Annotated in this window: 97 protein-coding genes and 1 tRNA gene (2 of these 98 running past the window's edge); 61 read left to right on the top strand and 37 right to left on the bottom strand. The window is 61.2% G+C overall.

Features of this window, described 5'->3' with window-relative positions:
- On the top strand, positions 1-88 hold the end of the coding sequence (locus BLU46_RS15280; RefSeq protein WP_063033660.1) for a DUF2789 domain-containing protein. Its footprint begins 158 nt before the window's first position; the window shows 88 of its 246 coding nt (coding positions 159-246); its start codon lies beyond the left edge, outside the window; the stop codon is at positions 86-88.
- Between the two features lie 4 nt (positions 89-92).
- Here the strand turns inward: BLU46_RS15280 and BLU46_RS15275 are convergent, their stop codons facing one another.
- Together BLU46_RS15275 and BLU46_RS15270 are read right to left on the bottom strand one after the other, a co-directional pair.
- On the bottom strand, positions 93-386 hold the full coding sequence (locus BLU46_RS15275; RefSeq protein WP_093203108.1) for a type II toxin-antitoxin system RelE/ParE family toxin: 294 nt from the start codon (positions 384-386) through the stop codon (positions 93-95).
- The gene (locus BLU46_RS15270; protein ID WP_003218199.1) at positions 383-661 is read right to left on the bottom strand and encodes a hypothetical protein; all 279 of its coding nucleotides are present in this window, start codon (positions 659-661) and stop codon (positions 383-385) included. The genes BLU46_RS15275 and BLU46_RS15270 overlap by 4 nt, the downstream gene beginning before the upstream one ends.
- A 260-nt stretch (positions 662-921) precedes the next feature.
- Between BLU46_RS15270 and BLU46_RS15265 the strand changes: the two genes are divergently transcribed.
- From BLU46_RS15265 to BLU46_RS15190, 16 genes are all read left to right on the top strand, one after another.
- Positions 922-1,353 carry a MarR family winged helix-turn-helix transcriptional regulator gene (locus BLU46_RS15265; protein ID WP_010168758.1) on the top strand — a complete coding sequence of 144 codons (432 nt, stop codon included), beginning with the start codon at positions 922-924 and terminating at the stop codon, positions 1,351-1,353.
- Positions 1,350-3,428 (top strand): FUSC family protein, encoded by a 2,079-nt coding sequence (locus BLU46_RS15260; protein WP_063033657.1) that lies wholly within the window; start codon positions 1,350-1,352, stop codon positions 3,426-3,428. The genes BLU46_RS15265 and BLU46_RS15260 overlap by 4 nt, the downstream gene beginning before the upstream one ends.
- Positions 3,425-3,634 carry a DUF1656 domain-containing protein gene (locus tag BLU46_RS15255; RefSeq protein ID WP_003218193.1) on the top strand — a complete coding sequence of 70 codons (210 nt, stop codon included), beginning with the start codon at positions 3,425-3,427 and terminating at the stop codon, positions 3,632-3,634. Before BLU46_RS15260 ends, BLU46_RS15255 begins: the two co-directional genes overlap by 4 nt.
- Positions 3,631-4,521 carry an efflux RND transporter periplasmic adaptor subunit gene (locus tag BLU46_RS15250; RefSeq protein WP_017478037.1) on the top strand — a complete coding sequence of 297 codons (891 nt, stop codon included), beginning with the start codon at positions 3,631-3,633 and terminating at the stop codon, positions 4,519-4,521. Before BLU46_RS15255 ends, BLU46_RS15250 begins: the two co-directional genes overlap by 4 nt.
- On the top strand, positions 4,518-5,960 hold the full coding sequence (locus BLU46_RS15245; protein ID WP_093203103.1) for an efflux transporter outer membrane subunit: 1,443 nt from the start codon (positions 4,518-4,520) through the stop codon (positions 5,958-5,960). The genes BLU46_RS15250 and BLU46_RS15245 overlap by 4 nt, the downstream gene beginning before the upstream one ends.
- Positions 5,961-6,041: 81 nt before the next feature.
- Complete coding sequence (locus tag BLU46_RS15240) at positions 6,042-6,674, top strand: hypothetical protein (RefSeq protein ID WP_003218188.1); 633 nt, start codon at positions 6,042-6,044, stop codon at positions 6,672-6,674.
- Between the two features lie 266 nt (positions 6,675-6,940).
- Complete coding sequence (locus tag BLU46_RS15235; protein ID WP_063033655.1) at positions 6,941-8,437, top strand: YdgA family protein; 1,497 nt, start codon at positions 6,941-6,943, stop codon at positions 8,435-8,437.
- A 181-nt stretch (positions 8,438-8,618) separates the two neighbouring features.
- Entirely contained in the window at positions 8,619-11,072 is a 2,454-nt protein-coding gene (gene pgaA, locus BLU46_RS15230; protein WP_093203096.1) for a poly-beta-1,6 N-acetyl-D-glucosamine export porin PgaA, read from the top strand.
- 12 nt (positions 11,073-11,084) lie between these two features.
- Positions 11,085-13,082: a poly-beta-1,6-N-acetyl-D-glucosamine N-deacetylase PgaB gene (pgaB, locus tag BLU46_RS15225; protein ID WP_093203091.1), complete on the top strand. Its 1,998-nt coding sequence runs from the start codon at positions 11,085-11,087 to the stop codon at positions 13,080-13,082.
- Positions 13,083-13,085: 3 nt separating this feature from the next.
- Positions 13,086-14,432, top strand: coding sequence for a poly-beta-1,6-N-acetyl-D-glucosamine synthase (gene pgaC, locus BLU46_RS15220; protein ID WP_003218180.1), 1,347 nt, complete (start codon positions 13,086-13,088; stop codon positions 14,430-14,432).
- Positions 14,429-14,911, top strand: a complete 483-nt coding sequence (gene pgaD / locus BLU46_RS15215) for a poly-beta-1,6-N-acetyl-D-glucosamine biosynthesis protein PgaD (RefSeq protein ID WP_063033652.1) — start codon at positions 14,429-14,431, stop codon at positions 14,909-14,911. The genes pgaC and pgaD overlap by 4 nt, the downstream gene beginning before the upstream one ends.
- A 321-nt stretch (positions 14,912-15,232) precedes the next feature.
- Complete coding sequence (locus BLU46_RS15210) at positions 15,233-16,954, top strand: ShlB/FhaC/HecB family hemolysin secretion/activation protein (protein WP_093203087.1); 1,722 nt, start codon at positions 15,233-15,235, stop codon at positions 16,952-16,954.
- Between the two features lie 31 nt (positions 16,955-16,985).
- Positions 16,986-26,237, top strand: coding sequence for a two-partner secretion domain-containing protein (locus BLU46_RS15205; RefSeq protein WP_093203082.1), 9,252 nt, complete (start codon positions 16,986-16,988; stop codon positions 26,235-26,237).
- Between the two features lie 4 nt (positions 26,238-26,241).
- Entirely contained in the window at positions 26,242-26,790 is a 549-nt protein-coding gene (locus BLU46_RS15200) for an imm11 family protein (RefSeq protein WP_093203077.1), read from the top strand.
- Positions 26,791-27,048: 258 nt separating this feature from the next.
- Positions 27,049-27,693 carry a hypothetical protein gene (locus BLU46_RS15195; RefSeq protein WP_063033649.1) on the top strand — a complete coding sequence of 215 codons (645 nt, stop codon included), beginning with the start codon at positions 27,049-27,051 and terminating at the stop codon, positions 27,691-27,693.
- Positions 27,694-27,782: 89 nt separating this feature from the next.
- Positions 27,783-28,172: an SCO4402 family protein gene (locus BLU46_RS15190; protein WP_093203074.1), complete on the top strand. Its 390-nt coding sequence runs from the start codon at positions 27,783-27,785 to the stop codon at positions 28,170-28,172.
- Positions 28,173-28,222: 50 nt separating this feature from the next.
- Here BLU46_RS15190 and BLU46_RS15185 read toward each other — a convergent pair whose 3' ends face one another.
- Positions 28,223-28,480 carry a hypothetical protein gene (locus BLU46_RS15185; protein WP_017478047.1) on the bottom strand — a complete coding sequence of 86 codons (258 nt, stop codon included), beginning with the start codon at positions 28,478-28,480 and terminating at the stop codon, positions 28,223-28,225.
- Between the two features lie 390 nt (positions 28,481-28,870).
- Here BLU46_RS15185 and BLU46_RS15180 point away from each other — a divergent pair, with 390 nt between their 5' ends.
- From BLU46_RS15180 to BLU46_RS15140, 9 genes are all read left to right on the top strand, one after another.
- Positions 28,871-29,563, top strand: coding sequence for a hypothetical protein (locus BLU46_RS15180; RefSeq protein ID WP_093203069.1), 693 nt, complete (start codon positions 28,871-28,873; stop codon positions 29,561-29,563).
- 357 nt (positions 29,564-29,920) lie between these two features.
- Positions 29,921-32,485 carry an autotransporter family protein gene (locus BLU46_RS15175; RefSeq protein WP_093203064.1) on the top strand — a complete coding sequence of 855 codons (2,565 nt, stop codon included), beginning with the start codon at positions 29,921-29,923 and terminating at the stop codon, positions 32,483-32,485.
- 88 nt (positions 32,486-32,573) lie between these two features.
- The gene (locus tag BLU46_RS15170; RefSeq protein ID WP_093203059.1) at positions 32,574-33,152 is read left to right on the top strand and encodes a hypothetical protein; all 579 of its coding nucleotides are present in this window, start codon (positions 32,574-32,576) and stop codon (positions 33,150-33,152) included.
- Between the two features lie 86 nt (positions 33,153-33,238).
- The gene (locus tag BLU46_RS15165; protein ID WP_093203056.1) at positions 33,239-33,841 is read left to right on the top strand and encodes a hypothetical protein; all 603 of its coding nucleotides are present in this window, start codon (positions 33,239-33,241) and stop codon (positions 33,839-33,841) included.
- 98 nt (positions 33,842-33,939) lie between these two features.
- Entirely contained in the window at positions 33,940-34,158 is a 219-nt protein-coding gene (locus BLU46_RS15160) for a hypothetical protein (RefSeq protein ID WP_218169087.1), read from the top strand.
- Between the two features lie 74 nt (positions 34,159-34,232).
- Positions 34,233-34,814, top strand: coding sequence for a hypothetical protein (locus BLU46_RS15155; protein WP_076015556.1), 582 nt, complete (start codon positions 34,233-34,235; stop codon positions 34,812-34,814).
- Positions 34,815-34,888: 74 nt separating this feature from the next.
- The gene (locus BLU46_RS15150; RefSeq protein ID WP_093203047.1) at positions 34,889-36,550 is read left to right on the top strand and encodes a vWA domain-containing protein; all 1,662 of its coding nucleotides are present in this window, start codon (positions 34,889-34,891) and stop codon (positions 36,548-36,550) included.
- Positions 36,551-36,576: 26 nt separating this feature from the next.
- Positions 36,577-37,137: an RNA polymerase sigma factor gene (locus BLU46_RS15145; protein WP_017478055.1), complete on the top strand. Its 561-nt coding sequence runs from the start codon at positions 36,577-36,579 to the stop codon at positions 37,135-37,137.
- A complete protein-coding gene (locus tag BLU46_RS15140; protein WP_093203044.1) occupies positions 37,134-37,733 on the top strand; it encodes a hypothetical protein in 600 nt (199 codons plus the stop codon). The genes BLU46_RS15145 and BLU46_RS15140 overlap by 4 nt, the downstream gene beginning before the upstream one ends.
- Positions 37,734-37,865: 132 nt before the next feature.
- Here BLU46_RS15140 and BLU46_RS15135 read toward each other — a convergent pair whose 3' ends face one another.
- Both BLU46_RS15135 and BLU46_RS15130 read right to left on the bottom strand, forming a co-directional pair.
- Positions 37,866-38,873, bottom strand: coding sequence for an Abi family protein (locus tag BLU46_RS15135; protein ID WP_093203040.1), 1,008 nt, complete (start codon positions 38,871-38,873; stop codon positions 37,866-37,868).
- A 213-nt stretch (positions 38,874-39,086) separates the two neighbouring features.
- Positions 39,087-39,163 (bottom strand) — tRNA-Arg (locus tag BLU46_RS15130).
- Positions 39,164-39,558: 395 nt separating this feature from the next.
- Here BLU46_RS15130 and gabD point away from each other — a divergent pair.
- The 3 genes from gabD to BLU46_RS15115 all read left to right on the top strand — a co-directional run bounded on the left by gabD (position 39,559) and on the right by BLU46_RS15115 (position 43,807).
- Entirely contained in the window at positions 39,559-41,001 is a 1,443-nt protein-coding gene (gabD, locus tag BLU46_RS15125; RefSeq protein WP_003218155.1) for an NADP-dependent succinate-semialdehyde dehydrogenase, read from the top strand.
- 182 nt (positions 41,002-41,183) lie between these two features.
- Positions 41,184-42,461, top strand: coding sequence for a 4-aminobutyrate--2-oxoglutarate transaminase (gabT, locus tag BLU46_RS15120; RefSeq protein ID WP_063033637.1), 1,278 nt, complete (start codon positions 41,184-41,186; stop codon positions 42,459-42,461).
- Positions 42,462-42,598: 137 nt separating this feature from the next.
- Positions 42,599-43,807 carry an HDOD domain-containing protein gene (locus BLU46_RS15115; RefSeq protein ID WP_063033636.1) on the top strand — a complete coding sequence of 403 codons (1,209 nt, stop codon included), beginning with the start codon at positions 42,599-42,601 and terminating at the stop codon, positions 43,805-43,807.
- A gap of 121 nt (positions 43,808-43,928) precedes the next feature.
- Here BLU46_RS15115 and BLU46_RS15110 read toward each other — a convergent pair whose 3' ends face one another.
- The gene (locus tag BLU46_RS15110) at positions 43,929-44,927 is read right to left on the bottom strand and encodes a sensor domain-containing diguanylate cyclase (protein ID WP_093203036.1); all 999 of its coding nucleotides are present in this window, start codon (positions 44,925-44,927) and stop codon (positions 43,929-43,931) included.
- Positions 44,928-45,126: 199 nt separating this feature from the next.
- Positions 45,127-46,311: a delta-9 fatty acid desaturase DesA gene (gene desA / locus BLU46_RS15105; protein WP_093203032.1), complete on the bottom strand. Its 1,185-nt coding sequence runs from the start codon at positions 46,309-46,311 to the stop codon at positions 45,127-45,129.
- 166 nt (positions 46,312-46,477) lie between these two features.
- On the opposite strand from desA, the gene dibA reads away from it, so the two are divergent.
- The 6 genes from dibA (at position 46,478) to BLU46_RS15075 (ending at position 52,832) form a co-directional block, all read left to right on the top strand.
- On the top strand, positions 46,478-48,388 hold the full coding sequence (dibA, locus tag BLU46_RS15100) for a phosphodiesterase DibA (protein ID WP_093203028.1): 1,911 nt from the start codon (positions 46,478-46,480) through the stop codon (positions 48,386-48,388).
- 322 nt (positions 48,389-48,710) lie between these two features.
- On the top strand, positions 48,711-48,893 hold the full coding sequence (oscA, locus tag BLU46_RS15095; protein ID WP_003170956.1) for a sulfur starvation response protein OscA: 183 nt from the start codon (positions 48,711-48,713) through the stop codon (positions 48,891-48,893).
- A 76-nt stretch (positions 48,894-48,969) separates the two neighbouring features.
- Positions 48,970-49,980, top strand: coding sequence for a sulfate ABC transporter substrate-binding protein (locus BLU46_RS15090; protein ID WP_003218143.1), 1,011 nt, complete (start codon positions 48,970-48,972; stop codon positions 49,978-49,980).
- Positions 49,981-50,143: 163 nt separating this feature from the next.
- On the top strand, positions 50,144-50,962 hold the full coding sequence (gene cysT, locus BLU46_RS15085) for a sulfate ABC transporter permease subunit CysT (RefSeq protein WP_003218141.1): 819 nt from the start codon (positions 50,144-50,146) through the stop codon (positions 50,960-50,962).
- A gap of 13 nt (positions 50,963-50,975) precedes the next feature.
- A complete protein-coding gene (gene cysW / locus BLU46_RS15080) occupies positions 50,976-51,848 on the top strand; it encodes a sulfate ABC transporter permease subunit CysW (protein ID WP_017478064.1) in 873 nt (290 codons plus the stop codon).
- A gap of 3 nt (positions 51,849-51,851) precedes the next feature.
- Entirely contained in the window at positions 51,852-52,832 is a 981-nt protein-coding gene (locus BLU46_RS15075) for a sulfate/molybdate ABC transporter ATP-binding protein (protein ID WP_063033633.1), read from the top strand.
- 122 nt (positions 52,833-52,954) lie between these two features.
- On the opposite strand, the gene BLU46_RS15070 is transcribed toward BLU46_RS15075, so the two are convergent.
- Positions 52,955-53,479: an Mpo1 family 2-hydroxy fatty acid dioxygenase gene (locus BLU46_RS15070; protein ID WP_093203024.1), complete on the bottom strand. Its 525-nt coding sequence runs from the start codon at positions 53,477-53,479 to the stop codon at positions 52,955-52,957.
- An 83-nt stretch (positions 53,480-53,562) separates the two neighbouring features.
- Between BLU46_RS15070 and BLU46_RS15065 the strand changes: the two genes are divergently transcribed.
- On the top strand, positions 53,563-54,249 hold the full coding sequence (locus BLU46_RS15065) for a Crp/Fnr family transcriptional regulator (RefSeq protein ID WP_093203019.1): 687 nt from the start codon (positions 53,563-53,565) through the stop codon (positions 54,247-54,249).
- Positions 54,250-54,287: 38 nt separating this feature from the next.
- Positions 54,288-54,653 (top strand): response regulator, encoded by a 366-nt coding sequence (locus BLU46_RS15060; protein WP_003218132.1) that lies wholly within the window; start codon positions 54,288-54,290, stop codon positions 54,651-54,653.
- Between the two features lie 145 nt (positions 54,654-54,798).
- On the opposite strand, the gene BLU46_RS15055 is transcribed toward BLU46_RS15060, so the two are convergent.
- Positions 54,799-55,803, bottom strand: coding sequence for an AraC family transcriptional regulator (locus tag BLU46_RS15055; protein ID WP_093203014.1), 1,005 nt, complete (start codon positions 55,801-55,803; stop codon positions 54,799-54,801).
- Between the two features lie 101 nt (positions 55,804-55,904).
- On the opposite strand from BLU46_RS15055, the gene BLU46_RS15050 reads away from it, so the two are divergent.
- Positions 55,905-56,984, top strand: a complete 1,080-nt coding sequence (locus tag BLU46_RS15050) for a fatty acid desaturase (RefSeq protein ID WP_093203009.1) — start codon at positions 55,905-55,907, stop codon at positions 56,982-56,984.
- On the opposite strand, the gene BLU46_RS15045 is transcribed toward BLU46_RS15050, so the two are convergent.
- Genes BLU46_RS15045 through BLU46_RS15035 form a run of 3 tightly spaced genes read right to left on the bottom strand, consistent with a single transcriptional unit; the run spans position 56,956 to position 60,991 of the window.
- Entirely contained in the window at positions 56,956-58,566 is a 1,611-nt protein-coding gene (locus BLU46_RS15045) for an arylsulfatase (protein ID WP_093203004.1), read from the bottom strand. The two genes, BLU46_RS15050 and BLU46_RS15045, sit on opposite strands and share 29 nt — an antisense overlap.
- A 14-nt stretch (positions 58,567-58,580) precedes the next feature.
- A complete protein-coding gene (locus tag BLU46_RS15040; protein WP_093202999.1) occupies positions 58,581-59,396 on the bottom strand; it encodes an ABC transporter ATP-binding protein in 816 nt (271 codons plus the stop codon).
- Positions 59,393-60,991 carry an ABC transporter permease gene (locus tag BLU46_RS15035; RefSeq protein WP_093202994.1) on the bottom strand — a complete coding sequence of 533 codons (1,599 nt, stop codon included), beginning with the start codon at positions 60,989-60,991 and terminating at the stop codon, positions 59,393-59,395. Before BLU46_RS15035 ends, BLU46_RS15040 begins: the two co-directional genes overlap by 4 nt.
- A 286-nt stretch (positions 60,992-61,277) precedes the next feature.
- Here BLU46_RS15035 and BLU46_RS15030 point away from each other — a divergent pair, with 286 nt between their 5' ends.
- Entirely contained in the window at positions 61,278-62,279 is a 1,002-nt protein-coding gene (locus BLU46_RS15030) for an ABC transporter substrate-binding protein (protein ID WP_093202989.1), read from the top strand.
- 44 nt (positions 62,280-62,323) lie between these two features.
- Here BLU46_RS15030 and BLU46_RS15025 read toward each other — a convergent pair whose 3' ends face one another.
- Positions 62,324-63,244, bottom strand: a complete 921-nt coding sequence (locus BLU46_RS15025; RefSeq protein ID WP_063033624.1) for a LysR family transcriptional regulator — start codon at positions 63,242-63,244, stop codon at positions 62,324-62,326.
- Between the two features lie 183 nt (positions 63,245-63,427).
- Between BLU46_RS15025 and BLU46_RS15020 the strand changes: the two genes are divergently transcribed.
- Complete coding sequence (locus tag BLU46_RS15020) at positions 63,428-64,333, top strand: TauD/TfdA dioxygenase family protein (RefSeq protein WP_093202984.1); 906 nt, start codon at positions 63,428-63,430, stop codon at positions 64,331-64,333.
- Positions 64,334-64,401: 68 nt separating this feature from the next.
- Here the strand turns inward: BLU46_RS15020 and BLU46_RS15015 are convergent, their stop codons facing one another.
- Positions 64,402-66,015, bottom strand: a complete 1,614-nt coding sequence (locus BLU46_RS15015; RefSeq protein ID WP_093202980.1) for an alkaline phosphatase family protein — start codon at positions 66,013-66,015, stop codon at positions 64,402-64,404.
- A 190-nt stretch (positions 66,016-66,205) separates the two neighbouring features.
- Entirely contained in the window at positions 66,206-67,150 is a 945-nt protein-coding gene (locus BLU46_RS15010; protein ID WP_063033621.1) for a LysR family transcriptional regulator, read from the bottom strand.
- 155 nt (positions 67,151-67,305) lie between these two features.
- Between BLU46_RS15010 and BLU46_RS15005 the strand changes: the two genes are divergently transcribed.
- A complete protein-coding gene (locus BLU46_RS15005) occupies positions 67,306-69,654 on the top strand; it encodes a TonB-dependent receptor (RefSeq protein WP_093202975.1) in 2,349 nt (782 codons plus the stop codon).
- Here BLU46_RS15005 and BLU46_RS15000 read toward each other — a convergent pair.
- A complete protein-coding gene (locus BLU46_RS15000) occupies positions 69,651-70,835 on the bottom strand; it encodes a CynX/NimT family MFS transporter (protein ID WP_093202971.1) in 1,185 nt (394 codons plus the stop codon). The two genes, BLU46_RS15005 and BLU46_RS15000, sit on opposite strands and share 4 nt — an antisense overlap.
- Positions 70,822-71,283, bottom strand: coding sequence for a nucleoside deaminase (locus BLU46_RS14995; protein ID WP_093202967.1), 462 nt, complete (start codon positions 71,281-71,283; stop codon positions 70,822-70,824). Before BLU46_RS14995 ends, BLU46_RS15000 begins: the two co-directional genes overlap by 14 nt.
- 105 nt (positions 71,284-71,388) lie before the next feature.
- On the opposite strand from BLU46_RS14995, the gene BLU46_RS14990 reads away from it, so the two are divergent.
- From BLU46_RS14990 to BLU46_RS14935, 11 genes are all read left to right on the top strand, one after another.
- Positions 71,389-72,240: a LysR family transcriptional regulator gene (locus BLU46_RS14990; protein ID WP_076015530.1), complete on the top strand. Its 852-nt coding sequence runs from the start codon at positions 71,389-71,391 to the stop codon at positions 72,238-72,240.
- Between the two features lie 240 nt (positions 72,241-72,480).
- Positions 72,481-73,290: an energy transducer TonB gene (locus BLU46_RS14985; protein WP_063033616.1), complete on the top strand. Its 810-nt coding sequence runs from the start codon at positions 72,481-72,483 to the stop codon at positions 73,288-73,290.
- Between the two features lie 50 nt (positions 73,291-73,340).
- A complete protein-coding gene (locus BLU46_RS14980) occupies positions 73,341-74,066 on the top strand; it encodes a MotA/TolQ/ExbB proton channel family protein (RefSeq protein ID WP_093210160.1) in 726 nt (241 codons plus the stop codon).
- A 1-nt stretch (position 74,067) separates the two neighbouring features.
- Positions 74,068-74,469 carry an ExbD/TolR family protein gene (locus BLU46_RS14975; protein WP_017478080.1) on the top strand — a complete coding sequence of 134 codons (402 nt, stop codon included), beginning with the start codon at positions 74,068-74,070 and terminating at the stop codon, positions 74,467-74,469.
- Between the two features lie 1,009 nt (positions 74,470-75,478).
- Positions 75,479-76,060 (top strand): alpha/beta hydrolase, encoded by a 582-nt coding sequence (locus BLU46_RS14965; protein WP_093202962.1) that lies wholly within the window; start codon positions 75,479-75,481, stop codon positions 76,058-76,060.
- A gap of 48 nt (positions 76,061-76,108) precedes the next feature.
- Positions 76,109-77,035 carry a sigma 54-interacting transcriptional regulator gene (locus BLU46_RS14960; RefSeq protein WP_093202957.1) on the top strand — a complete coding sequence of 309 codons (927 nt, stop codon included), beginning with the start codon at positions 76,109-76,111 and terminating at the stop codon, positions 77,033-77,035.
- A 148-nt stretch (positions 77,036-77,183) separates the two neighbouring features.
- On the top strand, positions 77,184-77,966 hold the full coding sequence (locus BLU46_RS14955) for a MetQ/NlpA family ABC transporter substrate-binding protein (RefSeq protein ID WP_063033612.1): 783 nt from the start codon (positions 77,184-77,186) through the stop codon (positions 77,964-77,966).
- Between the two features lie 561 nt (positions 77,967-78,527).
- Entirely contained in the window at positions 78,528-79,193 is a 666-nt protein-coding gene (locus tag BLU46_RS14950; protein WP_063033611.1) for an amino acid ABC transporter permease, read from the top strand.
- Positions 79,174-79,833 (top strand): amino acid ABC transporter permease, encoded by a 660-nt coding sequence (locus BLU46_RS14945; protein WP_063033610.1) that lies wholly within the window; start codon positions 79,174-79,176, stop codon positions 79,831-79,833. Before BLU46_RS14950 ends, BLU46_RS14945 begins: the two co-directional genes overlap by 20 nt.
- On the top strand, positions 79,830-80,606 hold the full coding sequence (locus BLU46_RS14940) for an amino acid ABC transporter ATP-binding protein (RefSeq protein ID WP_017478085.1): 777 nt from the start codon (positions 79,830-79,832) through the stop codon (positions 80,604-80,606). Before BLU46_RS14945 ends, BLU46_RS14940 begins: the two co-directional genes overlap by 4 nt.
- Positions 80,603-81,478, top strand: coding sequence for a transporter substrate-binding domain-containing protein (locus BLU46_RS14935; RefSeq protein ID WP_063033609.1), 876 nt, complete (start codon positions 80,603-80,605; stop codon positions 81,476-81,478). The genes BLU46_RS14940 and BLU46_RS14935 overlap by 4 nt, the downstream gene beginning before the upstream one ends.
- A gap of 117 nt (positions 81,479-81,595) precedes the next feature.
- On the opposite strand, the gene BLU46_RS14930 is transcribed toward BLU46_RS14935, so the two are convergent.
- The gene (locus tag BLU46_RS14930) at positions 81,596-82,756 is read right to left on the bottom strand and encodes an AAA family ATPase (RefSeq protein WP_093202955.1); all 1,161 of its coding nucleotides are present in this window, start codon (positions 82,754-82,756) and stop codon (positions 81,596-81,598) included.
- Positions 82,757-82,878: 122 nt separating this feature from the next.
- Between BLU46_RS14930 and BLU46_RS14925 the strand changes: the two genes are divergently transcribed.
- The 4 genes from BLU46_RS14925 to BLU46_RS14910 all read left to right on the top strand — a co-directional run bounded on the left by BLU46_RS14925 (position 82,879) and on the right by BLU46_RS14910 (position 90,394).
- A complete protein-coding gene (locus BLU46_RS14925) occupies positions 82,879-83,985 on the top strand; it encodes an efflux RND transporter periplasmic adaptor subunit (protein ID WP_063033608.1) in 1,107 nt (368 codons plus the stop codon).
- A complete protein-coding gene (locus BLU46_RS14920) occupies positions 83,982-85,052 on the top strand; it encodes an efflux RND transporter periplasmic adaptor subunit (RefSeq protein WP_063033607.1) in 1,071 nt (356 codons plus the stop codon). Before BLU46_RS14925 ends, BLU46_RS14920 begins: the two co-directional genes overlap by 4 nt.
- Positions 85,049-88,102 carry an efflux RND transporter permease subunit gene (locus tag BLU46_RS14915; RefSeq protein ID WP_093202953.1) on the top strand — a complete coding sequence of 1,018 codons (3,054 nt, stop codon included), beginning with the start codon at positions 85,049-85,051 and terminating at the stop codon, positions 88,100-88,102. Before BLU46_RS14920 ends, BLU46_RS14915 begins: the two co-directional genes overlap by 4 nt.
- 120 nt (positions 88,103-88,222) lie before the next feature.
- Positions 88,223-90,394: a glycoside hydrolase gene (locus tag BLU46_RS14910; protein WP_093202949.1), complete on the top strand. Its 2,172-nt coding sequence runs from the start codon at positions 88,223-88,225 to the stop codon at positions 90,392-90,394.
- 122 nt (positions 90,395-90,516) lie between these two features.
- On the opposite strand, the gene BLU46_RS14905 is transcribed toward BLU46_RS14910, so the two are convergent.
- The 12 genes from BLU46_RS14905 to BLU46_RS14850 all read right to left on the bottom strand — a co-directional run bounded on the left by BLU46_RS14905 (position 90,517) and on the right by BLU46_RS14850 (position 102,439).
- A complete protein-coding gene (locus BLU46_RS14905; RefSeq protein ID WP_093202946.1) occupies positions 90,517-91,143 on the bottom strand; it encodes a class I SAM-dependent methyltransferase in 627 nt (208 codons plus the stop codon).
- A 39-nt stretch (positions 91,144-91,182) separates the two neighbouring features.
- Positions 91,183-91,827 carry a methionine ABC transporter permease gene (locus tag BLU46_RS14900; RefSeq protein ID WP_003211840.1) on the bottom strand — a complete coding sequence of 215 codons (645 nt, stop codon included), beginning with the start codon at positions 91,825-91,827 and terminating at the stop codon, positions 91,183-91,185.
- The gene (locus BLU46_RS14895; RefSeq protein WP_093202943.1) at positions 91,817-92,935 is read right to left on the bottom strand and encodes a methionine ABC transporter ATP-binding protein; all 1,119 of its coding nucleotides are present in this window, start codon (positions 92,933-92,935) and stop codon (positions 91,817-91,819) included. The genes BLU46_RS14900 and BLU46_RS14895 overlap by 11 nt, the downstream gene beginning before the upstream one ends.
- Positions 92,932-93,747 (bottom strand): MetQ/NlpA family ABC transporter substrate-binding protein, encoded by an 816-nt coding sequence (locus BLU46_RS14890; protein ID WP_093202939.1) that lies wholly within the window; start codon positions 93,745-93,747, stop codon positions 92,932-92,934. Before BLU46_RS14890 ends, BLU46_RS14895 begins: the two co-directional genes overlap by 4 nt.
- A 141-nt stretch (positions 93,748-93,888) precedes the next feature.
- Positions 93,889-95,241, bottom strand: coding sequence for an LLM class flavin-dependent oxidoreductase (locus tag BLU46_RS14885; RefSeq protein WP_093202936.1), 1,353 nt, complete (start codon positions 95,239-95,241; stop codon positions 93,889-93,891).
- On the bottom strand, positions 95,241-96,434 hold the full coding sequence (locus tag BLU46_RS14880; protein WP_093202933.1) for an SfnB family sulfur acquisition oxidoreductase: 1,194 nt from the start codon (positions 96,432-96,434) through the stop codon (positions 95,241-95,243). The genes BLU46_RS14885 and BLU46_RS14880 overlap by 1 nt, the downstream gene beginning before the upstream one ends.
- 23 nt (positions 96,435-96,457) lie before the next feature.
- Positions 96,458-97,699, bottom strand: coding sequence for an SfnB family sulfur acquisition oxidoreductase (locus tag BLU46_RS14875; protein ID WP_093202923.1), 1,242 nt, complete (start codon positions 97,697-97,699; stop codon positions 96,458-96,460).
- Between the two features lie 183 nt (positions 97,700-97,882).
- A complete protein-coding gene (locus tag BLU46_RS14870) occupies positions 97,883-98,668 on the bottom strand; it encodes a hypothetical protein (RefSeq protein WP_093202916.1) in 786 nt (261 codons plus the stop codon).
- 337 nt (positions 98,669-99,005) lie between these two features.
- Positions 99,006-99,752, bottom strand: coding sequence for an L-cystine ABC transporter ATP-binding protein TcyN (gene tcyN, locus BLU46_RS14865; RefSeq protein ID WP_093202912.1), 747 nt, complete (start codon positions 99,750-99,752; stop codon positions 99,006-99,008).
- A gap of 3 nt (positions 99,753-99,755) precedes the next feature.
- The gene (gene tcyL / locus BLU46_RS14860) at positions 99,756-100,421 is read right to left on the bottom strand and encodes a cystine ABC transporter permease (RefSeq protein WP_063033597.1); all 666 of its coding nucleotides are present in this window, start codon (positions 100,419-100,421) and stop codon (positions 99,756-99,758) included.
- A complete protein-coding gene (gene tcyJ / locus BLU46_RS14855) occupies positions 100,421-101,215 on the bottom strand; it encodes a cystine ABC transporter substrate-binding protein (RefSeq protein ID WP_063033596.1) in 795 nt (264 codons plus the stop codon). Before tcyJ ends, tcyL begins: the two co-directional genes overlap by 1 nt.
- Positions 101,216-101,446: 231 nt before the next feature.
- Complete coding sequence (locus tag BLU46_RS14850) at positions 101,447-102,439, bottom strand: D-cysteine desulfhydrase (RefSeq protein WP_063033595.1); 993 nt, start codon at positions 102,437-102,439, stop codon at positions 101,447-101,449.
- A gap of 166 nt (positions 102,440-102,605) precedes the next feature.
- On the opposite strand from BLU46_RS14850, the gene epsC reads away from it, so the two are divergent.
- Positions 102,606-103,532 carry a serine O-acetyltransferase EpsC gene (gene epsC / locus BLU46_RS14845; RefSeq protein WP_010168915.1) on the top strand — a complete coding sequence of 309 codons (927 nt, stop codon included), beginning with the start codon at positions 102,606-102,608 and terminating at the stop codon, positions 103,530-103,532.
- A gap of 422 nt (positions 103,533-103,954) precedes the next feature.
- A complete protein-coding gene (gene betT / locus BLU46_RS14840) occupies positions 103,955-105,916 on the top strand; it encodes a choline transporter BetT (protein ID WP_172834588.1) in 1,962 nt (653 codons plus the stop codon).
- 3 nt (positions 105,917-105,919) lie between these two features.
- On the opposite strand, the gene BLU46_RS14835 is transcribed toward betT, so the two are convergent.
- Together BLU46_RS14835 and BLU46_RS14830 are read right to left on the bottom strand one after the other, a co-directional pair.
- Positions 105,920-106,168: a hypothetical protein gene (locus tag BLU46_RS14835; RefSeq protein WP_093202903.1), complete on the bottom strand. Its 249-nt coding sequence runs from the start codon at positions 106,166-106,168 to the stop codon at positions 105,920-105,922.
- Positions 106,169-106,280: 112 nt separating this feature from the next.
- The gene (locus BLU46_RS14830; RefSeq protein ID WP_008435807.1) at positions 106,281-107,012 is read right to left on the bottom strand and encodes an SDR family oxidoreductase; all 732 of its coding nucleotides are present in this window, start codon (positions 107,010-107,012) and stop codon (positions 106,281-106,283) included.
- A gap of 119 nt (positions 107,013-107,131) precedes the next feature.
- On the opposite strand from BLU46_RS14830, the gene BLU46_RS14825 reads away from it, so the two are divergent.
- From BLU46_RS14825 to mgrA, 3 genes are all read left to right on the top strand, one after another.
- Positions 107,132-108,022 carry a LysR family transcriptional regulator gene (locus tag BLU46_RS14825; RefSeq protein WP_093202899.1) on the top strand — a complete coding sequence of 297 codons (891 nt, stop codon included), beginning with the start codon at positions 107,132-107,134 and terminating at the stop codon, positions 108,020-108,022.
- 161 nt (positions 108,023-108,183) lie between these two features.
- Entirely contained in the window at positions 108,184-109,512 is a 1,329-nt protein-coding gene (locus BLU46_RS14820) for an OprD family outer membrane porin (RefSeq protein WP_093202895.1), read from the top strand.
- Positions 109,513-109,619: 107 nt separating this feature from the next.
- Positions 109,620-110,657, top strand: coding sequence for an L-glyceraldehyde 3-phosphate reductase (mgrA, locus tag BLU46_RS14815; RefSeq protein WP_003211877.1), 1,038 nt, complete (start codon positions 109,620-109,622; stop codon positions 110,655-110,657).
- A 147-nt stretch (positions 110,658-110,804) separates the two neighbouring features.
- Here the strand turns inward: mgrA and tauD are convergent, their stop codons facing one another.
- From tauD to gshA, 5 genes are all read right to left on the bottom strand, one after another.
- Complete coding sequence (gene tauD / locus BLU46_RS14810; RefSeq protein WP_093202891.1) at positions 110,805-111,641, bottom strand: taurine dioxygenase; 837 nt, start codon at positions 111,639-111,641, stop codon at positions 110,805-110,807.
- Positions 111,642-111,662: 21 nt separating this feature from the next.
- Positions 111,663-112,499, bottom strand: coding sequence for a taurine ABC transporter permease TauC (tauC, locus tag BLU46_RS14805; protein WP_093202887.1), 837 nt, complete (start codon positions 112,497-112,499; stop codon positions 111,663-111,665).
- On the bottom strand, positions 112,496-113,275 hold the full coding sequence (tauB, locus tag BLU46_RS14800) for a taurine ABC transporter ATP-binding subunit (protein WP_029615807.1): 780 nt from the start codon (positions 113,273-113,275) through the stop codon (positions 112,496-112,498). The genes tauC and tauB overlap by 4 nt, the downstream gene beginning before the upstream one ends.
- A gap of 18 nt (positions 113,276-113,293) precedes the next feature.
- Positions 113,294-114,271: a taurine ABC transporter substrate-binding protein gene (gene tauA, locus BLU46_RS14795; RefSeq protein WP_003213167.1), complete on the bottom strand. Its 978-nt coding sequence runs from the start codon at positions 114,269-114,271 to the stop codon at positions 113,294-113,296.
- Positions 114,272-114,531: 260 nt separating this feature from the next.
- Positions 114,532-115,343 carry the 3' portion of a glutamate--cysteine ligase gene (gene gshA, locus BLU46_RS14790; protein ID WP_093202882.1) on the bottom strand. 772 nt of this gene lie beyond the right edge of the window, so only the last 812 of its 1,584 coding nucleotides appear in the window; its start codon lies beyond the right edge, outside the window — the gene reads right to left on this strand; the stop codon is at positions 114,532-114,534.

The raw sequence follows: 115,343 nt of genomic DNA, 5'->3' as shown, positions 1-115,343 counted from the left end.
TTTGCGCGAAGAGATTTTGGAGGATGCGGATTGGGCGGAGGTGGTGGATGAGTTGAATTTGCGGTTGAGAGAGGGGCGAGGAGTCTAAGCCGTCAAGAGGCGGTTGCTTTCTCTGGTGGCCATTGGCGAGCGGTGTGCACAAGCGCTACGACCCTTACTACGTCGGGCTCAAGTTGGTAAACAAGGCGGTAGCTTGGATGAGGAATGACTTCGCGTGTGCCCGTGATCCTGCCGAGTGGACCGATTTCTGGGTGTTTTGCCAGTCCCAGCACTGCACTGCTGAAGCGTCGATCCATATCGGCTGCGGCTTGTGGGTTTTTCTCAAATAAAAAGTCCCAGATATCCCTACGGTCCTGCGCCGCTTCCGGCGTCCAGGCAACCCTCATTCCTGATTATCTACGTGAGCACGTTTCGCAGAAAACTCAGCTTCCAAATCCTCATTGGAAATCTCTCTGCCTGCCTGTATCGAGGCGCGAGAGGCGTCTACTTTACGCTGCAAGAACGCATCGTACTCCCGTGATTCCTGCTGGGCCTGGACGAACTGACGCATCATATCTCGCACGATTTGCGATGCAGGACGGTGAGTAGCCTCGCACTCGGCCATGAATTGGTCGCGTAGTTCCGACTCAAGCTTCAAGGTGAAAACGGCTAGTTTTGACATAAGTGGATGCTCTAGATTGGTATGTACGAAGTATATACAACGTGCATACCTGACGACGCATGTGAGCTGAGTGAGGCGACTGACGGTTGCTGGCAGCAAACCACCTTTCCCTAAACCAGCTTTACTTAGCCCACGGGCCATCCACCCATCCGCAAATTTGTATCAAAACTTGACTGCTTTGGATCCATCGACCATATTGATAGTTAGCAAACTAACTGTATGCGAAGAGTCCAGTGTCCCAGACCCTCGAACAACTCCAGATGAACATCAGCAGCAGCATGGTGGTAGGTGCCAGGACCTGGCGCAAAATCTGCCAGACCACGCTCGTCAGCTATGGCATCTCTGAAGCCTGCGCCGTGCCGCTGCTGATGATCGGCCGCCTCGGCGACGGCGTGCACCAGGTCAAGGTGGCCCAGGCCGCCGGGATGGAAAGCCCGTCCCTGGTGCGCCTGTTGGACCAGCTGTGCAGTTCCGGCTATGTGTGCCGCACCGAAGACATCCACGACCGCCGTGCCAAGGCCTTGAGCCTAACCGAGCGTGGCCGCGAGCTGGTGCAGGCGGTGGAAGAGCAGTTGGTGCGCCTGCGCCGCGAGGTGCTGGCGACGATCGATCCCGATGACCTGGAAGCTGCGCTGCGTGTACTGCGGGCCTTCGAAGGCGCCAATCAACATCCCATGGTTGTGAGTTCTTGAACGGATTTTTTACCGGCATGCCGCCGGCCAAGGATTGGTTCTATGGCGTAAGGACATTCGCCGCTTCAATGATCGCGTTGTACATCGCCATGCTGATGCAAATGCCGCGTCCGTATTGGGCGATGGCCACGGTGTATATCGTTTCCAGCCCGTTTGTCGGCCCTACCAGCTCCAAGGCGCTGTACCGGGCGGTCGGTACCTTCATGGGGGCGGCCGCTGCGGTGTTTTTTGTGCCGATGTTTGTACAGACGCCTTACCTGCTGGTGGTGGTGATCGCGCTGTGGACCGGGATTCTGCTGTTCCTGTCCCTGCACCTGCGCACCGCCAACAGCTATGCGCTGATGCTGGCCGGCTACACCTTGCCGCTGATCGCCCTGCCGGTGGTGGATAACCCGCTGGCGGTGTGGGATGTGGCCGAAGCGCGTACTGAAGAAATCTTCCTCGGCATTGCCGTGGCAGCCGTAGTGGGCGCGATGTTCTGGCCGCGACGCCTGGCGCCGGTGTTCGATGACTCGGTGAGCAAGTGGTTTGCCGACGCCCAGGTCTACAGCCAGCGCTTTCTCAGCCGCAACGTGCAACCCGATGAAATCAGCACCCTGCGCGGTGGCATGGTTGCCACCTTCAACACCCTGGAATTGATGATCGGCCAACTGCCCCACGAGGGCTCGCGGCCGCAAACGGTGCGCAACACCAAGGAGCTGCGCGGGCGGATGATCCACCTGCTGCCGGTGATCGATGCTCTCGACGATGCCGTGTATGCCCTGGAACACCGCGCGCCGGAATTGCTCGACCGTTTCACACCGTTGCTGACCGCCGCCAACGAGTGGCTGGCCAGCACGCAAAAGGACGCGCCCCTCGAACGCTGGCGTGTTCTGCGTGACCAGATCGAAGCCCTGCAACCCGATGCCGACGCCCTGGATGACCGCCATCAGTTGCTGTTCTCCAACGCCCTGTATCGTCTGGGCGAGTGGGTGGATTTGTGGCAAGACTGCCGCAGCCTGCAAGCCGCCATCCAGTGCGAAAGCCAGGACAGCTGGCGCGCGGTGTACCGCCATTGGCGCCTGGGCCGGCTGACCCCGTTTCTCGACCGTGGCCTGATGTTCTACTCGGCGTTTTCCACCGTCACCGCGATCATCGTCGCCTCGGTGCTGTGGATCCTGCTGGGCTGGACCGACGGTGGCAGCGCGGTGATCCTGGCGGCGGTGGCCTGCAGCTTTTTTGCCTCCATGGACGACCCGGCGCCGCAGATCTACCGGTTCTTTTTCTGGACCGCAATGTCGGTGCTGTTCGCCAGCCTCTACCTGTTTCTGGTGCTGCCCAACCTGCATGATTTCCCGATGCTGGTGCTGGCGTTTTCGGTGCCCTTTATCTGCATCGGCACGCTGACGGTACAGCCGCGCTTCTACCTCGGCATGCTGCTGACGCTGGTCAACACTTCGTCGTTCATCAGCATCCAGGGGGCCTACGACGCGGACTTCCTGGCCTTCGCCAACTCCAACCTGGCGGGCCCGGTGGGCCTGTTGTTCGCCTTCGTCTGGACCCTGATTGCCCGGCCGTTCGGCGCCGAGCTGGCGGCCAAGCGCCTGACCCGTTTCAGCTGGCGCGACATCGTCACCCTCACCGAGCCTGCGACCCTGGCCGAGCACCGCAAGATGGGCGTGCAAATGCTCGACCGCCTGATGCAACACCTGCCGCGCCTGGCCATGACCGGCCAGGACACCGGCATCGCCCTGCGGGAAGTACGTGTGGCGCTGAACCTGCTGGACCTGCTGGCGTACTCGCCGCGCATCCTCGGGGTTCCGCGTGTGTTGTTGAACCAGGTGGTGGAAGGCGTCGGCGGTTACTTCAAGGCCTGCCTGAAAGCCGGTGAACGTCTGCCGGCCCCCAGCGGTCTGCTGATGACCCTCGACCGTACCCGCCGCGCCCTCAACGGCCAGGGCCTGCAAGGTGAGGACGAAACCCGCCTGCACTTGCTGCACGCCCTCAGTGGCTTGCGCCTGGCGTTGTTGCCCGGCGTGGAATTTCTCGGCGGCACAGAAATGGAAGCGCCGTTACCCGATGGAGCGCCTTTATGATCGGTGATCTGGATATCAGCGGGGTATTCCTGCCCACGCTGCTGGTGCTGATGGGCATTACGTATGTGCTGTACCTGGTGGTGCACGGGCTGTTGACCCGCGTCCACTTCTATCGCCTGGTCTGGCACCGGGCATTGTTCAATGTGGGTCTCTACGCTCTGTTGCTGGGCGCAGTGGATTCACTCAGTCGATACCTCATGACATGAAAAAACCTTTTTTGACCATCGGCCGTGTAGTCCTGACGTTATTGGTGGTGACCTTCGCCTGCGTCGTCGTGTGGCGCATGGTGATGTACTACATGTTCGCCCCCTGGACCCGTGACGGCCACATCCGTGCCGACATCGTGCAGATCGCCCCGGACGTGTCCGGGCTGATCCAGCAAGTGGACGTGCGTGACAACCAATTGGTGGTGCGCGGCCAGGTGCTGTTCTCCGTCGACCAGGACCGCTTCAAGCTGGCCCTGCGCCAAGCCCAGGCCGCTGTGGCTGACCGCCAGGAAACCCTGGCCCAGGCCGTGCGCGAGAACAAGCGTAACCGTGGCCTCGGCAACCTGGTGGCCAGCGAGCAACTGGAAGAAAGCCAGTCCCGCGTGGCCCGTGCCCAATCGGCCCTGGCGGAGTCGCAAGTGGCGGTGGATGCCGCGCAGCTCAACCTGGACCGCTCGGTGATCCGTAGCCCGGTGGACGGTTACATCAACGACCGTGCGCCGCGTAACCAGGAGTTCGTGACCGCCGGGCGCCCGGTGTTGTCGGTGGTGGACAGCAACTCCTTCCACATCGACGGCTATTTTGAAGAGACTAAGCTCGACGGCATCCACGTCGGCCAGAGCGTCGACATCCGCGTGATCGGCGACAACGCTCGCCTGCGCGGGCATGTGCAGAGCATCGTCGCCGGTATCGAAGACCGTGACCGCACCAGCGGCTCCAACCTGCTGCCCAACGTCAACCCGGCGTTCAGCTGGGTGCGCCTGGCCCAGCGGATTCCGGTGCGCATCGCGTTTGACGACGTGCCGGCGGACTTCCGCATGATTGCCGGGCGCACTGCCACGGTGTCGATCATCGGCGATAAACCCAAGTCGGAGAACCAGCCATGAAACGGCTTTTAGCAACCGCCGGGCTGGGGTTGTTGCTGTCGGCCTGCCAAGTGGTGGGCCCCGATTACAAGCTGCCGGACAAGGCGGCCGTGAACCGTGGTGACCTTCAGGGCCAGTTGGCCGGGGAGGGCAGCAATGTGGTGTCGGCGCCGGTGCCGGCGGACTGGTGGAAGCTCTATCAAGACCCGCGCCTGGATAAGCTGGTGGAGCAGGCCATGGCCTCCAACACCGACCTGCGGGTGGCTGCGGCCAACTTGCAGCGCTCGCGCTATCAAGTGCAGCAAGCCGAATCTGCCGGCGGCTGGAGTGCCGGCGCCAAAGCGGAAGCCCAGCGCCTGCAAGAATCCGGTGAGGCCTATTTGCTGACGGAAAAAGTCCCGGTGGCCAATATCGGCGCCGCGAGCATCAGCACGTCCTACCAATTCGATCTGTTCGGCACCTTGCAGCGCGGCATTGAAAGCTCCCAGGCCAGCGCCGACGCGGCCCAGGCGGCGGCCGATATCGCCCGTATCACCCTGGTGGCCGACGTGGTGCGCTCCTACACCCAAGTGTGCGCGGCCAATGAAGAGCTGGCGATCGCCAACGAGTCCCTCGACCTGCAAGCCCAGAGCACGCACCTGACCCAGCGCCTGCGGGATGCCGGGCGGGGTGATGAAACCCAGGTCACCCGTTCGCAAACCCAGTACAAATCCTTGCGCGCCGAAATGCCGCGCTATGAAGCACTGCGCCAGGCGGGGCTGTTCCGCCTGTCGATGCTGCTGGCCAAGCCACTGAATCAACTGCCGGCCGGCACCGCGCAATGCGCCGAACTGCCGCATATCGCCCAATTGCTGCCGGTAGGCGACGGCGCCACGCTGCTCAAGCGTCGCCCTGATGTGCGCCAGGCCGAACGCCAACTGGCGGCTGCCACTGCGCGCATCGGTGTGGCCACCGGCGCGCTGTACCCGGACATCAGCATCGGGGCCACCGTCGGCACCGTGGGTATCCTGGATGACCTGGGCACGCCGGCCACCAACCGCTGGGGCTTTGGCCCGCTGATCAGTTGGACGCTGCCGACCAACGGCGCCCGCGCGCGCATCCATGAAGCCGAAGCCGCGACCCAGGGCGCCCTGGCGCATTTCGACGGCGTGGTGCTCAACGCCATCCGCGAAACCCAGACGGGCCTGGCGCAATACACCGCGCAACTGCAACGTCGCGATGCGTTGGCCGATGCCGGCGCCTCGGCCAAAGAGGCCGCGGAGCAGACGCACCGCTTCTTCCAGGCCGGCCGCGCGTCGTTCCTGGCCGACCTGCAAGCCACTCGCACCTACACCGATGTGCGGGCGCAACTGGCGGCGGCGAACACCCAGGTTGCCATGAGCCAGATCGATTTGTTCCTGGCCCTGGGCGGCGGCTGGGAAAGTGGACGAACGCAAGCCACACAAGCCAGCAAACCCTGAGCTGATTGCTATGCTTTGACTGGCGGGTTCTGTTGATGACCCGCTTGTCACTGCTCGCGTTTGCTCATGGGGATTCCAATAATGAAAAACCCTTATGCTCCCGCTTTCTGGTGCGTGTTCTTCGCACTGGTGTTGCTATCGGCGACTTACTTCTACGGCATCATGTTGGCCCATCAAATCGACAAGGCCATGGTGTTCCTCGACAGCGCCAGCGCGCTGATCGCGGTGCTGTCCATCGGCGTGGTGGCCTGGGCTTCTTACCAGGGCCAGCGAATCAAGCGAAGACTGCTCGAACAAGGCAAGACCCGCGTGGCGATCTGGGACACCAAGGTTGCCCTGCGTCGGGTCGAGACAGTGTTCGACCGCTACTTCTGGGGCAGCTACTGGCAACCGGGGCGCACCTTCCAGGAAGTCATGGGTGAACTGACCGGCACCCCGCTGGAAAAAAGCCTCGAAGCCCTGAAAAAACAGTGCGTGATGCTTGATCGGCAAGTCGCCGACGGACGGCATTGGCTGAATAACGCCCGGGAATTATCCGACGTGGCCACCGCGATGGCGCGGGAGCGTTACCAGCTGGATTTTTATGATCCCAAGTCGGATACGCCGGGCAATGCGGTGATTCACCGTGAGTTTGAAGTGCTGGTGTATACGTGGACGGCGCGGCTGAAGAGCTTTGACCATCAACTCGATGAGATCGAAACCGAGTATTCCTGAATTCTGTGGTGTCTGTACTGACGCCTTCGCGAGCAAGCCCGCTCCCACATTTGATCGAGTTCCATCTTTGGAATGCCGTCGAATGTGGGAGCGGGCTTGCTCGCGAAGGCACTTTACCGTTCACCGCTGAAGCCTGCGCCTATTGAAAAATTGGGCTGCATACGCCAGCCAATGCTAATCTTCCCCGGATTTCGGCGGGCTTGAGCCGACACCCTTCGGGGTTCAGGGAAGACAGCCCACTTCACAGGATTTGATCAGGTCACTACATGAATAAGCCAGCAGTCGTTCTCTTGGGTATCGTCGTCGCCATTGGTGCAATCAGCGCAGGCGGTGCCTGGTACACCGGCAAGCAACTGGAGCCGGTGCTGCAAACCGCCATCCAGGACGCCAACAAGGAACTGCAGACCTCCATGGCCGGTGTCGACGGCACCGTGACCCTCGAACTGGTCTCCCTCGACCGCCAGTTGTTCAGCAGCACCGCCCACTATCGCCTCAAGGCCCAGGGCGCAGTGTTCGGCGAAAACCATCAGGACACCGAACTGCTGTTCGTCGACCATATCGAACACGGCCCGCTGCCGTTCTCGCGCCTGGTATCGCTGAAGTGGTTGCCGGTCATGGCCACCAGTCACTACGAGCTTGAGAAAAACGCCACCACCGAAAAATGGTTCGCCGCCAGCAAAGACGTGTCGCCGCTCAAGGGCGTGGCCAACATCGGCTACAACCGCTCGGTTAACGGCAATGTTGAACTGCTGCCCTTGGAACTCAAGGACGACAAGTCGGCCGTGAGCTTCTCCGGCGCCAACCTGGACTTCGATTCGACTGCTGAAGGCAAGAAGGTGAAGGCCAGCGGCTACATGGACAGCCTCAAAGTCTCGGTGGTCGATGCCAACAACGCCAAGCTGGATGCCGAGCTGAGTGGCCTGACCATCGCCAGCAACCTGGAAAAAACCACCTTTGGTTTCTACACCGGGCAAAACACGGTGGAGTTGACCAACACCAAGGTCACCTTCGGTCCGCAGCAAGCGGTGCTGACCCTCAAGAACTTTGAGCAGAAAGACAGCAGCGAAACCAAGGACAACAACCTGGCCGGCCGTGTCGACTACAAGATCGACGAGATCGGTTACCAGGGCAAGCCAGTGGGTTCGGCGGCCATGGCGGTCAGCATGAAGAACGTCGACATCCCGTCGATGCTGGTGCTGACCAAGCTCTATCAGGAAAAAGTGCAACCGGCCCAAGCCGCTGCGGCGGCTGGCCAGCCCGTACCTGAGTTGCAACTGACCGAAGCCGAGCAGACCCTGGCCCAGGCCAACGTCGACCAACTGCTGGCTGCCAAGCCGCAAGTGGCGGTAGAAAACCTGTCGCTGAAAACCACCAATGGCGAGAGCCGTTTCAACCTGGTGCTGGACCTGGCCAAACCGTCGAGCATGGAACTGCCGCCGGTTGAGCTGGGCAAGCAAATTGTTGCGCTGCTGGATGCCAACCTGACCCTGTCCAAGCCGATGGTCCAGGACGTTGCCGCCCTGCAAGCGCAGATCGGTGGTGTGACCGACCCGAAAGCCATCGAGCAGCAATCCCAGATGGCCAGCGAGATGATCAGCGGCATGGCCGTGGGCACTCAACTGGCGACTCTGGTGGGCACCGATATCGTGTCCAAGCTGCACTACGCCAACAATGAAGTGACCTTCAACGGCCAGAAAATGACCGTCGAGCAATTCATTGGTTTTGTGCTGGGCAAGTTCGGCGCGGTCAGCGGCGCTCAATAAGAATCAGCTCAAAGTGATGTAGGCCAATTCTGAATAATTGTTCGGAATTGGCCTTTTTTGTACCCCTCTCAAGGATATTGCGCCCCAGGAAAGCTTGGCCGCGTCATCAGATGCTGGCCGCCTGGAGTGTCGTGCAGGTGAATTTATCGCTACAGCTTTCCCTGGTGAGGAAGCTGACGACATGTCGCGTAATGTTCATCCCTTTATCCGTCTGGCCCTGTGTAGCCAGTTGCTCTGGCCTGTCGTGGCGTCGGCGGATGCTGCCTATGATTCGCTGATCAATCAGGCCCGCAGCGGCAACTATGGCCCGGCCCTCAATCTGTTGCGCCAATTGCCCGCCGAGCGTCAGACGCCGGGGCAGGTCAGCGATCACCTGTTGATTGCCAGTTGGGCACGCCAGGACACCGAGGTGCTGACGGTCTACGAGGCCCAGGGCCGCAGTCGCACCCTGACCACCCAAGCGTTGGCCACCGTCGCCCGTACCTATCGCAACCAGCAGCGTTGGGAGCCGGCGATTGCCGTGTATCGCCAGGCGCTGCAACGCGAGCCGAATAACCCGGACCTTCAATTGGGCCTGGCCCTGACCCAGGCCGACGCCGGCCAAACCGCCGAGGCCGTACAGCGCACCCGAGCTCTGGTGGCCGCCAAGCCCGACGACGCCGACCGCCGCATGGCCTTGGGTTATGCCCTGACCCGTGCCGGTTCAACCTATGACGCGCTGTTCGAATTCGACCAGGCGTTCATCCGTGCCGGCAACAAACCCGAAGTCGCCCGCGAATACATCATCGCCCTGCAACGCGCGCGCCTGCCGGAACCGGCCCTGCGCCTGGCCGCCCGGCGCCCGGGCCTGTTGGACCCGGTCACCCAGCGCCGCCTCGAAGGCGACCTGGCCGCCGAGCGCGTGCGCCTGGCCGAGTTCGCCTCGCGCAGTGAAAAAGAGCGCTACGTCATCGCCGACCGCGCCCTCAAGGATTACGACCAACTGCTCACTACCTGGACACCGGATGCCACCGCCCATGATGACGTGGTGCGCTGGCGCATCGATCGCCTGGGTGCGCTGAAGGCTCGGGCGCGCACCGCCGAGGTGATCCGCGATTACGAAGTGCTGAAGGGCGAAGGTGTGCAGCTGCCGACCTACGCGCTGCGCTGGGTCGCTGCCGCTTACCTTGACCAGCGCCAGCCGGAAAAGGCCGCGCCGCTGTATCGCCAGGCCTTGGCGGCGAGCGATGCGGACGCCGGCGATCACGTCGAAGACAGCACCGCGTTGTTCTACGCCTTGCTTGAAAACGATCAAGTGGTGGAGGCTCGCGAAGTCGCCGACAACCTGGCGAGCACCCAGAAACCCCGGGTCGAACTCAAGGGCCTGCCCATCGGCAACCCCAACGACGCCTGGATGGACGCCCAACAATTGGCCGCCCAGGCCGGCACCTATGGCGCCGACCTGCCCGCCAGCGAAAAAGGCCTGGAAGCTCTGGTGCAACAGGCGCCCGGAAACATTGGCCTGCACCTGGCCCAAGCTGATATGTACCGCGCCCGCGACTGGCCACGGCGCGCCGAAAACACCCTCAAGGAAACCGAAGCCCAGGCCCCGCGCGACATCGGCCTGGAAGTCTCCCAAGGCCATACCGCCCTGGATCTCCAGGAGTGGCGCCAGCTCGATGCGCTCACCGACGACGTGGTCGACCGCGCCCCGGACAACCGCCAGGTACAGCGCCTCAGCCGCCTGCGGGATGTGCATGACATGGCCGAATTGCGCGTCGAGGCCTACACCGGCAAAAGCAACGGTGGCGGCGATAACGGTGCGGGCGCGGTGTCCGGCAGCCGCGATTTCGGCATCGAAACCTTGCTCTACAGCCCGCCCATCGATGAAGACTGGCGCGTGTTCGGCGGTGTCGGCTACGCCACTGCCGATTTCCAGGAAGGCACCGGCCAACACCGCTGGCAGCGCCTCGGTGTCGAGCGGCGCACCCGCGACATGACCCTTGAAGCCGAGGTCTCCAATCACTCCTACGGCTTTGGCGACAAGCAGGGCGCGCGCATCGCGATTGCCCGGGACATCAATGACCAATGGCAGTACGGCGGTAGCCTCGACTACCTCTCCGCCAGCACCCCGCTGCGGGCGCTGAATGCCGACATTACTGCCAACGGCGGCAGCGGTTTTATCCGCTGGCGCGCCAACGAAAGCCGCGAATGGAAACTGGCCCTGAGCCCGTCCCATTTCAGCGACGGCAACAACCGTCTCGAAGCACTGCTCACCGGTCGCCAGGGCGTGTACAGCTCGCCGGGGGTGCAAGTCGATCTGGGCCTGGAAGTCGGCACCAGCCGCAACACCAAGGAAGACACGCCGTACTTCAACCCGCGCTCGGACTTCAGCGTGCTGCCCACGGCGACCGTCAACCACGTGCTCTACCACCGCTACGAAACCCAGTGGAGCCAGCAGTTCCAGGTGGGGGCGGGCACCTACAGCCAGCGCGATTACGGCACCGGCGGCGTTGCATTGGTGGGCTACGGCCAGCGGTTTCGCTGGAACGACGTGCTCGAAACCGGCGCCAACCTCAGCTGGATCAGCCGACCTTATGACGGTGAGCGCGAAAGCGATCTGCGCCTGATCGTCGACCTCACCTACCGCTTCTAGAAGAGTCCGATCATGCCTGTCTTGTCCCGTTGCCTGTTGGCCCTGGGGTTAATGCTGAGCAGCGCTTGCGCCCAGCAACCCGCGCCTTTCACTCCACCCGCCGAGCGGCTCAAGCCCGCCAACGAAGCGGCGTGGCCGAAGAACCACTTTCTCGGTATCGCCTACCACGACATCGAGGACCGCGACCCTGATCAGGCGGTGGTGGCCGTACGTACCGAGCGTTTGATCGAACAGCTGGCGTGGTTGCGGGAGAACGGCTACCAGCCGGTCACCGTCGACCAGATCCTCGCCGCCCGCAACGGCGGCCCGGAGCTGCCGGCGAAGGCGATCATGCTCAGCTTCGATGACGGCTACGCGAGCTTCTACACCCGTGTGATGCCGATCCTGCGCAGCTACAACTGGCACGCATTGCTGGCGCCGGTGGGTTCGTGGGTGGATACGCCGCTGAACCAACCGGTGGATTTCGCCGGCACGCCACGGCCGCGTTCGGACTTCCTGACCTGGCAGCAGGTGCGTGAAATCGCCCAATCCGGCCTGGTGGAAATCGCCGCGCACACCGACGCCAACCACAAGGGCGTACTGGCCAACCCACAGGGCAACCTGCAACCGGCCGCCACCACCCGACGCTTTGACCCGGCCACCCATCGCTACGAAACCGAAGCCCAGTTCCAGGCGCGGATGCGCACCGACGTGACGGCGATCTCCAACAAGATCCGCGCCGTCACCGGCAAGGCGCCGCGCGTGTGGGTGTGGCCTTACGGCGCTGCCGATGGCACCTCGCTGGCGGTGGTGGGCGAGCAAGGCTACCAGATGGCCCTGACCCTGGAAGACGGTCTCGACAGCCTCGGCAACCTGATGAGCAGCCCGCGTTTCCTGGTGGCCTCCGACCCGGACGGCGAACACTACGCCAACGCCATCGTCGCGACCCAGACTGAAGCCCCGCTGCGGGTGCTGCATGTAGACCTGGACAACGTCTACGACCCGGACCCGGAGCAGCAGGCGCGCAACCTCGACAAACTGGTCCAGCGCGTGGTCGACATGGGCGCCAGCACCGTGTTCCTGCAAGCCTTCGCCGACCCCAAGGGCGATGGCCTGGTGCGTTCGCTGTACTTCCCCAACCGCCATTTGCCGGTGCGCGCCGACCTGTTCAACCGTGTCACCTGGCAACTGCGCACCCGGGCTCACGTGAACGTATTTGCCTGGATGCCGGTGCTCAGCTTCGCCCTCGATGCGAAGCTGCCCCGTGTCACCCGTTGGGACCCGGAAACCGGCAAGGTCGCCATCGACCCGGACCAGTACCAGCGCCTGTCGCCGTTCGATCCGAAGGTGCGGCAGATCATCGGCGAAATCTACGAAGACCTTGCCCGCACCAGTGCCATCGACGGCGTGCTGTTCCACGACGACGCGGTGCTGTCGGACTTCGAAGACGCCAGCCCGCTGGCGCTCAAGGCCTACGCCGCCAATGGCCTGCCGGACACCATCGAAGCCCTGCGCGCCGACCCTGCGGTGATGCAGCGCTGGACGCGTTTCAAGAGCCGCTACCTGATCGACTTCACCCATGAACTGACCGCCAAGGTCCGCACGCTGCGCGGCCCGCAGGTGCAGACCGCACGCAACATCTTCGCCGAGCCGATGCTCAACCTGGGCAGCGAAGCCTGGTTCGCGCAGAACCTCGACGACTTCCTCACCAGCTACGACTGGACCGCGCCCATGGCCATGCCGCTGATGGAAGGCCAGGACCTCAAGGGCTCCAACGCCTGGCTGGAAAAGCTCGTGGCCACCGTCAAGGCCCGCCCCGGCGCGCTGCAACGCACAGTCTTCGAGTTGCAAGCCAAAGACTGGCGCACCTCGGCCGCTCCAGATCTGGACGGTGCGCAAATGGCCGAGTGGATGGGCGTGCTCAAGCGTCAGGGCGTGACCAGTTTTGGCTACTACCCCGACAACTTCCTGGAGAACTCGCCGGATCTGAAAACCGTGCGTCCGGCCCTTTCCAACCAGTGGAATCCTTGACTCATGTTCGACAGAATCCTCGCGCTTATCGTCTTGTCATTGGTATTGGGTGTGCCCCTTGGGCTGATCTTTTTGGTCACCGGGCAGTTCCTGATGGACTTCGTATTCTTCTATCCGCTGTTCATGTCCGGCTTGTGGATCGCTGGCGGCCTGTACTTCTGGCTGCACTGGGAGCGCCATTGGCCGTGGGCGGATGACACGCCGGCGCCGGTGCTGGCCGGTGAGCCACTGATCTCGATCCTGATCCCTTGCTACAACGAAGGCGACAACGCCGCCGAAACCATCGGCGCCGCGTTGGCCCAGCAGTACCGCAACATTGAAGTGATCGCGATCAACGACGGCTCCAGCGACAACACCGCCGCCGTGCTCGATGCGCTGGCGCTGAAAGAACCGCGTCTGCGGGTGCTGCACCTTGCGCAAAACCAGGGCAAGGCCGTGGCCTTGCGCATGGGTGCGGTAGCCGCGCGCAGCGAATACCTGGTGTGCATCGACGGCGATGCGTTGCTCTCGCCGAACACCGCGGCGTACCTGGTGGCGCCGATGCTCGACAACCCGCGCCTGGGGGCCGTCACCGGCAACCCGCGGATTCGCACGCGCTCCACCTTGATCGGCCGGGTGCAGGTGGGCGAGTTCTCTTCGATCATCGGCTTGATCAAGCGCACCCAGCGGGTCTTCGGGCGGATCTTCACCGTCTCCGGCGTGGTGGTGGCGTTTCGGCGGGCGGCCCTGGACCGGGTCGACTACTGGAGCACCGACATGATCACCGAAGACATTGACGTGAGCTGGAAGCTGCAACTGGACCACTGGAGCATCTTCTACGAGCCCCGCGCGCTGTGCTGGATCCTGATGCCGGAAACCCTCGGCGGCCTGTGGAAGCAGCGCCTGCGCTGGGCCCAGGGTGGCGCCGAAGTGCTGTTCAAGAACATCCGGGGCATCTGGCAATGGCGCCATCGCTACCTGTGGCCGCTGCTGTTCGAGTACTGCCTGTCCACCGGCTGGGCCTTCACCTTTTTGCTTTCGGTGATCTTTTGGGCCGTGGGCAAAGTCGTGACGCTGCCCGCCGCCATCGCCGTCGACTCGCTGATGCCGCCGGCCTTCACCGGCTTGCTGTTGGCGGTGGTGTGCCTGGTGCAGTTCGCGGTGAGCATCATGATCGACCGGCGCTATGAAAAGGGCCTGTGGAAAACCCTGTTCTGGACCGTCTGGTACCCGCTGGTGTTCTGGTTGGTGAGCCTGTTCACCACCCTGGTCAGCTTCCCCAAAGTGTTGTTCCGCCAACACCAGAAACGCGCGCGCTGGGTCAGCCCGGATCGCGGTATCAAAGCCCCCACTACGGATGTGCAGCCATGAACCTGATCCGAACCCAACAGCGCCCGGTGATGTGGGCGATCGACGTATTCCTGACCCTGCTGGCCTGGGCCGGGCTGATCCTCCTGCTGGTGCGCGGCATGGTGCCGATGCTCGACAGCCACGGCGGCCCGCGGATCGAAGCGCCGATTTTTGCGGCGCTGGACACCTTGCAGATCTACCTGTGGATCGCTGTGTTCAACGCGGTGGTGCTGATCGGTTGGGCGCGTTACCAGCAGCAACGCGGCAAGCGGTTTGCCCAGCGCCGTTCGGCGGCCAAGGCCCTGAGCGACCAGCGTTTGAGCGACAGCTTCAGCCTGGGGGAAGGTGACCTGGAGCAACTGCGCCGCCCGGGTGTGCTGGTGATTCATAACGACCACGAAGGGGGCGTGCAGGAAGTGACAGCCCATGTGTCCCGGCATGTGGAGCGGCCAGGGTTGAAGTTGGTAGCGGGGCAGGAGCGGACCAAGGAGGTTGGTTAACCGGGATGCCGAAAAATGGGATCCAATTCACAAAATAACTGCGAACTTTTCCCATCTTTTGGCTACTAACCAGTCTTGATACCGCATTGATGGCCAAGTAATGGCAATTGTAAGCGCCACCATTGGAGGTGTATCAAAACTGTTACCGCTTGTCGGAATAAAAATTCCAATTGCAAGCAATTAAACGTTGCATGATTTATTTGTTGTTAATAATCAGCAACTTATATGCCTGTTAAACATAACTTCCCACTAAGCCAGAATCTTGGCCCACCGGAAGTTCGATGTTAGTTTGCCGGCCCCCGCTTTTTCGACGGATCGAACATGTCTTTATTACTGCCACGGACTCGGCTGCTGCTGGGCGTTTGCCTGCTGACTTGCTTCGCACTCAATAGTGCGACGGCTGCGCCCACGCCTGGCGATCAGGACCTGATCCGTGATCGGCAAAACCGTCTGCTGGAAGAACAGCGCCGGCGCCTTGAAGACCTCAAGGAACTGCCCGGCAAAGAAGCCAAGCCCGAAGCGCCTGCCACCCCGGCTGACACCCGCTGCTTCCCGATCAAAGACATCGAACTCAAGGGCGCCGACAGCCTGCCTGCACCGGACCGCGATCGCCTGCTCAAGCCGTATATCGGCCAGTGTCTGGGCGTGTCCCAGCTCAATCAAGTGCTCAAGGCGATCACGGACTACTACATCGACAAAGGCATGGTCACCAGCCGTGCTTACTTGCCGCAGCAGGACCTGTCCACCGGCCACCTCCAGGTGTTGGTGGTGGAAGGCAAACTCGAAGGCTTGAAGGGCGCCGACGGCAGCAACCTGTCCCAACGCGAGCTGGCCATGGCCTTTCCCGGCAAGGTTGGCGAGCAGCTCAACCTGCGGGAAATCGAGCAGTTGGTGGACCAGTTGAACCGCTTGCCGTCCAAGCAGGCACAAATGGAACTGACCCCCGGCAGCCAGGTGGGCGGCAGTGAAGTACAGGTCAAGAACGTCCCGCAAAAGCCCTGGCGCGCCAGCCTGTCGCGCAATAACGACGGGCAGAAAAGCACCGGCGAACAGCAGTGGGGCGCCGGCCTTGAGTGGGACAGCCCGCTGGGCCTGGCCGACCAGCTTGTGTTGCGCGGCGGCCACGATGCCGTCAGCGACCACCAGAAAACCTCGAAAAACACCATGCTTTACTACAACGTGCCGTGGGGCTGGTGGAACTTCAGCTACACCTACAGCGAGAGTGATTACCGCACCTTTGGCGTAACCAACGACTTTAAATTCAAGCAGAACGGCGACAACGAAAACCACCAACTGCGCGCCGAGCGCGTGATCCATCGTGACGACGTGAGCAAGACCTCGGTGAACGTCGGCGTGTCGCACCTGCGCACCAACAACTACATCCTCGACGTGCGCACCGAGCCCAGCAGCAACCGCCTCAGCGAACTGCAACTGGGCATCAACCACGGCCGCCGCATCGGCAATGCCTTCGTCAACCTCGACCTGGGCATGCAGAACGGTATCGGCGCCTTCGATGCCCAAGCTGAAAACGAGCGCGATCAGTACGGCAATCGCCTGCCCAACGCGCGCTACCGCAAATACACCGCCACCGTCAGCTACTTGCAGCCGTTCACGCTGTGGGGCGAGTCGTTCAGTTTTTCCAGCCTGGCCACCGGCCAACGCAGTGAAGACATCCTGTTCAGCCCCCAGCGCATGAGCCTCGGCGGTTCGGCCTCGGTGCGCGGTTTCAAAGACCAGCAGCTCACCGGCGACAGCGGCGGCTACTGGCGCAACGACGTGCGCTGGGCGCGCCCGGTGACCTGGGACTGGATGCGCCCGGCCTTTGCCGAATACGGCGCCAGCGTCGGCTACGACCAGGGTGTGATCAGCAACGACCGCTACAACGGTGAAGTGCATGGCCGGGTCTCGAGCAACTCGTTGGAGTTGTTCGCCCGTGGCAAATACGTCAGCACCAGCGTGACCTTTGCCCATTCCCTGGAACGCCCGGCAGTGATGAGCGAGCGCGAAGCGCCGATCTACTTCCGCATGGATTTCTTCCTGTAATTCAACGCCCCGTTACATCGAGAATATGACAATGGATGTTCGCCACTTTGCCTTCCTGGCCCGCCAACCTTCTGCTGCGCTGAAACCGCGAGACTCGTTCTTCGGCCTGCCCAAGCGCGGCCTGGTGCTGATCCTGGCCAACGCGCTGTTCTGGCAGCCGCTGCTGGCCCAGGCCGAAGGCATTGTGGTCAGCGCGCCGGGCACCACCGTCGGCCAGGCCGGCAATGGCGTACCGGTGGTGAACATCGCCACCCCCAATGGCAGTGGCTTGTCCCATAACCAATTCAAGGACTACAACGTCGGCCCCAACGGCGTGATCCTCAACAACGCCAACGGCCCCATGACGAACACCCAGCTGGGTGGCTACATCGTCGGCAACCCCAACCTCAAGGGCGGCGCGGCCAGCGTCATCCTCAACGAAGTCAACGGCGGCAGCCCCAGCCAACTGCGCGGCTACACCGAAGTGGCGGGCCAGTCGGCCAAAGTCATCGTCGCCAACCCGTACGGCGTTACATGCAGCGGTTGCGGCTTTATCAACACCCCCAACGTGACCCTCACCACCGGCAAACCGGTGCTCGACGCCAGCGGCCAGTTGCAGCGCTACCAGGTTGACGGCGGCGCCGTGACCATCGACGGCGAAGGCTTGAATGCCAGCAACGTCGACCGCTTCGAAATCATCACCCGCTCGGCCAAGATCAATGCGCAGATCAATGCACGGGAATTGACCGTCATTGCGGGGCGTAACGACGTCGATGCCAACAGCCTGAAAGCCACCGCGCGCGCCAATGACGGCAGCGCAAAGCCCGAACTGGCCATCGACTCCTCGGCATTGGGCGGCATGTACGCCGGTGCGATCAAACTGGTGGGCACCGAGGCCGGCGTGGGCGTGAAGCTCGACGGTACCTTGGCCGCCAGTGGTGGGGATATCCAGTTGGATGCCAATGGGCGCCTGAGCATGGCGCAGACGGCGACCACCGGTAACCTCAAGGTCACCGCGCAGAACGTGAACCTGACCGACAAGGTCTACGCCACCGGCAATGTGCAGGTGAGCAGTGCCGAAGAATTGGTCAACCAGAAGAGCCTGGCCGCTGGCCAGCGCATCGAGCTCAACGCCACCACCGTCACCAACCCGGGCATCATCGAAGCGGGCGTGCAGGCCGATAACAGCCGCAATGCCACGGGCGACGTGGTGGTTAACGCGCAGAGCGTGAACACCAGCGGTGACCTGCTGGCCAGCCGCGCGTTGGCGATCACCGCCGCGCAGGCGCTGACCAACCAGGGCAGCATCATCCAGGGCAAAACCGTCAGCGTCAGCACGGCCAAGCTGACCAACCAAGGCGCCACCGCCCGTGTGTACGGCGAGCAAAGCCTGGCGATCAGCGCGCCGGCCATCGTCAACCTGGGCGGGTTGATTCGCTTCGGTGAAGGCCAGGCCGCGACTCTCGACAGCGCCTCTTTGGACAACCGCCAAGGCCGCATCGAAATGTCCGGTGGCAGCCTGGTGCTGACCAGCGCCGCACTCAACAACAGCGGCGGGCAAGTGATCGCCAACGGCCTGACCGTCAACGCTGGCAGCCTGAATAACCAGAACGGCAAGCTGATTGCCAGCGCCCTCACGGTGAACGCCAGCGACCTCGACAACAGCCTCAAGGGCCTGATCCAGGCTGACAACGGCGCACTGAACCTCACCGTTGCCAATGGGTTCAACAACAGCCAGGGTTTTGCCCAGGCCAGCACCGACCTGAACCTCAACGCCGGCAACCTCAGCAGCAACGCCAATGGCGTACTGAGCGCCAACACCGGCAAGTTGACCCTCGTCACCGCGCAACAGCTCAATAACGCCCAAGGCCGCTTGCAGGCCGGGCAGGGCGATGTCGAGTTGCGCGCGGCGAACCTGGATAACCAGAGCGGCGTAATCGTCGGCAAACAACTGCTGCTCGACGTGACCGGCGGTGACATCGACAACCGCGCCGGGCGCGTGGTGGGCGACCAACTCGACGTGCGCGCCTCCGGCCTCGACAACCGCAACGCCGGCCTGCTGGCCGGTGGCGCGCCGGGCGTGAGCCTGCTGCTCAAAGGCCCGGGCCAATTGCTCAATGCCCAAGGCCGTATTCAAAGCGAAGGCCTGTTGCAGGTACAAGGCGAGCGGCTGGACAACAGCGCCGGCATCCTGATCGGCACCTCGGTTGACGTCACCGCGCAGACCCTCAACAACAGCAACAAAGGCTCGCTGGTCAGCAATGGCGGCGACGTGACCCTCAACGTCAGCGACCTGCTGACCAACGCAGGCGGGGTCATCGACGCTGGCGAGCGCAGCGTGCTGGTCAAGGCGCTCACCACCCTCGACAACAGTGGCGGCACCCTGCGCGGCAAGCGCCTCGACATCGCCGCGCAGCACCTGAACAACGATGGCGGCCAGCTGCTGGCCGGTAACCAGGGCCTGAGCTACAGCGGCCAGGACGCGACCAACCGCAAAGGCCTGATGCTCAGCGGCGGCGCACCTACCCAACTGGATACCGGCAGCCTGGATAACACTGGCGGCACCGTGCAAGGCGACACCCTGACCATCACCGCCGACAGCGTGAACAACGCCAGCAACGGCACGTTGGCCAGCCTGGTGGGTAACCTGCAACTGACCGTCGAAGCCCTGGCCAACCAAGGTGGCAAGCTGTTCGGTAAAGAACAGGTGACGATCACCGGCAACACCCTCAACAACAGCGCGGGCGGCCAGATCAGCGGCAACCAACTCAACCTGACTTCACGCGACACGCTCACCAACCAAGGCGGCCTGATTGAAGCCAACCAGGGCCTGACCCTCAACGGTGGCAACCTCGACAACAGCGCACGCGGGCAACTGCGTGCGCTGGCCGGTGCCAGCAGCAGCCTCAACCTCAGCGGCACCCTGAACAACCAGGACGGCACCCTCGAGTTCGGCAGCACAGCCTTCAGCCTCGATGCCACGCACCTGAACAACCAGGGTGGCCAGTTGCAGCACGCGGGCAACGGCCTGTTCCGCATCAACACCGCCAGCCTCACCGGCAGCCAGGGCAACATCAATGGCATGGGCACCGCTGACTGGGCATTCGGCAGCGTCGACGGCCTGGGCCGTCTGCAACTGAACGAAGTGCTCACGTACAAAAGCAGCCAGGGCCTGACCCTCAAGGCCGGCGACCGCATGGCCAGCAGCAAGGGCCTGATCCTCGATGTGGCCAGCCTTAACAACGGCGGCGAACTGCTCAGCGACGGCGACCTCAGCCTCAGGCTGAGCGGCGACCTGAGCAACAGCGGGCGCATCGCAACCCTGCAAAACCTCAGCGTGACCGCCAACAACCTCAGCCAGAACGGCGGTCGCCTCGCGGGCAGCAACACCCAGCTCAAACTGAGCGGCACCCTCGACAGCCTCGGTTTCCTCACCGCGCGTCAGCAACTGGATATCGCAGCGGCCCAAATCAATAACCGCGGCACCCTCGGCGCCCAGGGCGCAGTGAATCTGACGGCCGTCAACGGCATCACCAATAGCGCCGATTCGCTGCTGTTCAGCGGTGGCGACATGACCCTGCGCGCCAATGGGTTCAGCAACAGCTACGGCGACGTCTACAGCAAAGGCAACCTGACCTTTGCCGGTGTGGATGGCGGGCGTGCGGTGCTGTTCAGCAACCGCTCCGGCACCGTAGAAAGCGAAGGTTCGATTGGCATCAACGCCGGCTTTATCGAGAACGCCAAAGACGTTTTCGAATTGGGACAAACCCTCGAGACCGGGAGCCTGAGCTGGGTGTGTGGGCAGCACTGCGGCGAGAAAGACGACTGGCGGCGCGGCACAATCACCATCAACGAAACCTACCTGGAAAAAGCGATCCAGGATTCGGTATCGGCGCGGCTCGTAGCTGGCCAAAACATGCTGCTGCAAGGCGACACCGTGCAGAACCGCTACAGCCTGATGGCGGCCAATGGCAACCTGAGCATCGCGGCCGTCGACCTGCTCAACCAGGGCGCGAGTACGCGCACCGGGCAGCGCAAAATTGTCATCGGCACCCCAGGGCACGTCGACAAGCACCTGTGGGAACGCATGGAATACGTCGATGTGCCTGCGTTCAACAACGCGACGGCGGCCGGGAATTTCAACAAGGCAACGTTTGAAGCGCTGAAAGCGCTGTCGCCCAATAGCGATCCGTTCCGGCAATCGAGTGACGTCACCACCTGGACGCCCAACGGCGGCCTCGCCTACGACGCCACCCTGCAAGCCGGCGGCACCGTCGACCTGTCCAAAGTCACCAACAAAATACAAAACGGCACGCTGCACGAGAACACCCTGGAGCAACTGACCGGCACCCTCGGCAATGACCAGACCGGCATCCCCGTTGGCGGCATCAATATCAACCTCAGCAAGCACGTCAACGACGCCAGCGCCCAGGCGCCCGGCAGCGTGCTGCCGGTGGCCACCCTCGCACCGGGCGGTGGCTTCGTGCCGGTGGACTACACCGGCACGCCGTTCGCCCCGGTCGACCCCACCACCTCGCCATACTTCCAGCTGCCCAAGGGTGAATACGGCCTGTTCGTCAAAAACGCCGACCCCACCAGCCACTACCTGATCGAAACCAACCCCGAGTTCACCACGGCATCGGGCTTCTTCAGCTCCGACTACATGCTCGGCAAACTCGGCTTCAACAGCGACAACGCCTGGCGCCGCCTCGGCGATGGCCAATACGAGACCCGCCTGATTCGCGACGCGGTACTCGCACAAACCGGCCAACGCTTCCTCGCCGGTGGCCTGCTCAGCGACGCCGACCAGTTCCGCTACCTGATGGACAACGCCCTCGCCAGCAAAGACGCCCTGCGCCTGAGCGTCGGCGTGTCCCTCACCGGCCAGCAAGTCGGCGCCCTGACCCACGACATCGTGTGGATGGAAAACCGCGTGGTCGACGGCCAGACCGTCCTCGTGCCGGTGCTCTACCTGGCCCAGGCCGAATCGCGCAACGTGCGCGGCAACAGCCTGATCCAAGGCCGCGACCTCAACCTCGTCACCGGTGGCGACCTGGTTAACGTCGGCACCCTGCGCGCCAGCAACAACCTCAGCGCCGCGAGTGGCGGCAGCCTCTACAACGGCGGCCTGATCGAAGCCGGCAACAACCTGAGCCTGCTGGCCCAAGACAGCATCCGTAACGCCATGGGCGGCGAAATTCGAGGCAATCAAGTCAGCCTTACCACCCTCAAAGGCGACATTACCAACGACAACACCGCGATCCAAGTGCGTGAAGGCGTCGGCATGCGCACCCTCACCGACGCCAGCGCAAGCACCATCACCGCACGCGGCAACTTCGCCATCGATGCCGGCCGCGACCTCAACAACCACGGCGCCCTGGTCGCGGGTAACGACGCCAGCCTCAGCGCCGGCCGCGACCTGAACCTGGTCGCCGTCAGCGACACCAGCGTGATCCACAACACCATTGATGGCGGCGAAAAATCCACCATCACCACCGACGTCAAAAACCTCGCAGCCAGCGTCATGGCGGGCGGCAACGTCAACATGCAGGCCGGGCAAGACGTCAACATTATTGGCAGCACCGCCACCGCCGGTAAGGACCTGAACATTCAGGCTGGGCGCGATTTCAACGTGACCTCTGTCAGTGATGTGCACAACGTCGAGGGCAAAGAAAAAGACGGTAAAAAACGCATCAAGACGGTCGATGAGCAGACCACGCAGTTGGCCAGTGTGCTGACGGCGGGCGCGGACTTTAAGAGCCAGGCCGGGCGCGACACCACGATTGTGGCGAGTAAGATCAGTGCGGGGAATGAGGCTTATCTGTATAGCGGGGATAAGTTGAACCTGCTGGCGGCGCAGAACAGTACGCATACTTTGTATGACATGAAGGAGAACGGTGGCTGGGGTGCGAAAAAAGCCAAGCGCGACGAAGTCACCCAAACCACCAACGTCGGCACTGAGATCAAGACCGCTGGCAACCTGACTCTCGTCAGTAACGGCGACCAGCTCTACCAGGTCGCCAAGCTCAACAGCGGCAACGACCTGATCCTGAAAAGCGGCGGCGCCGTGACGTTTGAAGGCGTGAAGGACTATCACGACGAGAGCCATACCAAGAGCAAGAGCAACATGGCTTGGTTCTCGATGAAGGGCAAAGGCAAAACCGATGAGACCCTGCGCCAGAGCGAACTGGTTGCAAAGGGGCAAACCGTCATCCAAGCCGTGAACGGCCTGAAAATCGACGTCAAGCAGGTCGACCAGCAAACCGTCAGCCAGACCATCGACACGATGGTCAAGGCCGACCCGCAATTGGCCTGGCTCAAGGAAGCCGAGAAGCGCGGCGATGTGGATTGGAGGCAGGTAAAAGAGCTGCATGACTCCTTCAAGTACAGCAACTCTGGCATGGGGCAGGGTGTCATGCTGGCGGTCATTATTATCGTGACCGTGCTGACGGCAGGCGGTGCGAGTGCGATGGCTGGCTGGGCCGCAGGCGCGACAGCGGGCTCAGGGACAGCCATGGCCGCCGGCACAGCTGCGGTTGCGGCAACTAGTACGTCGGCGGCAGTTGCCGCCACCAGTGCCGGGCTAGGCAACATGATGGCCACCGCCGCACTGACCTCGCTGGCCAGCACCGGTGCTGTGAGCACGATCAACAACAAAGGCAACATCGGCGTTGCGCTCAAGGATACCTTCAGCAGCAGTAGCCTGAAAAACGCCGCCATCGCGGGGCTGGCAACCGGGGCGTTGAACTACGCAGACAGTAATTGGTTCAAGGGCGCGAGCCCGGCCGACGGTGCGGGCGCGAAAGTCACCACAGCGGGGCCGGTACAAAACCCAGGCTATTCCAGTGACTGGCTCAGTTGGCAAAAAGCACAGGATGCGGTGCTGCGCGGCGGCACCCATGCCGTCATCGAAAGTGGCATCTCCACCGCCATCAACGGCGGCAGCTTGCAAGACAACCTCGGTTCAGCCTTGGTCTCGCAAGGTTTCGACCTTGCCGCAGCGGCGGGCAATAAGGGCCTTGGCAACCTCGCGAACGAACTGGACCTGAGCCCCGGCTCAACGCAGAAGGTCTTGATGCATGCTCTCCTCGGTGGCGCGCTTTCAGCGGCCCGAGGCGGCGACTTCAAGACCGGCGCCATTGCCGCCGGTGCGGCAGAGGGCTTGACGGCGATTGCGAACGAGAACCTCGGTAAGTACCTGGATGAGCGTTTCGCCACCGATGATCAATTCAAAGTCGCCACCGCGCAGCTCATTGGTATTGCTGCCGGCTCGCTGGTTAACGGCAACCCGAATGACGCCGCGTGGGTGGCGGGCAATGTTGAGCGTTACAACGAGCAGTTGCACCCAAGAGCGCCTGAGCTGATTGAAAAGCAAGCGCCTGCGCTGGCAGCGGCAAAAGGCATCAGTGTCGAAGAAGCCACGCGACTGATGGGCGTTGCCCTGGCGTACAACACCGATGAAGGTTGGAGCAAGTCGATCTCGCAAAAAGACGTAGACGCTATCGACACGGCTACTTTGCAGCATCTGGGTCTTGCGCTTACACCTATTGCAGATCAATACGCCCGAACCGACGCTTCCGCAGACGGCAGTAAGCGGGGGTACTCAGGTAATGAAACAGCGGCCTTGATTCTTGATTTCCGCACGACTCGGCCGACTGCTTACAAAGACAGCACTATAAACATCGACTACCTGGGTGATCCGAAAGGGCGTAACACCCAAGGGTTGGTAGATTTTTACGAGACTAACCTGGATTACAGCGGCAAACCGACTGACTACGGCGACGTTGCCAAAGGCCTGGCAGTAGGGGCTGGCCGCAGTCTATGGGGGTCAGTGCAAGGTCTTGCCAAGACTGCCGGTGGGCTTTTAGGTAATAGCAGCCCACTGGAAATGACCGACGGCCTGCTGGGGCCGATTGCCGACCCGACGGTGGACCGCGGCGGTCAAATGATCACCAGGCAGACGGGCAGGGAATTTGTCTCGAGCTTGCAAGGCAACAGCTATGAGTCAGCGGCGCAAGTCACTGAGTTAATGACTGATGGTTTGACCATGATCGCGCCTTCCGGCCGATTTGGGCAGGTTTCCAAGGTTGGCGAGGCTTCAAGCGTCGTCAGGGCCGACGGCGCACTTGTGGCCCGTAGCGACGTCGGTTTGACCAACGTGGGCCGCCAGGAAACGCTTGGCAGCAGCGGCATCGCACGCGTTGCGGATGACATCCCGAACTATGGCCTGACCCCCAACAGCCTTGACTCCGCCGTGCGCTTCGAGCGCACCGGCGCCAATGCGACAGCCCCGACCACCTCGATTGGGAAATACGAGCAAACCGCTTACACCGGCGATGTGGGCAGCTTCGCCAGGGCCGATGACTTGTTCGCGACCCGACGCGATGACGTCGTTCTCTCGAAATACAAAGAGCCCTGCTGCTTCGCGGCCGGCACCAAAGTCTCGACCCCCAACGGCGACCGCACCATCGAGTCGCTCAAAGTCGGTGACGTGGTCTGGAGCAAACCCGAAAAAGGCGGCAAACCCTTCGCCGCTAAAATTCTGGCCACCCATCAGCGCTCCGACCAACCGATTTACCGCCTCAAGCTGAAAAGCGTTCGCGTAGACGGCAAAGCGGAAGGCGAAACCCTGCTGGTCACCCCTGGCCACCCGTTCTACGTACCGGCCAAGCGCGACTTTATCTCTGTTATCGACCTGAAGCCGGGGGACCTGCTGCAATCCCTGGCAGACGGCGACACGGATAACACATCGTCTGAAGTTGAGTCGCTGGAGCTTTACCTGCCAGTGGGTGAGACGTACAACCTGACGGTTGATGTGGGGCATACGTTCTACGTTGGGGATCTGAAGACGTGGGTGCACAATACGGGGCCGTGTGCGCTGCCGGAGGGGTATTTCGAAGCTAAAGCAGCAGATACTGCGAAGGTCGGATTTGCTGAAGGCAAAATTGCAGGAGAGGCATCGGACTTACTAGCTCGGCCTGCCCCCGTACATCATATCTGTACCAATAAAAACTGCGTATCTACTGCCCGTGGGGGCCCATGGACTCCGAAATTTGAAGCGATTTTCACAAGAGCTGGACTCGATTTGGATGACGCTATTAACAAAGTAGCTGTTCCTGGTCATAAAGGACCTCACCCTCAAGACTATCACGCCTATATATATGATCAGCTTCAGTCTGCTACTGTCGGTGTTCCGGCCAACACAAGCGCTTATAAAAATGCTATAGAGTTGACCTTGGAACGGATTAAAGTCGAGGCTGTTACGCCAGGCAGTCAAGTAAACCGTTGGTTAAAAAAAGAGTAATATTATGCAATATTTCCGTTTGATAGATGATGTGAATTTTCCGGGTAGGTGGCACTTGGGAGATATACATGAAGTCGATAATTGGGCGTTTATGCATTCCCGTCCCCAATTCTTAAATCATGGAAAAATTGATGTATATGTTGCCGGCGCAAGGATGGACTTTACTTTTTCGGAGGTTTTTGGTGTTCCCATAGTCAGTGAAAAAGTTAGAAAGGAGTTAATGTGTTTCCCTGAAGTAGAATTTTTCCCGGTAAGTATTAACTCTCACGGGTCTGTAGATGACTTTAATGTGATGGTGACCTTGGCGTCCGTTGAGTGCGTAGATGAAGAAAGGTCGCAGTTTCAAAAGTTCGAAGAGCTGGATCCGATTAGGCCGGATAAAGCTGGTGATTATCGCGGTTTTATGAGCTTGTATTTAGATACAAGTAAAGTTAAAGGTTTACATATTTTTAGACTAAAAAAATTTGAAGTGGCCATTATTGTTAGTTTGGTAGTTAAGGACAAGCTGCAAGCTGCTGGGGTTACAGGTGTGAAATTCTTAGCTGTTTCTTGAATGCGACGAGGAAATAGGGTCCGATCAGAGGAAGTAGCGCTAGCTTTGGGTAAAAACGGGGGCAGGCCACGATTTTATTTATGAGCGTACAGGAGGCAGATTTATTTAAATGTCATAAAGGGGGCTGCGTAAAGGGGACGGATTTATTTAAATATTTAAAAATTCAGATGAGCTGATTAAATAAATCCGTCCCCTTTGAGTCGGCTTGTCCATTTAGTAGCGGTAAAAAACCATGGCAGCAGAAAAGGAACTTCAACAATGAAATATTGGAACGTATGCCGGAAAGCTCTTTACCTCTTCACCCTGATCAATCTCACTCTATTAACAGGTTGCGCAGGAATTCCCTACGAAAAGCCCGAGGACCAGATTTCCATCCAAAAGGATCTTTCCGTAAGGCCTGACGAGATTGTCACGATGAGTCAGGTGACTTGGTGCACCTATCCTTATGGTGACATGATCCCGTGTCATCCACAGGATGCACTTGCAGTACAGACACGTACAAAGCTGATACTTGCCAGTTATAGCGGTCAGCACTACAAACCCGACTTAACAGTAACAGTCAGTGACGTCATGTGCGCCCACCTCTACGAATCCCGAGAGACATCGCCGAATTTCTATTTATTCACCAAAGAGTATGGGCTGCAGATTTGGACATTCGATGTGCACAATAAACCGGACATGAAGAAGAAAAAGCTCATGCTCGACATCATGGTGCAGCCAGGCAAAAAAGCCTATGTCGGGCCAGAGGGTAATTTTGTAGAAGCCTCCGGGCGGACCAGTGAGGCAACTTATGTTACGAAGTCTCCTGCTATTGTCTATACAACAAATACGGAGATAATGCAGATGATCAATCCATGTGGTGGGGAGCTAAAAAAAGAAAAGCGGGCAGATTTTTCTAATTGAGCGTAAAGGGGGCGGATTTATTTAAATATTAAAAATTCCTTATGAGTTAATTAAATAAATCCGTCCCCTTTGCCCAGTGAGTATAAAAAATGGAAAACTTGGAACCCTCCGAATTAAAATTTCCGAGTATGAGAGAGGAGCTGGTTTCCTATCTGGCAGGTTTGTCGGACTCATATTACCAGTACCGTGCATGGGTAGAACGTTCATCGCCGGATTTAGCTTATGATGAACTTGATTACACAATACATTTTTTATATGACGATACAGGGCTCGCTGAAAATGCATACACTTGGATAGGGCTAGTTTTGAAAAATGATCAGGAAGCTAGAGCCATCGAGGACGTGGTTCAAGCTATTAACGCGCTTTTTGATAAGTATGGTACTGATCTTTCTGATAAAGAGTATTTGGAAAAAGAAGAGTGGGCACGCATAGTGTGCGTTTCTAAAGATGCTTTAAAAGTTTTGCTTCATGGTAAGTGAGGTTGTTTAACCGAGTTAAAGGGGCGGCACCCAGGCCGCCCGGCTTTTACTCAGGATGGATCGGTATTGAGCCTGCGACTGATGACATCCAGCAAATCACACCCATCGCGCAGCGGAATAGCCAGCAATTGGGCGAAGTCTTGAAGCACCACAGCATCGCTGCTGAGCTGTTCGCGAAAGGCCAGGTTTTCCAGCAGTTGGGTTACGGCGCGAATCCGGTACACGGCGGCGTCGTGGAGGACATCGAGGGGCGCATGGGTGTCGATAAGCAGGGCGGGGACGGTGCAGTCGTGGCCCGTGAGGGGCATGTATCGATTCATTGTCAGTACTCTGTTGGTGGATTAAGCCACCACTCATTCGTCGCCAAACGAATGGGTGGCAGCTGTACGCAGGTTGGCGAACCGGCAACAGAGAAAACCGGCAGACCCGAAGGTCTCCCGCGCACAGCCGCCATATCATGCACAGCTTTGCGGGTGCAAAAACACCTGCATAGAAGCGGGATGCTTTTGCGCTCTGTTGTCAGGTCGCCAAACCTGAATCGCCATGTGGGCGACGGCCCGGACTATAAGCCCGCACCCAAACCCACGCAAGGCAGCAAAGTACTGGCCCAATACCAATGCCTCATGTCTTCACCCCCATTGCCGACACCCTGGCGATGATTAAACGCATCCACCCACCACCAACATTAAAGGACTGATGTGAAAAACCTTCTCCTGATTCTCCTCTCCACCCTCATCCTCGGTGGCTGCGTCAGCCAGCCCCTCACGCCCGAGCATCGTGCGCAGGTCAAGACGGTCAAAGTGCTGCCCGTTAAGTGGGAAAAGAACATGGTCTACATGGGCCGTGAACAAGCCTGGGGTGCGGCCCTGGGCGCCGGGCTTGGCGCGGGCGTCGGCATGGCCAGCGGCGCGTCCAAGCTGGGCACGGCGGCCTTGAGCGGCGCGGGGTTTGCCGCCGGCATGAAGGCGGAGCAACTGGCCGAGATGTCGACGCCGGCCGCGATCCTCACGGTGATGGACGCCGAAAATATCGACTTGGGCGTGTTGCTCAAGCAGGCCTTTATCGATGCCTTGGGTAAGACGTCATCGCTCAAGGTGGTGGCTGACGACGAGCCGGCCGATGCACAGATTCAACTAACGGTGGGCGAGTGGGGCTTTCGCCTGACCCAGGGTTTCAGCAGCGTGGTCTACCCAACGCTCACCGTGGTGGCGCGCATGGACCGTGGCGACGAGATGCTCTGGCGCACGGTGGAGACGGTCACGCCGTTCAATGGTCAGAATGTCTACGGCTACACACCGCTCACTTATCGCACTGATCCTGAGGCATTGCGCCGTGCGTTGACGGGTATCACGCAGATCTCCGGTGGGTATCTGGTGAAGGAGCTCAAGTAACTCCGCGATAGGCTCGACATCGCCCCGTGGCTTGCGGTGGCTGATGTCGGCGCGGGTGTTATTGACCGAAACCGCAGGGCATCTTGAACATTTTGTATATCCCAGTGTCTTTACCCCGCCCACCCGCAACCGGTCGGGCTGCATGGACTGCAGCGTTTTCAAAATACATTAAGGATTAATGTGAACCTCGCCCCCTCATTCACTTTTCTGCCACCGCCCGCTGCGGTGCACTCGCTCGCGCCTGCGTTGCAGAAAGACGCCTTGGGGGCATGCACTCGGATCAAGTGATCCTTCGCTCAGTACACCTACAGCCGCCGGGCTTATTGGCGGCTTTGACTGTAGTTCATGGAGTTTTAGATGAAGCGTAAGCCGTTCCAGAAAACCCTGTTAGCCCTCATGGTCAGCGCAGTTGCCGCGCATGTCAGTGCGGTGGAATTTGACGTCAGCACCGGCCAGAACAGGTGGAAAGGCCAGGTGTTCAACGAACCTGTCACCTTGACCGGTTCGCGGAATGTGGTGGCCACGCAGCGTTTCGTCGATGGGGCCAGCGTTGCCGAGACGGATATTCAGGGCTCGTTGATCAATCGCGCCGATTACACGATCGATGGCAGCGGCCTCAACATTCGAGGTTTTGTGGTGGACGGCGCGCTGGACTCGGATCTGCGCGCCCGTGGCGGCACCATCACCGGGGATGTGATTCAGGCCGGTTCGATCAGGCTGACCAACCAGACCTGGGCCGAAGGTTTTGAAGTGGGCGCCGCCAACATCGGTGGCAGCGTCATCAACTCCGGCAACATCGTGACCGTTGACGTACCGGGTTCGGACAGTGATGGCGAGGGCATGTACCTCAATGGTACGACCGTCGGCGGTGACGTGGTCAACTCCGGCCTGATTGATGTGACGTCCATCTACGGCTACGGCCTGATTCTGGACACTCACAACAATATGCCGGTGACCATCGGCGGCAAGATTCTCAACTCCGGGACCATTCGTGTCACCGGTGAGGAAGCGCTGGGCATCGAGGTTGAAACCGACACCAGTGACCTGCGCATCGAAAACAGCGGGTTGGTGACAGTCAACGGCGGGCTGGCCAAAGCCGTACAGTTCAACTCCGGGACTTACGATTACGTGCTCAACACCGGCACTATTGAAGCCAACGGCACCAACGCGGTGGCCATTAATTTGGCCGGGGCGACCTTTACCCTGAACCCACAGACGGGTGCACGCGGCATCGTCAACCGTGGCCTGATCAAGGCCGACAGCACGGCGATCCTGGTGGACGCGAAGTACCAAACCTCGCCTTTCGAAATCAACCAGCAAGCCGGCGAGATCCGCAGTAACTCCGGCACCGCCATCGACGCCGCCAACCTCGCCACGCTGAACTGGACCGGCGGCAAAATCACCGGCGACCTGCTCAACTTGAGCGCGGTGAATGTCGCAGGCCAAGCCGATTTCACCGGCAGCCGCATCATCGCCCCGGTCTCGATCAACTCCGGCTCGCTGAACCTTTCCGCCCCGGGCACCACGATCACCGGCGACCTTAACGTTGCCAACGGCGCGGGCATCGATATGCACCTGTCCGACAGCGTCGTGCCGACCACGCCGTACCTCAACGTGAATGGCAACGCCACGTTCGCCCAGGCCTCGAAGCTGACGGTGAGCGCGCAGCCAGGCGACTTCGCACGCACCAACAACGGCACCCAATACACCTTGGTGCAAGCCAACAGTGTGCAGAACAACGGCCTGTCGGTCGCCAGTTCGTCGTCGTTGCTCGACGTGCTCAGCTACTCGGCCGACGCGCAAACCGTCAAGGCGGTGGTGGCGGTCAAGGACAACCAGCAAGTGCAGCAAGAGCTGGCCGGCGTGGGCGCCAGTGCCGCAGCGGCCACGGCGGTCAATACCTTCAAAAATGACGTGCTCGGCGGCCTCAACCAGAACGATCAAGTGTTCGAGGCCCTGGCCAACGCCGGTACTGCGCAACAACTGGCGCAAGTCAGCGAACAACTCAAGCCGGACGTCAACCGCGGCGCCTTGGACGTGGCGTTGTCGGGCCAGACCGTTATCAACGGCGCCATCTTCAGTCGCCTCACCGACCAGCGCGAAAGCCATCAAACCGGCGGCGTGTGGGTGCAGGGCCTGAGCAGCAACATGGACCAGGATGGGCGGGGCGGCAACAACGGCTACTCGGCCAACAGCAGCGGCATGGCCGTGGGTGTGGACGGGCGCTTGAACGACACCACCACCTTGGGCGTGGCGTACAGCTACCTTAACTCCAACATCCATTCCGACCTCGGCAACAAGACCGATGTGGAGGGCCATGCGCTGTCGCTGTACGGCAACTGGTCGCTGCAAAACTGGTTTGTCGACGGCAGCCTCAGCTATGGCCATAACGACAACGACAGCAAACGCCATATCGCCGGCACCACAGCCAAGGGCAGTTACGACAGCAATGTGCTGTCTGCGAGTGTGATCAGCGGCTACAGCTTCAAGCCGTCGCAGGCCGTGGTGATCGAGCCGCGCGTGGCAGCGCGTTACGCCAACGTGCGCATGGACGGTTTCGACGAGAAGGGTTCTTCGGCCGCGCTGAGCACCCAGTCGCAACGCTATGAAGTGGGCGAGCTGGGCGCTGGTGTGCGCTTGGCGGGCAACTTGCCCATGGGCGCCGGTAGCCTGCAGCCGGAAGCAACCTTGATGGCGTATCACGACCTGATGGGTGATCGCGTCGCACAAACCTCCAGCTATGTGCTTGGCGGTTCTGCGTTCACCGTCACCGGCGCTTCGGTGGCGCGTGACAGCTATGAAGCCAGTGTCGGCGTGAACTACCAGGTGTCGGACTTTACCGTGGGGGCCAGCTACACCCGCCAGGCCCGCAGTGGGTTTGATGCCGATGGGGTGATGCTCAAGGCGCGGTACGCGTTTTAAGTTTTACAGCCGATAGAAAACGGCGTCGGGCTGCGGTTCTCCCACGTAGCCCGAGCCAGATTTTTAATTGTGTTCAAGGAAGTTACCCATGAAAAAGACCTCACTCCTAATCCTCGTCCTGGCCTTGGCCGGCTGCCACTCCACTGCCAGGAACTCCTCGCCAAGCCTGCTGACGGACGGTGTTCAGTTGCAGCAAAAAAAGGTCGAGGTGGACGCCGAACACGCCAAGGTCATCATGAAGGCAACCGGTTTCACCTACCCGGTGCAGTTCTCCGTACGCCGTAGTTCCGATGTGGACCAGCGTCCGGAAATCCTCGGGACGGTGGTTGATTCCGGTCGCGGCAAGGTATTCGGCTGGATCGCCAAGATGAGCGAAGTGGGCAACAGCGCCGTCGCCAAACGCTTCCCGCAGTTGGAAGTGCAGGCTGACCCGGGGCAGCCCTTTGAAGTGATCGGCGAGTCACGGGTCTACAACGCCAACTACGTTGGCCTCGTCAAAACCTATGTGTATGAATGCGGCCCCATGAGTTCGACCTTCAAGCCTGAGAAGCAAAAGGTCTACCTGGTGGAGTTCGTGATTATCGGGAAGGGGTGTGAGCAGCATGTGTATGACGTGACTGCGCCTAATGAGCGTATTCCTGTGGCGACTGTGGCTCCGGCGGCGTGAGCCAGAGCCCGGCGCCAATGCAAATCCGATAGTCGCTCAGGTATCGACGGGTACCGCCGGGCTCCGTGGCAACAGAAGAGGCGCTGATGATTTCTGCAGATGATGTTGATGGCTTGCTTGAAGATATTTTCGAGGGGCACAAGGACTTGGCGGTGTTTGTCGCTGGTGGCAAGTACTACTACCTGGCAGACGACAAGGGAAATTTCTGTATCGATGTCAGGCCTGAATACAGGAGCTATGTCGAAAGTGGCGTCATGGACAGTAGCCTCTATGACCAGGCCGTTTCCGAGTTCAGAGGGGGCGTTCCGGTCCTGGAGGTGAACACCTTTCAGCGTTATCTGGATAACAACAGCGTCAACGTTTATTCGCTGGAGTGGATGGTCAGTTTCTTCACCTACGGTTACTCCGCTGCCTACCTTGGCGAATTTCATAACCATATCGAGGCCGTTCTATCTGGCCACGCGAAGCCTCGTCTGGATGAATGCGAGAAAATGCGAATGAGGCTGCCCCGCTTTTATGTGGACCTGGATAGCAAGGTGTTCCGGCATGTTGACTGGGACAGGTTTCATGAATCCTATGTGCCCTCGGACTGGGACGGGCAAGCGTCTGGCTCATTCGCGGAGCTGATCCCGAAAGAGCAAAGGTATTGGGTTGTGGATGGCATGGACTTTTGGACGTTGTACGCCTGATGGAGGGTTGGCTTCGTCGCCTTGGCGATAGGTTGGCCAGTGCCGTCGTGCCCCACTCGAAGTAACACACGCACCCGCGCAGGAGAAATACCGTGGTAATGACATTGGTCATGGTTGGACTGGGACTGGCAATTTTGATGCAGCTGGCCATTTTTTGTGTGGCCGTAAAAAACTCGCTGGTGCATGCGTTGCTGTGCCTGTTTATCCCTTGTTATGTGTATGTTTATGCCAGAAAGGATCGCCAGGCCGGGCCGTTCCTTTGGGGGTGGTACGCCGGTATTGGCTTGCTGGCCGCTGGGGCTATTGCTTCAAATTGAAGCAGGACTCGAAAAGGCGCCGACAACGCCGTAAAATGAAGTCAAATTGACATCATTCAGGGAAGAGTTCAGACATGCGCGTTGTTGCTTTACTCCTGGCGTTCAGCTTTCTGGCTGGCTGCGCCTCCAAGCCGGCTTACTACATTTCCCCCGCACCGGTTCAGATTCCCAAGACCGCTACCTATTGGCTCGATACCTTCGACGTTGAAGTAGTGGGCAAGAACCCACGCTTCCTGCCTGATGACAAAGTCCGCGAGCAACTGGGCGTCGACCTGGTCAACCGGCTGCTCAAGGCCAAGCGATACGCCACCAGCAAGGAAAGCGCCGATTACCTGCTGGATGTGAATCTGGTCTACACCCGCCATATCCAGGACTCCAAGGGCGGACTCGCCACGGTGCTTGTCGACGACAACACCATCTTGCTGAGTGTCGACTTCAACTATCAGGTCAAGGTCAAGAAGGGCGGCGCCGAGGTGTTGCACTTTGCCAAGGACCGCAGTGGTCTGGTGCCGGGTGGTGTGTTGGGTCAGTGGCAGCAGTACAAGACCATGGGTGGGGTTATCTCCAACACGGGCAACACCAGCGTCGAGCCTTTTTACACGGGCGTGTTGAGCCGATTTATCGTCGATGATTTGCGCGATATTCCGTCGCGCTAAGTTGCTTTAACCCGAATCACCAACTCCTTGCGTCTGACCTTGTGAACGGATCATTCACTCACGAGGTTCAGACCATGTCCCGTCCTGTTCTGCTGTTGCGTCCTGCCGCCCAAGGCTTTGCCGTGACCCTGCTGGTGGCGCTCGCCGGGTGTGGGCTTTCTTCATCCCGTGATGTGGCCAAGCCTGCTGAATCGGCGCCTGTCGTAGAGGTGCAAAGTGAGCCCGCCAGCGTTCAGGGGGCCATGGTCAAGCGGATGGTTGCTCCTGCACCGATGGCGTCGCGGTTGGTCATGAACGACGCAGTCGCCATGCAATACCAGGCCGAGCCTCGGGAGCAGTATCAGAACCTACCGGACAACCCGATCCGCAGCGTAGCCGAAACGCCGGTTTCCACCTTCAGCGTTGACGTCGACACCGGCAGCTATGCCAACGTACGACGTTTCCTCAACCAAGGCAGCCTGCCGCCCGAGGGTGCTGTACGACTGGAGGAAATGGTCAATTATTTTCCCTACGACTACGCCCTGCCTACCGACGGCTCGCCCTTTGGCGTGACCACGGAAGTGGCCCCCTCACCGTGGAACCCCCACACCCGACTATTGCGCATCGGCATCAAGGCCTCGGACCGCGCCGTGGCGGACCTGGCTCCGGCTAACCTGGTGTTCCTGGTAGACGTGTCCGGCTCGATGAACCGCCGCGAAGGCCTGCCGCTGGTTAAGAGCACCCTCAAACTGCTCGTGGACCAATTGCGCGACCAGGACCGCGTATCGCTGGTGGTCTACGCCGGCGAATCGCGAGTGGTGCTCAAGCCCACCTCGGGCCGCGACAAAACCACGATCCGCAACGCCATCGACCAACTCACCGCCGGCGGCTCCACCGCAGGCGCTTCGGGGATCGAAATGGCCTACCAAATGGCCCGCGAAGGGTTTATCGACAAGGGCATCAACCGCATCCTGCTGGCCACCGATGGCGACTTCAATGTGGGCGTCAGTGACTTCGACAGCCTCAAGCAAATGGCCGTCGACCAGCGCAAAAGCGGCGTGTCCCTGACCACTCTCGGCTTTGGTGTGGATAACTACAACGAACACCTGATGGAACAACTGGCCGATGCCGATGATGGCAACTACGCCTACATCGACAACCTGCGCGAGGCCCGCAAAGTGCTGGTGGACCAGCTCAGCTCAACCCTCGCCGTGGTGGCCCGGGATGTGAAGCTGCAAGTGGAATTCAATCCGGCGCAGGTCAGTGAATACCGATTGCTCGGCTATGAAAACCGCGCCTTGAAACGTGAGGATTTCAACAACGACAAGGTCGACGCCGGTGAAATCGGTGCCGGGCATACGGTGACCGCGTTGTATGAAATTGTCCCGAAGGGTGAGCAGGGCTGGCTGGAGCCCCTGCGCTACGCGTCGGCGGCCAAGGCTGACGGTAAAACTGATGAGTTGGCGATGTTGCGGGTACGCTACAAGCCAGCGGAAGGCGGCGATAGCCGACTGATCGAACACCCGATCAGCAACCAGCAGAGCGGCAAACCCAGCGACGACCTGCGTTTCTCTGCCGCCGTGGCCGCCTTCGCCCAGCAGCTCAAGGGTGATGGCCGCTACACTGGCACCATGAGTTTCAAGGACACGGCCGCACTGGCCCGCTCCGCTCGGGGCGACGACCCCTTCGGCTTGCGCAGCGAGTTTGTGCAACTGGTCGAATTGGCCCAGAGCCTCCAGGCCCCGGCCAAAAACTGATCCACCTCAAAGGAGTGCGCCACCTGATGGATTCACCCAGCGACGAAGCCCTGCTGTCCCGCTACCGCAGCGGCGACGGTGCAGCGTTCGAAGCCCTGTACGCGCGGCATCGACAGGGCCTGTACCGTTTTCTGGTGTCCTTGAGCAACAAGGCCGAACTGGCCGAGGAAGTGTTCCAGGACACCTGGCTCAGCCTGATCCGCAGCACCAGCGAGCCACAGGGGCGGGCGAGTTTTCGCACCTGGTTGTTCCAGATTGCCCGCAACCGCCTGATCGACCACTGGCGCAAGCACGGCATCCACAACCCACTGCACGACAGCTACGATGAGCAGCTTCACGGCCAGCCCGACGACAGCGCCGGGCCCGAACAACTGCTGAGCCTGAGCCGCGACCAGGCGCGCCTGGACACCGCACTGCAGGACTTGCCCGAAGACCAGCGCGAAGTGTTCCTGCTGCGCCTGCACGGCGAGCTGGAAGTGCCACAAATCGCCGCACTCACCGGCGCCCCACTGGAAACGGTAAAAAGCCGCTTGCGTTACGCCCAGCAGAAACTGCGCCGACTGCTGGCCGAGGAGGTACCCGCATGACTGACTCCCGACATACCCAGGACTCGAACGACGACCTGCTGATCGAGCATTTCCGTCAACACACCCGCGGCGAGCCGCCGGCTTCCTTGGACGCCTTCATCTTGGCCACCGCCCACCGCGAAGCGCCCGTGCGGCAACCCGGCCTGTGGCAGCGCTGGTTGCAGGCCTGCCAACGACCGCGCTGGCAGATGGCATTTGCCACCGTCGCGGGTGTGGCGCTGATGATTGGTTTGGTCACGCGCTCGCCGGTGCCGCAGCCGGCGTTATCCACAGGCACTTACGCGGCGGCTCCGCAAGAACTCGCTCGCCCAGCCCCGGCAGCGGCGCCGATGGCTCGATTCTCCGTGGCTCCGCAGGCCGATAGCGCACCGCAGGTGCAGGCAGAAGTCGCGGGTTCGCTGGCGGATGAGCCGGTGGCGAAGATGAGCAAGCGCTCGGCTGTTGTACTGCCGCCGCTGGAGCAAGGGCTGCAGGAAATCCTGCGGTTGCGGCAGGCGGGAGAGGCGAAGGCGGCGGATGAGAAGCTGTTGGAGTTGCATAAGCGCTTTCCCAAGGAAGACTTGCCGGCGCGGTTGGAGGCGTTGAAAAATCCTTGAGGTGGAGGTCGCCAGCCGGCGGTTGACGAGAAACTTCCGGCCTTTATAATCATCCGCAACACGGCCCCTGTCGGTTGATGCGCTTCGGTGCAGCAATTGCTCAGGGGTTTTTTATTGTCTTGATTTTTTCGATTACCAATCGCGCTCCTGCCAGTGGTGATCCACTCCCATGCCCTCCAAATTAAGATCAAGGTGGGACAAGTCTGGAAAGTCATTCTCCAATAGTGCTTTCAGCCGTCGTCCCCAGCTTGATGACGGATTGATGACCTTCATCAAGTGGTGGGTGATACACAAGAGCATAAAAGGCCGCGCGCGTCGGTGTGCATCATCATGGAATGCGGCCAATGCAGGAGCCTGTTCCTCAGGTGGCAGTTTTGGCTGATCAACGATGTTCCGATTCCACAGGCGACTGTGATGGGCGCATACGTTTCGCAGGTAGTTCAGGCTGCGCAGCCAGCTGGCGAAGACCCTGCCATTGCTGATTCCGTACTCTTGAGATATGGCATCTTGATCCGCCTCAGTCATGCCAGCATAAAGGGTCGACAACGTGCCGAAGTCCCAAACCTCGCAAGCCACCCAAACCGCCAACGGAAGGCCGTATTTTTCCTTGTTATGACGGATAAAGTCTTCGTTCGAGCGGCTGATCAATGCGGCGTGTTTGCCTACCCAGGCATGATGTTTGGTGAGCCCTGTTTTCCCGTCGATTTGGGTAGAAAAACTTTCATGGAAAAGCTCAGGTTTTAGATACGCAAACTTTTCGTGCTTGCCCAGCCCGTGGGATATGTCCACTCGCAATGCGATTTCGATACGTTCCAAGGCGTCCATGGTCAACAGGCGAAGTTTTTTATCAAACACATAAAGATCGACTGCGTTTTGGAAGGTAGTGCCGGGTTTGAAAGTGTCTAGAGGGAGCCGCCCCGGTTTGGTTTTGTTCGGCTTCTGATTTTTGTGCTGAATAAGTGGGCAGCACAGCTCGGTGCGCTCACGAAAGGCGAACCAGTAGCCGCTGAGGCGGTAATAGCCAATGCGCTCCAGATACTCCAAGGCTTTAGATCGCTCAGTAACGATCATTCCGCGAGCTATCAATATCTCAAGTTGGTCCTGGTAGCTCTGCCAAGGTTTAGGGTAACCCTGGATCATTGGTGCATCACTTTAGGCATGTGCAAGTCCCTCCTGCTTGAAATCGATGCAAGCGCCCGCCCTTCGATGTGTGGCGTCACTCGGGCTTTCACTTTGCTGGTCGAGAAACTTATGGTCAGCCATAAAACTGTTACTTTATTTGCATCTTCTTCCTTATCTTGCGCCCACAAAAAAGCCCCAGGCCTTTCGACCTGGGGCTTTTTCATCTGTATCTGGTGCACCCGGCGGGATTCGAACCCACGACCCCTGCCTTCGGAGGGCAGTACTCTATCCAGCTGAGCTACGGATGCTTGTGCGGGCGACATCATACCCATGTCGACCTTGGGCGTCCATGCCGCTTTTCGCCCGGCCGCCCGTAGGAATACGCGCTGCTGGCGCCCTGTGCCGGGCGTCTCGGCGCAATACGGTGGAACTCGCCCGAAACACGCTGATCAGAAAAATGGAGCAAATGCGCCGTTTTCGTTCTTTTTTTCGAACAGACTATTGCCCTGCACCCCCATTGATCCTAGGATTCGTTTGAGATTTCAAACGCTCCTGCCTGGGTGCTGAACCGCACATTTGTCCTTTCGTGCGCTATTTACGTGCTTGCGCCCAGTGAATGATTTCCCTGACGGCAGCCCTCAAGGCGCCTTTCAACAACTCTAATTCGCTCCGCGCGTGCGCGGTGCTGTTAAGGAAAGCCGACATGCAGCTCAAAGACACCCAGTTGTTCCGCCAGCAAGCCTTCATTGATGGCGCTTGGGTCGATGCGGACAACGGTCAAACGATCAAGGTCAACAACCCCGCTACCGGCGAAATCCTCGGTACCGTGCCAAAAATGGGCGCCGCCGAAACCCGTCGCGCCATTGAAGCGGCTGACAAGGCCCTGCCGGCCTGGCGTGCACTCACCGCCAAGGACCGCGCCAACAAGCTGCGTCGCTGGTTCGAGCTGATTATCGAGAACCAGGACGACCTGGCTCGCCTGATGACCCTGGAACAAGGCAAGCCGCTGGCCGAAGCCAAGGGCGAAATCGTTTACGCCGCTTCGTTCATCGAGTGGTTCGCCGAAGAAGCCAAGCGCGTCTACGGTGATGTGATTCCCGGCCACCAGCCGGACAAGCGTCTGATCGTGATCAAGCAACCGATCGGTGTTACCGCTGCCATCACGCCGTGGAACTTCCCGGCCGCGATGATCACCCGTAAAGCCGGCCCGGCCTTGGCCGCCGGTTGCACCATGGTGCTCAAGCCTGCGTCGCAAACCCCGTTCTCCGCGTTCGCCCTGGCCGAACTGGCCCAGCGTGCCGGCATTCCGAAAGGCGTGTTCAGCGTGGTCTCCGGCAGCGCCGGCGATATCGGCAGCGAGCTGACCAGCAACCCGATCGTGCGTAAATTGTCCTTCACCGGCTCCACCGAAATCGGTCGCCAGCTGATGGCCGAATGCGCCAAGGACATCAAGAAAGTCTCCCTGGAACTGGGCGGCAACGCGCCGTTCATCGTGTTTGACGATGCAGACCTGGATAAGGCCGTCGAAGGCGCGATCATTTCCAAGTACCGCAACAACGGCCAGACCTGCGTCTGCGCCAACCGTCTGTACATTCAGGATTCGGTGTACGACGCGTTCGCCGAGAAACTGAAAGTGGCGGTGGCCAAGCTGAAGATCGGCAACGGTCTGGAAGAAGGCACCACCACCGGTCCGCTGATCGACGAGAAGGCCGTGGCCAAGGTTCAGGAGCACATCGCTGATGCCCTGAGCAAAGGCGCGACCCTGTTGGCTGGCGGCAAGGTGATGGAAGGCAACTTCTTCGAGCCGACCATCCTGGTCAACGTGCCGAAAGACGCTGCCGTGGCCAAGGAAGAAACCTTCGGCCCACTGGCGCCGCTGTTCCGTTTCAAAGACGAAGCCGAAGTGATCGCGATGTCCAACGACACCGAGTTCGGCCTGGCGTCCTACTTTTATGCCCGCGACCTGGGCCGTGTGTTCCGTGTGGCTGAAGCCCTGGAATACGGCATGGTCGGCGTCAACACCGGGTTGATCTCCAACGAAGTGGCGCCGTTCGGCGGCATTAAGGCTTCGGGCCTGGGCCGTGAAGGCTCCAAGTACGGGATCGAGGATTACCTGGAAATCAAATACCTCTGCTTGGGCATCTAAGCCCGGCGCGGGATTGCAGTAGACGCAGAGGGCACGAGAGCGCTGTCCCTTTGCGTGTTTCACACCGTTATTCGTAGTGGCCGGGAAAGCTGTGGCAGTCGATCATCGCATGCTGCCGTAGTTGCCTCCCCGCCACGTATTCCTTGGACCACGCCACCCGATGAGTGGCGAATGAGGACTTTATGAGCAAGACCAACGCATCCCTGATGAAACGCCGCGAAGCCGCTGTACCACGCGGTGTTGGCCAGATTCACCCGATCTTCGCCGAGTCGGCGAAGAACGCCACCGTGACCGACGTTGAAGGTCGCGAGTTCATCGACTTCGCCGGCGGTATCGCCGTGCTGAACACCGGTCACGTGCACCCGAAAATCATCGCGGCCGTGACCGAACAGCTGAACAAGCTGACGCACACCTGCTTCCAGGTACTGGCCTACGAGCCGTACGTTGAGCTGTGCGAAAAAGTTAACGCCAAGGTCCCGGGTGATTTCGCCAAGAAAACCCTGCTGGTCACCACCGGTTCCGAAGCGGTAGAGAACGCCGTGAAGATCGCCCGTGCCGCCACTGGCCGTGCCGGCGTGATCGCGTTCACCGGTGCCTACCATGGTCGCACCATGATGACCCTGGGCCTCACCGGCAAAGTCGTGCCGTACTCGGCCGGCATGGGCCTGATGCCAGGTGGCGTGTTCCGCGCGCTGTTCCCGAACGAACTGCACGGTGTGAGCGATGACGACTCCATCGCCAGCATCGAACGCATCTTCAAGAACGATGCCGAGCCACGTGATATCGCTGCCATCATCATCGAGCCGGTGCAGGGCGAAGGCGGTTTCTACGTCGCGCCTAAATCGTTCATGAAGCGCCTGCGCGAACTGTGCGACAAGCACGGCATCCTGCTGATCGCCGACGAAGTGCAAACCGGTGCCGGCCGTACCGGTACCTTCTTTGCCATGGAACAGATGGGCGTTGCCGCCGACCTGACCACCTTCGCCAAATCCATCGCAGGCGGCTTCCCGCTGGCCGGCGTATGCGGCAAGGCTGAATACATGGACGCCATCGCCCCAGGTGGCCTGGGCGGCACCTACGCTGGTAGCCCGATTGCTTGCGCTGCGGCCCTGGCCGTGATGGACGTGTTCGAAGAAGAGCACCTGCTGGACCGCTGCAAGGCTGTCGGCGAGCGCCTGGTGACCGGCCTGAAAGCTATCCAGGCCAAGTACCCGGTGATCGGCGAAGTGCGTGCGCTGGGCGCAATGATTGCGGTCGAGCTGTTCGAAGATGGCGACAGCCACAAGCCGAACGCCGCTGCTGTTGCTTCCGTGGTGGCCAAGGCTCGCGACAAGGGCTTGATCCTGCTGTCCTGCGGCACCTACGGCAACGTGTTGCGCGTGCTGGTTCCGCTGACCTCGCCGGACGAGCAGTTGGACAAAGGCCTGGCGATCATCGAAGAGTGCTTCTCCGAGCTGTGATCGAAAGTTGACCTGATCGACAAAAAACCCGCTTAAGCGGGTTTTTTTGTGCCCGATGAACGGTATTCAGCCGTTGTTCATTGTACCCGGGCGGCTCCTTTGTCTAAGGTGCTGGTATTGCCGATGGAGCGTGCTGGATGACTGCTGTTGATTTACCTGCTGTACCCCGTGTGCTGATTGCCGAGGCCGACCCTTGGTCCCGGGATTTGCTCAAGCAGGTGTTGCTGAATGTGCGCTGTGACGCACGGCTGGATGTGTGCGCCGATGGCCAGCAAGCCGCCGAGCTGCTGCGTGACAAACCCTACGACTTGATCCTCGCTGATTGGGAGCTGCCCGGCGTCGATGGCCTGAGCCTGTTGCGCAGTGTGCGCCAGCAACGGCGCACGCCGCTGTTGCCGTTTATCCTGCTGGGCACCCGCAACGACAGCGCCAGCGTGCACGAAGTCTTGCCCCTGGCGCCGACGGCGTACCTGACCAAACCCCTGAACATGGAAAGCCTGACCCAGCGCCTGCAAGACCTGCTGCTGAATGAAGGCGAGACGGTGTATTGCGAAGTCCCGGCCCTGGCGCCGGGCATGACCTTGCCGGTGTTTCTGGAGCGCCGCCGCGAAGCCTCCGACGGCGCCCCGCTGCGGGTCGACGTGCAGGCCGCGGTGCAACATAGCCTGGAACCGGAAGGCCTGGACCTCAGGCGTCTGGAGGAGCAGGTGCGCGTGGACCCGCAAATCACCGCCGTGCTGATCGCCGCCGCCAATAGCGCCGGGTATCACGGCTCGCCGGTACAAACCCTGGCCATGGCCCTGCACAAGCTGGCGGCCGGGCAGAGCATGAACCTGATCCTGGGGCTGGCCCTCAAGCACAACGTGGTGCTGAGCGACCCTGGCCTCAAGGATTACGCCGAGCGTTACTGGCAGCTTTCCCAACGCACCGCCGATTACGCCCGCAGCCTGGCGCGGATGCTCGACCTTGATCACGAGCGCTGCTACAGCGCCGGCATCCTCCATCGCCTCGGCGACCTGGCCTTGCTGCGGTGTCTGCAAGACTGGTTGCAGGGTGGCGGCGAACTGGATGACGAAGCGATTGGCGAGTCTCTCTACACCTTCGGCGCTGCCTATGGCTCGGCGTTGCGCACACGCTGGCGCTTGCCGCTGGAGTTGCGCCAGTTGATCGCGGCGATATATTCGCTGGAAGGTGGGGTGTATTCCCGGGAGGCGCTGGTGGTGAACCTGGCGGCGCAGCTGGCGCGGCTGACCGAGCATGAAGGCGTCGAGGCATTGGCGAAAGGCAAGACGGCACGCTTGCTCAAGGTGGGTTTGCCGGAATTGACGCGTATGCGCAAAACCTAGCAGGCGATGCGGGCCCAGTGTGGGAGCTGGTTTGCCTGCGATAGCATCATCCCGGTACAACTGACCCACCAAGGTGCCTGCATCGCGGGCAAGTCCGGCTCCCACAGGTAATCGTGTAGCGTCAGCCGACGAGCACGCGGTTTTTGCCTTGGCGCTTGGCCTCGTACATCGCGGCGTCGGCGCGGGCGAACAGGCTATCCACGTTGGCATCCTCGGCTGTCAGGCTGGCCAGGCCCTGGCTGACGGTGACCGCGTAGCTCTCACCGTCATGGCTGAAACTCAGTTGCGCGATCTCGTGTCCCAGGCGTTGGGCCACCTGCATTGCCATCTCCGGTGCGCAACCGGGCAGCACAGCGGCGAATTCTTCGCCGCCAATGCGCCCGAACAGGTCGCCACGGCGCAGAACCCCTCGACCGCTCTCGGCGATACGCTGCAACACCTGATCGCCCTCCAGGTGGCCGTAGGTGTCGTTGACCACTTTGAAGTCATCAATGTCCAGCAACAGGAACGCCAAAGGCGTGCCTTGCAAACAGGCGCGTTCGAACTCGTGGTGGGCGCACTCGAAGAAGTGCCGGCGGTTGCTGCTGCGGGTCAGCACGTCGGTAGTGGCCAGGCGATGGAGTTCCAGCTCAAGCTGCTTCTTTTCAGTGATGTCCTCGGCCATGCCCACCACGATCACGGGTTGGCCGGGCTCGGCCTGCTGGCTGATGTAGCACTTGTCGCTGAGCCAGCGGATCTGCCCGTCGGCGGTGATGATGCGGTACTCGCGGTCTTCCACGGCGCCGCTGTGCAGCACTTGGGCCAGGCTGTGCTCGGCGTAGTCGAGGTCTTCGGGGTGAATGCTGTTGCGCCATTCCCGATGGTCCGCCAGCAGCATGCCTGCCGTACGTCCGAAAACCCGCTCATAGGCCGGGCTGACATACAGCACGCGGCGGGTGTCCCACTCGATGGCCCAGAGCACGGCATTCACGCTGACCAGCAGTGAACTCAGCAGTTGCTCGCGTTCACTCAAGCGTTCCACTTCGCCTTGGGCATGCATCAGCGCCAGCAACGTAGCGGCGGCTGCCGGTCGTGGCTGGTCGTGGACGGGGGTGTCGGTGAAGGTCTTTTCGGGGACCATCGGCACAACTCTCTCTGGGCATGCCGCGGGGTTGGGCAGCTGTTACAACAAGGGCCGCCGGGATGGCGAAGTGTTGTTTGAGAGGGGGAATTTGCAGCTAAGTTCCGTTATCAGTGCCGATTGCGCGTGATTAGGCCGCGTCCGGTATATGGCGTCAAAAACCGGTGGCGAGGGAGTTGCTCCCTCGCCATGGTACGTATCAGACCGCCGCAGGCCGCAGCGAATAGGTCTTCAGTTGATGGGCAAAGTCCCGCAGGGATTGAATCCCGCTGGCTTCGGCCTCGTGTACCCATTCCTTGATCGCCGCCAGCATGTCGTGGCCGTTGGTGCTGGTTTTCAGCCAGATCTGTTGCAGGGCCAGGCGCTTCTCATAGATCACTTTCAGGGCCTGGCTGTGTTCCAGCATGCTTTGGATGCGCATGTGGTGACGGTCATCCAGCAGGCTGGTTTCCCGCGACAGCAGGCGCTTGGCGCGATGGAATTGGTGACGCACCGAGTGATCGACCTTCTCCAGTTCCTGCTTGACCAGCGGGCCAATCACCAACTTGCGGTACTGCGCCATGATCTGGAAGCGGTTGTTGAGGATCGCCATGGCGGTGTCCATGTCCAGGTGGCCCTTGCCTTCGACCTGGTGGGCGATCGGTGCGACCCGTTGCACCTTGGCCAGGCGCAGGAAGCTGAACACTTTGATCCAGGCCCAGCCCAGGTCGAACTCCCATTTCTTCACCGACAGCTTGGCGGAGTTGGGGTAGGTGTGGTGGTTGTTATGCAGTTCTTCGCCGCCAACGATGATGCCCCAGGGAATCAGGTTGGTCGCCGCATCACGGCATTCGAAGTTGCGGTAGCCGATGGCATGGCCCAGGCCGTTGATCACGCCGGCGGCCCAGAACGGGATCCACATCATCTGGATGGCCCAGATGGTGATGCCGATGGTGCCGAACAGCAGCAGGTCGATCACGCCCATGATCGCCACGCCCAACAGCGGGTAGGGGGTGTAGAGCTTGCGTTCGATCCAGTCTTCCGGGCAGTTCTTGCCATAGATGCGCAGGGTCTCGGGGTTTTCGGCCTCGGCGCGGTACAGCTCGGCGCCTTTGCGCAGCACGGTGGACAGGCCCTTGATCACCGGGCTGTGGGGATCGTCGACGGTTTCGCACTTGGCGTGGTGTTTACGGTGGATAGCGGTCCACTCGCGGGTGTTCTGCGCCGTGGTGAGCCACAGCCAGAAGCGGAAGAAGTGTTTCAGGCCAGCATTGAGCTCCAGGGAGCGGTGGGCTGAATAGCGGTGCAGATAGACCGTGACCCCGACAATGGTCACGTGGGTCATCAACAGAGTGACTGCCACCAGTTGCCAGGCCGACAAGTCAAGAAAACCGTTGTACCACATAGGCTGTATGGCCCTCAGATAAAGAAAAAACCAGCTTGCGCATTATCACTAAGCCTACAGATAAAACCAGCCGCCCTTTCAGATAGGAGTGACTGGATGTTTCTTATTCTATAATCCGTAACCTTTGTAGGGCGAATCTGGTTTTTTAGTAAGGATCACTAAACATATGCTGTTTTCATACCGAGGTGCCCTGCGTGCAGGGCTGGTGTACCTGCTGGTTTCGATTGTGTGGATTCAGCTCAGCCATCAGGTATTGATCAACTTTATCGATGAACCCGTGGAACTGGGCCGCTGGCTTCAGATGCGCGGTTACGTGTGGGTCAGCCTCAGTGCCCTGGTGATCTACCTTCTCTGCGCCCGTTTTGCCCGGGCGAACCTGGTCCAGCAGCCACTGCGGGAAAACCGTGAGCGCCTGCGCCAGGCCGCTGCCGTATTCGATTGCACCCGTGAAGGTGTGCTGGTCACTGACGCCCAGGGGCTGATTGTTCACGTAAACCGGGCCTTTATCGAAATCACCGGCTACCAGTGCGAAGACGTATTGGGCCACCGGCCGAGCCTGTTCAAGTCCGGACGTCACTCGGCCAGTTTCTACCAAGCCATGTTCCAGACCCTGGAGCGCGACGGTGAGTGGAGCGGCGAAATCTGGAACCGCCGAAAAAGCGGCGAAATCTACCCCCAGTGGCAGACCATCCGGGTGATCCGCGATGATCAGGGCCAGATCAGCCACTACGTCGCGGTGTTCTCCGACATCAGCGCCATCAAGCACTCCGAGCACGAGTTGGCGCACCTGGCCCACCACGATCCGCTGACCGACCTGCCTAACCGCCTGCTGTTCACCGACCGCGCCGAACAGGCCCTGGCGTCGGCGCAGGCCCATAAACGCGGCTGCGCCTTGCTGCTGCTGGACCTCGACCACTTCAAGATCATCAACGACAGCCTCGGCCATAACGTCGGCGACCAGTTGCTCAAGACGGTCGGCGAGCGCCTGCAAGGCCTGTTCGGCCCCGGCGTGACCCTGGCACGATTGGGCGGCGACGAATTCGCGGTGCTGGCGGAAAGTTGTCCACAGCTGGTCCAGGCTGCCGCGCTGGCACAACGTATTCTCGACGCGATGAAAGAGCCGTTCATCTTCGACGGTCATCAACTGTTTATCAGCGCCAGCATCGGCATCAGCCTGTTCCCCAGCGATGCCCTGAGCGCGGAGCAATTGCTGCGCAACGCCGACTCCGCGTTGTTCAAGGCCAAAAGCGCTGGCCGCGAAGGCTACGCCTTGTACACCGAAGAACTCACGGCCCACGCCCAGCACCGGGTGGAAATGGCCGGCGAACTGCGCCGCGCCCTGGAGCAGCAAGAACTGCGGGTCTATTACCAGCCAGTGCACGAACTGCAGAACAGCCGCCTGATCGGCGTCGAAGCCCTGGTGCGCTGGCAGCACCCGGGGCGCGGTTTGGTGCCGCCGGGAGACTTCATCCCGATTGCCGAGCGTACCGGGCTGATTGCCGATATCGACGCCTGGGTCATGGACCAGGCTTGCCGCCAGATGTGCCAGTGGCTGGCCGACGGCGCGCCGCTCACGTTTCTCGCGGTGAATGTGTCCAGTCGCCTGTTTGCCCGGCGCGAGCTGTACGACCAAGTGGCCAAGGTATTGCACGACACCGGGCTGGATCCGGCATTTCTGGAGTTGGAAGTGACCGAAAGCGCGGTCATGGAAGATCCGGAAGTCGCCCTTGAGCAAATGCACCGCCTGCGGGAGCTGGGCTTGCGCCTGGCGATTGACGACTTTGGCACCGGTTATTCATCGCTGCTGCGGCTCAAGCGGCTGCCGGTGCAGAAGCTCAAGATCGATCAGGGCTTTGTCGCCGGGTTGCCGTGGGATGAGGACGATGCGGCGATTGTGCGAGTGGTCATTGCGTTGGCGCAGAGCATGGGCATGCAGGTGCATGCCGAGGGCATCGAGCAGGTCGATCAGGCGCGGTTTCTGTTGGACCAACAGTGCGACCTGGGCCAAGGGTACTGGTTTGGTCGGCCGATGCCGGCCAGTGAGCTGGATTGGAATAGAGCGCCGACAATTTTCTAAACACCGCCTGGCTTGATTTGAAACAGGATCAAGTGTGGGAGCGGGCTTGCTCGCGAATGCGGTGGATCAGCCAACCTATGTATCGACTGACGCGCCGCCTTCGCGAGCAAGCCCGCTCCCACATTTGGATCTCCACACGGCTTTATTTCACGGGTCGGCCCGCAAAACCTCTCGCAACCCCACGTCCCACCAGAAAATTCTTTCTGGTTATATAAACATTCTTAAATAGTATTTTTAAGAATATCCGCGCTTATCTACTATCGCCCTCACGCCGCAAGCAGTGCCGCCACTGCGAGGCACTTCTCATTTCAGGAGCACGACCATGAGCGCATCTCTACGTAGCGTTGACGGCCAGGACGAAGCAGCCATTTTGCGCGAGATCCAGAGCGCCCTGCGCGATCTGCGGTTTGGTGCGGTGGAAATCACTGTGCACAACGCCCAGGTAGTACAGATCGAACGCAAAGAAAAATTCCGTTTGCAGAACCCGGGCAATAAACCGAGCTGAGCAAGATCGGCGATTCGATTGCAAGACCCGCAACTATAAGAAAAAAGCCAACACCCCAGAATTTCAGGAGCCTTCTATGTCGTCGATTCGCCGTTATGCCCTGGCAGCACTGGCCAGTGCCGTGTTTGCCGGTTCCGCTGTTGCCAAGGATTACGAACTGCTTAACGTGTCTTACGACCCGACCCGCGAGCTTTACCAGGACTACAACGCTGAATTCACCAGCTTCTGGAAGCAGTCACACCCGGGTGACAACGTCAAGATCCAGCAATCCCACGGTGGTTCGGGCAAGCAAGGCCGCGCGGTGATCGACGGCCTGCGTGCCGACGTCGTGACCCTGGCCCTGGCCGGCGACATCGACGAAATCGCAAAACTGGGCAAGACCCTGCCGGAAAACTGGCAAACCCGCCTGCCGGACGCCAGCACTCCGTACACCTCGACCATCGTGTTCCTGGTGCGCAAGGGCAATCCTAAAGGCATCAAGGATTGGGGCGACCTGATCAAGAAAGACGTGTCCGTGATCACCCCGAATCCGAAAACCTCCGGCGGCGCCCGCTGGAACTTCCTCGCCGCCTGGGCCTACGGCCTGAAAGCCGGTGGCAGCGAAGCCAAGGCCCAGGAATACGTGAAAGAGCTGTTCAAGCACGTGCCGATCCTCGACACCGGCGCGCGCGGTTCGACCATCACCTTCGTCAACAACGGTCAGGGTGACGTGTTGCTGGCCTGGGAAAACGAAGCCTTCCTGGCCCTGAAGGAAGACGGCGGCGCCGACAAGTTCGACATCGTTGTACCTTCGCTGTCGATCCTCGCCGAGCCGCCAGTGGCCGTGGTCGACAAGAACGCCGAGAAAAAGGGCAATACCGAGATCGCCACCGAGTACCTCAAGCACCTGTACAGCCCGGCTGGCCAGGAGATTGCGGCGAAGAACTTCTACCGCCCACGCGATGAGAAAGTCGCCGCCAAATACGCCCAGCAGTTCCCGAAACTGGACCTGGTGACTATCGACAAAGACTTCGGCGGCTGGAAAACTGCCCAACCGAAATTCTTCAATGACGGTGGCGTGTTCGACCAGATTTACTCGGCGCAGTAAGCAAAATCAAACTGTAGGAGCCAGCTTTCTGTGGGAGCCGGGCTTGCCCGCGATAGCATCACCTCGGTGTAACTGATACACCGGGGTGCCGGCATCGCAGGCAAGCCAGCTCCCACAGAAGCTCGCTCCTACAGTGGTATCTACCCGCTAACCAAGGACTCTTATGTCGCGTCGTATCTCCCCCGTCATACCCGGCTTCGGGCTGACGCTGGGCTACACCGTGGTGTACCTCAGCCTGATCGTACTCATCCCCCTGGCGGCGATGTTTGTACACGCCGCTCAACTCACTTGGGATCAGTTCTGGAACATCATCTCCGCACCCCGTGTGCTGGCGGCGTTGAAACTGAGCTTCGGCACTGCGTTGTATGCCGCGATCATCAACGGCGTGATCGGTACCCTGCTGGCGTGGGTACTGGTGCGCTACACCTTCCCCGGGCGCAAGATCATCGATGCGATGATCGACTTGCCGTTCGCCCTGCCCACCGCCGTCGCCGGTATCGCGCTCACCGCGCTGTACACGCCCACCGGCCTGGTAGGCCAGTTCGCCGCCGACCTGGGCTTCAAGATCGCCTACACCCCCTTGGGTATTACCCTGGCGTTGACCTTTGTCACTCTGCCATTCGTGGTGCGTACCGTGCAGCCGGTGTTGGCCGATATCCCCAGGGAAATCGAAGAAGCGGCCGCCTGCCTTGGCGCCAAGCCCTTGCAAGTGTTCCGCTACATCCTGGTACCGGCGCTGCTGCCTGCCTGGTTGACCGGCTTCGCCTTGGCGTTTGCACGAGGTGTCGGTGAGTACGGTTCGGTGATCTTCATCGCCGGCAACATGCCGATGAAAACCGAGATCCTGCCGCTGCTGATCATGGTCAAGCTCGACCAATACGACTACCACGGCGCCACCTCCATCGGTGTGCTGATGCTGGTGGTTTCCTTTGTCCTGCTGCTGCTGATCAACTTGCTGCAGCGGCGTATCGAACACCCATAAGGAGGCGCGGAACATGTCCCAATCGTCTATTTCCGCCGCGTCCTCGGCCAACGCTGCCCGTCGTGGCAGCGCGGTGTCCCGACGCATCCTGATCAGCCTTGGCTGGCTGGTGTTCTTCCTGTTTTTGCTGCTACCGCTGTTTATCGTGGTGTCCCAGGGCCTGAAGAATGGCCTGGGTGCGTTCTTCACCGCGATCCTTGAACCGGACGCGCTGTCGGCGTTGAAACTCACGGTGATCGCCGTGGTGATTTCGGTACCGCTCAACGTGGTGTTCGGCGTCAGCGCCGCCTGGTGCGTGAGCAAGTACTCGTTCCGTGGCAAAAGTATCCTGGTGACCCTGATCGACCTGCCGTTCTCGGTCTCGCCGGTGATCGCCGGTTTGGTCTACGTGTTGATGTTCGGCGCCCAGGGCTTCTTTGGCCCGTGGCTGCAGGACCATGACATCCAGATCGTGTTCGCCTTGCCGGGCATCGTGCTGGCGACGATCTTCGTCACCGTGCCATTCGTGGCCCGTGAGTTGATCCCGCTGATGCAGGAACAAGGTACCCAGGAAGAAGAGGCCGCGCGCCTGCTGGGCGCCAACGGCTGGCAGATGTTCTGGCATGTCACCGTGCCGAACATCAAGTGGGGCCTGATCTACGGCGTGGTGCTGTGTACCGCGCGGGCCATGGGTGAGTTCGGTGCGGTGTCGGTGGTGTCCGGCCACATTCGCGGCGTGACCAACACCTTGCCGCTGCACGTCGAGATCCTCTACAACGAATACAACCACGTCGCCGCGTTTGCCGTCGCGAGCCTGTTGCTGATCCTGGCGCTCTTCATCCTGCTGCTCAAGCAGTGGAGCGAGAACCGTATTAACCGCCTGCGCGCCGGTGCGGCTGAGGAATAAGTCATGTCGATCGAAGTCCGTAATGTCAGCAAGAATTTCAACGCCTTCAAGGCTCTGAACAGCATCAACCTGGACATCCAGAGTGGCGAGCTGGTGGCGTTGCTGGGCCCGTCCGGCTGCGGCAAGACCACCTTGCTGCGGATCATCGCCGGGCTCGAAACCCCGGATGCCGGCAGCATCGTGTTCCACGGTGAAGACGTCTCCGGCCATGACGTGCGTGATCGCAACGTCGGCTTTGTGTTCCAGCACTACGCCCTGTTCCGCCACATGACCGTGTTCGACAACGTCGCGTTCGGCCTGCGCATGAAACCGAAAAACCAGCGCCCGACCGAAAGCCAGATCGCGGTAAAAGTCCACGAGTTGCTGAACATGGTGCAGCTCGATTGGCTGTCGGATCGCTACCCGGAACAACTCTCCGGTGGCCAGCGCCAGCGTATCGCCCTGGCCCGCGCCCTGGCGGTAGAGCCTAAAGTGCTGCTGCTGGATGAACCGTTCGGCGCCCTGGATGCCAAGGTTCGTAAAGAACTGCGCCGCTGGCTGGCGCGCCTGCACGAAGACATCAACCTGACCTCGGTGTTCGTGACCCACGACCAGGAAGAAGCCATGGAAGTGGCGGACCGCATCGTGGTGATGAACAAGGGCGTGATCGAGCAGATCGGCTCACCGGGCGAAGTCTACGAAAACCCGGCCAGCGATTTCGTTTATCACTTCCTTGGGGATTCGAATCGTCTGCACTTGGGTGAAGACAAGCACGTGCTGTTCCGCCCGCATGAAGTGTCGCTGTCGCGCCATGAGCTGGAGGACCACCACGCGGCTGAAGTGCGTGATATTCGCCCGCTTGGCGCGACCACCCGGGTGACCCTGAAGGTCGAAGGCCAGAGCGAGTTGATCGAGGCAGAAGTGGTGAAAGACCACGACAGTCTGACCGGCCTGGCGCGGGGCGAGACGTTGTTCTTCAAGCCCAAGGTCTGGCAAAAAGCTTAAGAACACTGCAAAACCCCTGTGGGAGCTGGCTTGCCTGCGATAGCATCACCTCGGTATGCCTGAGACACCGAGGTGCCAGCATCGCAGGCAAGCCAGCTCCCACATTTAGCTTGTGTTGCTTGTCAGGCCGTGGCGTTCTTGTGCCGCACGGCCACCGGCCCCGAACGCTCTTCAATCTGCCGCTTCAGGTCATGCCGCAGCCCCACCAGAAACGCCAACTCCGCCACCACAAACAACGGCCCCACGATCAGCCCGGACACGTCATCGACAAACGCCGGCTTGCGCCCCTCGTAGTAATGCCCCACAAACTGGATCACCCAGCCCACCACGAACATGCCGATGCCGCTGCTCAGCCACACCAGCGTGCTTTGCGCCGCCAGCACATGCCCGGCCCACACCGACAGGCCCATCAGCACCGTCATCAGCACACCAAGTGCCAGCTCCAGACGCAAATAGAACCACGCCGAGAACAGTGCCAGCAGCACCGCAGGCGACAGCCAGAGCCCGGCCACCGTCCATTCGGGGCGCGACAGCAGCACGGCCACCGCCACCACAATCAGCGGGATGCCGATAAAGTGGCTTGCGATGTTGCGCGAGTCGCGGTGGTAGGCGGCGTATTGACTGAGATGGTCGACGAGGCTTTTCATTGTTGTTCCTCCTGTAGGATGTTTGATCATGCCCTGTAGGCCCGCGACACACTGTCAACTGGCCGACAATCTTCGGAGTTCGCATGGATGTAGAGAAATGGCACCCACGGTTGGCCACCGGTCACTGGTACAGCCATCTGCCTGATGATCTACAGAATAGCTTGCTGACCAGCGCCCGGTTGCGGCAGCTGACGGCGGGGCAATACCTGTTCAAGCGCGGCGACCCGCCGTGTGGGTTGTACGCGGTGCTGGAAGGCTCCTTGCGCATCAGCGCGGTGAACGAGCAGGGCAAGGAAGCGGTGTTGAGCCTGGCGGAGTTGCCGTACTGGTTCGGCGAGATCTCCCTGTTCGACGGGTTGCCCCGCACCCACGACGCCTGCGCGGTCGGGCCTTGTACGTTGTTGCAGGTGCCGCAACCGGCGTTGCTGCAGATCCTCGAAGAGACTCCGCGTTACTGGCGCGACATGGCCCTGTTGATGAGCCAGAAGCTGCGCCTGACCTTTATCAATATCGAGCAATTGAGCCTGATGCCGGCGTCGGTGCGGGTGGCGCACCGCTTGTTGATGATCGCCGAAGGCTACGGCGACATCGAGCAGGCCCGACACGTACTGCAACTGCCCCAGGAAGACCTGGCCGCGATGTTGAGCCTGTCGCGCCAGACCACCAATGCGTTGCTCAAGGACCTGCAAGGCCAGGGCATCGTGCGCCTGGGCTATGGCGAGATCGAAATCCTCGACCCGCAACGTTTGCGCGAGGCGGCGCACGCCTGAGGGTGGTAGCCTGCGTTCACGATTATTCGAGGTGTGTTATGCGCGTCCTGCTAGTGGAACACGAGTCAGAGGCGGCCGAGGCGATGGGCCGCAGTCTTGAAGAGGCCAGTTACACGGTGGAGGTGGCGGCCAACGGCATGGCGGCCCTGCGCTTTGTGGAAAGCACCGAATACGACCTGGTGATCCTGGATGTGATGCTGCCGGGGCTGAATGCCTGGAAGCTGCAGCAGGCGATTCGGTTGAAGGGTGAGACGCCGATGCTGTTCTTGACCACTCCCGACGGGATTGAAGACCGGCTGCGTGGGTTGGAATTGCATGAGGACGACTATTTGCTCAAGCCCTTTGAGGCCCGGGCCTTGGTGGCGCGGGTGAAGAAGGTGTTGAGGCGGGATCGGGGGCGCTGACTGATTCTGGCTTTTGTGGTGTTTGATCGACCGCTTTCGCGAGCAAGCCCGCTCCCACATTTGACCACATTCCAAAGGATGTACTCGGTCAAATGTGGGAGCGGGCTTGCTCGCGAAGAGGCCCTTACAGCCACCGCAACTCCAGCTACCTCAACCCATCCCGAAACTGCCCCGGCGTCATCCCCGTCCAGCGCTTGAACGCCCGGTTGAAGCTGCTGGTATCGGCAAACCCCAGCAAATGACTGATCTCCGCCAGCGAACACTCGGGGTCCCGCAGGTGCAGCAGCGCGAGGTTCTCCCGGCACTCATTGAGCAGCGCATCAAACCGGCAGCCCTCGTCCGCCAGGTGCCGCTGCAAGCTGCGCAAACTCAAATGCAACGCCTGGGCGATACGCTCGGCGCTCGGTTCACCGTCAGGTAACTGCGCTTCAATGGCCGAACGCACTTTGCGCTCCCAGGTCAGCGGCCGCAGTTGTGCCAAGGTGCGCTTGAGCACGGTTTCATTATGTTCGGCCAACTCCGGGTTGGCGTCGTCCAGGTGACTGTCAAAGTCCTGGGCGGCGAATTCCAGACGGTCTTCCTCGGCGGCGAAAAACACGGGTGCACGAAACACCGTGTGCCACGGCTTGGGATCGGCCGGCTCGGGCCGCCGCAGGTACACCGCCAGCGGCGCATATTCGCGCCCCAGTCGATTGCGGCAAGTGCGCACATAAATCGCGGCGAACGCATCAATCGCTTCAAACGCCGGCGCGGGTGTGCCGGCAGGCAGTTGCAGGCGAAAGCGGTAACGTTCGCCCTCCCGGCTAAGCTCCAGGCTCAGGGCATCGCTGACCACCTGGTGATAGCGCACGATCCGCTCGAACACTTCCCGCAGGCTGCCGCTGGCCACCAGCGCGTAACCCAGCGCATGAAAGGTGGTGGGGCTGACAAACCGCGACACCCGCAAACCAATCGCCGGGTCGCCACTGGCCTGCACCGCCAGTTCCCACAGGCGCGTGGTGGCCGACAACGGATAACGTGCGTTGGGATCGTCCATCAACTGTGGGTCAAGCCCGGCCTGGGCGCACAACGCGGCGCTGTCGAGGCCCAGGGCGTCGAGCTGCTTGCGCAGGGCGCGGGTCCAGCTGGCGAGGGAGGTCGGTTCGGTCATGTTGATTGGCGCTTGCGGTCAACAGGTTGGCGTGTGGGGCTAGCGTCCCGCCAGATCGCATAGGGCAGGATGTACGCATCAATAAGACAGAGGATGGAAGCATGGACGGTACTTCTGCAAGCCCCCGGCAGATGAACGCACAACAGCGTTCAGCGCATATTCGTGAAGTGGTGCTGGCCGAGGGTCAGTTATTGCGTCAGCGCCACCCCTGGCTGCTGCATCAGGACGCGTTGGGCGCGGGCATCCTGACCTTTGCCCTGATGGGGATGCTGGGTTCGGCGGCGCTGTATATCACCGGGCACATGGCGTGGTGGGTGTGCCTGCTGCTGAACGCGTTCCTGGCGTCGCTGACCCACGAGCTGGAACACGACCTGATCCACAGCATGTACTTTCGCAAGCAGCGCCTGCCCCACAACCTGATGATGGGCCTGGTGTGGCTGGCGCGGCCCAGCACCATCAACCCCTGGGTACGGCGCCATATCCACCTCAATCATCACAAGGTTTCCGGCAGCGAAACCGACATCGAAGAGCGCGCAATCACCAACGGTGAACCGTGGGGCCTGGCACGCTTGCTGATGGTCGGCGACAACATCATGTCGGCGCTGATCCGGGTGCTGCGGGCACCGACCTGGAAGCACAAGCTGGGCATTCTCAAGCGCACGGCGCTGGTCTATGCGCCGTTGGCACTGCTGCATTGGGGCGCGTGGTATGTGTTCCTGGGCTTTCATGCCGCCAATGGCATCGCCAGCCTGCTGGGCGCGCCAATCGACTGGTCAGCCAACACCCTGGCAGTGATGCACATCGTCGACATCGCCGCCGTGGTGATCATCGGGCCCAACGTGCTGCGCACCTTCTGCCTGCACTTTGTCAGTTCCAACATGCACTACTACGGTGACATCGAGCCGGGCAATGTGATCCAGCAAACCCAGGTGCTCAACCCGTGGTGGCTGTGGCCGTTGCAGGCGTTCTGCTTCAACTTCGGCAGCACCCACGGGATTCATCATTTCGTGGTCAAGGAGCCGTTCTACATCCGTCAGATGACGGTGAAAACGGCGCACAAGGTGATGGCTGAGATGGGCGTGCGCTTCAACGATTTCGGCACGTTTGCCCGGGCCAATCGGTTTGAGCGCGCGGCCCATTCATCGGTGGCGATCAATCCGGCTGAAACGGCGACGCGCTGAGGATCACCCCGGTCTCTTCGACGTACTGCTGCCAGTGGCCGATCAGGGTCGCCAGCTTTTGCGGGTGGCTTTGGGCAAGGTCATGGATTTCGCCGGGGTCCTGGCCCAGGTCGTACAGTTGCCAGGTGGCAGGCCCCACGGGGCCCGGGATGTACACGGCTTTCCATTGGCCCTGGCGAATCGCCCGGCGGCCAAACAGCTCCCAGCCGGTGACGGTGTGTTCGTCATGCACCTGTTCGGTCTCGCCGGACAGGAACCCCAGCCACGACTTGCCACGCAACGGCGCAACCGGTTTACCGCGCCACTGTTTGCCTGGATGGCGCACGCCGGCGAGGTCGAGGATGGTCGGCGTGATGTCCATCACCGTGCCGAAGCCATGGCTGATCCGGCCCTTGAGGGACAACTGCGGGTAATGCACCAGCGCCGGCACGCGGATCCCGCCTTCGGTGGTAAACGCCTTGAACAGCCGTGACGGCGCGGTCGCGACTTGAGCCCAGGCCGGGCCGTACCACACGTAGGAATTGGCGCGGCCGATGTTCTCCAGGCGGTTGTCGTAATGCTGGTTGAGGTAGGTCAGCAGCTCCGGGCCGAATTTGGGGAAGGCTTCCAGCAGGGCACCTTCGGCACCGTTATCCGACATGAACAGGATAAAGGTGTTGTCCAGTTGCCCTTGTTTGCGCAGGTACTCGACCACCCGGCCGATGTTCCAGTCCATGCGCTCGACCATCGCTGCATACACTTCCATCGCCCGCGCCGACACCTGGCGTTGCTCGTCGCTCAGGGCCGCCCACTGGGTGTTCAATTCGATCAACGGATGGGGTTCCACATCCGCATCGATCAGCCCCAGCGCCTTGAGTTTTTCCAGGCGTTCCAGGCGCAACACTTCGGGGCCGGCATCGTAGCGGCCACGGTATTTGTCGACGATCTCTGCGGGGGCCTGCAACGGCCAGTGCGGGGCAGAAAACGGCAGGTAAGCGAAGAACGGCCGGGTCTGGTCCCGTTCCTTGAGGTACTGCAGCAGCTTGTCGCCAAAGGCGTCGGAGGAATAGAAATCCTTGGGCAACTGTTCGACTAAGGTGTCGTCCTCGATGTACAGCGCCGGGGTGGATTTGAGCAGCCCTGGCGTGGTGTCGTCGTAGGTCGGTTCGAACCCATAGTGGTTGGCCGCCCCCGGCAACAGCGAGAACGAACGCTCGAAACCCCGGGCATGGGGCGCCAGCTCGGCGGTCAGGCCCAGGTGCCATTTGCCGCTCATCAGGGTCTGGTAACCGGCGTCGCGCAGCAGCTCCGGCAGGGCGACCACTTTGTCGTTGAGGTAGCCCTCGTAGCCCGGTTTGCCGATCAGCTCCGGGGTGAGCGCCTCGGCCATGGTGCCGATCCCGGCGATATGGTGGTCGGTGCCGGTGAGCAGCATCGAGCGGGTCGGCGAGCAGGTGGGCGCGGTGTGGAAGTCGGTCAGGCGCAGGCCGTTGAGTGCCAGGGCATCGAGGTGCGGCGTGGCGATTTCGCCGCCGAAGGCTCCGAGGTCGGAGAAGCCCATGTCATCGGCCAGGATCACTAAAAAGTTGGGACGTTGCGGCATCAATACGCTCCTCGTTAGCAGGCAATAAAGGCCAGGGGCAGGTTGCGGATCTGCTCGCGCACCGGTGGCTGGTAGTGGTCGTCGCTGATCAGTTCGTGCAGCAGTTCTTCACGCAACTGGTGGAAGTCGAAGCTGCTGCGCTGGCGCGGATGGGGCAGGGCGATGTCCACTACCTGCTTGATCCGCCCTGGACGGGGTTCCATCACAACGACGCGGTCGGCGAGAAAAATCGCTTCTTCCACATCGTGGGTCACCAGGATTGTGGTGATTTTCGCCCGTGCGCGGATGGCCAGCAGCTCGTCCTGCATCTGCTGGCGGGTCAGGGCGTCGAGGGCGCCGAAGGGTTCGTCCAGCAGCAGGATGCGCGGGCTGGCCACCAGGCCGCGGGCAATCGCCACCCGTTGCGCCATGCCGCCGGACAGCTGGTGCGGGTAGGCGCGGGTGAAGTCGGTGAGGCCCACCAGCTCGATAAAATCGCCGATGCGCTGCTGCTTTTCGGCAACGCTCAGGGGCTCGTTGACCAGGCCCAGGCCGATGTTTTCTTCCACCGTCAGCCAAGGGAACAGACGGTGTTCCTGGAACACGATGCCGCGCTCGCCACCGATGCCGCTGACGGCCTTGCCATCGACGCTGATCTGTCCTCGAAACTGCGTGTCGAGGCCCACCAGCAAGCGCAGCAGGGTGGATTTTCCACAGCCGCTGGAGCCGACGATGGCGACGAATTCACCTTCGGCAATATCCAGGTTGAATTCGCGGATGGCCTCCAGTTCGAAGCCGTCGACATCAAAGGATTTGCCCACATGGGCGAAGCTGACGATAGGTGCGTTCATGCGTGTCTCCAGCGCGTGGCGCGGGTTTCGATGCGTTGGCCGATAAGATTGAGAGCGGCGCCGGTGAGGCCAACCAGGAGCATGCCGCTCATGATCAGGTCCATGCGCAGCAGTTGCTGGGCACCGATCATCAGGCTGCCGATGCCGCCGTTGGACGGCATGAAATATTCAGCGCCGATGGTGCCCAGCCAGGCGTAGATCAGGCTCAGGCGCAGGCCGGCAAAAATCCCCGCAGCCGCACCCGGCAGCACCAGCCGACGCAGGCGCTGGCCGAGGCTCAAGCGCAAGACCTGGGCGGCTTCATTCAGTTGCGGCGACAGATTGAGCACGCTGCGTTGGGTGGCGATAAACAGTGGAAAGAACGCGGCCAGGGCGATGAACACCCACTTGGCCAATTCGCCGAGGCCGAACCAGGCGGTGAGCAGCGGTACCCAGGCGAAAATCGCAATCTGGCGCAGGGCGGCGAGGGTTGGGCCGAGCAGCCGTTCACTGGTGCGCGACAGCCCCAGCAGCAAGCCCACGAGGAAGCCCAGGCCGCCGCCTAGCACCAAGCCGCCCAAGGTGCGCCCGAGGCTCAGGGCCAGGGCGCTGACCAGGCTCATGTCCAGCACTCCGGCCACGGTGGTTTGCAGGACTGCCCATGGGCTGACCAGGATGTTCGGATCCACCCAGGCCTGCTGTGTTGCCAGTTGCCACAGCGCTACTAAACCCAGCGGCAGCAGCCAGGGTTGCAGGCGTTGCCAGCCTTGGTAGCGCGGGCCACGGCGAATCTGTGCGGTGGCCGGATGCGGCCAGTGCACCCACTTGCGGTCCAGCCAGCCGACGCCGCGGTCCATGACCACGCCCAGCACGCCGATCACCACGATGCACACGAAGACGATATCCAGCATGAACAGTTGCCGCGCCCAGACCATCAGGTAGCCGATGCCCTCACTGGAGGCCAACAGTTCCACGGCCAGCAACGAGGTCCAGCCGGCGGCCAGGGCCAGGCGCACTCCGGCCATGAACGCCGGCAGTGCGGCCGGCAAAATCAGGCGGCGGATCAACAGGTGAGAAGGCAGGCGCAGCACCCGTGCGGCTTCACGCAGGCCGGGCTGGGCATCGCGCACCCCCACCAGCGTATGCAGGGTGACCGGCACCACAATCGCCTTGACCAGCACCACCAGCTTGAGGGTTTCGCCTATCCCGAAAAACACCATGAACAGCGGGATCCAGGCCAGGGTCGGGACTTGCGACAAAGCGCTGAACGTCGGGAACACCAGGCGCTCGGCTCGGGGACTGAAACCCAGCAGCGCCCCCAGCAATGCACCGGCACTCACCCCCGCCAGCAAGCCCCAGAACAGCCGTTGCAGGCTGATCGCCAAGTGGCTCCATAATTCACCGCCGGCCAACTCCACCGCGCTGCTCCAGACCAGCGACGGGGCGGGCAGAATCTGCTCGCTCATCCAATGATTGCGGCTGGCCAACCACCACAGCGCGAACAACACCAGCGGCAGCAGCCAGGGCAACAGGCGGTCGCCTAAGTGCGGCCAACGTGGCTGCCGCCCTTGGGCAGGGGCCGCCAGTGGTAGGCTCAACAGCGAGATTCGGGCCATGGATGACCTCCGTTGTCCGGTGGGCTTTATGTTTTTTTGATCTTATAAACAAACAATCAAGACGATTGAGGGATAAGAAAAACCATTTAAAGCCGCTACCCGATACGCATCCAATGCATTTGGAGAATATTTTCCATGCTGTTGGTGCATAGCCTTCTGGGGCCTGCGTTTGGCTGCCTATAGATCTGAAAGCTATTAAATTGTGAATTTATAGTATTTAAAGTTTTGATCCGCTTATGCCTACTTTCTGCTCCCCAGGCTACCGCCGCCCTCAGGAGCACCCCCTATGAAGCTGCCCTTCAAACGCTTGATCACACTGGTTGCCGGCACGGCGTTGGCCGGGCTGGTGCAGGCTGCCGACCTCAAGGAAATTCGCATCGCCGTGCCCGACCTCACCGCCGGTACTCAACACAGCGGCGGGGGTGTAGTGGACGTGCTGCGCCAACAGCAGATTTTTGAAAAGGCTTTCGCCGACCAGGGCATCAAGATCCAGTGGAATTTCTTCAAGGGCGCGGGCCCCGTGATCAATGAAGCCTTCGCCAATGGCCAGGTGGACCTGGCCTATCTGGGCGACCTGGCGGCAATCATCGGCAAATCCAACGGCCTCGACACGCGCCTGTTGAGTGCCAGCGCCCGAGGCGTCAAACATTACCTGGGGGTGGTGCCGGGTTCGGGCATCAAGACCCTGCAGGATCTCAAGGGCAAGCGCGTTGCGGTGTTCCGCGGCACTGCCAGCCAACTGTCATTCGACAGCGCTCTGGCCAGCCAGGGCTTGAGTGAAAAAGACCTGAAAGTCATCAACCTGGACTTCAACGCTGCCGTCGCCGCACTGGCCGCCAAGCAGATCGACGCGACCTGGGGCAGTTCGGGCCTGAGCGCGTTGCAAGCCAAGGGCCTGGCCGAAATCCCGCTGAGCACCAAGGACCTGGGCGACGCCGGCAGTATCCAGAGTGTGCTGGTGGGCAGCGGCAAGTTTGTCGATGAGCATCCCGAAGCCGTGGCCACGCTGCTCAAGGCGCAGCAGCAAGCGGTGCAATGGCTGACCGATGACAACAACAAGCAGGCCTACATCCAGTTGGTGTCGGGGCTGGCGAGTTATCCACCGGTGATCCTGACCAATGATTTGAAAGACCAGAAACTCAGCGAGATTTTCCCGTCGACCCTCGACCCGGTGTTCCTCGCCAAGTTGCAGAACAAAGTGGATCTGGCATCGCAGCAACGATTGATCCGCAAGCCGTTCCAGGTGAACGATTGGGTGGCGCCGAAGTTGGCGGCCGCCGGCATCTGAAGCCCCCTAATGCAAGCTACGTGGGAGGTGAGTGGGGCGGTGCGCTAGACCGCCACACTTACTTCGTGTTGATCCACTGCCACCAGCGTCTCGATCATCGCCTTGGCCGCCGGCGACAAGCGAAAGCCGGTGCGGCTGACGATCCCGCAACGGGCATTCAGGCTCTCGAGGTTTTGCGGCAGGTTGCGCCAGTGCAGCAGCACCAGTTTGCCTTTGGCAATGTCCTCGGCAAACGCCTCCTCGGTGCCCACGCCAATGGCATTGGACTGCAACACGATCTTCACCAGGGCCGGGAAGTGTTCGGTGTGAATGCTCGGTGAGAAATCCATGCGCCCGCTGAGATTCGCCAACAGTTTGCGAGTGCCTTGGGAAATCAGCGGCGCGGCCAACGGGTAATCGAACATGTCGTTGGTCGACAGGCTGTCCTTGGCCAGCAGCGGGTGCCCCGGCCGGCAGAAAAACACCCCGCGTTTGGGCGTCAGCGGCCGGGTCTGAAAGTTCGGGTCGGACTCGAACTGGCGGATGTCGGCGATAAAAAATTCGATCTCTTCGCGGCTCAGGCTGCGGCTGAGTTTTTCCCAGTTATCCACCTGGAAACTGGTGCGGATTTTCGGGTGCGCGGTGATAAAGCGCGCCACCGCATCCGGCACCAGTTTCACCGCCGGCGCCGGGCCGCAACCGAAGCGTAATTCGCCCGCATCCAGCTTGGTCATGCGCGTGACTTCGCTGCTCAACAACGCCGCGCCGTGCACCAGGGTCAGCGCATGTTGAAGCACCACCTGGCCTTCGGGCGTGGGGCGCAGGTCCTTGTTGCCCCGGTCCACCAGCACGCAGCCGAACTCCTGTTCCAGCCCCTGGATGCTGCGGCTGAACGCCGGTTGGGTGATGCCCATGGCGTCGGCGGCACGCACAAAACTGCGGTGTTCGTTGAGGGCAATGAAGTAGCGCAGTTGGCGAAGATCCATATGCTTTCCTGGCATTTGAAAAATAGGTCGAAGGCATTTGCGACCGGGGGAGCTGAGGTTTTAAATGCAAGCTCTTATTCCGTCAACGAAGCATGCGTTCATTTGCTAGACCTAAAATGCATATGAATAGAGCGTTGTTGCACGCTACTCCCAACCGAAAGCTGGCACATGAGGGTCATCACCATGAGCAACGCCGCACTAGCTGTTCAACCCGTCGCCCTGGCGCTGGATATCCACCCGGTGGCCGGACGCATCGGCGCCGAGATCCGTGGCATCACGTTATCCGGCGGGCTGAACGCCGCCACAGTGGAAGCCATCCAGCAGGCGCTGGTGCAGTACAAGGTGATCTTCTTCCGCGAGCAGACCCACCTCGATGACCAGAGCCAGGAAGCCTTCGCCCACTTGCTTGGCGAGCCGATTGCCCACCCCACCGTACCGGTGCGCGACGGCACGCGGTTCCTGTTGGAACTGGACGGTGCCCGTGGCCAGCGCGCCAACTCGTGGCACACCGACGTGACCTTCGTCGATGCCTACCCGAAGGCCTCGATCCTGCGTTCGGTGCTGGCGCCAGCCTCCGGTGGCGACACCGTCTGGGCCAACACCGCGGCGGCCTACAACGACCTGAACGCCGAACTGCGGGAGCTGGCGGACAAGCTCTGGGCCGTGCACAGCAATGAATACGACTACGCCGCGCGCAAGCCGGATGTGTCGCCGGAGAAGCTGGAGGAGTACCGCAAGATCTTCACCTCGACGGTCTACGAGACCGAGCACCCGGTGGTACGTGTGCACCCGGTCAGCGGCGAAAAGACCCTGCTGCTGGGGCACTTCGTCAAACGCCTGAAGGGCTATTCACAGGTGGATTCGGCGCACCTGTTCAACCTCCTGCAAAGCCATGTCACGCGCCTGGAAAACACCGTGCGCTGGCGCTGGAACACCGGCGACGTGGCGATCTGGGACAACCGCGCCACCCAGCATTACGCAGTGGACGACTACGGCACCCAGGAACGCATCGTGCGCCGGGTAACGCTCAAGGGCGATGTACCGGTGAGTGTGCAGGGGCAGCGTAGCCAGACCACCCGCGGTCTATAACTTCAACGCAAACGCCTGTGGCGCGGGAGCAAGCTCCCTCGCCACAAAAGCTTATCGGTCGTTTCGGGTCACCAGACCCCGATCTGCACCACCTTCTCCGCTTCCGGCTCTCCATACCTGAACCGTTGGCCACGCAGATCAATCTCGGCGTGGCTGATGGTGGTGCGCCGTTTCAAGCCTCGCAGCCATTCAAACAGATAACCCCGATGCGCCTCGCGCACATCCGCGTGCGCCGGGTCGGTACCCAGGTCGTGCAATTCCTGCGGGTCATTCTGCAAGTCGAACAACTGCGCGCGGTAACCGTCGTAGGCCAGGTATTTCCAGCGTTCGCTGCGCACCATGGTCATGCGACAGCGGTCGATGGGTTGGTCGAGGCGTTCCCGGGCCGGGGCCTGGAAGGCGTAGTCGTATTCGGCGATGGCGTAGCGGCGCCAGGTGATGTTTTCACCGTGCAGCAGCGGAATCAGCGAGCGGCCTTCCAGGCGGTGTTCGGCACCGGGTAATCCTAGCGCTTGCAGGAATGTCGGCAGCGCATCGATGGTTTCCACCAGGCGCTCGTCCACCGAGCCACGGCTGATATCGGCGGCAGCCCGAGGGTCGCGCACGATCAGCGGGATGCCTACGGCGGGCTCCAGCAGGAATTCCTTTTCACCGAGGAAATGATCGCCGAGGAAGTCGCCGTGATCGCTGGTAAACACGATCAATGTGTCGTCCCAGCGGCCATTGCTTTCGAGAAAATCAAATAGCCGGCCGAGTTGATCGTCCACCTGCTTGATCAGGCCCATGTAGGTCGGGATCACGTTAAGTCGCACTTCATCCCGGGAAAAATTCAGGCTCTCCTGGTGCTGGCGGAAAGCGTGGTACACCGGGTGATCACTTTCCTTTCCAGGCGCTGGCCGAATCGGTGCCTGTACATGCTCAGCCGTATACAACGCGTGGTACGGCGCCGGGGCGATGTAGGGCCAGTGCGGCTTGATGTACGACAGGTGCAGGCACCACGGTTGCTCACCTTGCTCGGTGATGAAGTCGATGGCGCGGTCGGTGGTGTAGACGGTTTCCGAGTGCTGTTCGTCCACCCGCGCCGGCAGGTGAGCGTTGCGCATGTGCCAGCCGCTGAGGATTTCCCCGGATTTTCCGGCGGCTGCATTCGCCCATTCGTGCCAAGGGTTGGTGCCGTCATAGCCCTGCTCGCGCAGGTAGTGGGTGTAGGGCGCAGACTCGCGTTTTTCGGTGAACAGCGGGCTGTCGGGGAAGATGCCGTCGTGACGGAAATAGGCTTCGAAGCCCACCTCATTCAGCGGTTGGGCCTGGGCACTGTCAGGGTCGATGTCCAGGCGTTGCAGGGCTTCGAGATTGGGCGTGGCGTGGGTCTTGCCCACCAGTGCGGTGCGGATGCCGTGGGGCCGCAAATAGTCACCGATAGTCAGTTCTTCCAGGGGCAGTGGCACGGCGTTCCAGGCCACCTGATGGCTGCTGACATAGCGCCCGGTATAGGCCGACATCCGCGACGGGCCGCAAATCGTGCCCTGGGTGTAGGCCCGGCTGAAGCGCACGCCGGCGGCGGCCAGGCGATCGATGTTGGGGGTGTGCAGATGGGCATGGCCATAGCACGAAAGGTAATCGCGGCGCAGTTGGTCGCACATGATGTACAGCACGTTGCGCACGGGTCTGGGTTGGGACATGAGGCTTCACCGAACGGAGGACAGGCGAACGATTTCGCCGCCTGGCAGGCCTTGAAGCAAGTGCATTTGGGGAATGGGTTTTATGCAGTGGGTGCATGGGTGTGGCGACTGGTGCTATCGCAGGCAAGCCAGCTCTCACATTTGAGATGCATGCCCCTGTGGGAGCTGGCTTGCCTGCGATAGCGGTCGCTCAGACAGCAAAATTCTCCAGCGCACACACCTCTTCATCCTGCTCATCGATCACCTTGATCTGCTCGATCATCGCCTCCGCCAGCGGTGACAGCCGATACCCCGCGCGACTGACAATCCCATAGCGGGTGTAGCGCTCCTCCAGGTCTTCCGCCAAACCCTCAATCCGCAGGCACACCAGCTCGCCACGGGCCATGTGCAGCACGTCGCTGTTGGCGCTGACGATGCCGATAGCGTCCGAACGCAGCACCACGCCCAGCAGGCTGTACCCGTTTTCGCATTCGACGTTGGGCGTGTAGTCGGGTCGGCCGCTGAGGTCGACGATGACCTTGCGCAGGTTCGGCGGGCGAATCGTCACCGCCAGCGGATAGCTCATCAACTGTGCCGCGGTCACGCTTTCCAGCTCCGCCAACGGGTGCCCGGCGCGGCAGCAGAAGTGCCATTTGCGCGGGCGCAAGCGGTGGGTCTGGTAATCCGGGTGGGCCTCGAAATGCCGGGTGTCGGCGACGAAAAATTCGAACTCTTCGCTGAGCAGGCGCTTGCTCAGGCTTTGCCAGTCGTCCACCTGGAACTGCACCCGGGCCTTGGGGTAGCGCCCGATAAAACTGCCGATGGCTCTGGGGATCAATCCGGCAGCGGGCGCCGGGCCGCAACCGAAGCGCAGCTCACCCGCCTCCAGCCCGTTGAACTGGCTGATCTCATTCGCCAGTTGCTGGGCGCCACTGACCAGCCGCCGTGCATGCTCGAGCAGCACCTGGCCTTGTTTGGTCGGCGCCAGGTCCTTGCGGCCACGGTCTACCAGCTGGCAACCGGCACTGAGTTCCAGCGCTTGAATGCTGCGGCTGAAGGCCGATTGCGACAGGTTCACGGTCACCGCTGCCGCGACAAAACTGCGTTGCTCGGCAAGGGCGATGAAGTGGCGAAGTTGGCGCAGGTCGATATGCATTTTTCACATTGAAAATATCGGGGAAATGCATTGGCTATGCATTAGGTCGACTCCTTATAAAGGCTATCTCTTATGCAGTAAATGTTTGTAAAAACATAAATAAATAGCCTTTAGGAATATGCGATCCAGCGTATTTCCTGACACCGGAGCCGCTTATGAGCCTGTTGAATCGCGCTGTCCCTCCCTCTCCCTGGCGCCTGAAACGCCTGCCGATGGCGCTGTTGCTGGCGGGCAGTGCCAGTTGGTCCAGCAGCCAGGCGGCCGACGAGCCTGCGCCGGCGCCCAAGGGTGAGAACGCCAGTGGCCAGCTGGAAACGGTCACGGTGACGGCGCGGCGGCGTACCGAAAGTGCCCAGGACGTGCCCACGCCCATGAGCGTGATCGGCGGCCAGGCCTTGGAGAGCCAGCGGGTCTACCGGATTCAGGACTTGCAGCAACTGGTGCCCAGCGTCAACGTCGCCTACATGCATGCGCGCCAGTCCAGCGTGTCGATTCGCGGGCTGGGGAACAACCCCGCCAGTGACGGCCTGGAAGGCAGCGTGGGGCTGTACATCGACAACGTGTACCTGGGGCGGCCGGGGATGGCCGTGTTCGACTTGATGGACATCGAACAGCTCGAAGTACTGCGCGGTCCCCAAGGCACGCTGTTCGGCAAGAACACCACCGCCGGGGTGATTAACATCAGCACCCGCGCGCCGAGTTTTACCCCGGAGCGCAGCATTGAGACTTCCTTGGGCGAGGACGGTTACTTCCAGACCAAGGGCACGATTTCCGGCCCGCTGACCGAGGACCTGGCGGGCCGTTTCTCCGCGTACCGCACCCGCAGCGACGGCGACATCAAGAACGAGTACGACGGCCACGACCTCAATGGCGGCTCGCGCCAGGGCTTTCGCGGGCAACTGCTGTACAAGCCCAGCGACACCTTCAACCTGCGCTGGATTGGCGACTACAACGAAGAAGACTCCAGCGCCGGCACCCGCGTGCTGTACAGCACCGGGCCGACCATCAATGGCACCAACCTGTATCAATCGCGGGCGGCGGCGGCAGGCGCGACCCTGGTCGACGGCACGCACCGCAAGGTCAACCTCGACAGCGACCAGCACGTCACCGTGTTCCAGGGCGGCACCTCGCTGGAAGCCAACTGGACCCTGCCCAGCGACTTCACCCTGACCTCGGTCAGCTCGTACCGCTGGTGGAATTTCACCCCGCGCAACGACGACGGCCTCAACGTCCCGGCCTCCTACAACGCGGGCGTGTCGGTGGAAGACAAACAGTGGTCCCAGGAATTTCGCCTGGCCTCACCCACCGGCGGCTTCTTCGATTACGTGCTCGGCGCCTACTACTTCGGCTCCGACCTGGACAACAAATCCTTCGCTTATTACGGGCCCAAGGCCGATATCTGGAACGGCACGCCCACCGGTGCCTTGAACAACGTCAGCAGCGTGGGCAACGGGCATATCCGCACCGACAGCTTTGCGTTGTTCGCCCAAGGCACCTGGCACCTGACCGAGCGCCTGGATTTCACCGCCGGCCTGCGCGGTACCTATGAGCAGAAAAGTGCCTGGGTCACGCGCAACGCACCCCTTGGCGGCGACGCAGTCACCGGTGCGGCGGCCACTGCACGGCGTGGGCGAGCGGGGGCTTATGACTCCGGTGACCTCAACCAATACAGCACCAGCCCCTCCGGTTTGTTGAACCTGAGCTATCGCTTCAACGACGACTTGCTGGGCTACGCGACCTTGTCCCACGGTGAGAAATCCGGCGGGGTCAACCTGGCGGTGGGCTCCGCACCTACCGCCGGCCCGGACTCGCTGTTGATCGGTACCGAGCGCGCGAACAACGCCGAGCTGGGGTTCAAGAGCACCCTGTGGGACCGTCGCCTGCAACTCAACGCCAACCTGTTCTGGACCCAGGTCAACGGCTACCAGACCAATGCCTACGACGACAGCAACCGCGTGCAGTACCTGACCAACGCCGGCTCGGTGCGCTCCCGGGGCGTGGAGGTGGAGAGCACGCTGATCCCGATCAAGGGCCTGACGCTCAATATCAACGGCTCGTACAACGACGTGCAGTACCTGTCGTACAAAGATGCGCCGTGCCCGCCGGAAGTCAGTCTGCGCCCGGGTGCGCCCGCTTCGTGCGACTTGAGTGGCCACCAGGTGGTGGGCGCCTCGAAGTGGATTGCCAACGCTAATGGCGAATACAAATGGAACCTGGATAACGGCTTCGAACCCTACGTCACCGCCAGTTATGCGTTCCGCTCCAAGGCGGTGGGCACGGTGGAAGATTCCGATTTCGGGCAGATCCCGGCCTACGCGGTGGTCAACCTCTCCACCGGCCTGCGGGGCAATTACCAGCAGGGGCAGTGGGACGTGTCGTTATGGCTGAAGAACGCCTTCGACAAGACCTACTACACCACCCTGTGGACCGGCGGTAACGGGGGTTATGAAGGGCTGTTGGGCACCCCGCGCACGCTTGGGGTGACCGGGCGCTACGACTTCTAGGCCGCAACGGGAGCGGTGCGATACGTCGCCGGGCTGAACACTTGGGTGAGTATCAGCATCGCCACCACCGTCAGCGTCAGCACCAGCCAGGCGCTGACGAAACTGCCGGTCAATTCCCGCAGCCAGCCAGTCAGCCATGGCGAAATGGCGTTGATCAAAAAGCCCACGCCCTGGACGAACGCCGCCAGCTGGCCGGCCTCCCGAGGGTCGCGGCGGTGATCCAGGGTCAGCAGCAGGCTCAGGGCAAAACATGCCCCCAGGCCGAAGCCGATCAGCGCCACCCACAGGTGCGGAAACTCCAGCGGCGCTGTCAGCAGGCCGATATAGCCCACGGTCTGGGCCAGCAGGCTGATGCTCAGCAGCGGCCGACGATCAATGCCGCGTTGCGCCAGTGCGGGCATCAACAGCGCGGCGATCACCTGGAAGATCGTCATGAACGCCAGCAGCGAACCACTGGGCAGCACGTCCCAACCCAACTGCTGATAGTAGGCCGGCAACCACGCGACCATGCTCATGTAGCCGCAATTCACCAGGCCGAAATACAGCGCCAGCAACCACGCCCGACGGTTGCGCAGGCCCTGGAACGGCGCCGTCACCTGCGGGTTTTTCGCCGCACCCAATGGCAGCCACGCCCACAGCAACAGCGCGCCCAGGGCCGGTAGCAGCCAGATCCCGAGCCCCGCCTGCCAGTGCTGGAAATGCCCCGCCACCAACGGGCTGAGCAGCGCCGCCAAGCCACCGCCGCCCATCAGCGACGCCGAGTAAACCCCCATCGCCAACGGCACGCGCTGATGGAATTGGCGCTTGATCATCGCCGGCACCAGCGCCTGGATCAGCGCCACACCGGCGCCGCCAAACAGTGCGGTAGCCAGCAGCGCCGGCGCCTGGCCAAACAGCCAGCGCGCGAGGCACGCCAGCAGAATCATCATCAGGCCCAGGGCAATCCCGCGACGTTCTCCCAGCTTCGCCTCCAGGCGCACACCCACCAACGCTACCAGCCCCATGCAGATCACTGGCAGGCTGGTGAGCAGGGCGCTGCTCTGGAAACTCAGGCCGGTGGCCAGGCGGATTTCCCCCAGCAATGGGCTGATGGAGCTGAGGATGGGCCGCAGGTTCAGGCCCAGCACCACCAGCAAACCCCAACCGGCGAGTTTGCCGGCGAACGAATTATTCAGCGTCATGCAGGGCCTGCCATTCACCGTAGAGGGCTTGCATTGCCGCTTGAGGCAGATGCTGCACGGGCAATTTTTGCTCCGCCAAAGGCAACGCCATTTGCTGGTAGATCGCTGCCGTCGACAGGCCAAATGGCGCCGCCACTTCGTTGCTGGCGGCGAACACCACGCGGGATATGCCGCACAGGTGCATCGCACTCAGGCACATCGGGCAGGGCTGGCCGCTGGCGTAGATCACACAACCGTCGAGGCGCGGGCCGAGTTGTTGGCTGGCGGCACGGATGGCGAGCATCTCGGCGTGGGCGGTGGGGTCCTGGCTCAAGTGGATCTCGTTGACCGCTTCCACCAGCACCTTGCCGTCGCGCACCAGCACGGCACCAAAAGGGCGGCCACCGGCTGCCACGTTGGCCTTGGCCAGTTGCACGGCGTGATGCAGATGCTGTTGATCGTCAGTCATGGAAAACCCCTCGTGCGCAATGAGGCGTGAAGTATGGGCAGCCGCAGGGGTATTCTGAAATTAAATATAACCATGCCAATCAGTGGCAAATGGAATGGTGAGCCCATGTTCGATCCTGTGTTGTTGCGCAGCTTTGTTGCCGTCGTCGATTGCGGCAATTTCACCCGCGCGGCCGAGCGCCTGCATTTGACCCAGTCCACGGTCAGCCAACAGATCCGCCGCCTCGAAGACGCACTCGGCAGCCAGGTCCTCGACCGCGACCAGCGCCGCGTGGTGGCCACGGTGGAGGGTGAACGCTTGCTGGCTTATGCGCGGCGCATCCTCGCGCTGCACGAAGAGGCGGCTGACGTGCTGATCAACCAGCAGAGCGATGGCGTGCTGCGCCTGGCGGTGCCCGAGGACTTTGCGGCCGAGCGCTTGATGCCACTGCTGTCGGCGTTTGTACAGGCTTATCCACGGGTGCGCCTGGAGGTCACCAGCGGCTTGGGGCCGGAGTTGCTGCGGGATTATCGCGGCGGTGAATTCGACGTGCTGTTGGTCAAGCAAATGGGCGACAGCGATGACTGTCTGGCGTCCTGGCCGGAGCCTTTGTGCTGGGTCGACAGCCGCAGCGCTCCGTCCCTGGGGCGTGATCCGCTGCCGTTGGTGGCGTTTCCCGCCGGTGGCCTGTATCGCAATGAAATGCTGCATCACCTGGAGGTGGGTGGCTGGCGCTGGCGCATCGGTTATTCCAGCGCGAGCCTGGCCAGCGTGTGTTCGGCGGTGGCGGCGGGGCTGGGAATCAGCTTGCTGCCGGTGCGGGTCGTGCAGCCGGGGCATGTGGTGTTGGGCGCAGACAGCGGTTTGCCGGCGGTGCAGGGCGTGCGGCTGGCGCTGTATGGCCGCAATGGTTTGGGCGCAGCGGGGCAGGCGTTACTGCGTCAATTGCAGGATTTATGTGCCAGTAACCCCCGCTGAGTCATGCCTTGAGTGAATATTTTGTATGCCTCAAAAGCATTCGGATTTTGCGCCTCGGCGCCAGCCCGCGCAGGCCGTGGCTTTGGCGTATCTGGATGTTTCGTTTATTCATTTTGGATCTATGTATAACTTTAAAGATTACTTTAAGAGATAAGCGTCTGGCCCCGATGATTCAGCCCTCGACGGCCGCCAAGGCAGGCCCGTCGGTTTTTTTGCTTAAGACCGCAGGGGAGTTAATCAATGGGCAATGTCCAGACCGCCGCCAGTGCACAAGAGGCGCAGTGGCGCCACGCACCGGGTGGTGAGTTGGTCGACCTTGGCCGGCCGCACCGCGCGCCGTTGGGGCAGTTGCGTACGCAGAAAACCCCCAAGGGAGTGTTGAGTCGGCGTGAAGCGATCCTGTTGGGGATTCTCGCGCTGGCTTTGCATGGTGCGGTGATCTATTGGGTCAGCCAGAAGCCAACCCCGGTGCTGCCGATTGTGCCGCCGGAAATTCCGCCAATGACGATCGAATTTTCCCAGCCGGCGCCGCCGGTGGTGGAGCCGCCACCGCCCGTGCCGCCACCGCCGCCACCACCGGTTGTCGAGCCACCGCCACCGGTGGTCGATGAATTGGCCGCCAAGCCGGCGCCGAAAAAGATTCCGAAACCCAAGCCGGTACCGAAGCCCGTGCCCAAGCCCGCACCGAAACCGGTCGCCGAGCAGCCGCCCGCGCCGCCTGTACCTGCGCCACCGGCTCCAGCACCCGCACCGCCCGCGCCTGCGCCGGTTACACCGGCCTCGGCCAACGCCGCGTACCTGAAGAACCCGGCGCCCGAATACCCGTCACTGGCCCAGCGCCGGGGTTGGGAAGGCACGGTGTTGTTGCGGGTGCATGTGTTGGCCACCGGCAAGCCGGGTGAGATCCAGATTCAGAAAAGCAGTGGTCGCCAGCAACTCGACGAAGCCGCACTGGCTGCCGTTAAACGCTGGAGTTTTGTACCGGCCAAGCAGGGCGATGTGGCCCAGGACGGCTGGGTCAGCGTACCGATTGATTTCAAGATTCATTAATTATTGGATGCGGTGTGTCGGACACATCGCGACCTGCACAGAGGGAAAACATCATGGCATTAGCATCTCCAACTGAATCCATCGAAAGCGCGGTGATCTGGCTGCTGGTGGTCTTTTCGGTCGCTACCTGGGGCCTGGCCCTGCTCAAGGGCGTCCAGTTCGGTCGCCTCAAGTCCCAGGATCGCAAATTCCACAAACAGTTCTGGGCGGCCTCCAGTCTGGACTCGGCCGCTGAACTGGCTGAAACCAGGCCGGGCGCCGCTGCTCGTGTGGCCCAGGCCGGTTACGCCGCGATCCAGGTGGGTGAGGCGCCACACGCTGCTGACCTGAGCCAGGCGATCAATCATCAGGACCGCTTGGAACGTGCCCTGCGCCAACAAATCGTGCGTGAGCGTCGCTCCCTGGAAACGGGTCTGGCGGTGGTCGCGAGTATCGGCAGTACGTCGCCGTTTATCGGTCTGTTCGGTACCGTTTGGGGGATCATGGAAGCGTTGAAAGGCATCAGCGCCGCCGGTTCCGCGAGCCTCGAAACCGTGGCCGGGCCGATTGGTGCCGCCCTGGTCGCCACTGGTGTGGGTATTGCCGTCGCGGTGCCGGCGGTGCTGGTTTACAACTACTTCCTGCGTCGCCTGAAACTCACGGCTGCTGACCTGGATGACTTTGCCCATGACTTCTACAGCCTGGCGCAGAAGAACTCGTTCCGCGTGCTGCTGCATCCGACGCTGAGCAAGGCCAGTGCCCAGGGTGGCGCGCAAAAAGTGAAGGAGGCGTCCTGAGATGGCCTTCTCCACGCAAGACAGTGATGAGGTGCTGAGCGAGATCAACGTCACGCCGCTGGTGGATGTGATGTTGGTGCTGCTGGTGGTGTTTATCGTCACCGCGCCGTTGTTGACCAATGCGATTCCGATCAACCTGCCCAAGACTGAGGCCGTGGCGCCGGTGGAGCAGAAAGATCCGCTGGTGGTGAGTATTGATGCTGCCGGCAAACTGTTTATCAACAAGGATGAAATCCAGCCGGATTTGCTGGAATTCAACTTGCAGTCGGCCAAGGCCAAGGACCCGGAGGTTCGGGTGCAACTGCAGGCTGACGATGGAGTTAATTATGGCGAAGTGGCGCGAGCCATGGCGTCTATCGAGCGCGCGGGGATTACCAAGCTGTCGGTGATTACTGCACGTTAGTTTCAAATGCCTCGACAATTTTTTTGGCCGTTTCCTTGGCAGGGTGCGGCCTTTTTTTTGGGGCTTTGGGGGGAGTACATATCCGTTATTTAGGTAACGGCTACTTAGGGTTCCGCTCTTACAGCGGGTCACTTTTGGCAAACGCCCCAAAAGTAACCAAAAGGTCTTTGCCCCACCACTCGGTGCCTCGCCTAGGCTCGGCATGCCCGCACTCCGGCACGGCTCCGCGGGCCGCCGCGACGGGCCATCCATGGCCCGGCGCGGCTAAATCGGCATCCCTGCCGATTTACCCGCTCCACCGTGCCTACTTGCGGCCATCGTGGTTGACGGGGCCCGCAGATCAAAATCAAAAGCAGAGCACAGCGGCCTACCGGCCGGCTTGAGTGTTAAAAGCCAGATCAAAAGCCAGAGCGAATGCAGCTCTGCTTTTCTGTGGGAGCTGGCTTGCCTGCGATGCAGACAACTCGGTACATCATGTACACCCAGTTGATGCCATCGCAGGCAAGCCAGCTCCCACATTTGACCGTGCCCGCTTTAGCTTTTGATTTGGCTGTTGCTTCACCACACTCAAGCCGGCCGGGAGGCCGCTGTGCTCTTGCTTTTGATCTTGATCTTAGGCGCCCCGTTAAACCACGCTGGCCGAACGCAGGCTTTGGAGCGTGGGTAACCCGGCAGGACGCCGGGTTAGCCGCGCTGGGCCATGGATGGCCCATCGCGGCGGCCCACGGTCCAAAGCCGGAGTGAGGACACACCGAGCATTAGCGAGGTGCCGAGTGGTGGGGCAAGAGCGTTTTGCTTACTTTTGCGCTGTTCAAAAGTGAGCCGCTGTAAGAGCGGAACCAATAGCGGCCATAACCGAAGAAACGGATATGTACCCCCAACCCCCTAACCCCCCCCCACCCTCAAACAAACATTTTGGTTATTAATAAATAGCTTCTTATTCCTTAACGAATATATACCCCGTGCCTATACTGACCCACAACGTTAAACGCTGCAGGAGGGCACACCCATGCACAGCGAGTCGATTCGTTATCTGATCGTGCCGGGCTGGCAAGGATCGCCAGAAGATCATTGGCAAAGTCATTGGCAGAACAGCCTGCCCAACAGCGCACGCGTGGAGCAAGCCGACTGGCTGACCCCGCGCCGCGAAGACTGGGTGGCCGCACTGGCCGAAGCCATCGCCGCCGACAGCACCCCGGTGATTCTGATTGCCCACAGCCTGGGCTGCATCGCCGTCGCCCATTGGGCCGCCACCGCACCGGTGCAGTTCCTGCGTCAGGTACGCGGCGCCTTGCTGGTGGCCCCGGCCGATGTCGAACGCCCTGCCTGCGCTCCCGCCCTGCGTAACTTCGCGCCAATCCCCAATCATCTGCTGCCGTTCCCAAGCCAGGTTGTCAGCTCCGACAACGACAGCGCCGTCAGCGCCACCCGCGCCCTGGAACTGGCGCGTAACTGGGGCGCCGAAGCGGGAATTCTCGCGGGGGCCGGGCATATCAATGTGAAGTCCGGCCATCAACGCTGGGAACAGGGTTTCGCCTACCTCTATCGCCTGCAAAATCGCCTGGAACATCACTCCCGGCGCCGTGCATAAAATTTTTTAAACGCCCCTTCCCCTTCGTGGATGGGGCGGGAGTCTGCCATGAGCCTGCATGAAACCTTCGGTCAGCCCCTGCTGACCTTCCCCGACGCCGAAAAAAGCCCCCTGAGCATTCGTGCCAAGGCGCTTGTGTTTGTCGACCCGCGTTCGCGGCAACTGCGCGAAGACCTCGAAAATCTCGCCCCCCGTGCCTTGCCCGTGTTGATCCGCGGCGAAACCGGCAGCGGCAAGGAATTGCTCGCGCGGCATATCCACCGTGGCAGCGACCGCACCGGCTTGTTTGTCTCGGTCAATTGCGGCGCCATCAGCCCGACTTATGCCGACGCCGAACTGTTCGGCTACGCCGCAGGCAGCCACAGCGGCGCAGCCAGTAGCCGCGCCGGCTGGTTTGGCTCGGCCAATGGCGGCACCTTGTACCTGGATGAAATCGGCGACCTGCCGTTGCCGATCCAGGTCAAGTTGCTGGCGGCGCTGGAAAACCACGAAGTGACCCGCGTTGGCGCTCATCAGCCAAGTCCGGTGGATGTGCGGCTGGTGGCGGCCACCAGCATCGACCTGGCTCAGGCCGTGGCAGCCGGCAAGTTTCACGAGCGCCTGTTCCATTACCTCAGCGAAGGCCAGTTGGAGTTGCCGGCACTGCGCGAGCGGGTGGGCGATATCCTGTCACTGGCCGAGTATTTCCTCGGCATCTACAGCCAGCGCCTCGACTTGCCGGTACCGCTGATCAGCGACGAAGCCCAACGCGTGCTGGAGCATCACAGCTGGCCGGGGAACACGCGGGAGTTGGAGAACGTGATTCACTTTGCCCTGTTGGTCAGCAGTGGCGACGAGATTTTGCCGGAGCATTTGAACCTGCCGCTGCCGTCGGTGACGCAGATCGAACACCAGGCGCGGCAGATCCTCAGCAGCGGTACCGAGGCCGAACGTGATGCGTTGAGGCGTCTATTGAAAGGGTTGGCGTCTGTATGAACAAAATGGAATATCAAAGTGAATAAAAAGTATTGTTCTGGAATAAAAAACCTCGGTATTGTCCGCTTCACGCCGCGATAGCACTTCGCTGGCACTCAACTACAAAGCGGCCGTCCCAGACGACCCGGATTTTCGATAAGGACACTGCATGAAAAAGGTTCTGTTGTTTACCGCACTGGCGGCTGCCCTGACTGCAAGCTTCGCCCAGGCCAACGAGAAACTGGTGGTAGCCGCTACCCCGATCCCGCACGCCGAGATCCTTGAGCTGGTCAAGCCGACCCTGGCCAAAGAAGGCGTGGACCTGGAAATCAAAGTCTTTACCGACTACGTGCAGCCGAACGTGCAGGTGGCCGAGAAGCGTCTGGACGCCAACTACTTCCAGACCCTGCCGTACCTGGAAAACTTCAACAAGGGTAAAGGCACCAACCTGGTGACCGTGGTCGGTGTGCACGTTGAACCCTTCGGTGGTTACTCGAAAAAGATCAAAAACATCTCTGAGCTGAAAGATGGCGCCACCGTGGCCATCCCGAACGAAGGCAGCAACTCCGGCCGTGCCCTGCTGCTGCTGCAAAAGGCTGGCGTTATCACCCTGAAAGACCCGACCAACGCCCTGGCCACGCCGAAAGACATCGCCAGCAACCCGAAAAACCTGAAATTCAAAGAGCTGGAATCGGCCCTGCTGCCACGCGTACTGGACCAGGTTGACCTGGACCTGATCAACACTAACTACGCCCTGGAAGCCGGCCTGAACCCGGCCAAGGACGCACTGATCATCGAAGACGCCAAGTCGCCGTACGTGAACTTCCTGGTTGCCCGCCCGGACAACAAGGACAGCGACGCGATCCAGAAGCTGGCCAAAGCCCTGACCAGCCCTGAAGTGAAAGCTTTCATCGAGAAGAAATACAACGGTGCGGTCGTGCCGGCGTTCTGATCGAGCCCCAAAACCTCCTTCAAGGTTTAAACGCCGACGGCTTCTACAGCGTCGGCGTTTTTTATGGCTGGAATGCAATCGAAATGTGGGAGCGGGCTTGCTCGCGAATGCGGTGGGTCAGCCAACACATCTGCTGACTGATACACCGCATTCGCGAGCAAGCCCGCTCCCACATTTGGGAGCGTGTCAGCTCAGAGATTCCGGCTGTTAATGGCCCTGCGCAACGCCACCAGCCACTTCACCAGCTCCTGCGGATCAATCGGTTTTGCTTTTGTCATCGCTCATTCCCTCGTCTGTTGGTTGGCCGTCAGTCTGGCCACGCGCTGCCTATCCCTGAAGTGCAGCACCGATAAAAAGACCCTTCCTACTTCCCCGGAAACAGTAGCTGTCATCCGCCGGTACCGCGAATCCGCAGGTTATCTATTTGGGTGATATCAATATGCTATTTCGGTATTTAAATTTTGCTTTTTATACCTTTAAAGTCGGCGCTACTCAGCGTTACCCACGCTGACCCGGACCGCACCAACGCCGCATTACCCCCTGCGGCGTCAGGGATTTCAGATGACCTTCGATTACGCATTTATCCTCAGCACGCTGCCAGCGTTTCTCAAGGCCGTGGGCGTGACCTTGCAAGTCGGCCTGATCGCTATCGGCACCTCGTTAGTGGTGGCCCTGATCAACGCTGCACTGCTGGTATTTCGCACACCCTACGTGTGGCGCCTGGTGGCGCTGTACGTCGAACTGGCGCGCAACACACCGCTGCTGATCCAACTGTTTTTCGTCTACTTCGCGTTGCCGGCCTTGGGATTGAATATCTCCGGGTTCTGGGCGGCGATCATCACCATGACCTTTCTCGGCGGCGCCTACCTCACGGAAGTGCTGCGCGCCGGTGTCGAGGCGGTGCCGCTGGCGCAGATCGAGTCGGGCAAGTCCATCGGCCTGTCCCACTGGCAGCTGCTGCGCCATGTGATCCTGCCTCAGGCGGGGATCCTCAGCCTGCCGGCGCTGTTTGCGAACTTCATTTTCCTGCTGAAGGAAACCACCATCGTGTCGGCGGTGGCGGTGCCGGAAATTCTCTACACCACCAAAAGCTACATTGCCCTCTATTACAAAACCTACGAAATGCTCGCGGTGCTGACGTTGATCTGCGTGCTGTTATTCCTGCCGCTGTCGCTGCTGCTCAGCCGCCTTGAAAGGAGGCTCCAGCATGGCCAGTTCGGGTCTTGAATTACTCTGGGTGTCGTTGCCGCAACTGGGCAAGGGCGCTGCGCAAACCCTGTCGATCTCGTTCCTGAGCATTGCCTTCAGTACCGTCGGCGGCGTGTTGTATGGCGTGCTGCGCACGCTGAATTCGAAAGCGATCAACCTGGTGCTGCGGATTTACCTCGAGCTATTCCGCGCCATTCCGGTGTTGGTGTGGCTGTACCTGCTGTTCTTCGGCCTGCCGATTTTCTTTGGCCTGAGCATTCCGAGCTTCTGGTGCGCGGTGCTGGTGTTATCGCTGTGGGGCGCCAGTGAAGTCGGCGAAGTGGTGCGCGGTGCCTTGCATTCGTTGCCCCGCGGCCAGCGTGAAGCCGGCCTGTCGATTGGCCTGTCGGACCCGCAGTTGTATGGCTACGTGCTCCTGCCCCAGGCCCTGAAACGCATGACCCCGCCGACCATCAACGTCTACACCCGCATCATCAAGACCAGCTCCCTGGCGGTGCTGATCGGTGTGGTGGATGTGATCAAGGTCGGTCAGCAAATCATCGAGCGCACCTACGAGTCGGTGTTGATCTACGGCGCGCTGTTCCTGTTTTTCTTCTTTATCTGCTACCCGTTGTCGGCTGCCTCCAAGGTGCTGGAACGGCGCTGGGCCCAAGCATGAGCGCATTGATCGAGTTCCAGGGTTTCAATAAATACTTCGGCGACCAGCAGGTGCTCAAGGGCATCGACCTGAGCGTGCAAAGCGGCGAAGTGGTGGTGATCCTCGGCCCCAGCGGTTGCGGCAAAAGCACCTTGCTGCGGTGCCTCAATGGCCTGGAAGTGGCCCACAGCGGCAGCCTGCGTTTTGCCGGCAAGGAGCTGCTGGACAAGGCCACCGACTGGCGCCAGGTGCGCCAGGACGTGGGCATGGTGTTCCAGAGTTATCATCTGTTCCCGCACATGAGCGTGCTCGACAACATTTTGCTCGGCCCGCTGAAAGTGCAAAAACGCGAACCCCGCGAAGCCCGGGCCCAGGCTGAAAAACTGCTGGAACGGGTGGGTCTCTCGGACAAGCGTGACGCCTATCCGCGCCAGCTCTCCGGCGGCCAGCAGCAACGCATCGCCATCGTCCGTTCGTTGTGCATGAACCCGCAGGTCATGCTGTTTGACGAAGTCACCGCTGCCCTCGACCCGGAAATGGTCAAGGAAGTACTGGAAGTGATCCAGGGCCTGGCCCGGGACGGCATGACCCTGCTGATCGTCACCCATGAAATGGCCTTCGCCCGCGCCGTCGCCGACCGCGTGGTGTTCATGGAGGCCGGCCGCATCCTCGAACAAAACACCCCCGAGGCATTCTTTACGAACCCGCAAACCGCACGCGCGCAGCAGTTCCTGGAGAAGTTCTCCTTCGTTTCAACACTGCCCAAAAGAACCAAGGAACTGGAGCTGTCATGAAAACTGCCAAGTTGTTATTCCCCCTGTTCGGCCTCGTGCTGCTGGCCGGCTGCAACAAATCCGAAGAGCCCGCCAAGACGGCCGCTGCGGCCACCCCGGCCCCGGCTGCGGTGAGCTACATCGACAAGATCAAGGCGCGGGACAAGCTGATCGTCGGCGTGTTTACCGACAAGCCGCCGTTTGGTTTTGTGGATGAGTCCGGTCGCTACGTCGGCTTCGATACCGACATCGGCCGCCGCTTCGCCAAGGACCTGCTGGGCGACGAGAACAAGGTTGAATTCGTCGCCGTGGAGCCAGCGAGCCGCATTCCGTTCCTGCAAAGCGACAAGGTCGACCTGATCCTCGCCAACATGACCGTGACGCCTGAGCGCAAGGAAGCGGTGGACTTCACCAATCCGAACCTGAAAGTGGCGGTGCAGGCACTGGTGGCCAACGGCAGCCCGGTGAAAAGCCTGGACGACCTGGCGACCCGCACCACCATCGTCACCACCGGCACTACCGCGGATATCTGGCTGACCAAGAACCACCCGGACTGGAAACTGCTGAAGTTCGAGAAAAACTCCGAGTCGCTGCAAGCGCTGTCGGCTGGCCGGGGTGATGCCTATGCCCAGGACAACCTGGTGCTGTTCAGTTGGGCCAAGCAGAACCCGGGCTACCGTGTGCTGGAGCAGAAACTGGGGGATGAAGCGCCGATTGCGCCGGCGGTGAAGAAAGGCAATATCGAACTGCGGGATTGGGTGAATGCCGAACTGGCGAAGTTGGGCGAGGAGAAGTATCTGCTCAAGCTGTATGACCAGTATGTTCGCAAGGAACTGAGCGATGACACCAAGCCTGAGAGTGTGATTGTTGAAGGCGGGAAGTGGCAGGGCTGACCCGTCAGTGATCGTTCCCACGCTCCGCGTGGGAATGCCGCCTTGGACGCTCCGCGTCTGCTGTTGGGACGCGGAGCGTCCCGTTATGCATTCCCACGCAGAGCGTGGGAACGATCATCAGCTGGGCCAATGCCACGCCGGCTCATCCAGCACCCGCTGCCCCACCACCTGCGTCTGCCCCATCACCTTTTCCAGCACGATCGAATTACACCCTTCATCCTGCTGCAACGCCGCAATCAAGCGGCTGGCATGGGACACCACCCACACCTGGCACTGCTGCGACACCTGGATGATCAGCCGCGCCAATGCCGGCAGCAGGTCCGGATGCAAACTGGTTTCCGGTTCGTTCAGTACCATCATCGTCGGTGGCCTCGGCGTCAGCAGCGCCGCCACCAGCAGCAAATAGCGCAAGGTCCCGTCCGACAGCTCCGCTGCCGACAACGGGCGCAGCAACCCCTCCTGATAAAACTCAATGGCAAAACGGCCGCCCTGCAACGGCTCGATATTCAACCGCGCGCCGGGAAACGCGTCGCTGATTGCCCGCTGCAAGGCGTCCGGATCGCCAATCTCGCGAATGGTCTGCAACGCCGCCGCCAGATCCCGACCATCGTGATGCAGCACCGGCGTACGCGTGCCCAGTTGAGGTTGGCGCACCGGGGCGTCGACGTCGCTGCGAAAGTGGTCATAAAAGCGCCAGCCGCGAATGCTTTCACGCAGCAGCAACACCTCCGGCGAACCCCGCAGGCTGCCGACCTGATCGAACAGGCTGTGGTAGTTCGGCGTGTGCTGGGCCAGTACATCCCAGGCCCGGCCTTCGCGAGCGCGCACCATCGGGCCGGAGCGCTGTACCAGCAGGCTCGCTGGGCGGTACACGTGGCCGGCCCAGATGCATTCTTTCTTGATCTCGGGGTCCAGGGAAAAGTAGGACTCGCCCGGCTCCGGCAACCCCAGGGAAATCGCATAGCTGAAATCTTCCCCGGCGAACCCCAGGCGCAAACGCTTGGCGCCCTGGCGCACGATGGGCTCCACCGCCACTTCACCACTGAGCATGCGCCGGCTGATGTTTTCCGGCCCGGCCCAGAAGGTCGAATCCAGCCCACCCTCACGGGCCAGTGCATTGATCACACCGCCCTGTGCCGTCTCCGCCAGCAGCCGCAGGGCGCGATACAGGTTGGATTTACCGCTGCCATTGGGGCCGGTGATCAGGTTCAACCGATCCAGCGGCACCACCAATTTGTTGATCGAGCGGTAATTGGCCACCGCGAGGGTTTTGAGCATGAGAAAAATTATCGCTTTGGGAACCATTGGAGTATGGGATTCTCCATGCAGATAAGGAACCCTGTTCTAAGCTCACAGTCGCATACACACTGGCACGGCGGCATCACGCAAAAGGAGCCTGCATGGGCGGTCCCAACTCCACATTTATTATCCTCGGCCTTGGCTTGCTGGCGCTGCTGAGCGGTTGCGGCCAGGAAAAAACCGAGCCCAAGGAACATTCCCGGGTGTTTGTGCAGACGGTGAAGTCCACCGACTTTGCCGCCGCCGTGACCTTGACCGGTGATATCCAGGCCCGGGTGCAGACCGATCTGTCGTTCCGCGTCGGCGGCAAGATCATTCAGCGCATGGTGGATGTCGGTGACCGCGTCAGCGCCAAGCAGGTGCTGGCCAAGCTCGATCCGAAAGATTTGCAGACCAATGTCGATTCCGCCCAGGCCCAGGTGGTCGCGGAGCAGGCGCGGGTCAAACAGACCGCCGCCGCGTTTGTGCGCCAGGAAAAACTCCTGCCCAAGGGCTACACCAGCCGCAGCGAATACGACTCCGCCCAGGCCGCGTTGCGCAGCAGCCAGAGCGCGCTGACCGCCGCCCAGGCGCAGTTGGCCAATGCCCGCGAGCAGTTGGGCTACACCTCGCTGGTCGCCGACGCGCCGGGCATCATCACCGCGCGTCAGGCCGAGGTGGGCCAGGTGGTGCAGGCCACGGTGCCGATTTTCAGCCTGGCTCGGGACGGTGAGCGCGATGCGGTGTTCAACGTCTATGAGTCGCTGCTGGTGGAGCCGCCGCCGGACAAACCGATTACCGTCAGCCTGTTGGAAAATCCGCAGATTACCGCCGTGGGCAAGGTCCGCGAAGTTACCCCTGCCGTGGCTGCGAATACCGGCACGGTGCAAGTCAAAATCGCCCTCGACGCGTTGCCCAAGGGCATGCAACTGGGCTCGGTGGTCAGCGCCACCGCCAACGGGCCGGCCAAGGCCAGCATTGAATTGCCGTGGGCCGCATTGACCAAAGACATCAGCGAACCAGCGGTATGGTTGGTGGACGCTGACGGCAAGGCGCAACTGCACAAGGTCACGGTCGCGCGCTATCTGACCGGCAAGGTCATCATCAGCGACGGCCTCAAGGGCGGCGAAAAAGTCGTGGTGGCCGGCGGGCAACTGTTGCATCCCGGCATGATCGTGGAAATCGCCCAGCCGCCGGATCAGGCCCAGGCCCAAGGAGTGCAGCCATGAAGCGGCTGACGTGTGTGCTCGCCGCCAGCCTGTTGTTGGTGGCGTGCTCCAAGGAAGAACCGGCGCCGGAGCCGGTGCGCCCGGTGCTGTCGATTGAAGTGAAATCCGAAGACCAGGAAAACCTTGGCCGCTTCGCCGGAACGATCCAGGCCCGTTATGAAAGTAACCTGGGGTTCCGCGTGCCAGGCCGCATTGCCCGCCGAGCCGTCGACGTGGGCGCTGAAGTGGAGCAGGGCGCGTTGCTCGCCGTGCTCGACCCCACCGACCAACAGAACCAGTTGCGCGCTGCCCAGGGCGACCTGGCCAGGGTCCAGGCGCAGTGGATCAACGCCCAGGCCAATGCCCGTCGCCAGCAGGAACTGTTCAACCGCGGCGTTGGCGCCCAGGCCCAACTGGATGTGGCCCAGACCGACCTGAAAACCACCCAGGCCTCCCTCGACCAAGCCAAGGCCTCGGTCAATCAGGCCAAGGATCAGCTCAACTACGCCGAACTGCGCACCGACCACGCGGGCATCGTCACCGCCTGGAATGCCGAGGCCGGCCAAGTGGTCAGCGCCGGGCAGCAAGTGGTGACCCTGGCGCGACCGGACATCAAGGAAGCCGTCATTGATTTGCCTGCCGGCCTCGCCGAGCGTCTGCCGCCGGATGTGGTGTTCCTGGTCGCCGGGCAGATGGACCCCACCGTCAGCACCACTGCCACCGTGCGCGAGATCGAACCCCAGGCCCAAAGCGCCACCCGCACTCGTCGCGCCCGCCTGACCCTGGCCGAAACGCCATCCGCGTTTCGCCTCGGCACCGCTATCAGCGTGACCCTCAGTTCAGCCATCGTCCCACGCATCGAGCTGCCCCTCACTGCCCTGCAGGAAGCCGACGGCAAGACCCGCATCTGGGTGATCGACACCCAAAGCCAGACCGTACAACCCCGTGACGTCACCATCGTCAGCCGTGACGCCGACAGCGCCTTGCTCAATGCCGGCGTCAAGCCCGGTGAGCGCGTGGTGAGTGCCGGCGTGAACAGCCTGAAACCGGGGCAAAAAGTCAAAATCGACGAGGACAGCCCGCGATGAAAGGGAGCTTCAACTTATCCGACTGGGCCCTCAAGCATCAGTCCTTCGTCTGGTACCTGATGTTCGTCGCGCTGCTGATGGGCGTGTTCTCGTACATGAACCTCGGCCGCGAGGAAGACCCGTCGTTCACCATCAAGACCATGGTGATCCAGACCCGTTGGCCAGGCGCGACCCAGGAAGAGACCCTGAAGCAGGTCACCGACCGCATCGAGAAAAAACTCGAAGAGCTGGACTCCCTCGACTACGTGAAAAGCTACACCCGGCCCGGTGAGTCCACGGTGTTTGTGTTCCTCAAGGACACCACCAGCGCCAAGGCGATCCCGGAGATCTGGTACCAGGTCCGCAAGAAGATCGATGACATCCGCGGCAGCTTCCCCCAAGGCTTGCAGGGGCCGGCGTTCAACGACGAGTTCGGTGACGTGTTCGGTTCGGTGTATGCGTTCACCGCCGATGGCCTGTCGATGCGCCAGTTGCGCGACTACGTCGAGCAAGCGCGCGCCGAGATTCGTTCGGTGCCGGGGCTGGGCAAAGTCGAGATGATCGGCCAGCAGGACGAAGTGATTTACCTGAATTTCTCCACCCGCAAACTCGCGGCCCTGGGGATTGATCAGCGCCAGGTGGTGCAGAGCCTGCAATCGCAGAACGCGGTGACTCCGGCCGGGGTGATCGAGGCCGGGCCGGAGCGGATTTCGGTGCGCACCTCCGGGCAGTTTGCCTCGGAGAAAGACCTGGCCAACGTCAATCTGCGGCTCAATGACCGCTTCTATCGGCTGGCTGACGTGGCGGAAATCACCCGTGGCTATGTCGACCCGTCGACGCCGATGTTCCGTTTCAATGGCAAGCCGGCGATTGGCTTGGCCATCGCCATGCAGAAGGGCGGCAACATCCAGGATTTCGGCAAGGCCCTGCACAAACGCATGGACGAGCTGACCGCCGACCTGCCGGTGGGTGTGGGCGTGCACAAGGTTTCCGATCAGGCGGAAGTGGTGGAAGAGGCCGTCGGCGGCTTTACCAGCGCGTTGTTTGAGGCGGTGATCATCGTGCTGGTGGTGAGCTTTATCAGCCTCGGCGTGCGTGCCGGGTTGGTGGTGGCGTGCTCGATTCCATTGGTGTTGGCGCTGGTGTTCGTGTTCATGGAATACAGCGGCATCACCATGCAGCGGGTGTCGCTGGGCGCCTTGATCATTGCCCTCGGCCTGTTGGTGGACGACGCGATGATCACCGTGGAGATGATGATCACGCGCCTGGAAAAAGGCGAAACCAAGGAGCAGGCCGCGACCTTCGCCTACACCTCCACGGCATTCCCGATGTTGACCGGCACACTGGTGACCGTCGCCGGTTTTGTGCCGATTGGCCTCAACGCCAGTTCCGCGGGTGAGTACACCTTTACGCTGTTTGCAGTGATTGCCGTGGCGATGCTGGTGTCGTGGGTGGTCGCAGTGTTGTTCGCGCCGGTGCTCGGGGTGCATATCCTCAGCAGCAAGGTAAAACCCCATAACGCCGAGCCGGGCCGTGTGGGCCGGGCGTTCAATGGCGGCATGCTGTGGGCGATGCGCAACCGCTGGTGGGCCATTGGCATTACCGTGCTGTTGTTTGTGGCGTCGGTGTTTTCCATGCAGTTTGTGCAGAACCAGTTTTTCCCGTCCTCGGACCGTCCGGAAATTCTTGTCGACCTCAACCTGCCGCAAAACGCCTCGATCAACGAGACCCGCAAGGCCGTCGACCGTCTTGAGGCGATCATCAAGGACGACCCGGACATCGCCCGCTGGAGCACCTACATCGGCCAAGGCGCGATCCGTTTCTACCTGCCGCTGGACCAGCAACTGGAGAACCCGTACTACGCGCAACTGGTGATCGTCAGCAAGGGTCTGGAAGAGCGCGGCGCCTTGATTGCGCGCCTGCAAAAACGCCTGCGGGAAGATTTTGTCGGCGTGGGCAGTTTCGTCCAGCCACTGGAAATGGGGCCGCCGGTGGGGCGTCCGATCCAGTATCGGGTGTCTGGCAAGGACATCGACCAAGTGCGCAAACACGCGATCGAACTGGCGACGATGCTCGATAAAAACACCCACATGGGCGAAATCATCTACGACTGGAACGAGCCCGGCAAAGTCCTGCGGGTGGATATCGCCCAGGACAAGGCACGGCAATTGGGGCTGTCGTCGGAAGACGTGGCGCAGTTGATGAACAGCGTGGTCAGCGGTGCGTCGGTGACCCAAGTGCATGACGATATCTACCTGATCAATGTGGTCGGCCGCGCCGAAGATGCCGAGCGCGGTACGCCGGAGACTTTGCAGAACCTGCAGATCGTCACGCCCAACGGCACCTCGATTCCGCTGCTGGCGTTCGCCACCGTGCGCTATGAGCTTGAACAGCCGTTGGTGTGGCGTCGCGACCGCAAGCCGACCATCACCATCAAGGCGGCGGTGCGCGACGACATGCAGCCGACCGACCTGGTGAAACAGCTCAAGCCGGACATCGACAAGTTCAGCGCCGCGTTGCCGGTGGGCTACAAGGTCGCCACCGGCGGCACCGTGGAAGAAAGCGGCAAGGCCCAGGGCCCGATTGCCAAGGTGGTGCCGCTGATGCTGTTCTTGATGGCGACCTTCCTGATGATTCAGTTGCACAGCGTGCAGAAGATGTTCCTGGTGGCCAGCGTCGCGCCGCTGGGGCTGATTGGCGTGGTGTTGGCGCTGATTCCCACGGGCACGCCCATGGGCTTCGTGGCCATCCTCGGGATCCTTGCGCTGATCGGCATCATCATCCGTAACTCGGTGATTCTGGTGACCCAGATCGACGCCTACGAGCGCGACGGCTACACGCCGTGGGATGCGGTGGTGGAAGCCACCGAACACCGGCGCCGGCCAATCCTGTTGACGGCGGCGGCGGCCAGCCTGGGCATGATCCCGATTGCCCGGGAAGTGTTCTGGGGGCCGATGGCCTACGCGATGATCGGCGGGATCATCATCGCGACCTTGCTGACGCTGCTGTTCCTACCGGCGCTGTATGTGGCCTGGTACAAGATTCGCGAGCCGAAGAAAGAAAACGCCTGACAGCCACTGCGATGACATTCCTACACGGACGTGGGAATGTTCCCTGAAACATTTTTTTGCCCTTCGCACCCGATCAATTGTTTTACCCTCCGGGCCTGATCCTTTTGCCAAGGCCTGCCCATGCGTTGTTTTCTGCTGGTTTGTAGCTTGTTGCTGTCGCCCGTGGCCCTTGCCGGCACGGTGCTGGAGAACGCCCTGTGGCGGGTTGAGATCGATCCGGCGACACTTGCGATCCACGTTATCCCCAGCGACAAGACCGCCGTGCAGGCTTCAAGCGGCGTCCCTGCGCACCGGGTCAACCAGCTCTCCCAAAGCGCCAGTCAGGCCAGTTGGCAATGGGATGATGGCGCTTATCGACTGAGCGCCACCCTCGATCAACGGGATCTCGCCCTGACGATCACCGCCCGTGATGCCGGTGAGTTGGCGATCCTGCGCCAACCCGCCAGTGCCATGGGCAAGGGCCTGATCTGGCCCCTGGCCGAAGGGCATTACGTACCGGCGGGCAATGGTGTGTGGCAGGACTTCCTGCTGGAGCAGGGCGACGTCAACACCACCCAGGACCTCAGTTTGCCGTTGTGGGGCGTGGACCACGGCGCGTTCACCCTCAACTGGCTGATGACCAATCCTTACAACAACCGTTTGCACTGGCAGGCCGACGGTAAAGGGCTGGCGTTGTCCACCTTCCATGAATTCACCACGCTGGACCCCGCCGCGCCGATGACCGTGCTGTTGCACCTGGGCGAAAGCGACCCGCTGGCCGGCGCCAAGCGCTATCACCAATGGCTGGTGGAGCAGGGGCTTTTTGAACCATTGGCAGACAAGTTGCGGCAAACCCCGGAAGCGGAAAAGCTGCTGGGCGCCAGCCATATCTACCTGTGGGGCAATGACCTGCTGAGCCTGGGTGATGTGCGTGATTGGCCGCAGTTGCTCAAACTGCTGCGCAGTGGCAAAGGCCTGGCGGCGGAGTTGAATGGCTTGCTGGACAAAGAGGCTGCGCAGGTTCGACAGGTCAAGCAACCGTATGAGCAGGCTGTCCTGCTGCGCGGCCTGAATGCGGCGATCAGCACAAAGGCCCGGCAGGGTTGGCAGCCCTCCACCGAGCCGAATATGACCCAACTCGCTGACGGTTATGGTGCGCTGCGTCGTGAGTTGGCCGTGGCCTTTGCCGGTGCCTTGAGCACAACGCCCGAGACCTGGGGCAACACCCTATCGGTCACCAACGCTTTGAAAGACGCCGGTCTCAAGCGCCTGCTGGTGACTCAGGGCGAAGGCTGGGAAGGTGGGCTCTGGCATCCTGAAGCGGTGAAGGCCGGGGTCGACGCCGGTTACTTGATGGCGCCCTACGACTCATATGAAACGGCACTGTCTGCCACTGAAAACCCCGACTGGACCACCGCGCACCTGGGCAGCAAGGCCTATGGCGAGTGCGCGATCGTGTTGAAGGGCGGCCAGTTGAAGACAGGCTTCCAGAAGTCCGGCCACTACACCGACCCGCGCTGCGTGCGTCCGCTGCTGGAGGCGCGGATCAAGGCGGTGCAGGCCAAGTCCGGGTTCAACGCCTGGTTCCTCGACGCCTATGCCACCAGCATGTTGTTCGACAGCTATCGCACGGGTGCGAGCATGACCCAGGCACAAAACGCCGAAGGCAATATCGACGCAGCCCGCTGGATCAATACCCCGCTGAAGTTGCCGGCAGGTTCCGAGGACGGCAACGCGATCACCGCCCGAGGCATCCTGTTTGCCCACGGCATGCAAACGCCGGTGCTGGGCTGGGGTGATCGGGAGATGACCCAGGACAAGCAGTCGCCGTACTACGTCGGGGCTTGGTATCCACCAGAGCAGCCGGCGGTGTTCTTCAAGTCCGTACCGCTGAAAGAGCCGTTTCGCACGGTCTACTTTGACCCGGCGATGCGCCTGCCGCTGTATCAGGCGGTATTCCACGGCTCTGTGATCACCACCCACCATTGGCTGTTCGACAGCCTGAAACTGAGCAACGTGCGGGCCGAGAACGAGCTGACGCAACTGCTCTACAACGTGCCGCCGCTGTATCACCTGAGTGCGGCGACGGTGAAGCAGCGCTTGCCGGTGATTCAGCGCCAGGATGCGTTCTTTCGGCCGCTGCATGAGCGGTTGGCGACTCAGGCGATGACGGATTTTCGTTGGCTGACGGAAGATAAGCAGGTGCAGCAGACTACGTTTGCTGATGGGACGCGGTTGGTGGCGAATTTTGCTGAACGCAGTATTACGGCTTTCGTGCCTGGCGCGCAGGCCGTGGTGTATCAGGTGGATTAGTGGCGGCCGTGAGTCCATCGCAGGCAAGCCAGCTCCCACATTTGACCGGGTTGTCAGGGCTTGCACCGATCAAGGGTGGGAGCTGGCTTGCCTGCGATGAGGCTGTTTCAGGCAATGCAGCTCTAAACTTTCTTCCACACACTCGCCAGCCACGGCTGCTGTTCCCGAGGCAGCCCGGCAGGTCGGTAGTAATGCTCCAACTCCACAAATCCCGCCGCCGTCAGCAGTTCCTGCCAGGCCTGCAAGTCGTGATACGAGCCATACCGCGGCCCATTCCAACCCTCCTGGTTTTCACCCCGAGGGTTTGAGCTGAACAACACCCCACCGACCTTCAACGCCCCATGCAACTGCCCAAGAATGCGCGGCAGCTCCTGCTTGGGAATATGGAACAGCACCGCGTTGGCGAAGATCCCGTCGAAACGCCCGGCGGGCAAATCCAGCTTCAGGAAGTCCTGTTGCAGCACTTCACAGCCGCTGTCTTCCCGGGCCATCTGTGCAAAGCGCTCCGAACCATCGAGCCCCACCGCGATATGGCCCATGCGCGTAAACGTCTGCAAATCCCGCCCCGGCCCGCAGCCAAAATCCAGTACGGTAAACGGCGCGTCGCCCTGGATATGCCGCAGCAGCGCATCAATGTTCTGGCTCACATCGTGATCGCGGGTGCCTTCACGGAAATCCTCGGCCACTTTGTTGTAGTGGCCGAGAGTGGTGGCGGTGATCTGGTCGAGGTCGTCGGGGGCGAGTTTCATGGCGGGCAATACCGGGCGCTGAGATGGCCCGACTATACCTCACCTCTTGTTCAGAACCCTGGCCAACCGATCGCCGCCCAACTGAATCACGGCTACCAGGATCACCAGAAGCACAATCACGGTGAGCATGATCTGCGTGTCAAAACGCTGATAGCCATAGCGATAGGCAATATCCCCCAGCCCGCCGGCGCCAATTGCCCCGGCCATGGCCGAGGAGTTGATCATCGTCACCAGGGTAATCGTGAACCCGCCAACAATCCCCGGCAGCGCTTCCGGCAGCAGCACATGCCAGACGATATGCCAGCGCCGGCAACCCATGGCTTGGGCCGCCTCGATCAAGCCGTGATCGACTTCGCGCAAGCTGACTTCGGCGATCCGCGCAAAGAACGGCGTGGCTGCGATCGTCAACGGCACCACCGCCGCCCATACGCCATAGGTGGTGCCGACGATCAGCCGGGTGAACGGGATCAGCGCCACCATCAGAATCAAAAATGGAATCGAGCGGAACAGGTTAACGAACGCCCCCAGCACCCGGTTCAACGCTGGTGCCTGATAGATGCCGCCCTTGTCGCTGGTCACCAGGAACACCGCCAGCGGAATCCCCACCAGCAGCGCGATCAGCGATGACACACCGACCATCAACAGCGTGTCGATGGCGCCCTGCAATAAACGATCAAACCACATAGCCCAGCACCTCCACCTGTTGTGCCCAGCGCCCGGCGCGGGCGCGCAGTTCTTCGGCGGTCAGGGCCGAGCCGCTCACCGCCAGCAGCAATTGCCCCAAGGCATGCCCCTGGATACGCTCCACGCCGCCTTGCAGCAAACGCACGCGCCCGCCGAGGGCGCTGAACAATGCCGCCAGGTCTGGTTCGTCTTCGGCACTCCCGGTCAGTTGCAAGCGCAGCACCACGGCAGCGTCCTTGGACGCCGGATTGGCCTGCAAACGGCTTTGCAACTCTTCAGGCAAGCCGTGTTGCAGCGGCGCCAGCAGGGTTTTGCTGACGTCGTGCTGCGGGTTGCCAAACACTTCCCACACCGGGCCTTGCTCGACCACGTGGCCGTGTTCCAGCACAACGACGCGGTCGCAGATTTCGCGAATCACGGCCATTTCGTGGGTGATCAACACGATGGTCAGGCCCAGGCGTTTGTTGATCTCCCGCAGCAGGCCGAGGATGGATTGGGTGGTCTCCGGGTCGAGCGCCGAAGTGGCTTCATCGCACAACAGAATCTGTGGGTCATGCACCAGCGAACGGGCGATGCCCACCCGCTGTTTTTGCCCGCCGGACAGCTGCGCCGGATAGGCCTTGTGCTTGTCCTGCAAACCCACCAACTCCAGCAGCTCGCGCACCTTTTTCTCGCGCTGCTCTTTGGGCACACCCGCGACTTTCAGCGGCAATTCGACGTTCTGCCACACAGTCTTGGCCGACATCAGGTTGAAGTGCTGGAAAATCATGCCGATGCGTCGACGCAGGGCTACCAGGCGGTCTTCGTCGAAGTCACCGATGTCGACCTGGTCAATCAACACCCGGCCGCTGCTCGGTTGTTCCAGGCGGTTGATGGTGCGGATCAGCGACGACTTGCCGGCGCCGCTGCGGCCGATGATGCCGAAGACTTCGCCGCGCTGGATCGCCAGGTCGATGCCTTGCAGGGCGGGCACGGATTGGCCGTCATAGGTCTTGCCCAGGTTGATAAAGCGCACGTGCGCGCGGTTCAGGTCAGGGTGCAGTTCTGTCTGCTCGGCGTCCCTGGGTGGCAAGCCCAGGTCGCGCAGTTGAGAGTGGGCGGCGGTCATTTTTTATCTTCCCAGCCCACTTGGTAGAGCTTGCCAAGGGATTTATCCAACGCGGCGCGCACCACCGGCGAGTGCTGGTAGATGTCGACGAACTTGATCACACGCGGGTCGGTTTTGCTCTTGGGCTGTATCACGAACTGGATCACGTATTCCGGGTGGTCGAGGCCGTCGAACAGCAGCGCCGACTCGGCATCGAAGGTCTTGGACAGGCGGATATACGCCGGGTAGCCCTGCACCAGGTCGGCGTCGTCATAGGCGCGCACCAGTTGCACGGCTTCCACTTGCAGGATCTTGATCTTCTTCGGGTTGGTGATGATGTCTTCTTCAGTGGCCTTGTAGCCCACGCCCGGCTTGAGGGAGATCAAGCCGGCCTTGGCCAGCAGTTGCAGGCCCCGACCGCTGTTGATCGGGTCGTTGGCAATCGCCACGCTGGCGCCCTGGGGCAGGTCGTTGATGCTTTTGTACTTCTTCGAATACAGGCCGACGTTGTTGATGATCCCCGGGGCGAACGGCACCAGGTCAAACCCGGCGGCGGCCTTGGCGTTTTCCAGGAACGGGATGTGCTGGAAGTAGTTCACGTCGATATCGCCCGCTGCCAGGCTGACGTTGGGTGCGATCCAGTCGGTGAACTCCACCAGCTCGACTTTCAAACCCTGTTTGCCGGCCTCTTCGACGGCGGCTTCCAGGGGAATCGCGAATGCGGCGGTGGTACCGACCTTCAACGGTGCGTCAGCGGCAAACACCGCCGAGCTGAAGAGTCCGAGGGCGAGGGCCAGTGCTTTGACTGGGTGGCTGAGCAATGTTTTTTTCATCGTGGATTTCCAGTCATAAGGTATTTGTGTGAGCAACTCGGTCAACTGTGGGAGCTGGCTTGCCTGCGATAGCGGTGGGTCAGCGACATTTCTTCAACTGACACTCCGCAATCGCAGGCAAGCCAGCTCCCACATTTTGGTTCAGTGTCGGTAGGTGGAGCCGGTGTGTTGTTCGGGCAGGTGCGCTGAGTGGTGGAACACTTTTTCCCGCAGCGTCCCGGTGTCATACGCGGTCTTGTACGAGCCCCGGCGCTGCAACTCCGGCACCACCAGTTCGATAAAGTCGACGTAGCTTTCCGGGGTGACGATGCGCGTCAGGTTGAAGCCATCCAGGCCGGTTTCGCTGATCCATGATTCAAGTTCATCCGCCACCTGTGCCGGCGAGCCCACCAGGGTGATGTAGCGGCCGCCGAGGGCGTGCTGCTCCAGTAATTTGCGCCGGGTCCAGTCGTTGTTTTGCAGGTTTTTGGTCGCGGACTGGATGGCGTTGCTCTTCACGTACTGGATCGGTTCATCGATTTCGTACTGGGAAAAATCAATCGCGGTGGATGCCGAGAAATGCGCCACGCCGGCTTCCGCACTGGCGTAGCTCAGGTACTCGGCGTGCTTGGCCCATGCGGCTTCTTCGGTGGCGCCGACAATCACGTTCAGCCCCATGAACACCTTGATGTCGTCCGGGTTACGCCCGGCTTCCACGGCGCTGGCGCGCACCTTGTCCACCTGGGTTTTGGTCGAGGCCTTGTTCTGCCCGCTGATGAATACGCACTCGGCATGACGCCCGGCGAACAGCAAGCCACGGTCCGAACTGCCCGCCTGGAACAGCACCGGCGTGCGCTGCGGCGACGGCTCGCACAGGTGATAACCCTCCACCTGATAGAACTCGCCCTTGTGCTCGACCTTGTGCACCTTCTCCGGCTGGGCATACACCCGCGCCTGCGGATCGTTGATCACCGCGTCGTTTTCCCAACTGCCTTCCCAGAGTTTGTAGAGCACTTCCAGGTATTCGTCGGCCTGGTCGTAGCGCCGGTCATGCTCGACCTGCTCGGTCAGGCCCATGGCCTTGGCGGCACTGTCCAGATAGCCGGTGACGATGTTCCAGCCCACCCGGCCACGGCTCAGGTGGTCGAGGGTCGACATGCGCCGGGCGAACAGATACGGCGGTTCGTAGGTGAGGTTGGCGGTCAGGCCGAAGCCGAGGTTTTTGGTCACCGCCGCCATGGCCGAGACCAGCAGCAACGGGTCGTTGACCGGCAGCTGGATAGACTCTTTGAGCGGCACATCCACCGAATTCTGGTAGACGTCGTACACCCCGACGATGTCGGCGATGAACAGCCCGTCGAACAGTCCGCGCTCCAGCAGCTGTGCCAGTTCGGTCCAGTATTCGAGGGTCTTGTATTGAGTCGAAGTGTCCCGTGGATGGGTCCACAGGCCATGGTTGATGTGCCCGATGCAGTTCATGTTGAAGGCATTGAGCAGGATCTTTTTCTTGGCCATCAGATAGTCCCCCGCAGTGGCGGGTTTTCATCGTTGAGGTAGTAATTGCCCACAGCAAAGTACTTCCAGCGCACCGGGTCGTGCAGGGTGTGCACCCGAGCGTTGCGCCAGTGGCGGTCCAGACCGTGTTCGGCGAGGGTGGCCTGGCTGCCCGCGAGTTCGAACAGGGTGCTGCCGGCGGCCAAGGAAATCTCGGTGCTGAGGGCGCGTACTTCGGCGACTGCGATGGATGCGGCCGCGACGGTGTCGGCATTGCTGTCGGCCTGGGCACGGTCGAGGAATTCACCGGAGCGCTCCAGCAGGGCTTCTGTGGCGTGCAGGCGGATGCTCAAGTGGCCGAAGCTTTTCAGGGTCAGCGGGTCTTCGGTGGCCTTGTCGCTGGTGGCGTCGATCCATGGCCGGGTCTTGGTGCGCACGAAGTGCAGCGCATCTTCATAGGCCGCACGGGCGATGCCGGTGTCGATGGCGGCGTGAAGGATCTGCGCCAGCGGGCCGACGGTGGTCGGGCGTTCGAAGGCGCTCTGGAACGGAATCACGTCCTGGGCCGCGACCCACACGTTATCGAACACCACCGAACCGCTACCGGTGGTGCGCTGGCCGAAGCCGCTCCAGTCGTCGATCACAGTCAGGCCCTGGCTGTCACGGGTGACAAAGGCCAGTTGCTGCACGCCGTTTTCGTCCACTACAGACGTGGGAATGCGTTGGGCGTAGATCGCACCGGTCGAGTAGAACTTGCGACCGGTGATACGGAAACCGTCACCGTCGCGGGTGATTTTCGTGATGCGGTCGTGGGCGGTCTTGGTGCCCAGCTCCGCCAGGGCATTGCCGAAGCGCTGGCCGGCGAGGACTTCGGCGTACAGGCGTTTTTGCTGCGCCGGGCTGCCATTTACCCGCAGTACTTCGAGGGCATAAAAGTGGTTCTGCGGGATCTGCCCCAAGGATGCATCCGCTTGGGCAATCAGTGCCGTGACCTTGGCCAGGGTCACGTTGGAAACGCCGGCACCGCCGAATTCCTTGGGTACGCTGATGCCCCACAGGCCGGAGCGGGAAAACACGTCCAGTTCGGGCAGGGGCAAGCGGCGTTCGCGGTCACGCAAGGCGCTGTCGCGGCGGAAGTCTTCGGCCAGGTCGCTGGCGACAATAAGGGCTTGTTCATCGCTGGTAATAACCGCGACGTGATGAGAAAGAGTCATAGGTTTCTCCAGAGGTCTGGTCGTTAAATCCAGGAATGCCGGGCAGGCAAAGTGCCGTTCAGGTGATAGGCGCCCACCGCGTGATATTTCCAGCGCACCGGGTCGTGCAGGGTGTGCACCCGGGCGTTGCGCCAGTGACGGTCGAGGTTGAATTCGGCGAGGGTCGCGCGGCTGCCGGCCAGTTCGAACAGCTTTTCGCTGGCAAGCAAGGAAATCTCGGTGGTCAGCACCTTGGCTTCGGCCACGGCAATCGAGGCGCGTGCGGCTGACTGCGCGGTGATCGGTGCGGCACTGACTTGATCCAGCACCTGGCCGGCCTTGCGCAGCAGGGCTTCAGCGGCGTGCAGTTCGATCTTCAGCTTGCCGATATCGGCGATCACATACAGGTCATCGCTGGCCCGCTCGACCTTGGCGTCGATCCATGGCCGGGAGCGTTCGCGTACAAAGCTGATGGTGTCTTCGAGAGCACCACGGGCGATGCCGGCATCGATGGCCGCCTGGATCAATTGCGAAACGGCGCCCTGGATACCCGGCGCTTCGCCGAGGCGCCACGTCTCCACCACCAGTTCGGCGTCCACCGCCACCTGATCGAGAAGCACTGTGCCGCTGGCCGTGGTGCGTTGGCCAAAGCCTGACCAGTCATCGACGATACGCAGGCCTTCGGTGCCACGGCGCACGAACGCCATGACGACTTTGCCTTCATCGTCCAATGCCTTGACCGCCACCCAGTGGGCGAATAGCGCGCCGGTGGAATAAAACTTCTGGCCACTGATGACGTAGCCGTCGCCTTCGGCAGTGATGCGTGCCTTGAGGTCCAGGGTGTTTTTGGTGCCGCGTTCCGGGCCGCCGTTGCCGATGCGCCAGCCGTCCAGCACGCTCTGGAACAGCTGCTTTTTCTGGCGCTCGCTGGCCGCACCTTGCAGCACGTGCAGGATGCCGAAATGGTTCTGCGGGATTTGCCCCAGCGCCGGGTCGGCCGCACTGATGATCGCGAACACTTCCGCCAGGGTCACAAAGGACACTTGCGGGCCGCCGTACTCACGGGGAATGGAAATACTGCCCAGGCCACTGCGGGTGAAGTGTTCGATTTCAGCCCAAGGCAGTTTGCGTTGCTGATCGCGCTTGGCCGCTTGCAGGCGCGCAGCCTGTGCCAGCTCATGAGCCGCGCTCAGTGCCTCGGCGTCGTTGCGCAGCACCTTGGCGGGCAACAACAGCGGGGCGACGTCCAGATCACTCTGGGGGGGTGTTTGTGCCAAGTTAGACATCAGCGCCGCTCCTTGGCTGCACGCAATGCCCTGGCGTTACGCACCGGGGTAATTTTGACCATACCTACCTCACATCCGTTGAAAAGATAAAAAATCAGGAATGTCCGGTGGTCCGGTGCATATACCCTAAGCGTGTTAAATTTTTTAATAAACTAACTTTTAGGAATATGCATAGAAGGTCTGTCACCCGGGCTCACAGGGTGAACCGGGGCGGCGGGGTTGGTAGACCAGCGCAGGCTTGGCGGGGCTGGTCGGGGCCTTGGGAGCGTACGTAGCGATGCGCAGGGTGCGGGCTGGCGCCCAGCGTGAATTATTGCCGACCCGGTCGAGAATGCAGTAAGTGACTTCGAGGCGATGGTCGTCCCCGGCCTCGACGATGACCGACGATGGCACCCACACCTGCACGGCCTTGCCGACATCGCTGGCCTGGATTTTGGGCAGGTCCAGGCGTACGTCACCCCAGCGCAGCGTGATCTCGTCGTCGGTCGCCATGTTCAGGTACGGCTCGATGGTGAGAGGCACGCCTCGGCGAATCTGGCTGCTGTTGACGCCATGGCGGCGGATGGTTTCGGGCAGGCTGACGGCGGCCAGGTTCTGGTTTTCGTCAATGCTCAGTGCGCAGGGCCGGCCGCCGGGGTAATCGGTCTTGATCTGTATCCGAGTGATGGCTGAGCGCGCCGAGTCGCGTCCGACTTGCATGACCCGGTAATGAATCCGCGCCGGGCCATTTTGCACAAAGCTTTCCGGCACCCGCAGGCTGGTGGACATGCCGATTTTGCCGGCGGTGACACGCCGTGAGGCGGCAAAGCAGTTGTTCCAGAACAACTCGATCAGGTCGCCTTCATCCATGCCGCAGTAAGGCGCGATATCGACTTGCAAGTTTGTCGCGGCGAGGGCATTGATGCCTTCTCGATTGGCCTGGGGCAAGGTCGGGGCAGTGAGCAGCGCCTGAGTGGAAATACGCTTCATAAATAATCTCCTTGATGCAGCCAGCAGCCATCGCTCCGGACATTAAGCGCGGGCAGGCGGCGTAGTCCGAAAGGAACGACTTAATGAAAAACCGGAATGGATCCAATTATCTGGGTTCTAGATAAGAGGCTTGGTTAGTTGGCGTCAAGAGGCTGGGCGGGGCAAACAGGGGGTTATGGAATATTCAGAAGGGTCTTACTGGCGGGGCGCTGCAAGTGTGTGTTTCAAGGTGACTTTTACCCAATGAATAAAGGGCTTTTCCCAAAAAACGCCTAAGAGGCGAGTTGCCTTTCGGCAACTCTATAAAGCGAAGTTTCTTACACTTGATAGGCGCAAGTTAGTTGTTGATGAACTTGCTGAGAAACTGCCGGGTACGTTCTTCTTTCGGGTTGGCAAACAGTGCCTTTGCATCGCCTTGTTCAACAATTACGCCCTTGTCGAAGAAGATCACGCGATTGGCAACATCCCGCGCAAAACTCATCTCGTGGGTCACGATGACCATGGTGCGGTTTTCTTCCGCAAGGCTACGGATGGTCGCCAGCACTTCGCCTACCAGTTCCGGGTCCAGGGCCGAGGTGGGTTCATCGAACAGGATCACCTCCGGTTCCATCGCCAAGGCCCGGGCAATGGCTACCCGTTGCTGCTGGCCGCCGGACAGGCGCCGTGGGTAGGCGTCTTCCTTGCCCGCCAGGCCGACCCTGGCCAACAGCTTGCGGCCGAGGGCGTCTGCGGCGCCCCGGGGCATCTTCTTGACCACGATCGGGCCTTCGATGACGTTCTCCAGGGCGGTGCGATGCGGGAACAGGTTGAAGTTCTGGAACACAAAACCGACGTGCTGGCGCAGGCGCCGCACCAGGCCTTGCTGTTGATTGAGCGGGCGGCTGCTGTCGATCTCGATGTCACCGACCTTGATCCGGCCACTGGTAGGTTCTTCGAGGAAATTCAGGCAGCGCAAGAAGGTGGTCTTGCCGGAACCGCTGGGGCCGATGATGGCGACGACTTCGCCTTCCTTGACCTCAAGGTCGATCCCGTTAAGCACCACCTGACCCTTGAATTGTTTGGTCAGTTTTTCAACCACGATCATGCTTCAAGACTCCAGGTCATGCCGGTTGACTCGTGCTTCCAGGCGGTTTTGCACGTGCGCCAGAACGCTGGCAAGAATCCAGTAGATCAAGGCGGCGGACAGATACATGGTGAAAATTTCGAAGGTACGGGCCGAGACCAATTGCGCCTGGCGGAACAGTTCCGGCACCTGGATGGTGGCGGCCAGGGCGGTGTCCTTGACCAGGGAAATAAAGCTGTTGCCCAACGGCGGCAAGGCCGTGCGCATGGCCTGCGGCAGGATGGCCCGGCGCAGGGTCTGCGCACGGGTCATCCCGATACTGGCCGCAGCTTCCCACTGGCCGCGCTCGATGGAACCGATGGCGGCACGCAGGATTTCACAGGCGTAAGCGGCCATGTTCAGCGAGAAGCCGATCATGGCCGCCGGGATAGGATCCAGCTCGATGCCCACTTGCGGCAAGCCGTAGTAGATCAGGAACAGCTGTACCAGCAAGGGCGTGCCGCGAAAGAACGACACGTAGACGCGGGCGGTCCAGCTCAACAGCTTGAAGCGCGACAGGCGCATCAAGGCCAGGCCGAAGCCCAGCAGCAAGCCGAAAAACATCCCGCCAAGGCTAAGAATGACCGTGTAATACGCGCCCTTGAGCAGAAAGGGCGCGGAGTCCAGCGCGAGTTGGAAACCTGCTTCCATTATTGAGTAACGTCAGCGTTGAAGTACTTCTCGGACAGCTTCTTCAAGGTACCGTCGGCGCGCAGTTCGTCGAGGGCCTTGTTCACCGCAGCCAGCAGTTCAGGCTCGCCTTTGCGCAGGGCAATACCGGCTTCCTGACGGGAGAAAGCAGCACCTGCAGCGGCGGTGTCCTTGGCTTTCTTGGCGTATTCCAGCGCCGCCAGGCGGTCGATCAGAATCGCGTCGACACGGCCGATGCGCAGGTCCTGGAACTTGGTGGGGTCATCGTTATAGGTTTTGACGATGGCTTTCGGTTGGTTTTCCTTGAGCCATTGTTCGTAGTTGGTGCCCAGGCCCACACCGATCTTCTTGCCGGCCAGGTCGTCGGCGGTCTTGATGGTGTCGGCGTTTTTCGCCAGGGTCAGCGCCTGGATACCGGAGACGGTATACGGCTTGGAGAAGTCGTACTTTTCCTTGCGCGCGTCGGAGATGGTCACCTGGTTGACGACCGCGTCCAGGCGCTTGGATTCCAGGGCGGCGAGGATGCCATCCCACGGTGTGGCTTGCAGCTTGACCTTGACGCCGAGTTTCTGGGCCAGGGCTTCAGACAACTCGACCTCGAAACCGCTGAGCTTGCCGCTTTCATCGACGAAGCTGAACGGTGGGTAGGTGCCTTCCAGGCCAATCTTGATTTCGCCGGCTTTCTTGATGTTGTCCAACTGCTCGCCGGCAACTGCCTGACCGAGCCACCCGGCGCCAAGCGCCAGCCCCAACGTACCAACCAGTAACGTGCGACGGAATACGGAAATAGTCATGAAGAGCCCCTGTGTTTTTTATGTTGAGCGATGCAGGTGACGCGGTAGTCGTATCCTGCCTTAAAAGCGCCGTGTGTGGGAGCCGGGCTTGCCCGCGATTGCATCAACTCGGTGTTTTGGATCTGCCCAGTCATGCGTATCGCCATCAAGCTCGCCTACGGCGCGACTATAAAGCCGGTTTTTAAGACTTGAAAATAATATAAAATCAGATTGATATTTCTTTATGGAATATCAAAAGCTCGAATCATAAGCAAACAAGGCGGGTGCGCCACCGGTGTGCAGGAAGATGATCGGCCCCTCTTCAAAGCGCTGCCGGCCAATGCCATCCAGCAACCCGGCCATGGCTTTGCCCGTGTAGACCGGGTCCAGCAGCAGGCCTTCCTGGCTCGCCACCAGCTTGATCGCCGCCAGCGTGCCGGCACTCGGCTCGCCATAACGGGGGGCGAAGTACTCGTCCCACAGGATCACCTTGAACGCGTCGGGCACCGGCACGCCGAGCAATTCGGCCGTACGTTCGGCCAAGCCTTGCACCTTGGGGCGCTGGGCTTCGTCGGTGCGGGACACTGTGACGCCAATCACTTGCAGGTCCGGAAGTACTTCGGCCAGTGCCAGGGCCAGCCCGCTGTGGGTGCCGGCGCTGCCGGAGGCCAGGACCACGGTGGAGAACGGGATGCCGCTGGCTTCAATCTGCCCGGCCAGCTCCAGCCCGGCGCGCACATAACCCAGGGCACCGAGGGCGTTGGAGCCGCCGATGGGCACCAGGTACGGCTTCTTGCCGTTGCTGCGCAGGCGGTCGGCGAGGGCGTTGAGTTGGTCGTCGACGTTATCCAGGTTTTCTACCAGCTCGACCTTGGCGTCGAACAGTTCCAGCAACAGGCGGTTGCCGTTGGCCAGGTAGTTGGGGTCATCGGTGCCTGTCGGGTTTTCCAGCAGGGCGACGCAGCCCAGGCCCAGCTTGGCGGCCAGTGCGGCGGTTTGACGTACATGGTTGGACTGGATCGCGCCGGCGGTCACCAGGGTGTCGGCACCCTGGGCCAGGGCGTCGGCGGCGAGGTATTCGAGTTTGCGCAGCTTGTTGCCGCCCATCGCCAGTGGTGTGGTGTCGTCACGTTTGACGTAGACGTCACGCCCCAGCCAGGCCGACAGCCGTTCGAGTTTTTCCAGGGCGGTGGCGCCGCCCAGCAGTTCCAGACGGTTAAAGCGGTCGAGCTGTTGTTTGATCATGGCTACGCACGGTTGGTCAGAGATGCTGGGACTATAGGCAGGCACTTTTGCGTCGGCAACCGCCAATCGCTTATGTGGACGGGTTATTAGCATTGCACTATTGGTTCTTAAGGACGCTCAGGTGCCTTGCCGTAAAGTGGTGGGCATTTCGTCAGGAGTGAAGACCGTGAGTGAGCGTTCCAGTCATTGGCAATTACAGACCATCGTCAGCCAGCTGCGCAGCGCCCGGGACCAGTGGCGCACCCGCAATGGCCGGGTCAGCGGCGAGCAGGGTGGGCGCGAGCTGCCTTCACGGGAAGCCGTGGCGCAGATTCTCGAGGCGTTGTGTGGTGCGCTGTTCCCCATGCGTTTGGGGCCGGTGGACCTGCGTGAAGAAAGTGAAGACTTCTACGTCGGCCATACCCTGGATGTGGCGCTGAACGCGCTGCTCGCCCAGGCGCGACTGGAGCTGCGGTATGCCGCACGGCAAGGCGGCCAGGATGACAGTGAGGTGGACGCCCATGCCATCCACCTGATCCAGGATTTCGCCCTGGCATTGCCAGCCTTGCGCAGCCTGTTGGACACCGACGTACTCGCCGCCTACCACGGCGACCCGGCGGCGCGCAGCGTGGATGAAGTGCTGTTGTGCTACCCGGGGATTCTGGCGGTGATTCACCATCGCCTGGCGCACCACTTGTATCGGGCGGGCTTGCCGTTGCTGGCGCGGATCAGTGCGGAAATCGCGCACTCTGCGACCGGGATTGATATCCACCCGGGCGCGCAGATCGGCCCGAGCTTCTTCATCGACCACGGGACAGGTGTGGTGATTGGCGAGACGGCGATCATCGGCGAGCGGGTGCGTATCTATCAAGCCGTGACCTTGGGCGCCAAGCGCTTCCCGGCGGATGAAGATGGGCAGTTGCAGAAGGGCCATCCGCGGCATCCGATTGTCGAGGATGATGTGGTGATCTACGCCGGGGCGACGATTCTGGGGCGGATTACCATTGGCAAGGGTTCGACCATTGGCGGCAACGTGTGGCTGACGCGGAGCGTGCCGGCGGGGGCGAACCTGACCCAGGCGAATTTGCAGCATGATGATGGGACGCAGAAGTAAATCCCCTCTCTCAAGATCACACAGATCAAATGTGGGAGCTGGCTTGCCTGCGATAGCGGTGTATCAGCAACAGATGTCTGGCTGACCCACCGCTATCGCAGGCAAGCCAGCTCCCACAATGGATCGCATTCCAGTCTCGGCCAGTATTTCCCTCAGCTATCGCTGAACGTTTCGTCATCCCCATACGTCATACCTTTCCTTGAGCTAGTGTAGGAAACACCTACCACTCGGCCCTGCGATTAGTCCTCAAACCCCTATCCATGTTTAACTTGACTGTTCGTTCAAGTTAAATCGGTGGTTCGCTGCCCGCTCACAACAGGAGGCTTACCTTTGCTGAGTCCGTTTTTTACAGCCACATCCCACACCCTTGAGGTGCGCCCTTCATGAGTGCATCGTCCACACCTTCCAGCGGTCTGGTCCGCATGAACCCGCCGGTGTTTTACTTCGCCGCGAGCTTAATCCTGCTGTTCGGCCTGACTGTCATCGCAATTCCCGAACAAGCCGGCGCCTGGCTGCTGGCCGCACAAAACTGGGCGGCCAATACGGTCGGCTGGTACTACATGCTGGCGATGACCCTGTATCTGGTCTTCGTGGTGGTCACCGCGTTATCGGGCTACGGCAAGATCAAACTCGGTGCCGACCACGACGAGCCCGAATTCAGTTACCTGTCCTGGGCCGGCATGCTGTTCGCCGCGGGGATCAGCATCACGCTGTTTTTCTTTTGCGTTTCCGAACCGTTGACTCACCTGGTGCAACCGCCCCAGGGCGAAGCGCTGAACGGTGACGCCGCGCGCCAGGCCATGCAGATTCTGTTTCTGCACTGGGGCCTGCATGGCTGGGGCGTGTTCGCCTTCGTCGGCATGGCCCTGGCCTACTTCGCCTACCGGCATAACCTGCCGCTGGCGTTGCGCTCGGCGCTGTACCCGCTGATTGGCAAGCGCATCAACGGCCCGATCGGTTATGCAGTGGACGGCTTTGGCATCATCGCCACGGTGTTCGGCCTCGGCGCCGACATGGGCTTTGGCGTGTTGCACCTCAACTCCGGGCTGGACTACTTGTTCGGCGTGGCCCACACCCAGTGGATCCAGGTCGGCCTCATCACCTTGATGATGGGCGCGGCGATCCTGGTGGCTGTCTCCGGTGTCGATAAAGGCGTGCGGGTGATGTCCGACATCAACATGCTGCTGGCCTGCGCGCTGCTGCTGTTCGTGTTGTTCGCCGGGCCCACCCAGCACTTGCTCAACACCCTGATCCAGAACATCGGCGACTACCTTGGCGCCTTGCCGACCAAGAGTTTCGACCTCTACGCCTACGACAAACCGAGCGACTGGCTGGGTGGCTGGACCGTGTTTTATTGGGCCTGGTGGATCGCATGGTCGCCGTTCGTGGGCCTGTTCATCGCGCGTATTTCCCGCGGCCGCACCATCCGTGAGTTCGTGTTCGGCGTGCTGTTGATCCCGCTGGGCTTCACCCTGGCGTGGATGTCGATCTTCGGCAACAGCGCCATCGACCAGGTGCTCAACCACGGCCTCACGGCGCTCGGTCAGTCGGCCATCGATGATCCGTCGATGAGCCTCTACCTGCTGCTGGAAACCTACCCGTGGAGCAAGACGGTCATTGCGGTCACCGTATTCATCAGCTTCGTGTTCTTCGTCACCTCGGCCGACTCCGGCACCGTGGTGCTCTCGACCTTGTCGGCCAAAGGCGGCAACGCCGATGAAGACGGGCCGAAGTGGCTGCGGGTGTTCTGGGGCGCGATGACCGCGTTGGTGACCAGCGCGCTGCTGTTTGCCGGCAGCATCGATTCGCTCAAGTCTGCCGTGGTCTTGACCTCGCTGCCGTTCTCGATGATTTTGCTGCTGATGATGTGGGGGCTGCACAAGGCGTTCTACCTTGAGTCGCAGAAACAGATTGCGCAGATGCACTCCCTCGCGCCGGTGTCGGGCTCACGCAAGGGCACGGGCGGTTGGCGCCAGCGTTTGAGCCAGGCGGTGCACTTCCCGTCACGGGATGAGGTGTACCGTTTCCTCGAGACCACGGTGCGTCCGGCGATCGAAGAAGTGACGGCCGTATTTGTCGAAAAAGGCCTCAACGTCGTCACCCAGCCTGACCCGTCCAACGACAGCGTCAGCCTGGAAATCGGCCACGGCGAACAGCATCCGTTCGTGTATCAGGTGCAGATGCGCGGCTATTTCACCCCGTCATTCGCACGGGGCGGCATGGGTTCCAAGCAGCTCAACAACCGCCGCTACTACCGGGCGGAAGTGCACTTGAGTGAGGGCAGCCAGGACTACGACCTGGTGGGCTACACCAAGGAGCAGATCATCAACGACATCCTCGACCAGTACGAACGGCATATGCAGTTCCTGCACCTGGTTCGTTAAGGCTCAGGCCCTGATAAACAGGGCCAGTGCCACCAACGGCGCACCGAATACCCCACTGCCGATCACCAGCTCCGAGACCAGGGGCTGGCCGGCAGTGACCACACCTGCCGCGCCGTTCACCACCGACACCACCAGCCAGATCCCGACAAAGCTGTAGGCCAGAATGTGCCGGCTGACGCCCAGCTTTTGGCCGATGAACAGCATCAGCGCGAGGAGGATCAGGCCGCAGGTGATGACGAGGGCGGTGTGCATATCTGAAGTCTCCTGATACCCGCTGATTTTCCGTGAACACCAAACCTGTGGCGAGGGAGCAAGCTCCCTCGCCACAATATTAGTGCGTCGTAGAGTGAGTGTTGTGTGGTCGTCAGACCAAACCACCATTGGCCCGCAGGATTTGCCCGTTCACCCAACCACCGGCCGGGCTCACCAGGAACGCCACCACGCGGGCGATATCTTCCGGTTGGCCCAGGCGTTCCAGCGGCGCCATCTTGGCCAGGCCCTGGATCTGCTCTTCGCTTTTGCCATGCAGGAACAGTTCGGTCGCCACCGGGCCCGGGGCAACGGCGTTGACGGTGATGCGCCGGCCGCGCATTTCCTTGGCGAACACCTGGGTCAGGGATTCCACCGCCGCCTTGCTGGCGATGTACACCGCATAACCGGGGAAGTTGAGGCCGACGGTGCTGCTGGAGAAATTGACGATGCGCCCGCCGTCGTTCAGGCGGGTGGCGGCTTCACGCAGGGCGTTGAAGGTGCCGCGGGTATGGATGTCGAAGTTCTGGTTGTAGAGCTCATCGCTGTGTTGGGCCAGCGGCAGCACCTTGAGAATCCCGGCGTTGTTGATCAGCACATCAACCTTGCCCAGCTGGGCTTCGGTCTCGTCGAACAGGCGCTTGACGTCGGCGGCGCTGGCTACGTCGCCCTGGATCGCTATGGCTTGGTGGCCGGCCTGGCGCAACTCCACTACCAGCCTTGACGCTTCGGTGGCGCTGTTGGCGTAGTTGATGGCGACGGCATAACCGTCGGCAGCCAGTTGTCTGGCAACCACGGCGCCGATGCCGCGTGAGGCGCCGGTAACGATAGCAACTTGGGTAGTCATGATCTGGTTTCCTTGGGGGAGTGGTTGGGTGTGGAAGCAGATTCACATGTTTACCCAGGCCGATAAATGCGCCAGAGTTGCCTTGACTGTTCAAGAATCGCCAACAATGGAGACGCGCCGTGGACCAGGTCAAAGCGATGAAAGTGTTCGTGAGGATTTACGAACGCAGCAGCTTCACGCTGGCGGCCGATGACCTGAACCTGCCGCGTGCCACCCTGACCCACACCCTCAACCAGTTCGAGTCCTGGCTCGGCACGCGCCTGCTGGAGCGCAGCACCCGCCGCGTCCGCCCGACCCTTGATGGCGAGGCCTATTACCTGCGCTGTGTGCAACTGCTGGCGGAGCTGGAAGAGGCGGAACTGGCCTTCCGCTCGGTGGCCCCCAAGGGCCGCCTGCGGGTGGATTTGCACGGCACTCTGGCCAAGTACTTCGTGATCCCGGCGCTGCCGCAATTCATGGCGCGCTACCCGGAAATCGAGCTGTCCATCAGCGAGGCGGACCGCTTCGTCGACCTGATCGCCGAAGGCGTGGATTGTGTGCTGCGGGCGGGCACCCTGGGGGATTCGGCGTTGATCGGCAGGCGTGTCGCGACGCTGCGCCAGGTGACCTGCGCGAGCCCGGCCTACCTGCGCAAATACGGCGAGCCGAAGCGCCTCGCCGACCTGGGCGAGCACCGTGCGGTGAACTATGTTTCACGCACCACCGCGAAGCTGTTCCCCTTCGAATTCATGGTCGACGGCCAGGTGCAGGAAGTGACGATCGAAGGGGCGCTGTCGGTGTTCGGCGCAGAGATTTATTCCGCCAGCGCAGTCGCCGGACTGGGCATTATCCAGTGCCCGCACTACCGCATCGCCGAGCTGATTAACCAGGGCGTGATGCAGGAAATCCTCACCGATACACCGCCGCCGCCCATGCCGGTTTCGGTGCTCTACCCGCAAAATCGACACATGTCGCCGAGGGTGCGGGTGTTCGTCGATTGGCTCGCTGAAATCTTCGCCACCGCCCGCTAACCCCCGTCGTTACTGGGTTTCTTAAATTTAATTTCATCCGGGTAAAGGGTGTTTTGACTCCGAACTGTCACATGGCCATCGCCTAATTGTGTGAAGCGTTTGACGCTTTCATTTCAGAACAGTGACGGAGACCGGTACCAATGAAGACGTTATTAAGCCCCATGGTGGGTGCCGCCATGGCGAGCTTTATGCTGTCCGCCCACGCCGATTTTATCGATGACAGCCACGCCGACGTGACCCTGCTCAACCGCTACCTCAATCAGCAGGGGCGGGATGTGGTGAACAGCAATAACAAGGCCCACAGCATCCGCGATTGGGGCCAGGGTTTTGAGTTCAACTTCAAGTCCGGCTACACCGATGGCCCGGTGGGCTTTGGTCTGGACTTGCAGGCGTTCTACGGTTTGAAACTGGACTCCGGTGGCGACCTCAATGACAAGGATCACCAGGGCCGCTACCCCGGCAGCATGTTCCCGCTGGATAACGGCAAGTCCGCCGACCAGTTCGGCGTGCTCAGCCCGACCTTCAAGATGCGCTTCGCCCAGGATGAGTTGCGCGTCGGCACGCTGTACGGCAACAACCCGGTACTGGCCAACACCGACGGCCGCCTGTACCAGCAGACCAACACTGGCGTGCAGTTGGTTTCCAAGGACTTGACCGACTTCACCTTTACCGCCGGTGACATCCTCAAGACCAAGATCCGCAACGAAACCGGCGACCAGGGCATGATCACCGCCGGCGGCACCAAAGAGAGCGATCGCTTCCTCTACGGCGGCGCGGACTACAAAGGTTTGCCGGACACCACCGTCAGCCTGTGGTACTCCAACCTTGAGGATTACTACCAGCAGTTCTTCCTCGGTGCCAAGCGCCATGACGCCTTGCCTGTCGGCGCGATCGACACCGACGTGCGCCTGTACCGCAGCCTGGGTGTGGGTGAAAACGCGGCGGGCGACAAAGACTATTCCGCTGCGGGTCTCTACGGCGATGGCACCTCCAAGGGTCGCATCAACCAGTCCACCGTCAGCCTGCTGGAAAGCTACAGCCTGGACGGCCATACCGTCGGCCTGGGCATCCAGAAAAACAGCGGCGACAGCGACTTCCCGTACCTGGATTCCGGCCTGAACAGCGGTGCCAGCAACCAGGGCCCGGGCTCGGGTGCCGACACCCCGGCACTCACCAACATGCAACTGAACAAGTTCCAGCATGCCGGCGAGCGCACCTGGCTGGCGCAGTACAAATATGACTTCGGCAAACTCGGCCTTAACGGCCTGACCTTCGCCACGTCCTACGCACACGGTGATGACATTCGCACGACCCAAGGCACTACCAGTGAATGGGAACGTAACGTCACCTTGGCTTACCAGGTGCCCACCGGCACCCTCAAAGGCCTGGGTGTGACATGGCGAAATGCCCACGCCAGCCCGGATATCACCGGTGCCACCGTGCAAGATGAAAACCGCTTCTATGTGAGCTACGTCGTTCCACTCTGGTAGGAAATTGCTGTACAAAGAGCGAGCACCTTAAGCGATTCAGCTGCTTAAAAGGCTTGGGAATATCGTTATTCCCAGGCCTTATTTGCTCTAAGACCAGAGAGGATTCGATGACTTACATTGCTGCCGAAAACCGCTATGAATCTATTCCTTACCGCCGCGTAGGTCGCAGCGGACTGGTGCTGCCGGCACTGTCCCTGGGGCTGTGGCACAACTTTGGCGACAGCACCCCGATCGACACCCAGCGCGCCTTGCTGCGCACGGCGTTCGACCTGGGTATCAACCACTTCGACCTGGCCAACAACTACGGCCCCCCGTACGGCAGCGCCGAGATCAACTTCGGTCGTTTGCTGCGGGAAGACTTCAAGCATTACCGCGATGAACTGATCATCTCCAGCAAGGCGGGCTGGGACATGTGGCCGGGCCCTTATGGCCAGGGCGGCGGTTCGCGCAAGTACGTGCTGGCGAGCCTCGACCAGAGCCTGCAACGCCTGGGCGTCGACTACGTGGACATCTTCTACTCCCACCGTTTTGATGCCGACACCCCGCTGGAAGAAACCGCCAGCGCACTGGCCACCGCCGTGCAACAGGGCAAGGCGTTGTACATCGGGATCTCGTCCTACTCCGGCGTGAAAACCCGGGAAATTGCGGCGCTGCTCCAGGAGTGGAAAGTCCCGCTGCTGATCCACCAGCCGGCCTACAACCTGCTCAACCGCTGGGTGGAAAAAGACCTGCTGGACGTCACCGAAGAACTCGGTGCCGGGGTGATCGCGTTCACGCCATTGGCCCAGGGCCTGCTGACCGACAAATACCTCAACGGCGTACCGGCGGATGCGCGGGTCAATCGTCCGGGGGGTGGTTCGTTGCAGGCCAAGCACTTGTCCGAGGCCAACATCGCCCACGCCCGCGCGCTGAATGAAATTGCCAAGCGCCGTGGCCAGAGCCTGGCGCAGATGGCGTTGGCGTGGACGTTGCGTGATCCACGGGTCACCAGCGCCCTGATCGGCGCGAGCCGGCCGGAGCAGATCATTGAAAACGTCGGGGCGTTGCAGAACCTGAGCTTCAGCGCGCAGGAACTGGCGGAGATTGATCGGTTTGCCCAGGAAGGCGGGATTAACTTGTGGGAAAAGCCGTCTACGGCTGAATAAGCGGTAGAGCCTGATTTCTGCATCAACCCCTACCCAATGTGGGAGCGGGCTTGCTCGCGAAAGCGGAGTGTCAGTCGCTGGATATGTCGACTGATTCACCGCCTTCGCGAGCAAGCCCGCTCCCACATTTGATTTGTGGAGTGCCTGCTAGAACGGCACATCCCCCAAAATTGTCGCCCGATGCATCACCCGCCGTTGCGGCCGGTAATCATCCACCGCGTAATGCTGGGTCACGCGGTTATCCCAGAACGCCACGTCATTTTTCTGCCAACGCCAGCGAATGGTGAATTCCGGCCGTGTCGCGTGCGCAAACAACAGCTTCAGCACCGCCTCGCTTTCTGCCGGCTCCAGTTCGTTGATCTTGCTGGTGAACCCTTCACTGACGAACAGCGATTTACGCCCGCTCACCGGATGCGTACGAATCACCGGATGGGACAGCGGTGGGTTCTTGCGCCGGGCTTCTTCCCAGCGTGCCAGGTCTTCCGGCGTATTGCCGTAGCGTTCCAGAGGGAAGGAGCGGGTGAAGTCATGGGTCGCCGTCAAATCCTCCAGCAGCTTTTTGAACGGCTCCGACAGCGCCTCATACGCGGCAATCCCGCTGGCCCATAACGTATCGCCACCAAACTCCGGCAATAGCTTGGCGCTGAGCACCGCGCCGAGGGCGGGCGTGGGCAGGAAAGTCACGTCGGTGTGCCAGATGGCGTTGTCGCGTACGTCGGTCACGGCGGTGTCGAGGATCAGCACTTCAGGCTGTTCCGGCACGTTGGGGTAGATCGGGTGAATGTGCAGGTCGCCGAAATTTGCCGCGAACCGCGCCTGTTGCTGCGGGTTGATCGGCTGATTGCGGAAGAACAGCACCGAATGTTTGAGCAGCGCCTGTTCGATCGCGTCGCGGTGCTCGATGTTCAGCGGTTGGGTGATGTCGACGCCACTGATCTGTGCGCCAAGGGCGGTGCTGAGAGGTGTTACGGTCAGGCTGCTCATGGGATTCTCGTCGAAAAATGCTTAGTGTGCCTGGCCATGCCACGGCACCAATTTGCGCTGCAGGGCACGCAAGCCCATTTCCATGGCGAAGGCGATCAGCGCGATCACCAGAATCCCCAGCACCACCACGTCGGTGACCAGGAATTGCGCGGCGGACTGCACCATGAAGCCCAGGCCGCTGGTGGCGGCGATCAGCTCGGCGGCCACCAGGGTCGACCAGCCGACACCCAGGCCAATCCGCACGCCGGTGAGGATGTCGGGGAGGGCGCTTGGCAGGATCACGTAGCGAATCAGCTGTGCCCGGGTCGCGCCCAACGACTGCGCAGCGCGCAATTTGGCCGGGTCGACGGTGCGTACGCCGGTGGCGGTGGCGATGGCGATCGGCGCAAAAATCGCCAGGTAGATCAGCAGCACCTTGGACAGCTCACCGATACCGCACCAGATCACGATCAGCGGCAAGTAAGCCAGCGGCGGAATCGGCCGGTAAAACTCGATCAGCGGATCCAGAATGCCCCGGGCGATGCGATTGGAGCCAATGGCAATCCCCACCGGCACGGCGGTCAGTACGGCAAAACCGAGGCCGAGGCCGATGCGCTTGAGGCTCGCGCCCAGGTGCTGCCACAAGGTGGAGTCCATGTAGCCGGTGGTCGCCAGCAGCCAGCCTTTTTGCAGCACGGCCGAAGGCGGTGGCAGGAACAGTGGCTCGATCAGCCCGCTGACGGTCACGGCCCACCAGATGGCAACCAGGGTCACCAAGGTGAGCACGCTGATCCAGCGGGTGCTCAGGCTGCGGCGTACGGGCACGGCGGGTTTGGTCACCGGCTTGGCGGCCGTGACCGGTAATTCATAACTGCTCATGCGGACACCTGCCGTTGGGAGAACACCTTGCCCAGCACGTGTTCGCGGGTTTCGATAAAGCGCGGGTCGGACTTGATCGCCCGTGCCGACTCACCGGCGGCATAACGCTGGCCGAAGTCCAGGCTCAGGCGTTCGACGATCTGCCCGGGGTTGGGCGCCAGCAGAATCAGGTCCGTAGCGAGGAACACCGCTTCTTCGATGTCATGGGTAATCAGGAACACCGGCTTGGCTGTGCGCCGCCAGACTTGCAGCAGCAGCTCCTGCATCTGTTCGCGGGTGAAGGCATCGAGGGCGCCGAAGGGTTCATCCATCAGCAATACGCGCGGGTCGGCGGCCAACGCGCGGGCCAGGCCCACACGTTGCTTCTGGCCACCGGAGAGTTGCCAGATACGGCGGCTGTCGAAACCGGCGAGGTCCACCAGGGCGAGCATTTCCCGAGCGCGGATTTCACGCTGGGCCTTGGGCACGCCCGCCAGTTCCAGGCCGAAGCCGACGTTGGCCAGCACGTCCTGCCAGGGCAGCAGGGCGTCGTCCTGGAACACCACGCCGCGTTCGGCGCTTGGTCCTTTTACCGGCACACCGTCAAGGGTGATGCGCCCGGCGCTGGGTTCGACAAAACCGGCAATCAGGTTCAACAGCGAAGTCTTGCCACTGCCGGAAGGACCGAGGGCCACCAGCAATTGCTGGGGGCCAAGGCTCAAGGAAATATCGGCCAGTACGGGCTCCGGGCTGCCTGGGTACTGTGCGCTGATGCGCTCCAGTTGTAGCAAGGCCATCGCGGTGAACTCCTGGTATCAGTTAGTGATGAACTTCGGGCTGACGTACGGGGCGTAGTCCGGCAGTACGGCGTCGACCTTGCCCTGTTCCTTGAGGAACGCGGCGGTGTCGGTGACAGCCTTGGTGGTTGGCGCGCCGAGCAGGGTCACCTGGTCAGCCGCCAGCGGGTAGACGTTGCCCTGCAGCAGTAATGGAATGTCGCTGGCCTTGGCCCCGGAGAGCTTCACCAGTTTGTCGACGTTGCCTTTGTCCGCCAGCCAGGCTTGTGGGTCTTTGCGGTAAGCGGCGTAGGCATCCAGGGTGACCTTGGCAAAAGCCGTGACGATTTCCGGGTGCTTCTCGGCGAAATCCTTACGCACGATCCAGGCATCGAAGGTCGGCGCGCCGAACTTGGCCAGTTCGCCGGAGGTGATCAGCACCTTGCCGTTTTCCTTGGCCACGCCGAGGGCTGGGTCCCATACGTAAGTCGCGTCGATATCACCACGCTTCCAGGCGGCGATGATGGCCGGCGGGGCGAGGTTGAGGATGGTCACTTTGGAAGGGTCGATGTTCCAGTGCTTCAGCGCGGCCAGCAGGCTGTAGTGGCCGGTGGAAACGAACGGCACGGCGACTTTCTTGCCGATCAGGTCCTGCGGGCTGTTGATCCCGGAACCGTTGCGGGCCACCAGGGCTTCGGCACCGCCGATCTGGGTGGCGATCAGGAAGGTTTCCACCGGGACCTTGCGGGTCACGGCAGCGGTCAGCGGGCTGGAACCGAGGTAGCCGATCTGCACGTCACCGGAAGCGATGGCGGCGATGATGTCGGCACCGTTGTCGAATTTGCGCCAGTCGATCTTGGCATTGGTAGCTTTTTCATAAGCGCCGTCGGCCTGGGCGACTTTCGCCGGGTCAACGGTGGTCTGGTAAGCGATGGTCACATCGGCGGCCTGGGCAAACAGGCTGGCACCGGCCAGGGACAACGCCGCCAGGAGGCGAAGGGGGAAATGCAGTTTCAAGGGGGAAGTCCTCATCAGGCGGCCGGAGGTCGGCGTGTGAGAAGACTAAATGATCTAAGAATCCGAAAATAAATAACATTTTCGAATTAGCTTATGAGGAGAAACTCGAGCACCAAGTTAGAAGGCGCATGGCCAAATGTGGGAGCTGGCTTGCCTGCGATAGCATCGACTCGGTACTAATGAAATACCGCGGCGCCTGCATCGCGGGCAAGCCCGGCTCCCACAAGAGCCCGGCCCCCACAGGGTTTTGTGCCAGGCTTTTAGTTACTGATAGCGAGGATGCTCGCCTGGTACGACCCGACAAACACGTCAAAATCGCCCACTTCGTTCTGCTCAAGCTCCGCCTGCTGCGCCAACGAACTACGCGCCAGTTCCTCAAAACGCGCCTGTTCCTCAGCCTTCAACGGCTCGCTGCGGAAGTGTTCTGCGTGCACCTGGCTCTGATGCAACGAGAACTGCGCAAAGCTCTCTTTACGCTCGCTCATCGCCGCCAACACCTGGGCCGACGGGGTCAGGGACGAATCCTTGACCTTCGCCAACTGGGCGTCCAGCGCCTGGCTGTGTTCAGTGATGCCCTGGCTCTGATCCAGCAAGGCTGCCAGCGGAGCAATCTGCTCCAGCAACTCGGCGGCCCATTCCTTCATGTCCACCGATTCGCCACGGCGCTGCAATTGCAGGCCCGGACGGCGACCTTCCTTGACCACGCTGAGGAAATTGGAGGTGGCGTTGCCGCACTCGTTGTCGGCGAACAGCGGGCTGTCATTCAACGCGCAATACAGCAGGAACGCATCGAGGAAGCGCGACTCTTGCAAGTCGATGCCCATCGGCAGGAACGGGTTGATGTCCAGGCAGCGCACTTCGATGTACTGAATGCCCCGGGCCATCAGCGCCTGGATCGGCCGTTCGCCGGTGTAGGTCACGCGCTTGGGCCGGATGTTGGAGTAGTACTCGTTTTCGATCTGCAGGATGTTGGTGTTGAGCTGCACCCACTCACCGTCCTTATGGGTGCCGACTTCGACGTACGGCGCGTAGGGCGTTGCCACAGCTGTGCGCAGGCTGTCGGTGTAGCTCG

The organism is Pseudomonas yamanorum, from assembly GCF_900105735.1.
Taxonomy (GTDB): Bacteria; Pseudomonadota; Gammaproteobacteria; order Pseudomonadales; family Pseudomonadaceae; genus Aquipseudomonas; species Aquipseudomonas yamanorum.
This window is presented reverse-complemented; position numbering and strand designations above follow the sequence as displayed.

Bases quoted from the DNA above. Each gene is read 5' to 3' on its own strand.
- BLU46_RS15275 (WP_093203108.1), bottom strand. From the start codon at position 386: ATGAGGGTTGCCTGGACGCCGGAAGCGGCGCAGGACCGTAGGGATATC.
- BLU46_RS15270 (WP_003218199.1), bottom strand. From the start codon at position 661: ATGTCAAAACTAGCCGTTTTCACCTTGAAGCTTGAGTCGGAACTACGC.
- BLU46_RS15265 (WP_010168758.1), top strand. From the start codon at position 922: ATGAACATCAGCAGCAGCATGGTGGTAGGTGCCAGGACCTGGCGCAAA.
- BLU46_RS15255 (WP_003218193.1), top strand. From the start codon at position 3,425: ATGATCGGTGATCTGGATATCAGCGGGGTATTCCTGCCCACGCTGCTG.
- BLU46_RS15250 (WP_017478037.1), top strand. From the start codon at position 3,631: ATGAAAAAACCTTTTTTGACCATCGGCCGTGTAGTCCTGACGTTATTG.
- BLU46_RS15245 (WP_093203103.1), top strand. From the start codon at position 4,518: ATGAAACGGCTTTTAGCAACCGCCGGGCTGGGGTTGTTGCTGTCGGCC.
- BLU46_RS15240 (WP_003218188.1), top strand. From the start codon at position 6,042: ATGAAAAACCCTTATGCTCCCGCTTTCTGGTGCGTGTTCTTCGCACTG.
- BLU46_RS15235 (WP_063033655.1), top strand. From the start codon at position 6,941: ATGAATAAGCCAGCAGTCGTTCTCTTGGGTATCGTCGTCGCCATTGGT.
- pgaA (WP_093203096.1), top strand. From the start codon at position 8,619: ATGTCGCGTAATGTTCATCCCTTTATCCGTCTGGCCCTGTGTAGCCAG.
- pgaB (WP_093203091.1), top strand. From the start codon at position 11,085: ATGCCTGTCTTGTCCCGTTGCCTGTTGGCCCTGGGGTTAATGCTGAGC.
- pgaC (WP_003218180.1), top strand. From the start codon at position 13,086: ATGTTCGACAGAATCCTCGCGCTTATCGTCTTGTCATTGGTATTGGGT.
- pgaD (WP_063033652.1), top strand. From the start codon at position 14,429: ATGAACCTGATCCGAACCCAACAGCGCCCGGTGATGTGGGCGATCGAC.
- BLU46_RS15210 (WP_093203087.1), top strand. From the start codon at position 15,233: ATGTCTTTATTACTGCCACGGACTCGGCTGCTGCTGGGCGTTTGCCTG.
- BLU46_RS15205 (WP_093203082.1), top strand. From the start codon at position 16,986: ATGGATGTTCGCCACTTTGCCTTCCTGGCCCGCCAACCTTCTGCTGCG.
- BLU46_RS15200 (WP_093203077.1), top strand. From the start codon at position 26,242: ATGCAATATTTCCGTTTGATAGATGATGTGAATTTTCCGGGTAGGTGG.
- BLU46_RS15195 (WP_063033649.1), top strand. From the start codon at position 27,049: ATGAAATATTGGAACGTATGCCGGAAAGCTCTTTACCTCTTCACCCTG.
- BLU46_RS15190 (WP_093203074.1), top strand. From the start codon at position 27,783: ATGGAAAACTTGGAACCCTCCGAATTAAAATTTCCGAGTATGAGAGAG.
- BLU46_RS15185 (WP_017478047.1), bottom strand. From the start codon at position 28,480: ATGCCCCTCACGGGCCACGACTGCACCGTCCCCGCCCTGCTTATCGAC.
- BLU46_RS15175 (WP_093203064.1), top strand. From the start codon at position 29,921: ATGAAGCGTAAGCCGTTCCAGAAAACCCTGTTAGCCCTCATGGTCAGC.
- BLU46_RS15170 (WP_093203059.1), top strand. From the start codon at position 32,574: ATGAAAAAGACCTCACTCCTAATCCTCGTCCTGGCCTTGGCCGGCTGC.
- BLU46_RS15165 (WP_093203056.1), top strand. From the start codon at position 33,239: ATGATTTCTGCAGATGATGTTGATGGCTTGCTTGAAGATATTTTCGAG.
- BLU46_RS15160 (WP_218169087.1), top strand. From the start codon at position 33,940: ATGACATTGGTCATGGTTGGACTGGGACTGGCAATTTTGATGCAGCTG.
- BLU46_RS15155 (WP_076015556.1), top strand. From the start codon at position 34,233: ATGCGCGTTGTTGCTTTACTCCTGGCGTTCAGCTTTCTGGCTGGCTGC.
- BLU46_RS15150 (WP_093203047.1), top strand. From the start codon at position 34,889: ATGTCCCGTCCTGTTCTGCTGTTGCGTCCTGCCGCCCAAGGCTTTGCC.
- BLU46_RS15145 (WP_017478055.1), top strand. From the start codon at position 36,577: ATGGATTCACCCAGCGACGAAGCCCTGCTGTCCCGCTACCGCAGCGGC.
- BLU46_RS15140 (WP_093203044.1), top strand. From the start codon at position 37,134: ATGACTGACTCCCGACATACCCAGGACTCGAACGACGACCTGCTGATC.
- BLU46_RS15135 (WP_093203040.1), bottom strand. From the start codon at position 38,873: ATGATCCAGGGTTACCCTAAACCTTGGCAGAGCTACCAGGACCAACTT.
- gabD (WP_003218155.1), top strand. From the start codon at position 39,559: ATGCAGCTCAAAGACACCCAGTTGTTCCGCCAGCAAGCCTTCATTGAT.
- gabT (WP_063033637.1), top strand. From the start codon at position 41,184: ATGAGCAAGACCAACGCATCCCTGATGAAACGCCGCGAAGCCGCTGTA.
- BLU46_RS15115 (WP_063033636.1), top strand. From the start codon at position 42,599: ATGACTGCTGTTGATTTACCTGCTGTACCCCGTGTGCTGATTGCCGAG.
- BLU46_RS15110 (WP_093203036.1), bottom strand. From the start codon at position 44,927: ATGGTCCCCGAAAAGACCTTCACCGACACCCCCGTCCACGACCAGCCA.
- desA (WP_093203032.1), bottom strand. From the start codon at position 46,311: ATGTGGTACAACGGTTTTCTTGACTTGTCGGCCTGGCAACTGGTGGCA.
- dibA (WP_093203028.1), top strand. From the start codon at position 46,478: ATGCTGTTTTCATACCGAGGTGCCCTGCGTGCAGGGCTGGTGTACCTG.
- oscA (WP_003170956.1), top strand. From the start codon at position 48,711: ATGAGCGCATCTCTACGTAGCGTTGACGGCCAGGACGAAGCAGCCATT.
- BLU46_RS15090 (WP_003218143.1), top strand. From the start codon at position 48,970: ATGTCGTCGATTCGCCGTTATGCCCTGGCAGCACTGGCCAGTGCCGTG.
- cysT (WP_003218141.1), top strand. From the start codon at position 50,144: ATGTCGCGTCGTATCTCCCCCGTCATACCCGGCTTCGGGCTGACGCTG.
- cysW (WP_017478064.1), top strand. From the start codon at position 50,976: ATGTCCCAATCGTCTATTTCCGCCGCGTCCTCGGCCAACGCTGCCCGT.
- BLU46_RS15075 (WP_063033633.1), top strand. From the start codon at position 51,852: ATGTCGATCGAAGTCCGTAATGTCAGCAAGAATTTCAACGCCTTCAAG.
- BLU46_RS15070 (WP_093203024.1), bottom strand. From the start codon at position 53,479: ATGAAAAGCCTCGTCGACCATCTCAGTCAATACGCCGCCTACCACCGC.
- BLU46_RS15065 (WP_093203019.1), top strand. From the start codon at position 53,563: ATGGATGTAGAGAAATGGCACCCACGGTTGGCCACCGGTCACTGGTAC.
- BLU46_RS15060 (WP_003218132.1), top strand. From the start codon at position 54,288: ATGCGCGTCCTGCTAGTGGAACACGAGTCAGAGGCGGCCGAGGCGATG.
- BLU46_RS15055 (WP_093203014.1), bottom strand. From the start codon at position 55,803: ATGACCGAACCGACCTCCCTCGCCAGCTGGACCCGCGCCCTGCGCAAG.
- BLU46_RS15050 (WP_093203009.1), top strand. From the start codon at position 55,905: ATGGACGGTACTTCTGCAAGCCCCCGGCAGATGAACGCACAACAGCGT.
- BLU46_RS15045 (WP_093203004.1), bottom strand. From the start codon at position 58,566: ATGCCGCAACGTCCCAACTTTTTAGTGATCCTGGCCGATGACATGGGC.
- BLU46_RS15040 (WP_093202999.1), bottom strand. From the start codon at position 59,396: ATGAACGCACCTATCGTCAGCTTCGCCCATGTGGGCAAATCCTTTGAT.
- BLU46_RS15035 (WP_093202994.1), bottom strand. From the start codon at position 60,991: ATGGCCCGAATCTCGCTGTTGAGCCTACCACTGGCGGCCCCTGCCCAA.
- BLU46_RS15030 (WP_093202989.1), top strand. From the start codon at position 61,278: ATGAAGCTGCCCTTCAAACGCTTGATCACACTGGTTGCCGGCACGGCG.
- BLU46_RS15025 (WP_063033624.1), bottom strand. From the start codon at position 63,244: ATGGATCTTCGCCAACTGCGCTACTTCATTGCCCTCAACGAACACCGC.
- BLU46_RS15020 (WP_093202984.1), top strand. From the start codon at position 63,428: ATGAGCAACGCCGCACTAGCTGTTCAACCCGTCGCCCTGGCGCTGGAT.
- BLU46_RS15015 (WP_093202980.1), bottom strand. From the start codon at position 66,015: ATGTCCCAACCCAGACCCGTGCGCAACGTGCTGTACATCATGTGCGAC.
- BLU46_RS15010 (WP_063033621.1), bottom strand. From the start codon at position 67,150: ATGCATATCGACCTGCGCCAACTTCGCCACTTCATCGCCCTTGCCGAG.
- BLU46_RS15005 (WP_093202975.1), top strand. From the start codon at position 67,306: ATGAGCCTGTTGAATCGCGCTGTCCCTCCCTCTCCCTGGCGCCTGAAA.
- BLU46_RS15000 (WP_093202971.1), bottom strand. From the start codon at position 70,835: ATGACGCTGAATAATTCGTTCGCCGGCAAACTCGCCGGTTGGGGTTTG.
- BLU46_RS14995 (WP_093202967.1), bottom strand. From the start codon at position 71,283: ATGACTGACGATCAACAGCATCTGCATCACGCCGTGCAACTGGCCAAG.
- BLU46_RS14990 (WP_076015530.1), top strand. From the start codon at position 71,389: ATGTTCGATCCTGTGTTGTTGCGCAGCTTTGTTGCCGTCGTCGATTGC.
- BLU46_RS14985 (WP_063033616.1), top strand. From the start codon at position 72,481: ATGGGCAATGTCCAGACCGCCGCCAGTGCACAAGAGGCGCAGTGGCGC.
- BLU46_RS14975 (WP_017478080.1), top strand. From the start codon at position 74,068: ATGGCCTTCTCCACGCAAGACAGTGATGAGGTGCTGAGCGAGATCAAC.
- BLU46_RS14965 (WP_093202962.1), top strand. From the start codon at position 75,479: ATGCACAGCGAGTCGATTCGTTATCTGATCGTGCCGGGCTGGCAAGGA.
- BLU46_RS14960 (WP_093202957.1), top strand. From the start codon at position 76,109: ATGAGCCTGCATGAAACCTTCGGTCAGCCCCTGCTGACCTTCCCCGAC.
- BLU46_RS14955 (WP_063033612.1), top strand. From the start codon at position 77,184: ATGAAAAAGGTTCTGTTGTTTACCGCACTGGCGGCTGCCCTGACTGCA.
- BLU46_RS14950 (WP_063033611.1), top strand. From the start codon at position 78,528: ATGACCTTCGATTACGCATTTATCCTCAGCACGCTGCCAGCGTTTCTC.
- BLU46_RS14945 (WP_063033610.1), top strand. From the start codon at position 79,174: ATGGCCAGTTCGGGTCTTGAATTACTCTGGGTGTCGTTGCCGCAACTG.
- BLU46_RS14940 (WP_017478085.1), top strand. From the start codon at position 79,830: ATGAGCGCATTGATCGAGTTCCAGGGTTTCAATAAATACTTCGGCGAC.
- BLU46_RS14935 (WP_063033609.1), top strand. From the start codon at position 80,603: ATGAAAACTGCCAAGTTGTTATTCCCCCTGTTCGGCCTCGTGCTGCTG.
- BLU46_RS14930 (WP_093202955.1), bottom strand. From the start codon at position 82,756: ATGCTCAAAACCCTCGCGGTGGCCAATTACCGCTCGATCAACAAATTG.
- BLU46_RS14925 (WP_063033608.1), top strand. From the start codon at position 82,879: ATGGGCGGTCCCAACTCCACATTTATTATCCTCGGCCTTGGCTTGCTG.
- BLU46_RS14920 (WP_063033607.1), top strand. From the start codon at position 83,982: ATGAAGCGGCTGACGTGTGTGCTCGCCGCCAGCCTGTTGTTGGTGGCG.
- BLU46_RS14915 (WP_093202953.1), top strand. From the start codon at position 85,049: ATGAAAGGGAGCTTCAACTTATCCGACTGGGCCCTCAAGCATCAGTCC.
- BLU46_RS14910 (WP_093202949.1), top strand. From the start codon at position 88,223: ATGCGTTGTTTTCTGCTGGTTTGTAGCTTGTTGCTGTCGCCCGTGGCC.
- BLU46_RS14905 (WP_093202946.1), bottom strand. From the start codon at position 91,143: ATGAAACTCGCCCCCGACGACCTCGACCAGATCACCGCCACCACTCTC.
- BLU46_RS14900 (WP_003211840.1), bottom strand. From the start codon at position 91,827: ATGTGGTTTGATCGTTTATTGCAGGGCGCCATCGACACGCTGTTGATG.
- BLU46_RS14895 (WP_093202943.1), bottom strand. From the start codon at position 92,935: ATGACCGCCGCCCACTCTCAACTGCGCGACCTGGGCTTGCCACCCAGG.
- BLU46_RS14890 (WP_093202939.1), bottom strand. From the start codon at position 93,747: ATGAAAAAAACATTGCTCAGCCACCCAGTCAAAGCACTGGCCCTCGCC.
- BLU46_RS14885 (WP_093202936.1), bottom strand. From the start codon at position 95,241: ATGGCCAAGAAAAAGATCCTGCTCAATGCCTTCAACATGAACTGCATC.
- BLU46_RS14880 (WP_093202933.1), bottom strand. From the start codon at position 96,434: ATGACTCTTTCTCATCACGTCGCGGTTATTACCAGCGATGAACAAGCC.
- BLU46_RS14875 (WP_093202923.1), bottom strand. From the start codon at position 97,699: ATGTCTAACTTGGCACAAACACCCCCCCAGAGTGATCTGGACGTCGCC.
- BLU46_RS14870 (WP_093202916.1), bottom strand. From the start codon at position 98,668: ATGAAGCGTATTTCCACTCAGGCGCTGCTCACTGCCCCGACCTTGCCC.
- tcyN (WP_093202912.1), bottom strand. From the start codon at position 99,752: ATGATCGTGGTTGAAAAACTGACCAAACAATTCAAGGGTCAGGTGGTG.
- tcyL (WP_063033597.1), bottom strand. From the start codon at position 100,421: ATGGAAGCAGGTTTCCAACTCGCGCTGGACTCCGCGCCCTTTCTGCTC.
- tcyJ (WP_063033596.1), bottom strand. From the start codon at position 101,215: ATGACTATTTCCGTATTCCGTCGCACGTTACTGGTTGGTACGTTGGGG.
- BLU46_RS14850 (WP_063033595.1), bottom strand. From the start codon at position 102,439: ATGATCAAACAACAGCTCGACCGCTTTAACCGTCTGGAACTGCTGGGC.
- betT (WP_172834588.1), top strand. From the start codon at position 103,955: ATGAACCCGCCGGTGTTTTACTTCGCCGCGAGCTTAATCCTGCTGTTC.
- BLU46_RS14835 (WP_093202903.1), bottom strand. From the start codon at position 106,168: ATGCACACCGCCCTCGTCATCACCTGCGGCCTGATCCTCCTCGCGCTG.
- BLU46_RS14830 (WP_008435807.1), bottom strand. From the start codon at position 107,012: ATGACTACCCAAGTTGCTATCGTTACCGGCGCCTCACGCGGCATCGGC.
- BLU46_RS14820 (WP_093202895.1), top strand. From the start codon at position 108,184: ATGGTGGGTGCCGCCATGGCGAGCTTTATGCTGTCCGCCCACGCCGAT.
- mgrA (WP_003211877.1), top strand. From the start codon at position 109,620: ATGACTTACATTGCTGCCGAAAACCGCTATGAATCTATTCCTTACCGC.
- tauD (WP_093202891.1), bottom strand. From the start codon at position 111,641: ATGAGCAGCCTGACCGTAACACCTCTCAGCACCGCCCTTGGCGCACAG.
- tauC (WP_093202887.1), bottom strand. From the start codon at position 112,499: ATGAGCAGTTATGAATTACCGGTCACGGCCGCCAAGCCGGTGACCAAA.
- tauB (WP_029615807.1), bottom strand. From the start codon at position 113,275: ATGGCCTTGCTACAACTGGAGCGCATCAGCGCACAGTACCCAGGCAGC.